Below are 114,924 nucleotides of genomic sequence, written 5' to 3' on the forward strand. Positions count from 1 at the left end.
GCCTCGACATGCGGATTGCGCAGCCATTCGCCGGGATTGAGGATCCGCTCCGCGATGATATCGGCGGCGTGCAGCCGCGTCAGCCAGGTATCCGTCGCTTGCGCCAGGAACACCTCGCGCAGCTGCGGGATCAGCGTATCGGCTGCGTCCGCACGCCGGGCGAAGTCGGCGAAGCGCGGATCAGTGGCGAGATCCTCGCGGCCGATCGCACCGCACAGCCGCTTGTATTGCGGCTCGTTCACCAGCGTGACCATCATCCAGCCGTCCTGGGTCTGGTAGGTGCCGGCGGGCACATTGAGCGCGCGCGGGGCACCGCCCTCGAGGATGAACTCCGCGACCTTGTGGCCGAGCAGCGCCGACGTCGACTGGCAGAGATTGACGTCGATCCAGCGACCGGTACCGACGGTCACACGCGCGAACAGGGTGGTCGCGATCGCCTGGAACGCATAGACGCCGGTGACGACGTCGGAGATCGTGGTGCCGACCCGATGCGGCACACCATCGGTGCCGACATTGACCGAGACCAGCCCGGAGAACGCCTGCGCCACAGAGTCCGAGCCGGGGCGCTTCGAGTATGGCCCGCTCTGCCCAAAGCCGCTGACCGACAGATAGATCAGGCCGGGATTGTCGCGCGACAGGCTCTCATAACCGAGCCCGAGCCGCTCCGCGACACCAGGGCGAAATCCTTCAATCAGCACGTCGGCCTCGCGCGCCAGCCGCTGCGCGATGGCAATGCCATCCTTGTGCTTCATGTCGAGGCACAGGCTGCGCTTGCCGCGGTTATAGACCGCCGACAGGGTCGTGTGATTGCCGTAGGTCGTGCCGAGATAGCGCGACCAGTCGCCCTCGGGCGGCTCGACCTTGATGATGTCGGCGCCATAAACCCCCAGCAGCATCGCACAATAAGGCGAGGCGATCCCCTGCCCGAAATCCAGCACTTTCAACCCGCGATACGGCGCTTCGTGCGTCGGCGTCAACTTGCCCGCCATTTGTCCTCCCATGACAGTCGAAGAGCCCTACAGCGCCAGGTAACGCTGCCGGATGTTGTCGTTGGCCTTCAGCTCTTCGATGGAGGATGTGTAGACGATCTGTCCCTTGTCGATAACCGTCGCGTGGCTCGCAAGGCCAAGGCAAAAATGCATGTTCTGCTCTGCGATCAATACTGTGGCACCGGTGCCGCGGAGCTGCCGCAGCAGCTCGCCGATTCGCTGCACGATGATCGGCGCCAGTCCCTCGCTCGGCTCGTCCAGCAGCAGCAGCACCGGGTTGCCCATCAGCGTGCGGGCGATCGCCAGCATCTGCTGCTCGCCGCCGGAGAGCCTGCCCGCGATCCGGTGCCGCAGCGGCTCCAGCAGCGGGAACACGTCATAGACGCGCCGGATCGACCACTCGTCCTCACCGTCGGGCCCCTTCTTCTGGCCGATGACGAGATTGTCCTCGACTGTATGCTCGGGAAAGATCTGGCGGTCCTCCGGCACGAAGCCGAGCCCGGCCCGCGCGATGTGATGCGGCCTCATCCCGGAGACCACATTGCCGCGCAAGGTCACCTTGCCGCGGCGTGCCGGCGCAAGCCCCATGATCGCCTTCATGGTGGTCGACTTTCCGGCCCCATTGCGGCCGAGCAGCGCCATGGTCTCGCCCTTCCGCACCGAGAGGCCGACGCCGAACAGGATCTGGCTGGTGCCGTAGTAGACGTCGAGATCCTCGACCTGCACCACCGGCTGCGCGCTCATGCCACCGCTCCCGCGTGGTCGTCGCTACCGAGATAGGCCTCGATGACGGCTTCATTGCTACGGATCGCGTCCGGCGTCCCGGTCGCCAGGATCCGGCCGTAACACAGCACGACGATCTGAGGCGCGATCTTGAACACGATATCCATGTCGTGCTCGATGAACACGACCGTGATCTTCTGCTTCTCCCAGAGCTCGCGCACCTTGTCGATCATGCGCCAGCGTTCCTCGGTGCCCATGCCGGCGGTCGGCTCGTCCAGCAGCAGCACCTTGGGATCGAGCACCAGCGCGAGCGCGATATCGAGCAGCTTCTGGTCGCCATGCGACAGCGTCGCCGCGGTCCTGTTGCGCTTGCCGGCAAGGCCGAGCAGCTCCATCGCGTGCTCAGCGCGGTCGCGCGTCTCGGCCAATGGAAAGCGGCGATGCATCACGCCGGCGCGGCGCTGATCGGCACAGACCGCTGCCAGCATCGTCTCCTCGACCGTCAGCGACGGGAAGATGCTTGCGACCTGGAAGGCGCGGCCGATGCCATGGCGCACGATCTCTGGCGGCGTCTTGCCCGCCATGTCGACGCCATTGAGCAGGATCTGCCCGGCGTCCGGCCGCAGCGCGCCTGTGATCAGGTTGAAGAAGGTGCTCTTGCCGGCGCCGTTGGGACCGATCACGGCGGTGAGCGAACCGTCGGCAAAGTCGAGCGAGACGTTGTCGGTCGCCTTGACGCCGCCAAAGGATTTCGAGAGGGCGAGAATTTCCAGCATGGCTAACCGCGCCCTTCACCACGTCGATGGCCGTACCATTCGACGACGAAGTCCATGAGGCCTTTTCGCAGGCCGATGGCAAAGAACAGGATCACGATGCCGAGCACGATGCCGTGATACTCCGTCAGGCGAGTCACGGTGTCGTTGAGGATCAGCAACAGCACCGTTCCGACCATCGGCCCAAGGAAGGTGGTCACGCCACCCAGCATGTTGATGAAGATGCCCTCGCCCGAGATCGTCCAGTAGGCGAATTCGGGATAGGCGCCGGAGACGAACAGCGCCATGATGATGCCGCCGGTCGCCGCGAACAGCGCCGCCAGCACAAAGATTGTCAGCTTCGCGCGCCAGACGTCGATGCCGATGAAGCTCGCCCGCGTGGCGTTGTCGCGGATCATGCGCAGCGTGTAGCCGAACGGCGACTGCGCGATCTGGCGCATCAGCAGCAGCCCGATCACCAGCAGCGCGCAGCTCGTGATGTAGAGGTGGAGATGGTTCGAAAGGTCGATGCCGAGGAACGGCGGCCGCGGAATGCCGCCGCGAAGGCCCTGGTCGCCGCCGGTCAGCGATTGCCACGACAGGATAGTGGAGTGGATCAGCATCTGGAACGCCAGCGTGACGAAGGCAAAATAGATCTCCTTCAGCCGCACGCAGATCGCGCCGATCACCACGGCGACGACGAAGGTCATCGCCAGCGTGGCGGCAAAAGCCACCGGGATCGGCACGCCGGTCTTCTGCATCATGAGGCCGAAACCATAGGCGCCGAGGCCGAAGAACATGCCGTGCCCGAACGAGATCAGTCCGGTGTAGCCGACCAGAAGGTTGAGCGAGGTCGCGAACAATCCGTAGGCTGCGCAGCGGATCACGAAGTCGAGCAGCTGCTTGCTGCCGAACACCATCGGCAGCAGCGCGAGCAGCACAAAGGCCGCGAGTGCGATCAGCAGGTCGCGATAGCGCTGCGGCCTGGCGTCGATCCGGGGCACTTCGAGCGGCCGCGCACCTTGGCCTGCCTGCAACTCGGTCATGCGACCTCCTTGCCGAACAGGCCGGTCGGACGCGACACCAGTACGATCACCATGAAGAGATACATCAGCCCCTCGGTGAACAGCGGGAAGCCGAGCGATCCGAACGAGCGGATCAGCCCGATCAGGAGCGCACCGATCAGCGCCCCCAGGATCGAACCCATGCCGCCGATCACGGTGACGATGAAGGACTCGATCAGCACCGAGAAACCCATGCCCGGCGTCAGCGAGCGCACCGGCGCGGCAAGCGCGCCCGCCAGTCCCGCCAGCATGCCGCCGAGCGCAAACACGCCGCCATAGATCAGCCCGGTGTTGATGCCGAGCGCCGACACCATCCCGGGATTGTGCGCAGCCGCACGGATGACCTTGCCGATCCTGGAGCGCGCCAGCCCCAGCCCAAGAACCACCGCGGCCACCAGCGCTACCCCGATCAGCAAAAGATAGTATGGCGGCACCACGCCGCCGGCGATGAACAGCGGCGGCACCTGGAACGCTGCCGGCATACCCATCGACCTGAATTCAGGCCCCCAGATCATGCGGACGACATCGTCGAAGATCAGCACGAAGGCGTAGCACACCAGAAGCTGCATCAGCACGTCGCGGCCGTAGACGCGGCTCATGAAGGCGCGCTCGAAGATCAGGCCGAGGAGCGCGGTGCCGACAGCACCGCTCAGGATCGCCAGCGCAAAGCTGCCGGTGAGCTGGTAGGCCGTCATCGCGAAATAGGCGCCGAACATATAGAAGGCGCCGTGGCTGAAATTGACCACCTTGAGCACGCCGAAGATCAGGGTCAGCCCCACGGCGACAAGAAACAGCAGCATGCCGATGATCAGGCCGCTGGTGGTCTGAGTCACCAGGCATGCAGGACTGGTGAGGCAACTGGCGAGCGCGTCGAGGTCCACGAGAATCATCCATTACGGCGGGCCGCAACGCCGGCGCGCGACAAACATCAGATGCTAGGCGGAGACAGCAGGCTGCCTCCGCTTCGCATGCGGATCAGGTGTAACCCTTGCTCTTCTTCCACTCGGCCTCGAGCTCGAAGATGGTCTTCCAGTCCCCGGCCTTCACGTCGGGCACGTAGGGCTCCTGCGGGATCGTGGTGCCCCAGCCGATCGCGTAGCCGACCAGCGTGTGGTCGTCGGCGCGCATGGTGACGGTGCCGTCGGCACCGAACGGGCATTTGATGGTGAGCCCGGTGAGGGCCTCCGCGACCTTCTTGCCGTCGGTCGAGTTCGCCTTCTTGACGGCCTCGTTGAGGAACATGACGGCCGTCGCGTTCTGCCAGGACCAGTTGGTCGGGTACTCGTTGTACTTCGCCTTGTAGGCATCGCCCCAGGCCGCATTCTCCGGCGTCGGCGGGAACGTCTTGATGTAGCGGTCGCCAGAGTGAATGCCCTTGGGCAGGTTCTTCACCACCGTGAGCGCGGTGTAGTCGGCCATGTTGACCGCGAACACCTCCATCTGGTTGAACATCGCGTAGATGTTGGCCTGGTCGATGTAGGAGGTGAGATCGCCACCCCACAGGCAGGAATAGAGCGCCTGCGGCTTGGCCTGCAGGATCTTGGTCACCACCTCGGTGTAATCGGGCTGGAACAGCTTTGGCCAGGACTCGCTGATGATCTCGACATCGGGCGCGAATTTCTTCAGGTACAGCACGAATTCGCCGGTGGTATCGCGGCCATAGGCATAGTCCGGCGAGCAGGTCGCCCACTTCTTCAGCCCCTTGGACTTGGCGATCCCGGCTGCGTAGCCGGCGCCGACGATCGAGTCATGAATGCCCTGCCGGACGCAACGGAAGGCGTTCGAGATGTGCTGCTTGGGATCGGCCGTCAGCGACGACGCTTCCGAGCAGGTGTGGATGCAGAGCACGCCGAGATCGCGCGCCACCTCGTGAACCGCGAACGATCCCGACGATGCCTCGCCATCGAGCAGCATCTCGCAGCCGTCGGTGTTGACGAGCTCGCGCGCGATCCGCGCGGCTTCCTGCGGCTGTCCCTTGGAATCGCGGATCACCATCTCGATCTGCCGCCCGGCAAGACCGCCCGCGGCATTGACCTTCTCGACTTCCAGCATCACCGCATTGCGCGAGGACGTGCCGAGTTGCGCGACGCGACCCGACAGAATGGTCGGCATGCCGATCTTGATGGTCTTGGCCTGTGCGCGCGCCACCCATGGCGCAGCAAAGCTCACCGCACCGGCGCCCATCAGCGCAAGCGTCGAACGCCGGCTGATGCCCGGTTTCCGGGTCCTCGTCATATTCCCTCCCTGTCGGGTTCGCGTTCCCAAATCCCTGTCGGAGATCGTTTCGTCTCCATGGCCACGATGTTTTCAGAGCAAGGGGGGTGACGTCAAGCCAAAGATGAATTACGACTCATAATTCATCCAGGGAGAAAACGGCGCCGGAATCGGCCCGACGGACGGCAAATGATCAATCTTTCCAGCTTCATCGCATTTCATGCCAGGCGGACTCCGGAGCGCTGTGCGCTGAAATATCGCGGCGAAGACGTCTCCTATGCAGATTTCGACCTGCGGATCCGGCAGGTCGGCAGCTGGCTCACGACACGCGGGGTCGCGCCGGGCGACGTCGTCGCCCTCCTGATGAAGAACAGCACGGCCTTTCTCGAACTGGTGTTTGCGACCAGCCATATCGGTGCGGTGTTCCTGCCGATCAATTATCGCCTGTCAGCCGATGAGGTCGGCTACATCGTCGGCAATTCCGGCGCGCGCCTGCTGGTCGCCGACGAGGAATTTGCCGCGATCGCAACCGGCGGCGTGCAGGTCGTGCTGCTGGGTGAAGTCGCCCAGTCCAGCGTCACCAGCCTTGCGCCCGACATCGCGCCGGCGCCGATCCATGTGCGCCAGCCGCGCGACCTGATGCGGTTGATGTACACCTCGGGGACGACGGATCGCCCCAAGGGGGTGATGCTCACCTACGAGAACATCTACTGGAAATCCGCCGACCAGACGCTGGTGCTTGGACTCAACGCCGACACGCGGCTGCTCGTCGTCGGTCCGCTCTATCATGTCGGCGCGCTCGACCTGCCCGGCATCGCGGTGCTCTGGCACGGCGGCATGCTGTGCATTCACCGCACCTTCGAGGTGGAGCCGGCGCTGGCCGCCATCGAGCGCGAGAAGCTCAACGCGGCATGGTTTGCGCCGGTCATGACCACGGCCCTCCTCACCTGCCCGAACCGCGAGCGTTACGATGTCTCCAGCCTGCAATGGGCGATCGGCGGCGGCGAGAAGACGCCGGAAGTCCGCATCCGCGCCTTCTCTGACTATTTCAAGAATGCGCGCTACATCGATGCCTACGGCCTCACTGAGAGCTGCGGCGGCGATACCTTCATGGACGCCGGCCGCGAGATCGAGAAGATCGGCTCGACCGGCCGCGCCATCGCCCATGTCGAGATCGAGATCCGCGACGATGCCGGCAAGCGACTGCCCGCCGGCCAGAATGGCGAGATCTGCCTGCGCGGTCCGAAAGTCACGCAGGGCTACTGGAAGGATCCCGAGAAGACGGCATCCGCCTTCTTCGGCGACTGGTTCCGCACCGGCGACGTCGGCTATCTCGACGAGGACGGCTTCCTCTATCTGACCGATCGCAAGAAGGACATGATCATCTCCGGCGGCGAGAACATCGCCTCCTCCGAGGTCGAGCGCGTCATCTACGAAATCCCCGGGGTACGCGAGGTCGCCGTGATCGGCCTGCCGGACGACCGCTGGGGCGAGAAGCCGGTCGCCATCGTGGTGCTGGCCGACGACGCAAGGCTCGACCTGCCCCACCTCACCGAATTCTGCCGTGCGCGGCTCGCCGGCTTCAAGGTGCCGCGGCAGTTGATCATCCGCGACAGCCTGCCGCGCAATCCGTCCGGCAAGGTGCTCAAACGCGTGCTCCGCGCTGAACTCGAGGCCACCGCATGACGCAAGCGACATCCGCCAAAGTGACAAAACTCAACCGGGTCGAGCGCAACGCCTGGACCAAGCAGAAGATTTTCGATGCCGCGACCAAGGTCGTCGGCAAATACGGCTACGCCGAAGCCTCGGTTGCGCGGATCACGGAAGCTGCCGGCGTCGCGCAAGGCACCTTCTACAATCACTTCGAGAACCGCCAGGAGCTGCTCGACCAGCTGCTGCCGAAGATCGGCCTCGACATGGTCCGCTTCATTCATGCGCGTACCGGCACTGCCAACGAAGCCCGGCAGGAGGTCGAGCGCTTCAGCGCCTTCTTCGACTTCATCCGCGAGGTCCCAGAGTTTCTCCGCATCCTCAACGAGGCCGAGTTCTTCGCGCCGATCGGCTACCAGAAGCATTTCGACAATATTTCGAACGCCTATGTCCGGATCCTGCAGCGCGCGCGGGCCGCGGGCGCCACCAACACCTTCAGCGACGAGGAGTTCGAGGCCATCGTTCAGGTCTTGATGGGTGCGCGCGGCTATCTCAGCCGCCGCTATTCCTACTCCGAGCAAGGCGTCACCGCGGTGCCCGACTACGTCATCACGGCCTACCAGAAGCTGGTCACGCGCGGCCTGTTCACCACGAGCGATAAGGGAAGAAAGTCATGAGTGCCGACGGCATCATCCTCGTCACCGGCGGCAGCCGCGGCATTGGCGCGGCGACCGCAACGCTGCTTGCGGATCAAGGACACGGCGTCGTCATCGTCGATATCGCGCCCGAGCCGCTGGTCGGAACAGCCGCCATTCTCTGGCCGGCGCCGTTCGACGTCGCGAGCGAAAGCGCCGTCGTTGCCGGCGTCGCCGACATTGAGCGGGCGCACGGCCCGATCGCCGGCCTCGTCAACGCGGCCGGCGTGTTCGGCAAGATGCACACGATCGACCGGGTGCGGATGGAGCAATGGGACCGCGAGGTCAATATCGACCTGCGCGGCACTTTCCTGGTCGCGCGCAGCGTCGGCATCGGAATGGCCAAGCGACGTCACGGCGCGATCGTCAACGTCGCCTCGGTGGCAGGCATGACGTCGGGTCCGATCCACGCCTACACCGCGGCGAAGGCGGGCGTCATCCAGATCACGCAGACGCTGGCCGCCGAATGGGGCCGTTCCGGCGTCCGCGTCAACGCGGTGTCGCCCGGCTTCACCCGCACGGTGGCGCTCGAGGCCGGCATCGCGTCGGGTGCCCTGAACAAGGATCTGCTGGCCCGCCCGACTGCGATGAACCGGCTGGTCGAGCCGATGGAAGTGGCGCAGGCGATCGCCTGGCTGCTCTCGCCGCAGAGCAGCGGCGTGACCGGCATCAACCTGCCGGTCGATGCCGGCTACATCGTGGGCACCACCTGGGCCGCCTATGGCGGTCTGCCCGACGCAGCGGCGAGCTGAGGACAACGCATGAATATCGAGCTTTCGTGCAAACACCTCGATCTTTCCTCCGCCATCGCCGAGGGAGACATCCGCGTGCTGCTGATGGTGCTGGTGCACATGACCGGCAACGAGAAGTGGCTCGAACCGCCGTACCAGCCGAAGCGCGACGTCCGCCTGATCCCCGATCCGGACGCCGGCGTGCCGAAGGAGATCCAGGACGAGATCCGCGCGGCCGTGCTGAACCTGTTCGCCAACGGTACGCCGAAGCCCGTCATCACTGATCCCGGCGATGAGCTGATGCTGCGGATGATGCGCGCGACGCTCGGCGAGAACGTTACGCCGGAATATGCGCCGTTGATGCGCGAGGAAATGGGATTCGTTCCCCGCGATGCCAGATGGCGCGAACGACCTTCCGACGAACGACTGGCGCAGCAGCATGTGCTGATCGTCGGCGCCGGGGTCTGCGCGATCGCGCTCGGGGTTGCGCTCGGGCGGCTCGGCATTCCCTACACCATCGTCGAGAAGCAGGACGAGATCGGCGGCACCTGGTACGTCAATCGTTATCCCGGCTGCGGCGTCGATACGCCGAACCACTCCTATTCGTTCTCGTTCGGCGCCCGCAATCCGTGGACCCGCTATTTCGCGCAGCGCCAGGAACTGCTGGACTACCTGCTCAAGGTCGTGCGCGAATACGGCATCCGCGAGCATGTCCGCCTCTCGACCGAACTCGTCGCCTCGCGCTGGGACGAAGGCAAGCGCCGCTGGATCTCGACGCTGAAGACCGCGAACGGTGAAGAGACCTTCGAGTCCACCGCGCTGGTCAGCGCTATCGGGCAACTCAACGATCCCTCGCCTGCCCGCTTCAACGGCGACGAGGATTTCACGGGCCAAAAGGTTCACTCGGCGCTGTGGTCCGACGACATCAAGCTCGACGGCAAGCACGTCGCCGTGATCGGCACCGGGGCGACCGCGATGCAGCTTGTGCCGTCGATCGCCGACCGCGTCGCCTCGGTCACCGTCTACCAGCGCACCGCGCAGTGGGCGCGACCGGTGAAGGGCTATTCCGACCCGATCACCGAAGGTGCGCAGCGGCTGCTGGCGCATCTGCCGTTTTATGTGCAGTGGTACCGCTTCAACATGTTCTGGCGTTACGGCGACGGATTGTTGCCGTTCCTCCGCAAGGATCCGGCCTGGCCGCATCCGGAGCGCGCCGTCAACAAGGGCAACGACCGGCATCGCCAGGAACTGGCCGACTTCATCCTCTCCGAGCTGAAGGACCGCCCTGACCTGATCGAGAAGTGCATGCCGACCTATCCGCCTTACGGCAAGCGCATCCTGCTCGACAACAACTGGTTCAAGACGCTGACCAGGCCGAATGCCGAGCTGGTCACCGACAGGATCGACCATTTCGCTGCGGACGGAATCGTCACGGCCGACGGCACATCGCGGCCGCACGACGTCGTCGTGATCTCGACCGGCTTCAAGGTCTCCGAGATGGCGGCACGTCTCAACATCACCGGCCGCGACGGCAAGAACCTCAAGCAGGCGTGGCACCACGACAATCCGACCGCGTATCTCGGTCTCACCGTGCCTGACTTCCCCAACCTGTTTCTGATGCTCGGCCCCAACTCGGGACCCGCGCATGGCGGCAGCGTGATCTTCCAGTCGGAATGCCAGAGCCGCTACATCTCTGCCTGCCTCGTCGAGATGATCGAGAACGATATCGCTGCAATCGACGTGCATCGCAACGCGCATGACGAATACATCCGCAACGTCGATGCCGAGCATGAGCAATTGATCTGGACGCATCCGGGCATGACGACCTACTACCGCAACAGAAGCGGGCGTGTGTTCTCGGCAATGCCGTGGCGGTTCGTCGACTATTGGAAAATGACGCACGATCCGGACTTCACCCAGTATCGTAAGACCAAGGCGCGACAGGAAAGCTGACCTGAAATACCCCGCTCGTTAACTTGACAGCAGGCGATATCTGCCGCAGCATTTCGCCGACTGCCACCTGTTGGGGTGCGGGAGCGCCTGCTCCCCGCGTCGCAGGAATTGACGGACGATTTTGGAATCGGCCGCCAGGCAGAGAAGCGGACAGAGGTCCGTCGGCCCACCCTTGGAGAGGAGCATGACGCCACCGGCGAAAGCCAGCGACCTTGCTCGGCAAGGTCTCGGTGCACGTTGAGGCGAACAGCAGCTGCTAGCCGCGTGCACTGCCGACAATCTGAACATATCCGCAGGACGAGAGCGCAAAGGCCAAGCGCTTTTAGGTCCCGAAACACCACTGGTCTACACCAGAGATCCTTCGCTAAAACGAAGTAGCAGGGCCCCGCGATGCTTGAATGCACCGGGGCCCATTCGTTTGCGCGCGTTTGCGCGCCATCTCTCCGTCGTCGCACCGCATTGCGTCACCGCGCGGGATCGGGAACAATTGTCGCGACAGGTTCAGGAGCGATGATGGAAAAGCCGAAGGTCAGGATCTACACCGACTACAAGTCGCCCTACGCCTATATCGCCAATAAGCGGTTGTTCGAGCTCGAGGAGACCCTTGGCGTCGAGCTGGAATGGCTGCCCTACACGCTTCGCATTCCCGAGTTCATGGGCACGGTCGAGGCGCGCACGCCGCATTTCTGGCGCAAGGTCCGCTACTCCTACATGGACGCGCGGCGGTTCGCCAACGCGCAGGGACTGACCATGAAGGGCCCGCGCCGGATCTACGACGCGTTCTATTCGAGCGCCGGGATGTTGTTCGCGCAGCGCCATGGGCTGTTCCGGCCTTACCATGACACGGTGTTCCAGAGATTTTGGAACCACGAGCTGGAGATCGACGAGCTGTCTGAGATCACCGGCGTAATCGCCGCGATCGGCGGTTCCACTGAGGCGTTCGAGGCCTACGTTCGTGGGCCTGCCCGCGCGGAACACGATCGCATCATCGACGAGGCCGAAGCGCTCGGCGTGTTCGGCGTGCCCAGCATGGTGTTCAACGGCGAATTGTTCTGGGGCGGCGATCGCATCGACATGCTGGTCGAGCGGATCAGGCATCCGGAATCGGTCGCCGCCGCACTCGGGAGCAGGCACCGGACCTAAGCTCGCGCCGTTTTGAACCTGGTTACCGTCCATGATCGATCAGCCCCCATTCAGGATCGCCCAACATCCGGTGCGTTCCAGCACCGGCTTCAACGCCGCGCGATCGCCTGCATCCAGCGCGGCGAACTTCTCGCGCAACTGCTGCAGGCACTTGACCTGATATCTGAACGGCGCCAGCGCATAAGGCAGTCCCCAGACATTGATCTCGAGCCGTTCGAGGCCTTTCGCCAATGCATCGGCATTGGCGGCAAGGAACGGCAGATAGAGCTCGCCCGCGATCCGCAGTAGCGCCTCGGCGAACCCGCCAAGCGCCTGCTCGCGTGGATGCCAGGTGCCCTCGACACCGGACGCATCATCGAGCCGCCGCACCCAGTGATCGGTGAACGGCGCGCGCTCGCGCATGATCCGCATCGGGGTCGGGTCGGTCGCCATCTCGCTGAGCTGGCCGAACCAGGCGAAATCCGCCAGCGATGGCCGGCTGCCAAACAGATAATTCGTCATGCCGACATGCGGCTCGAATGCGGCGAGCGTCCGCCGATAGCTCTCCTCCAGCAGCGGACGGTTCTCTTCGGTGGCGCCGAGAATGACCATGCGCGAAATCTGCCGCTGCCGGAATTCCACGATCTCCTCGCGGCTGCCCGCCGTGGCTTCCGATGTGGACCACTCCTCGCCCGCCCAGCGCGAGACATAAGCCTGATCTTCCTCGTCCCACCAGCGATACAGAAACAGCGGCTTCACCGCCCATTCGTCGGCGAGGTCCTCGAGCAGATCGCAGACGAAGGCTGTGGCCTTATCCTCCGGGATCACCGACCGCCCCCGGTGACGCACCTCCAGATCGTAGGCGAGCGCCGTGGTCTCGCCGCGATAGCTGCCGTCGGGATATTGCAGTACCGGGATCAGCATCGGCTTCAGATGCGCGGTCGCCGCGCGCAACGCCTTGGTCATGATGACCCAGTCGTGCGGGATCCGTCGGTAGCGCATCAGCGCGCGCAGCTTGATCGCATAGGGCGATGCGGTCGAACCGATCAGGCGGTAGCGGCCTTCCGTCATGACGCCCCCTCCGAAAACGCCGGATTGCCGTACGGATAGAACTGCGCAAGATCGATGTTCTTGTAGGGCAGCTTGTCCAGCTGCGTCGTGCCAAGGAAAGGCTCGTCCGGCTCGACCAGCAGGATCGTCTTGGCAAAGCCGTTGTCGTCGAAGCCGCGCCGAAAGTGCACCCGCGACTTGATCGCCATGACCTCGAATCCACCGACGTCAGGCACCAGCGCCTTCAGCGAGAACGGCTCCATGATCTGCACCAGATAGGTGGAGAGGATCAGCACATTGTTGCGGCCGAAGCGCACGCAGACCCAGAACTGCCCGTACCCTTCCGCTGCCGCCGAGATCGTGCCCTGAATGCGAACCGGGTCGCCCGCCGACTCGTCGGCGCGGCCGCCGATCTCCATGTCGAAGGCATCGCCAGCCTTGGCACCCGCCGCCTTCAGGCTTGCGGTCGCCCTGGCATCGGCAATGGTCGCGATGACAGTGTTGGCGAGGTCCTGCGCGATGATCTCGCGCAGCAACCAGGTCGCTGATCCCGAGCGGTCGCTGTGATCGGCCAGCACCACGGGCGTGTTGCCATCGGCGACGGCCTGCTTTGCCAACGCGACGCCCTCGGCAATGCTGTGCAGCCGGGTCGATTGCAGCAGCGCTTCGCGCAGCCGCCAGATCGTGCCGGCGAGATCGCGCGCGACCTGCTCGGCGAGCTTTGGGTTGTCGTTGGTCAGGACCTGCACGGTCATGCCGACGTCGGGAACATCGGCGAACGGGAAACCGAAGAAGATGTTGACGTAGACGTCGACCTCGCGAGCCTCCCACACCAGCGCGCGCTGCACGAGATCCATCCACGGACGCGCGCCGGTCCATTGCAGCACAGTGGGCGAGATCACCGGAACCTTGATGGTCTTGTGGGTTGGCTTGTAGTCGCCGCGGATCGCTCGCACCAGCATGCGCGCCGCCCGTTCGCCCTGCAGATGCGCGTCATAGTGCGGGAAATATTTGACCGCGAACGCCATGTCGGCCTGCTCGAGGAACGCCTCGTCCTCATTGCCGTGAGGATCGAAGGTCGCGGCGATGAAGGCGGAGCGGCCGACCACCTCGCGGACCTGCCGCGCCAGATCGGCCTCCGGCCGCGGCACGTCGCGCACGGCCATCGCACCGTGCAGGCACAGATAGACCCCGTCGAACGGCCCCTCCTCCTTGAGCCCGGCAATCATCTTGCCGGTAAAGGTGCGATAGGCCTCCTGGGTGATCCAGCCCGATCCGGTGTAGGTCTTCGGCCAGAGCGGGGATTCGATGCCGACCAGTTCGACCTCGGAGAACTCGCGCGCGACCCGCACGAAGCCGCCCATATAGTTCTTGGGATCGAACTGCAGCAGCGCTTCACCTTTGGCCGGCGAGCCCGGATAGATGAAGTCGTCGAGTGTCGTCTCGTTCGGCAGGAACGAGACGGTTTCGTGGGAGAAATGCAGGACGGCAATACGAATCTTGCGTTCGCTCATTGTGTGCGCCTCGGCTGTTTTTTCGTATCCTGACATCGAAGGCGCGGGGCGCCAATGCCGCATTCGGTTTTTGCCCGCTAGACCTGCAAATAAGCAGACGCGGCGCGGCTTGCCGCGGTTCCGATTCTGCTATGGTCCACGCCAACGATCGGGCCCCGGCCCCGCAGATGTCTCAAGGAGAGAACGCCATGAATCCCCCCGTCAGCTCGCCCGCGATCAAGGTCGTGAAATCCGTTCGCGAGCAGGTGAGCGCCGAGGAGTGGCAGGCCCGTGTCGATCTCGCCGCCTGCTATCGGCTGACGGCGATGTACGGCATGACCGAGATGATCGCGAACCACATCTCCTGCCGCGTGCCCGGCACCACCGACCAGTTCCTGATCAATGCCTACGGCATGCTGTATGAGGAGATCGACGCCTCCAGCCTGATCAAGGTCGACGTCGAGGGCAACACGCTGCTCAACGCCACCGATTACGACGTCAACGTCGCGGGCTTCGTCATTCACAGCGCCATCCACATGGCCAAGCACGACATGGACTGCGTCGCGCACACCCACACTCCGGCCGGCATGGCCGTCTCGGCGATGGAATGCGGCCTGCTGCCGCTGGCGCAGACCTCGATGCGTTTCCTGCACATCGCCTATCACGACTTCGAAGGCATCGCCGACAATGTCGACGAGCGCGAGCGGCTGGTCCGCGACCTCGGCGACCACGAGGCGATGATCCTGCACAACCATGACCTCTTGGTCGTTGGCCGCACCGTGCCCGCCGCGTTCAACGTGCTGTTCCGGCTCGAGCGCGCCTGCCAGACCCAGGTGATGGCGCTGTCCTGCAACACCAAGCTGACCTATCCGCCGCAAAACATCCTCGAAGACACTTATGAGCGGATGCTGCCCAAGCCCGGCCGCGTTGCGCGCAACGGTGAACTCGCCTGGCCGGCGCTGCTGCGCAAGCTCGATCGCGCCGATCCGTCGTACCGGGACTGAGACGAAATCGCGCCTTCGCATCAACTTTGGGCGTCGCTTGCCCGCAATTTGAGCGCACATTTTGCCGTGACATCGCCGATGCTAGCCGTCGGCGAGACGGCAGGTGCGTGCGATGAAAACCTTCATTCGCGTTGTTGAACTGTGGGTGCCAGATCCGACACGGACGCGGCTGGAATTCGGCGGCAGCCTGCACAGCTCCGAGTTCGCCGAGTTCAACGCGGTCAGCGAGAACGCGCTGTTCGCCTATGACGAGGGCCTTCCCGGCAAGGCCTGGGCGAGCGGCCATCCGGTCATCCTGACCGAATTCGCCAACTCCTATTTCAAGCGAACCGATGAGGCGCGCGAAGCCGGCCTGACCTGCGGCGTTGCGCTTCCGGTGTTCGCCGGCGAATTCCTGATGGCGGTGATGGTGCTGCTCTGCGGCGACGACCGGAAGCATGTCGGCGCGATCGAACTTTGGCACAACGATCCCGAGAAGTCGCACGAGATGGCGCTCGTCGACGGCTACTACGGCACCGCCGACATGTTCGAGTTCAACTCGCGTCACACCAAATTCCCGCGCGGCTTCGGCCTGCCCGGCCGGACCTGGAAGGCCGGCACGCCGCTGATCATCAAGGATCTGCACAATTCCAAGGGATTCCTGCGCTGGGAGGACGCATCCGAGATCGGCATCAATTGCGGTGTCGGCATCCCCTACACGACCGGCGACCAGACCTGGGTGGTGACATTCCTGTCGGCCCAGGCGACACCGATCGCACGCCGGTTCGAGATCTGGGTGCCGAACGAAGAGCGGTCGGCGCTGGTGTTTCACTCCGGCGACTGCAGCGAGCAGTCCGATCTCGCCACGCTCTATGCGGCCAAGACGATCGGTCGCGGCGAAGGCTCTATCGGCGGCGCATGGGCGACCGGCATGCCCGCGCTCACCGAGCATCTCAAGCAGGATGAATCGATCGCGGCTACCCAGGCGCGTGGCTCCGGCATGAACCAGGTGGTCGCGCTGCCGGTGATCGAGAACGCCCGGCTCAAGGCGGTGCTGGCCTGGTATTTGTGATTGTTGGCTCACCTGCATTCGTCGTCCCTGCGAAAGCACGGACCCACAACCACCGAAGGTGATTGTTGCGCGACGTTGGGGCCGCAGCCCCCTGCAACAACTCAACCCTGTGGTTATGGGTCCCGGGTCGCGCTTCGCTTGCCCGGGATGACGCCGGGGTTGGTCAGCTTCAATTTTCAAATAGCCCGTCGGATTACTATGTCACAGGTGGCTTGCTGCCACAGAATGCGCGAGAGGCGGCCCCGCGGCTGGCATTCGGTCAGGAACCCCGGCTCCCCGGTTTCAGGACAGAAGCCGAAATCCATTCAATCGCAGCTGCTTACTTGCTCGCGCAAGTTGCAGCCAAGGTTCGGCGCGGTCAAATCATGTCGGTAGGCACCCGCAGCACCGGCAGCGTTTCGATAATCCTGCCCCGCGCATCGCGGCGACACAAATTATTTGGTGCCGGTCGCCATCGACACGACGTGAGGACCTTGCGCTGGACGTGCTGCCGATGATCAACTCGCAGTTCGGAATGTTCCTGCACCGTTGGGGGAAGCATGAAGTTCAAGATGATTGCGATCGCGGTTGGCCTCGGGCTCGCACTCGCCGCTACGGCGGAGGCCCAGACACCGCGCAAGGGCGGGACCATTCGCATGACGGCGCCCTACGGCTCCAGCTTCACCAGCATGGACATCCACACGACACCGCGCGCCCAGGACGAGATCTACGCCAAGGCGCTGCACCGATCGCTCTACATCTGGGACTCGGCCGAGGGCAAGCCGGTTCCGGAACTTGCCAAGGAGGTCACCGTCTCGGGCGGTGGCCTCGTTCATACCTTCAAGCTACGCGACGACGCCTATTTCCACAACGGCCGCAAGATGACGGCCGACGACATCATCTGGTCCTACAATCGCATCATGGACGGCACCAAGGCCTATCCCGGCGCGCGCTTTGTCCGCTTGATCGAGGGCGCGGCCGAGGTCGAGAAGGGCCAGGCCAAGGAAATCTCGGGCCTGAAGAAGATCGACGACTTCACCCTTGAAATGAAGCTGACCGAGAAAGTCGATCCCGCCTTCTATTTCTTCACCGCGTTGACTTCGATCTATCCGGCCGACGAGGGCGCCAAGGAGAGCTTCCTCCAGAAGCCGATCGGTCTTGGTCCATTCAAATTCGTCGAGCACGTGCCGGGATCGCGCATCGTGCTGGAACGCTGGGACCGGTTCTACAAGCCCGGCAAGCCATATGCCGACAAGCTCGTCGTATCGCTGATGGGCGAAGCCGCGGCCCGGGATGTCGCCTTCCGCAACAAGGAGATCGACACCTCGGTGCTTGGGCCCGCGCAGTATGTCGCCTATCAGGCCGACCCCAACCTCAAGGGCACCATCGTCGAGGTCGCCGAGGTCTTCACCCGTTACATGGGGATGAATCCCACGTTCAAGCCATTCTCCGACAAGCGGGTTCGGCAGGCCGTCAACTACGCCATCGATGCCGATCTGATCATCAGCAAGCTGGTCAAGGGCAAAGCCTATCGCGCCACGAGCTGGCTGCCTTTGACCTCGCCGGCATACGACAAGGCCATGAAGCCCTACCCTTACGATCCGGCGAAGGCGAAGCAATTGTTGGCAGACGCGGGCTATCCTAACGGCTTTGAATTCGAATGGACCACCAGTCAGAACGAAAGCTGGGGCCTGCCGATCGTCGAAGCCGCGATCCCGATGCTGGACAAGGTGGGCATCAAGGTGAAGGTCAAGCAGGTCGAGACCGCGGTGCTGGCGGAGGTCATTCGCAAGGGCGACTTCCAGGCCTTCATCTATTCCCAGGCGACCGGCCCGGATCCGCAGGCGGCGCTCAAATGCTTCCACTCGGCGACACCGCAATCGGCCTGCAACTACACGACCTTCAAGAACGCGGACTTCGACAAGATGATCGATGCAGCCGGCCAGACCGACGATGCCGCAAAGCGCGTCCAGCTGCTGCAAAAGGCCAATGCGCTGCTCCAGGAGGAAGCGCCGATCTGGTTCTTCAACTACAACAAGGCTGTTATGGCGGTGCAGCCCTGGCTCAAGGGAATCCAGCTGGACGCGACGGAACTGACCCATCAAAACGTCGAAGACCTCTGGGTCGACGACACCTCGCCGGCGAAGTGACAACTGCCATCGCTCCACTCCATCGTGTGAAACGATGGAGGGAATGAGGAAAACGTCGAATGCTCTCCTTCGCGATCCGTCGAGTCCTGCAAACCATTCCGACCGTGCTGGCCGTCGTGCTGCTGATCTTCGTGCTGTTCAGCGTCGTTCCGGGCAGCATCGTGTCGAGCATGGGCGATGACGGCCGGGGTCCGACGGACCCGCAGGTCGTGGAACGCATGAAAAAGCAGCTCGGCCTCGACGATCCCGTTTACGTGCGGTTCGGCTCCTATGTCGCCAAGCTCACGACAGGTGATTTCGGGACCTCGTTCCGGACCCGCGAGCCGGTCACGACCATGGTTGCCAAACGGATGTGGCCAACGCTGCAGCTGATCTTCGCAGCGCTGGCGTTTGCGATTGCGGTCGGCGTTCCGCTCGGTTTCATCGCCGCGCTGAGGCCGGGCAGCATCGTCGACACGCTCTCGATGGTCCTGGCGGTGTCCGGCCTCTCGATGGCCAAATTCTGGCTCGGGCTTTTGCTGATGTATCTGTTTGCCTTGAAGCTCGGCTGGCTGCCGAGTTTCGGCTATGGCGATGGCAGCCTGAAATATCTGCTCCTGCCTGCCGTGACCCTCGGCGTCTCGCCGATGGCGCTGCTGGCGCGGACGACGCGGGCAGCGGTGCTCGAGATCATGACCGCGGATTTTGTCCGGACAGCGCGCTCGAAGGGCATGAGCGAGACCCGGGTCGTGACGTGGCACGTGATGCGCAATGCGCTCGTCATCATTCTCACGGCGATCGGTCTGCAATTCGGCGTCGTGATGGGCCAAGCTGTCGTCGTCGAGAAATTGTTTTCCTGGCCGGGCATCGGCTCGTTGCTGGTCGACAGCGTCCTGCAGCGCGACATTCCCGCCGTCCAGGGCACCATTCTCGTGGTGGTGCTGTTCTTCCTCACCGTCAATACGGTGGTTGACCTGCTCTACGGCGTGATCGATCCCAGGATCCGATACGCATGAGCGGCGGTCGATCTCATCACGCCAGCGCACGTTCGACCGTGCCCCCTGTTAGGGCGGAGCGGCCGCGATGAAGCTTGGAACCAGCGCGATCATCGGCGGGCTGCTGTTCGCGCTTGCGATCTTCGTCGGCCTGTTCGCGCCCTGGCTGGCGCACACCGATCCGGTGATGGGCGCCAACCTGATGAATGCGGAAGAACCGCCGAGCTGGATCTGGTGGTTTGGCACCGATGCGCAGGGCCGCGACATCTATTCCCGCGTCGTGCACGGCGCGCGTATCTCGCTGACGGTCGGCATCGTCTCGCAGCTCGTCAACAGCGTCATCGGCGTGACGCTGGGCCTGACCGCGGGCTATTGGGGCGGCTGGTGGGATGATGTCGTCAATGGGCTAACCAATCTGATGCTGGCGATCCCCTCGCTGATCTTCGCGCTCGCCATCATGGCGGTGCTCGGACCCGGCCTGACCAGCCTCCTGATCGCGCTCGGATTGACCAATTGGTCCTTCACCTGCCGGATCGCACGCGCCTCGACGCTGTCGCTCAAGAGCCAGGGCTACGTGCAGGCCGCACGCGTGCTCGGCTATGGAGATTTGCGCATCATGATCACGCAGCTGCTGCCGAACATGGTCGGCCCCATCATTGTCATCGGCACGCTCGGCATGGGCGGCGCGGTACTGGCAGAAGCCTCGCTTTCATTCCTCGGCCTCGGCATCCGTCCGCCCTATCCAAGCTGGGGCAGCATGCTGTCGGAGGCGCGCGACCAGATTACCACGGCGCCGTGGCTGTCGGTGTTCCCGGGCCTCGCCATCTTCCTGACGGTGCTCGGCCTCAATCTGCTGGGCGATGGCTTGCGCGACGTGCTGGATCCCCAGTCGCGGAGCCGGCGCGCATGACGGCCGCTCCGCTGATCGAAGTCGAGGACCTGCGCATCGATCTCGATGACGGCGCCAACCATGTTGCGGCGGTCGAGGGCGTTTCATTCCGCATCGATCGGGGCGAGACATTCGGCCTTGTCGGCGAATCCGGCTGCGGCAAGAGCATCACGGCTCTCGCTTTGATCGGCCTGCTGCGCCGGCCGCTCTCGGTCGCCGCTGGCGCGATACGTTTCGAGGGTCGCGAGATTCAGGGACTTTCCGCGGCCGAGCAACGGGCGCTGCGCGGCAATCGCATCGCCATGATCTTCCAAGAGCCGATGACGGCGCTCAATCCGGTCTCGCCGGTCGGCCGGCAGATCGCGGAGATGTTCGTGCTGCACAAGGGCAAGAGCTGGCGCGAGGCAAACCAGCTGGCTGTCGAGGCGCTGGCGAACGTGCGCGTCCCCGCACCGGAGCGGCGGGTGAAGGATTATCCGCACCAGCTTTCGGGCGGCATGCGCCAACGCGTGATGATCGCCATCGCGCTGGCATGCGATCCGGATCTTCTGATCGCCGACGAGCCGACCACCGCGCTCGACGTGACGGTGCAGGCGGAAATCATCGAGCTGATGCGCAATCTGTGCGCCGAGCGAGGCACGGCGATCCTGATGATCAGCCACGATCTGGGCCTGGTCGCCAACGTCTGCCGCCGCGTCGGCGTCATGTATGCCGGCCGCATTGTCGAGGAACGCGGCTCGGACGACATCTTCCGCGCCTGCGCGCATCCCTACACGCAAGGCCTGGTCGATTCGCTGCCGCGGCTGGGCAGCCGCGCAGCACTCGGCCGGTCGCGGCTCAGGGAAATCGCCGGCGTCGTCCCGGCGATCGCGGACTTTCCGAGCGGCTGCCGCTTCAATCCGCGTTGCGCACAGGCGACCGAGATCTGCCGGACCACCGCACCTGAAACGACATGGCTCGGTGCAGGCGGGCTTGTCAGGTGCCACCACCATGCATGAAGCCGCGGCGAAGCCTGACGACGATGTCATCCTCAGCGTGGAGGATCTCGCGGTGCATTTTCCGCTCGGCGGCAGCTTGCTGGGCGGCGGCCAGCGGCTGCTGCGCGCAGTCGACGGCATCGATCTCGAACTGAAGCGCGGTGAGTGCCTCGGTCTCGTCGGCGAGTCCGGCTGCGGCAAATCGACCGTCGCCCTTTCGCTGCTAGGGTTGCTGACGCCGACGCGAGGCAGGATCGTGCTCGATGGGCATGTCGTGACGGGCCAGCGATCGGTCGATCGGAAGCTCCTGGCCCGGACCGCCCAGATGGTGTTTCAGGATCCCTACGCCTCGCTCAATCCACGCCAGACCGTACGCCGCACGCTCGAAGACCCGCTGCGTCTGCATGGCGTGACGGCCCAGAGCGAGATCGACGGACGCATTGCGGCGATGCTCAAACATGTCGGCCTGCGGCCCGAGCAGGCCGGCCGCTACCCGCATGAATTCTCGGGCGGCCAGCGCCAGCGCATCGGCATCGCCCGCGCGCTGATCCTCAATCCCAAGATCGTCATCTGCGACGAACCGGTATCGGCGCTCGATGTCTCGATCCGTGCCCAGATCATCAATCTGCTGCTGGAGTTGAAGGAGAGTCTCGGCCTCTCCTACATCATGATCAGCCACGACCTCGGCGTGGTCGAGCACATGAGCGACAGGGTCGCTGTGATGTATCTCGGCCGCATTGTGGAGACCGGCGGCTGGCGCGAGATCTTCGAACGGCCGGCGCACCCGTATACGCAGACCCTGATCGCCGCGATTCCCGATCCGCTGCGCCGCGCGCCGCTCGCGACGACAAGGGGCGAGCTTCCCAATCCGCTCAATCCGCCGGACGGATGTGCATTCAGTCCACGCTGTCGCTACGCCGAAGCGGTGTGCCAGCGCGAGCCCGGGCCTTCGCTTCAAACACGCCCAGACGGGCACGCAGTCCGGTGCTGGCGAGCTGACGAGATTGCCGGTCAGGCAGCCTTGGCCGCGGCCGAGAGCGAGCATTCCTAACATTTCGGCGATCCGCAGATTGCCTAACAGCCCGTTGGCTCCACCCATTCCAAGCAGCTCCCAGTCAGCCTCCAAGCTCAATGGTGCGTTCCAACGCAGCGGCGAAACCGTTGAGGCGACATTGAAGGCGACATCCTGCCCTGCTGATGTTCTGCGCGGCAACGGTAAGCAACCCGGTATCCATTCATCCAGAAGGCCTGCGGCCCGATGGATTCCGGGCTCGTGCTTCGCACACCCCGGAATGACGAGGCTGGGTGGATTAGCCACAGCCAGCGCGCCCCACCTTCCTCCCACGATTTGCCCGCGGGGTGCATTTTCAACTAAGGTCGCCGAATGGACATGCTCGTCAAGCTCTATGCCCTGCCCGATTCCCGGCCTGCCTACGATCGATTGCTCAAGGCCGGAATTGTCATGCGCCGGGCGCTCGCTCCCGAAAAGCACAAGGTCATCGCCTGGGTACGGGAAACGTTCAGCGAGGCATGGGCCAGCGAAACCGAGGTTGCGTTCAGCCGCGAGCCGGTCTCCTGCTTCATCGCGATCCAGCAAAAGAAGATCGTGGGATTCGCCTGCCACGACGCGGCCTGCCGCAATTTCTTCGGTCCGACCGGCGTCGCCCCGAAGGCGCAGCAGGGCGGCATCGGCAAGGCACTGCTGTTCGCCTGTCTCGAGGACATGAAACACCAGGGCTTCGGCTACGCCATCATCGGCGGCGTCGGGCCGGCCGAATTCTATTCGAAGGCCGTCGGCGCGGTGACCATCGAAGGCTCCGCGCCGGGGATTTATCGGGGATTGCTGTAGTTCGCAGCAGCAGTTCGTGACTCGTAGGATGGGTAGAGTGCAGCGAAACCCATCATTCCAATCGCGGATATTAATTGATGGGTTTCGCTGCACTCTACCCATCCTACGCATCGAACTGCACCGCTATCGCAGCTTCCCGAAAAACTCCCGCACCTCGCCGACGAACAGTTCGGGTTGCTCGAACGCCGAGAAATGCCCGCCCTTCGGCATCTCCCTCCAGTGCTGGATGTTGGTGAAATTCGTCTCCATCCATTTGCGGACCGGCGTGACGATCTCCTTGGGGAACACGGCAACGCCGGTCGGCACGGTCACCTTGTGCGGGGTTCGCTTGCCGGGCCCAAAGCTTTCCCAATAGAGCCGCGCCGACGATGCGGCCGTCTCGGTTACCCAATACAGCATGACATTGTCGAGCAGTTCGTCGCGGCTGAGGATGTTTTCCGGATGCCCGTTGCAGTCAGTCCAGGCCCAGAACTTTTCCAGGATCCAGGCCGCTTGCCCGCTCGGCGAATCCGTCAGCGCATAGCCAAGCGTCTGCGGCCGGGTGGATTGCTGCTTGGAATAGCCGGAATCCCAGTCGGCATAGTATTTGATGCCGTTGAGCGCGCGAGTTTCCTCCGGCGTCGGCTGGCCCTCGACATTGGGCCGGGTCGACATCGCCAGCGTGATGTGGATGCCGGCGCAGTGTGCCGCATCCTGCCCGCCGATCGCGGTCGTGACCGCGGAGCCCCAATCGCCGCCTTGCGCGAAATACCTGGCGTAGCCCAGCCGCTCCATCAGGTCGGCCCAGGCCTTGGCGATCCGATCGACGCCCCAGCCTGTCGCGGCCGGCTTGGCCGAGAAGCCGAAGCCCGGCAAGGACGGACACACCACATGGAAGGCATCGGCCGCGCTGCCGCCATGCGCCGTCGGATCAGTCAGCGGTTCGATCACCTTGTGGAATTCGACCACCGAACCCGGCCAGCCATGGGTGATGATCAGCGGCCGCGCCTCCGGGTGCTTCGAGCGCGCGTGGATGAAGTGGATGGCGAGCCCGTCGATCTCGGTGGTGAACTGGCTGAATCGATTGAGCTGCGCCTCGCGCTGCCGCCAATCATAGGTCTCGGCCCAATAGTGGCAGACGTCCTTGATCCATTGCAACGGCGCGCCCTGGCTCCAGTCGCCAACCAGCTCGGCCTCGGGCCAGCGAGTCCGGCGCAACCGGGTGCGAAGGTCCTCGAGGACATCGTCGTTGACGGCGATGCGAAACGGACTGATGGCGGTATTCATGGCGTCTCCCCGGGGCTCGAAATCTGCCTGGGGAACATAGGGTCGGACCGCCAACCGATCAAACCGTCAGGTAACGCTATTTGCCGAGCGCCGTCTCCAGCAACGCCTGGGCTTGCTTGGTGGCTTCGGCGAATGCCGGCTGTTCCGGGGCGTGCTGAACGAAACAGCGCTTGAATGCATCTTCGCCCTGCTGGCGCAGGTCGCCGAGCTTGTCATAGGCCTTCCGGGTGATCTGCTTGCGCTCGAGCTTCTCGGCCGCTTCGCTGGCCTTCTTGTTGTAGTCGGCGCGGATCGCGGCGCAGGCCGGCACCTGCACGGTGGGCTCGATCTCGCCATAGGCGATGTAGAACTTGCCGTTGGCAAGCGCCGCGACGAACACCTCGTCGGCGGCCTCGGGGGTTGTGTCCTGGGTGCGGCCGGCCAGGAAACCGTAAGTCAGGGTGGCCGACGCCGGTTTGACGACCGGCAGCTCGTTGAAGTTGATCACCGCGGCGTCGGTCGAAATCGCCTGGGTGTAGAAGCCCTCGAACTTCAGGGCCGGTTCGATTTGCTGCGGCACATTCTTGCTGCCCTTATCCCACCATGTCTTGTGCTCATGCAGCCAGCGCGTGAGCAGGGCTTCGGAGGTGACGATGATATGGGCTTTCGGTTCGACGAAGCTGCCGTCGGCGCGCTTCTCGCCGATCTTGCCGCCGTCCCTGCCGGTGTCGGCGTCGAAGCGCAGGCCGTCCAGCATGCCGAACCCCATATCGCCTTTATATAGAGTGTCGAGGTTGAGCTGGGCCGGGGCAAAGCCAGGCCGGGCGGGCTGGGGCAGGATCGCGATCAGCTGCCCCTTCAGCTCGTCACGCGCGGCTGCCTCCGCCTTGTCGACGGCCTCATTGATCTTGTTGTCGTTCGACAGCTTGGCGAACTTGGCGATCGCAGCGTCACGCGCGGCAATGTAGCGGTCCTCCGGCGACGCGGCGCGGGCCGGCGAAAGGACCAGGATCGGGGATAGGACGAGGGCAAGGCGGAAAATAAAATGCATGCCCTGTGGTCGCCCGCAGGGCATGCAAGGTTCAAGGTCACGGGTACTACCAGCATATCCGTCGCCGGCAGGCCCTCTGCCGACGCCGGATCTCGTCAGGGCCGGCCGGTCGTGCCGCCCTTGTCAGGCTGCCGCGGTCAGGCTGCCTTGATCAGGCTGCCTTGGATTTCGCCACGTGGGTGGCAATCGCGTCCATCAACGCCGGCGACAGGCAGTCATAGGGCTCGAGCCCAAGCTCCTTCAGCCGCGACCTGATCCCGGCCATATCGGCCGGCTTGACGCCGGACTCGATCACCGACGACACGAAGGCGGCAAATCCCGGAGCCGCCGAGCCGGACTCCTGGAACAGCTCGGGATGGATGAAGTCGAGGCCATAGAACGGATGACCCTTGTTCTCGATCCGGCCGTACATGTGGGTGCCGCATCCGGTGCAGGCATGGCGCTGGATCACCGCCGCGGCGTCGATGATCTTCAGCTTGTCGCCGTTCTCCAGCACGGTGACGTTCTCGCGCGGGACCACCGCGACCACCGAGAAGGTGGCGCCGGAAGGCTTCCAGCATTTGGTGCAGCCACAGGCGTGGTTGTGGGCGACATCGCCCTTGACCCCGACCTTGACCTTCTTGTCCGCGCATTTGCAGACCAGTGTGCCGCCGGCAAAACTGCCGGAGCCTTGCTTGACGCCATTGTCGACTGACGGGTGGATATGAACAGTCATTGACCTATCCTCCTAGTGCTTGGTGTTTTGATTTTAGAACACGACGACCGAACGGATCGATTTGCCCTCGTGCATCAGGTCGAAGCCCTTGTTGATCTCGTCGAGCTTCAGCACGTGGGTGATCATCGGATCGATCTGGATCTTTCCGTTCATGTACCAGTCGACGATCTTCGGCACGTCGGTGCGGCCGCGCGCGCCGCCGAACGCGGTACCCTTCCAGACGCGTCCGGTGACGAGCTGGAACGGCCGGGTTGCGATCTCCTTGCCGGATTCCGCGACGCCGATCACGACCGACACGCCCCAGCCGCGGTGGCAGGCTTCCAGCGCCTGGCGCATCACGTTGGTGTTGCCGGTGCAGTCGAAGGTGTAGTCGGCGCCGCCGTCGGTCAGGCCAACCAGGTGCTGCACGATATCGCCGCTCACCTTGGTCGGGTTGACGAAATGCGTCATGCCGAACTGGCGGCCCCAATTGTCCTTCGAGTCGTTGATGTCGACGCCGATGATCTTGTCGGCGCCGACCATCTTGGCGCCCTGGATCACGTTGAGGCCGATGCCGCCGAGGCCGAACACGACGACGTTGGAGCCCGGCGTCACCTTGGCGGTGTTGACGACGGCACCGACGCCGGTGGTGACGCCGCAGCCGATGTAGCAGCTCTTGTCGAACGGCGCGTCCTCGCGGATCTTCGCCACCGCGATCTCGGGCAGCACGGTGAAGTTCGAGAAGGTCGAGCAGCCCATATAGTGGAAGACCGTCTTGCCCTTGTAGCTGAAGCGCGAGGTGCCGTCCGGCATCACGCCCTTGCCCTGGGTGGCGCGGATCGCGGTGCAGAGATTGGTCTTCTGGCTCAGGCAGCTTTTACACTGGCGGCATTCCGGCGTGTAGAGCGGGATCACGTGATCGCCAGGCTTCACCGACGTCACGCCGGCGCCGACCTCGCGAACGATGCCGGCACCTTCGTGCCCGAGGACCGAGGGAAAGATGCCTTCGCTGTCGAAGCCGTCCAGCGTGTAGGCATCGGTATGACAGATGCCCGTCGCCTTGATCTCGACAAGGACCTCGCCGGCCTTCGGGCCTTCCAGGTCGAGCTCAACGATCTCAAGCGGCTTCTTGGCTTCGAATGCGACTGCGGCGCGGGTCTTCATCTTGGTCTCCACAAAACATCAAACAGGTTGTCATTCGCGCCGGTCACGCTCAGTTCTTGTTGCCCATGCAGGCGTCTTCCGCCTTTCCATAGGCATCCGACTTGTCTTCGTGCTTGGCCGGCCGAACACGCCCAACCGCATCATTGGCGCGGGCGCGCAGGTACACATAGAGGTCGTCCATGTAGCAGGCAACGTTCGGGTTATCGCCGAATGCCGGCATGACGTTTTCCTGCGACGTCGACACGTTCTTGCGCCCGCTCGCGACCACGCCCATGAAGTCGGGATAGCTCATGGTCTTCAGCGAATCCTTCAAAGCCGGCGCGTAAGTCGAGCCCATGCCGTCGGGTCCGTGGCAGACGTGGCACTCCGAATGATAGCGGCGGTAGCCCGAGTAGGTGTACCAGTCCACCGTACCGTCGGACGCGACCTTGAACGTCGGGTTTCCATCCTTGTCGAGATACTTGCCGTCCTCGGACTTGACGGCGGCCGGATCACCCACGTCCTCGGCAGAGGCAACTCCTCCCATTGCCACGACGAAGATCGCGGCAGTCACAAACCAGATCTTACGCAAAAGCATATCCTCGCGTGCAGATTGAAGACGGACCGGCGCATGGAGATCGCTCCATGCGCCGGAACGAGCTTGCTCAGCTCACTGCTGCGGCAGCGAGAACACGGTGAGCGTTCCGCCGAGCGCGGTATAGTTGCTCAGCGCGGCGTAGCCGCCGACTGCACCGAGACCGGCCGTCGGATCAGTCAGACCGGCCGCGAGGCCGATGCCTGCCCAACCGCCAACACCCGACAACACGGCGACGTACTGCTTGCCGCCGTTCTCATAGGTGGTGACGTTGCCGATGATGCCGGACGGGGTCTTGAACTTGTAGAGCTCCTTGCCCGTCTTGGCGTCGACTGCCTTCAGGTAGCCTTCCAGCGTGCCGTAGAACACCACGCCGCCGGCGGTCGCGAGTGCACCCGACCAGACCGAGAACTGCTCCTTGTTCGACCACACGATCTTGCCGGTCTTGCCGTCCCAGGCGATGAAGTTGCCCATGTTGGTCTCACCGGGAGGCGGATACATCGACAGCGTCGCGCCGACATAGGGCTGACCTGCGGTGTAGCTCACCTTGAACGGCTCGTAGTCCATGCAGACGTGGTTGGTCGGCACGTAGAACAGCTGCGTATCCGGCGAGTAGGCCGCCGGTTGCTCGTCCTTCGAACCCAGCGCCGCCGGGCAGATGCCCTTGACGTTGTGGTCTTCGCCGGCCTTGTCGGTCGACGCTGAGTCAAGAACCTTCGGACGACCATAGGTCGGCGAGCTCTTGTTCATGTCGACGCCGGAGGTCCAGTTCACCTTCGGATCATACTTCTCGGCGACCAGCAGTTCACCGGTGACGCGATCGAGCGTGTAGCCGAGGCCGTTACGATCGAAGTGCGTCAGCAGCTTGCGCGCCTTGCCGTCGATGCTCTGATCCGAGAGGATCATCTCGTTGACGCCGTCATAGTCCCATTCGTCATGGGGCGTCATCTGATAGACCCACTTGGCAACGCCGGTATCCGGGTTACGCGCCCAGATCGTCATCGACCACTTGTTGTCGCCGGGACGCTGCTTCGGATTCCAGGTCGAGGGGTTGCCCGATCCGTAATAGACGAGGTTGAGTTCGGGATCGTAGGAGATCCAGCCCCAGGTCGCGCCGCCGCCGATCTTCCACTGATCGCCTTGCCACGTCTTCAGGCTCGAGTCCTTGCCGATCGGCTTGCCAAGCTCGGTGGTCTTGTCGTCGACCAGGATCTGGTCATCCGGACCTTCCGAGAATCCGCGCCAGACCAGCTTGCCGGTCTTGAGATCGTAGGCCGTCATATGGGCCTGGACGCCGAACTCGCCGCCGGAGATGCCGACCAGGACCTTGTCCTTGACGACCATCGGCGCCGACGTACCGGTCGATCCCTTGCTCGGATCGCCGTTCTTGACGCTCCACTCCACCTTGCCGGTCTTCGCATCGAGTGCGACCAGCGTGGTATCGGCCTGATGCAAGATGATCTTGCCGTCACCATAGGCGACGCCGCGATTGACCGTGTCGCAGCACATCACCGGAATGACGTTCGGATCCTGCTTCGGCTCATACTTCCAGACGATCTGATTGTCCTTGGAAAGGTCAATAGCGTAGACCTTGTTCGGGAACGGCGTATGCACGTACATCATGTTGCCGATGATCAGCGGGCCACCTTCGTGACCGCGCAGCACGCCGGTCGAAAACGTCCACGCTACCTGCAACTTTCCGACGTTCTGGGCGTTGATCTGATTCAGCTTCGAATAGCGCTGATTGGTGTAATCGCCCGTCGGCATCACCCAGTCTTTCGGGTTCTGCGTCATCTTGTGGAGTTCGTCATTGGCGTTGGCAGCTCCGGCGGCGAACACCGCCATTGCCCCAAGGCTGGTCGCGTAAAGCAGCTTGCGCATCGTGGATTTCCTCCCAGGTTCATGAGCTCAAGGGTTTCCGCCGAAACGGCCCCACTTCTTCCATTTTGGTACCTCACTGGTAGTCCTATCGAACCGCGTTGACTTGCCCAGCAGCGAAGCGCCGTTTGCTCAGAAGCGAAGCATTGTCAGATTTTTGCGGTCGGGCTGCGAATTGGCAGGTAAGACTGCTTCATGTTGCAGGGCATCAAACGTCTTCGGTGCTGTTCCAGCGTCGGAGTAGAACCGGCCCAAGGTTACGCTTGACGCGCCCAGAACTAAGTCGGAGGATCACCCGACATTATCCGGGAAGAAGTCCCGCCGCCTCCCTAAGCTGTTCAGAATCAGGGAGAAGGCGCATCATCCCGGGCCAGATTTCAGCTCGGTGAGCAGTCACGTTGGGGATCGAATCGGTGGCTGGAAAGATGACCGATACAGTCCATTCACTCAGCACGAACGGATTGACGCCCAAGCGGCAGATCCAGCGCTGGTCGGATGCGCTCACTGACCTGTGCGGTCAGTTCGACGTCGATGCGCTGGAAGGATCCTCGCTCGAGGGCCGGATCAATTTCACGACGGTATCGCGATTGAAGCTGTGCCAGATCGAGGCAAGCCAGCATCGCATCGCCCATACCGTCTCGCGCATCAGGCTGAGCGAGCATCCCTACATCAAGATCGTGTTCCAGACCCACGGCGTCTCGCATTTCGAGCAGGACGGTCTGCACTTCGACATCATGCCGGGCGACTGCTTCGCCTACGATGTGTCGTGTCCGCATACGATCATCAGCCCGTCCCTGACGCGTCACGAGGTCGTCATCGTTCCGAAGGACCTGCTCAAGGAGCGCGGCTTCCAGCTCTCCAAGATGGCGCCGTGCAAGCTCTCGGCGCGCAACGGCACCGGCCGCATTGCCTATGATTTCGTACATGCAGCGTTCGGCGAGGCGCCGACGCTGACCCCGGTCAACGCCGTCGGCGTGGCCGATGCGCTGATCGACCTGCTGCTGCTGCCGCTGCGCGAGACCGGCGCGATGTTCGACCGCGGCAGCGCCGAGGCGACCTATGTGCGGGCCCAGGGCTTCATCCGCGAGCATCTGCGCGATCCCGATCTCTGCATCGACCGCATTTCCGCGGCGCTCGGCTGCTCGAAGCGCTATCTGCACATGCTGTTCAGCGATCGCGGCATGACGGTCAGCGACTACATCTGGAAGGCCCGGCTGCAAAATTGCCGGCAGGAGCTGGAATCCCAGAACGGCAAGACCATCACGGACGTCGCGTTCTCCTGGGGCTTCTCGAGCTCATCGCATTTCAGCCGCGTATTCCGGAAGTATTTTGGCATCGCCCCCTCCTCCGTGCACAAGGGTCTGCACGGCGGCATGCCGGTCGATGTGGTACTGGAATAGCGTTTCGGCTGGCGTGCAGGCGCCACGCGATGCTGTCCATCAAGCTATCCTCAATCAAACTTTCCTCAATCAAAGCTTGGGGGCGCAACCTGAAACGAGACAGCGTTGCGCTGTATCTCGCGTCGCGTGATCCGCGCGTACCGTGGTACGCAAAGGCCCTCGCCGTCGCCATCGCCGCCTACGCGCTCTCGCCCATCGACCTGATTCCGGATTTCATCCCGGTCATCGGCTATCTCGACGATCTGATCCTGCTGCCGCTCGGCATCTGGCTTGCGATCTCGCTCGTTCCGGACGAGGTGATGGCAGAGTGCCGCGCCAATGCCAGTGCCGTCTTGCAGCGCCCGACCAGTCGAGCGGGAATGATCGCGATCATCGTGCTCTGGATCGCCGGCGCACTCGCGCTGGCATGGGCCGTGTTCGCATACTGGCCGCGAACCGCGCCCTAAGCCTGCGCGGCCTTTGGCACCAGCGCCTCGACCGTCACGCCATCATCGCTGGAATTGATCTTGAGCGTGCCTCCGAGCGCGAGGATTCGCTCCTGCATGCCGGTCAAACCGCGGCCAAGCCGGTGATCTCTGAGCAGGCCGCGGCCGTTGTCTCGGACTCGTACCAGCGCGCAGCCGCGGCTGCCGCGCGGGCCGGTCTGCCGCTCCGCAGGCTCGATCGTGATATCGACTGCCGTTGCGCCGGCGTGGCGGAACACATTGGTGAGCGCCTCCTGGACGATGCGATAGATCGTCAGATCGGCCGTCTCGCCGGTCTCGCCGAGATCAGGCGATATGCTGCTCTCGATCTCCACCTCCGGGTGGGTCTCGCCCCACAGCCGCAGCAGCGCGCCAAGCGCTTCCGCAAGCCCAAGCTCCGCCAATCCCACCGGCCGCAATCGCTCCAGGATGCGGCGAGTGAACTGCTGAAGCGCGTTGACCTGCTCGAGGATGGCACTGCCGTGCTTGCGTAGCGCAGCAGGATCAGGCTTTTCCACCTCCGACAGCCGCGTCAGCGCGCCGGCATGCGCGCGCAGCGCGAACAGATAGGGCCCGAACTCATCGTGCAATTCGCGCGCGATCTCCTTGCGTTCGGAATCCTGCAGCGAGACCGCGCGTTCGGCCAGCTGCCGCTTGCTGTCCACGGCTTCGCCAAGGGTCGCCGCCAAATGGTTCAGTTTGGCACAGATCGCAGCCAGTTCAGGCGATCCGCCGGGCTCGACGCGCGCGTCGTAATCCCCGGCCTCGATACCGGTCATGGCCCGCGACAGCGCTTCCAGCGGCGCAAGTGCGCGGCCGACCACCAGCATCGTCACCAGCAGCAGCGCCACCGCGATCGCGGAGCCGACCTCGATCTGGGTGACGATGCCGTCCCAGATCTCGGCCATTTCGTCATCGGGATGCGAGGTGATGACGAGCGATTGCGGCTTGCCGTGAGCGGAGATCGGCACCCGCACCGAGGTCTGCTCGGGATGAACCAGCGCGACGAACCACTCCGGCGGGGCGCGCGGATCGCCTGCCTCCGCGGGATGCTCGGGAGACTTTGCGGTCGCGTCATCCTGCCGCGTGATGCTGACGTGACGCAGCCGGCTCAGGTCCTGGACGATCTGGTCGAGCCGCGCATCCGGATCAGGCGCCTCGTCGAGACCGGTCACCATCGTCGTAACAAACTCGCGCGCCAGCCGGATCACGCTCTGGTCTTCGGCCTGGACGCGCGGCCCCGCTTCGAGCACGAGCCGCGCAATATTGATGCCTAACCCAAGCGCCAGTATCAGCGCCAGCAGCAGGTTGATCCGTACGCGCAAGGATAGCTTTTGCCACATGACGTTGCCCCCAACCGCGATCCCTCCTCCGAGAGGATCGTTGACAGCCAAATTTGCCCGGCTATCTAATCGCACCCTATCGCAATCTCGTGCGAGGTGCACAACCGGTCGGAACCGAGGTGTTCTTCGCGCAAATCGATGTAACGATGAGTCGAAGCAGGTCGCCGGAACAACGCCATGCGCATTCTGATCGTTGATGATCATCCCATCGTTGCCTCCGGTTGTCGCACCGTGTTCGCCGAGGATCCCGATATCATCCTGCTGGAAGCGGCCGATGCCGAAAGCGGCGAACGGGCGTTCGTCGCGGAAAAGCCCGATCTCTGCGTGATCGACATCAACCTGCCGACCGTCTCCGGTTTCGAGCTGGCCCGCCGTATCCTGAGCCGCGATGCATCCGCGCGCCTCATCATGTTCAGCATGAACGACGACCCGGTGTTCGCCGCCCGCGCCATCGACATCGGCGCCAAGGGCTACGTCTCGAAGACCGGTGATCCCAACGATCTGGTGGAGGCGGTGCGCGAGGTCGGCAATGGCGGCGTCTATCTGCCGCCCGCGATCGCACGCAACGTCGCCTTTGCGCGGCCGGGCTTCGCACAGAATCCGCTCTCCAGGCTGACCTCGCGCGAGATGGAGATCCTGCGCTTGCTCAGTTCCGGCAAGAGCCTGTCGGAGATCGCCTGGCTGGTGCATTCGTCCTACAAGACGGTCGCGAACACGTCATCGATCATGCGCCAGAAGCTTGGCGTGCGCACCTCGGCAGAGCTGGTGCGCCTCGCGATCGAGAGTGGTGTCGGCTGACGTCGCACTCCAACACAGAGGAATATGGCAATGCAGACGGTTTCCCAGAACAAGTCGCATGGCGGCACGCAAGGCGTTTACCGGCATCCAAGCCGCGAAACCAAGACCGACATGACCTTCTCGGTGTTCGTCCCCGATCATGCGGCCGGCGCCAAATTGCCCCTCGTCACCTATCTGTCGGGCCTGACCTGCACGCACGCCAACGTCACGGAGAAGGGTGAATTCCGGCAGGCGTGCGCCGAGCTCGGCCTGATCTTCGTCGCGCCCGACACCAGCCCGCGCGGCGAAGGCGTCCCGGGCGATCCCGCCAATGCCTACGATTTTGGCCTCGGCGCGGGCTTCTATGTCGATGCGACGGAGCAACCGTTCGCGAACAATTACCGGATGTGGAGCTATATCACCGAGGAATTGCCAAAACTGATCGCCGAGCAATTCCCGGTCGACACGGCGCGGCAATCGATCCTCGGTCACTCCATGGGCGGCCATGGCGCGCTGACGGTGGCGCTGCGCTATCCCGATCGCTATCGCGCGGCGAGTGCGTTTGCGCCGATCGTGGCGCCATCGCAGGTGCCGTGGGGCAACAAGGCGCTGGGCGGCTATCTCGGCAGCAACAAGCAGGCGTGGCGCAAGCACGATGCCGTCGCATTGATCGAGGACGGTGCCCGGTTCTCCGGTCTGCTGGTCGATTACGGCGATGCCGACGGTTTTCTCACCGAACAGCTACGCCCCGAGCTCCTGAAGGCGGCCTGCGAAAAAGCCAGCATTCCCCTCACCCTGCGGCGTCAACCGGGCTACGACCACAGCTATTATTTCATCTCGACCTTCATGGCCGATCACCTGCGCTGGCACGCCGCGCGGCTGAAGGCGTGATGCTTTCCCCAGCCGGGCGGCGTGATAGCAAAATATCGAAAACAACCCCATGCAAAGTAGCCGGCGGCGGCGTTCAACCAGACGAGTTGACACGTCAGGCAACTCAGGGTTATTCTTCTAATATTCCGAAATCATCCAAGCGCCCGTCGCTCATCGTGCCTGCGGGGCGCCGTAGTTCGGCGCGAGCAGGCGGTTGCGCACGAGGTAATCGGTGGCGCGCGACCAGGATTCGTCGGTATTGCCCCGCATGTCGGCGCTCACTGCCGCCACCAACTGCCCTGTATGCACGTCGCGCAGATAGAGATTGATGTTGAGGATCAGGTTGGAGACCTTCTGCACCACTCCTGTCATCGCAAGATCGGCGCCCAGCTCGCCGGCCAGCTTCACGTCGCATCCGCCGCAGGCCTGAAGATTGCTGCCGTGCGCCGCAGCATTGACGGGCGCGATGTCGATCACGTGGAATTTGCCGGAATCTGCAAGCTCCTTGCGCACCTGATCGCCGGTGCGCAGCAACCGCGCCTGTTCGTCGGTCCGCGGTCCGTCCACCTCGCCTTGAAGGCTGGTGTCGATCATCTCGAGGTCGAACACCGCGAGCTTGGGCGGTTCGGCGCGCGCCGCAGACATCAGCAGCAATGATATGACGAAGACGAACGCTGATCTCATGATTGTGAACCAATCTAAATTGGCACCGCGCAACGACAAAAAGCGGGGTTGCAAGCGAGGCTAATTCCGGCATCTTGCATGTCAACGCAAGGCTCGACAACGCCAGCCGAGTGAAGAATGACTACGGGAGGAATTATGTTCCGATGGCTGATCGGTACAATCGCGCTCAGCATGATGGCGACTAGAGCGCTGGCGGCTGATCCCGTCGAGGTCCATGTCGGCTATCTCGGTCATGCCGGCATCAAGTCGACGCTCTCGCTGGTCGAGCAGCCGGCCGACAATGACGGCATCGCCGGCGCGCGCCTTGCGATCAAGGACAACAATACCACCGGGAAATTCCTCAACCAGCGCTTCGTGCTCGATGAGGTCAAGGTCAAGGACAGTGACGATGTCGCCAAGGTCGCGACCGATCTCGCCGGCCGCAACGATTATATCATCACCGACCTGCCCGCCGACGCCCTGCTCAAGGTCGCCGACGCGCTGCGCGACCGCGGCACCGTGCTGCTGAATGCGGGCGCGATCGACGATCGGCTGCGCGAGCAGGACTGCCGCGCCAACGTGATCCATGTCGCACCGACCCGCTCGATGCTGGCGGACGCGCTTGGCCAATACCTGGTGTGGAAGCAGTGGAAGCGCTGGCTGCTGGTGACTGGTTCGCACGATCAGGACAAGCTCTACGCCGACGCGCTGCGCCGCGCCGCCACGCGCTTCGGCGCCAAGATCGTCCAGGAACGGACATTCGAGGACACCGGCGGCGCGCGCCGCACCGACTCCGGCGTGACGCTGATCCAGCGTCAGATGCCGGTGTTCACGCAGCAGGCGCCGGCTTACGACGTGCTGGTCGCCGCCGACGAGAGCGAGGTGTTCGCGAACTATCTGCCCTACCGGACCTGGGACCCCCGTCCCGTGGCCGGCTCGGCGGGCCTGGTGCCGACCAGCTGGGACGCGGCGCATGACCAATGGGGCGCGGTCCAGATCCAGAACCGCTTCGTCAAGCTGAACATGCGCCGCATGACGGCGCTCGACATGCAGGCCTGGACCGCTGCGCGCATGATCGGGGAAGCCACCTCCCGCACCAATTCGGGTGATCCCAAGAAGGTCATCGCCTTCCTCAAAGGCAAGGATTTCTCGATCGCCGCCTTCAAGGGCACGCGATTGACCCTGCGAGACTGGAATCTGCAGCTTCGCCAGCCGATCCTGCTGGCCGATGGTCGTATGGTCGTTTCGGTCTCGCCGCAGGAAGGTTTCCTGCATCAGGTCTCCGAACTCGACACGCTCGGTGTTGACCGGCCTGAAACCAAGTGCAAGCTGCAGTGAGGGAGATGAAACGCATGTGGCGCCGCTGTCTGTTGACCGGGATGCTGATTTGGCTTGCCGCGACACCGGCGTCCGCCTTCGTTGCCTACGTCTCCAACGAGAAGGGCAACACCGTCACTGTCATCGACACCACAAGCTGGACGGTGACCAAAACCATCAAGGTCGGTCAGCGGCCGCGCGGCATCGAGTTCTCGCGCGACGGCAAGTTCGTAATGGTTGCAGTCGGCGATGACGACACGATCCAGGTGATCGATACCAAGACCCAGGAGATCGTCGACACCCTGCCCTCCGGCCCCGACCCCGAATTGTTCACCCAGGATGCCGCCGGCAAGACCATGTATGTCGCCAACGAGAACGACAACACGGTCACCGTGATCGATCTCGAAAAGCGCGCCCGGCTCGGCGACATCCAGGTCGGCGTCGAGCCCGAGGGCATGACGATCAGCCCGGACGGCAAGATCCTGATCAACACCTCTGAGACCACCAACATGGCGCATTTCATCGACACGTCGACGCGCCAGATCGTCGCCAACGTGCTGGTCGATTCGCGGCCGCGCTTCGCCCAGTTCAAGCGCGACGGCTCCGAATTGTGGGTTTCCTCCGAGATCGGCGGCACGGTGTCGATCATCGATCCGGTCAAGCGCGAGGTGACCGGCAAGATCACTTTCGAAATCCCGGGGCTGCGCAACGAAGCAATCCAGCCCGTCGGCATCGGCATGACCAAGGACGGCAAGACCGCGTTCGTTGCGCTCGGCCCCGCCAACCGCGTCGCGGTGATCGATGGCACGACCCACAAGGTCCTCAAATATCTGCTGGTTGGCCAGCGGGTCTGGCACATGGATTTCACGCCGGACGAAAAATATCTGATGGTCACCAACGGCGTCTCGAACGATGTCTCGGTGATCGACATCGCAGCCCAGAAGGTGATCAAGACCATTCAGGTCGGCGAACTGCCCTGGGGGATCACGATCGCGCAGCCATGACCGCAACCGACGCCCATATCGCGCCCTCGCCGGATGCAGGCCCCGTAGCGGCCGTGCCGCCGGCGCTGTCGATCGGCAATGTCAGCCACAGCTACGGTGCGCGGCGCGCCTTGATCGATGTCAACTTCACGGTTCAGCCTGCGAGCTTCACTGCATTGCTGGGCCTCAATGGCGCCGGCAAGAGCACGTTGTTCTCGCTGGTGACGCGGCTGTTCGGGATCCAGAACGGCCAGATCAAGATCTTCGGCCACGACATCAGCCGGACGCCGGGTGAGGCGCTGCGGCTGATGGGCGTCGTGTTCCAGCCGCGCACGCTCGATCTCGATCTCTCGCTGACGCAGAACCTGCTGTATCACGCCGCGCTGCACGGCATCTCGCGACGCGAGGCGCGGCTGCGCAGCGCCGAGGTGCTCGGCCGCATCGGGCTTGCCGACCGCGCCACGAGCAAGGTGCGCGATCTCTCGGGCGGCCAGATGCGGCGGCTCGAGATCGCCCGCGCGCTGCTGCACCGGCCGAGGCTGCTGCTGCTCGACGAGGCCACCGTCGGGCTCGACGTCAAGGCGCGCGCCGACATTCTCGACCATGTCCGGCAACTCGTTACTGAACAAGGTATCGGCGTGCTCTGGGCAACGCATCTGTTCGACGAGATCATGCCGGGCGACGACCTTGTGGTGCTGCATCAGGGCCGGATGCTGGCGCACGGCCCGATGTCGCGGGTGATCGCGGACGCCGGCGCCCAGGACGTCAACACTGCGTTCATGCGCCTGACCGGAACGGCAACCCTCACCGGAAAGCCGCCAACATGAGCAGCACGACGGTCACGCCTGAGCGAAGCGGCTTCTCGGTGTCGGAATACATCGTCTGCCTGAACGGCATCGTCTGGCGCGAGGCGCTGCGCTTCCTGCATCAGCGCGAGCGCTTCGTCTCGGCGCTGGTCCGGCCGCTGGTCTGGCTGTTCATCTTCGCGGCCGGCTTCCGTCAGGTGCTCGGCATCTCGATCATCCCGCCTTATGAGACCTACATCCTCTACGAGGTCTATATCGCGCCCGGCCTGATGGCGATGATCCAGCTCTTCAACGGCATGCAATCGTCGCTGTCGATGGTCTATGACCGCGAGATGGGCAACATGCGCACGCTGCTGGTCAGCCCGCTGCCGCGCGGCTATCTCCTGTTCTGCAAGCTGCTCGCCGGCACGGCGGTGTCGCTGCTCCAGGTCTATGCCTTCCTGCTGATCGCGTGGTTCTGGGACATCACGCCGCCGACCCTCGGCTACCTCACCGTGCTTCCCGCGCTGGTGCTGTCGGGCCTGATGCTCGGCGCATTGGGCATGCTGATCTCGGCCAGCATCAAGCAGCTGGAGAATTTCGCCGGCGTGATGAACTTTGTCATCTTCCCGATGTTCTTTGCATCGTCGGCCCTCTACCCGCTCTGGCGCGTGCAGGAAGGCAGCCCGATGCTGTATTATGTCTGCCAGTGCAATCCGTTCACGCATGCGGTGGAGCTGATCCGGTTTGCGCTGTACGGCAAGATGAACTGGGTTTCGCTCGCGGTGGTCGGCGGCTGCACGGTGGTGTTCATGATCGGCGCGATCCTGGCCTATGATCCATCGCGCGGCCTGGTGCGCCGCGGACCCGGCGGAGGCGAGGCATGACAGGCTGGCGGCCAGCACTCGGCGCGCTGCTCGCGATGGTTCTGTCGAACCAGATCGCGTTCGCTGCCGACCCGCGTTACCCGGACTGGCCATGCGCGCAGGCCAAGGTGCCCGAAATCTCGCTCGCCGCGGTCTGGGCCGGGCCGCCGCTCGGCGATGCCGAGACCAAGTGGAGGGACGATCCGAAGATCAGCCAACTTGCGACCAAGCTCGCGGCGCGCCGCGTTCCGCTAGAGGATGCGCAGAAGGAGATCACCGAATTCCTGTCGACCGCCGCGGCCGACAAAACCAATGCAGGAAAGCTGCTGTTCGCGGGGCTGTTCGATACGCTCAACGGTCAGCGGGCCTCGGTCATGAACGGGCTGGAGCGCGTGATGCGCAAGCAGCGCGAAGCGGCAGAAAAGATTCGCGACGATACGGTCAAGCTGCAGGCGTTGCAGGACGCCACCCCTCCGGACCAGGCCAAGGTCGACGAGCTCGGTAACCAGCTCGTCTGGGAGACCCGGATATTCGAGGACCGCGGACGCGTGGTGAAATTCGTCTGCGAGGTGCCGACCATCATCGATCAGCGCCTGTTCGCGCTGGGCCGCACCATCCAGCAGGAACTGGATTGAGGCCAGCGACCGAGCCCACCCTCGGGGATCATTAACTCGCCGCCGGAACAAACTGCGCTGCCCGTTCGTTGTCTCCAACTATATCTGAAGTTGGGAGACCTCGATGAGAGCAGCCAAGATCGTCATGACCAGCCTCGCCGCCGCGGGCCTGATCACCACAGCGGCTTTGGCCCAGCAATCCATGTCGGGAATGGTCACGAAGATTGACCGACTGAGTGGAACCATCTCGATCCAGCAGACGCAAACCGGCACGGTGGGCGCGGCCGGGGGCGCGATCCAGGAATACAAGGTGGCCAAGGGACAGTCGCTGGAGGAGCTTCACGCCGGCGACAAGGTGACGTTCACCACCACGGACGGCGACGGCGGCAAGACCATCAACAAGCTCGACAAGCAGAAGTAGCTCGCTAGAGCATTTCCCTGACCGCGTGAGGACGGGCTTACTGCTCGCCCTCGCGCGGCTCGGGCTCCGCATCCGCCAGCGGAAAATTGGCGCGTTCCCACCCATCGGTTCCCTCCGGATACCACGCCACATTGCGGTAGCCGTAGGAGAGCACGCGCTTGGCGGCGTTCCACGACATCCAGCAGTTTTCCTGGCAGTAGATCACCAGCAATCTGGCCCTGTCGTTGCCGGAGGCGCGGGCGAGGCCGCGTCGCATGTAGTCCTCAGTCGATGCGGCGAGCTTGCCGTAGCCGGTGTCGGGCAGCCAGATGCTGCCGGGAATGTCACGATGCGGCCGCTCGCGCCACACCGTGCCGGCGGGCAGATTTGGCTTCGGCGCGCGCGGCAGCACGTCGACGAAGGCCGCGGACTTGTCGCGCCAGATCGCTGCCGCTTCCGCGGTCGTGAGGACGCGTGCGCCCGCAAGCGTTGCCGGCACCGGCGCGCGATAATCCTCGGTGCGGTAGCCGTCGGGCTCTGCAGGCTGGTCCTGCGCGCGGACATGCGAAGCGGCGAGCAATATCACCGCAAGCATGGCCGCGAGCCTGATCATGGCGATTTGGTCGCGGTCTCCGGCCCGATCGGGCGGTCGTTCTCGTCGAGCAGCGGAACGCCGAAGTCGAGCAGGATCTTGTTGATCGCCGGCTGGTTCTCCTGGATCAGGCGATTGAGCTGCCGCTTCCAGTTCTGGTCGGACGCCCGCACGCCCATGCCGATGCGATAGACCAGCTTGGGTCCCGTGGTCTCCTTGAGCAGCGGCGTGACATGCAGCGGCGGGTTCGCCTTCTTGGCGTAGAAGCCGGCCATCGGCCCCCACAGGATGCCGGCGTCGATCTCGCCCTTCTCAAGGTCGTTCATCATCGCCTCGGCCGAGGAATCGTAGCGCGTATCGATCATCAGCGGATAAGGCTTCGCATTGCTCATCAGGCCGTTGATGGCCATGTTGGTCGCGGGCGGCGTTCCGGCGACGATGCCGATATGCTTGCCCTTCAGCCGCTCATCCTCGAGCGTCGTGACCTCGTCCAGTCCACTGCCCGGCTTGGCGACGATCGCATAGGCCGTGCGGTAATACGGATTGGTGCCTTGCGCGAGGTCGTCGCCTTGCGGAAAGCCCATGATCACGTCGCAGCGATGCGAGCCGAGCGTGATCCGCACGAAGCCGGTCGCCTGCGGGAAATACATATAATCGAGCTTCTTCTGCAGCTTCTCGGCGAACAGCTCGCCGATCTTGTTCTCGAACCCCTCGCCCTTGTCATTCGAGAACGGCAGGTTGCGCGGATCTGCGCAGATGCGAAGCACCTTGGGATCGACCAGCTCGATGGACAGTTCGCCCTGCTCATTGACCTGCGCACGCGCGACGTCGCGGTCGGCGAGACAGGCGATGAAGCCGGCAAGCGCGAGCAGAACAGGGCGGCATCCGATAACTCTCATTGCGCGGTCTCCTCTTGATCGGACGGATTGCCGCCATCCACCGATTGCCCGGCGCACCATGACGTGCAACAGGGATAATGATCGCGACGGTGCCGCGTTGCTTGTTGCAGCGCAAACTGGAGCGCGGCGACATCGATCGCGCGTCCCGGAAAAACTGAGGCGGAAACATGGCTCATGGCGGTTCGGTGCTTGCGCTGCTCCTGATGCTTTGGGCTCCGACCATAGCGCGGGCTCAGGAGGCGGAATTGCCTGTGAGCGAAGTCGCCTCCGGAATATTCGTTCACACCGGGGTCACTGCATTGATGACGCGCGACAACGAAGGCGCCATCGCCAATGTCGGCTTCGTGGTCGGCGACAGCGCCATTGCCGTCATCGACACCGGCGGCAGCGTCCGCGAAGGGCGGCAATTGCTCGCCGCGGTGCGCAGCCATAGCGACAAGCCGATCCGCTATGTGATCAACACCCACGCGCATCCGGATCATAGCTTCGGCAACGCGGCGTTCGTGGCTGACGGGACCAGCTTCGTTGGCCACAAGGCCCTGCCCCAAGCGCTGGCGGCACGCGGGCAATTTTATCTCGACGGCTTTCGGCGGACCATGGGCGATACGTTGATCGACGAGGTCCGCATCATTCCGCCGACCGTGCTGGTCGCCGACACGCTGAAGCTCGATCTCGGCGGACGGACCCTCACCTTGAGGGCATGGCCACCCGCCCACAGCGACAACGACCTCACCGTGTTCGATGAACGCACCGGCACCCTGTTCGCCGGCGATCTGGTGTTCCTCGCGCATATTCCCGTGGTCGACGGCAGCCTCAAGGGCTGGCTGCGTGCGCTCGACGAGCTCCAGGCTATTCCCGCCGAGCGCGTGGTTCCCGGTCACGGGCCCGTGAGTGCGTGGCCTGCAGCGCTTGCGGACGAGCGGCGTTATCTTGAGACGCTGGCCGCGGACGTCCGCGCGCTGGTCGCAGGCGGCAAGCCGATCACGGCTGCGGCGGAGCATGCCGCGGCAGCCGAGCGGCCGCGCTGGCAATTGTTTGACGACTACAACGCCCGCAACGCAACTGCAGCATTCTCGGAAATTGAATGGGAGTAGTTGTTCGTCCTATAATGACGCGGCTGCATAGGATCTCGCGAACATGACTGGACATCGCGCCCGCCTGCTTTGCATCGCCAGCCTTGTTGCGATCGCGCTGGGGACACCGGCTGCGCCTGCGGCCGAGACCCATGATCCCTGGCCGGGTCTCGTCCAGGACATCTTCAGCAATCGTCCGATGAATGACGGCAACGATATCATCGGCATCGATATGCCGACGCGCGCAGAGGACGCGGCGATCGTTCCGGTGACGCTGCGCACCAAGCTGCAGCCTGGCGATAGCCGCCGCGTCGTCGCGATCACGCTTGTGATCGACGAGAACCCGGCGCCGATGGCCGCGAAGTTCACGTTGGGGCCGGACGCCAACGTCACCGAGATCTCGACCCGCGTCCGCGTCAACAACTACACCAATGTGCACGCGGTCGCGGAGCTCAGCGACGGCAAGCTCTATGTCAGCAAGGTGTATGTGAAAGCGTCCGGCGGCTGCTCGGCACCGGCCGGCAAGAACGTCGAGGAAGCGAAGAACCGGCTCGGTCAGATGCGCTACCGGCAATTCACCAAGTCCGAACAAGGGCCGGCGACGAGCACCCGGGAAGCCCAGATCATGATCGGGCATCCGAATAATTCAGGCCTGCAGATGGACCAGGTCACGCAGCTCTACATCCCGGCCTTTTTCGTCAATGAGCTGCACATCTGGCAGGACGACAGTCCGGTGCTCGCGATGGAGGGCGGGATCTCGATTTCCGAGGACCCCAACATCCGCTTCACTTACGTCTCGAATGGCGCCAAGCATTTCCGTGCCGAGGCCAAGGACACCGACGGGCACGTCTTCGACCACGAATGGAAGGTCGAGAATCCCGGGACCTGACGCGTTCGCGATCTCACGATCAACGCTAGAAACACCTCACTTCGGCCTCGGCCTGCGCTCGCCTGAGGTCGTTGAGCGCGTTGGCGGCCTGCTCGGACGAGCGGAACTGGCCACCCAGATTGCCGCGCACCTGCGCCATGCTCAGCACGGTCTCGGCAGTGACGTAGCGATCATAGGGGATGATCGAGGCGACCACGTCGATCGAGCAGGAGCATTGTTCGATCGACTGCCGGGATTCGCCATTGGACTTCATGCAGCCGAACACATATTCGGCCCGCGCCGAGGTCGGATAGTCGTTGATCTCCTGGGCCCGCACGCCGACGGCCGTCCCGCCGAGCACCAGGACGGCGACAATCGGTCGTAGCATGCCAGCTCCTGCCATGGTCCTGCTTCCTCTTCTCTTTCCGCAAGCTATGCTATGGATGTTGACCAGAAAAGAAAACATTCGGGGAAGTGGCTCAACAAACGATGATCATCTCTGTACGCACGGTGTTGGCTGCGGCAGTTCTGGCGGTCATGCAGTTCGGCACCTCGTGCACCGCGGAGACCATCCGCGTTGCAGCGCAGAAGACCGGAACGCTGGCCTGGGAACTAGCGGTCATTCGCTCCCATGCTCTCGACAAGAAGGCCAATCTGTCGATCGATGTGGTCGAGCTCGCCAGCCCCGAGGCCGGCAAGATCGCGCTGCGCTCCGGCTCGGCCGACGTCATGGTGTCCGACTGGCCCTGGGTGTCGCGCGAACGCTCGCTAGGCGCCAGGCTGCAATTCTATCCCTATTCAAGCGCGCTGGGGGCCGTGATGGTCCCGGCCGCCTCGCCGCTCAAGACGCTGGCGGACCTCAAGGGGCGCAAGCTCGCCGTTGCCGGCGGTGCGATCGACAAGAACTGGCTGCTGCTGCAGGCCGCATTGAAGCAGGATGGCGTCGACCTGAAGTCGCAGTCGACCATCGTCTACGGCGCGCCGCCGCTGCTCGCCGCCAAGGCCCTCGGCGGCGAGATGGACGCGACGCTCAACTACTGGAATTTCTGCGCGGCGCTTGAAGCCAAGGGTTTTCGCCGGCTCGCCGGCATGGAGGAGGTCCTGCAAAAGCTCGGCAGCAAGGGCCGCATCGCGATGATCGGCTACGTGTTCGACGAAGCCTGGGCCAATGCCAACAAGGATCTGGTGGCCCGCTTCATCGCCGTGACGCGCGCCGCGAAAGAGATTCTGGCGACCTCCGATGCCGAATGGGACACGATTGCGCCGCTGACCGGTGCGCAGGATGCGGCGACGCTGCGCGCTTATCGCGACCGCTACCGCGAGGGCATCCCACGCCGTCCGATCGCTGACGAGGAGGCTGATGCTCGCGTGCTCTACCGGGTGCTGGCGCAGCTCGGCGGCCGCGATCTCGTCGGCACCGCGACCGAGCTCGATCCCGGCACGTTCTACCAAGCGATCCCGGGAGACTAGCGGTGCTGCGCCTCCTGTCATTCGCGCTGTTCATCGCAACCTGGTGGATTGCCTCGCTGTTGATCGGCGATGCCAAGCTGCCGGCGCCGCCGGCGGTGCTGTCGGTCCTCATAGCCGAAGCGCGATCGGGCGCGCTGTTCGTCAATCTCGGCGCAACGCTGGCACGCGTCGCGCTGGCCTTCACCCTCGCCATGGCGCTCGGCTCGGCGATCGGTTATCTGATGGGCCGCGTGTCGCTTGCCAATCGCCTCGGCGATCCCTGGCTGATCCTGCTGCTCAACTTGCCTGCACTTGTCGTCATCGTGCTGGCCTATATCTGGGCCGGGCTGACCGAGGTCGCCGCGATCACGGCCATCGCCATCAACAAGCTGCCGACCGCCGTCGTCACCCTGCGCGAGGGCGCCCGCGCGCTCGACCCCGCGCTCGATGAGATGGCAACGGCGTTCGCCTTGCCGCGCGGCCGCGCGTTCCGGCATGTGGTCCTGCCGCAGCTTGCGCCCTACATCGCGGCCGCTGCGCGCTCCGGGCTGTCGCTGGTCTGGAAGATCGTGCTGGTCGCCGAGTATCTGGGCCGCCCCAACGGGGTCGGCTTCGAGATCGGCGTCGCCTTCCAGCTGTTCGACATCCCGTTGCTGCTCGCCTACTCGCTGAGCTTTGCAGGGGTCGTGCTCGTCATCGAGACCTTGCTGGTGCAGCCGTTTGAAACCAGGCTAACGCGGTGGCGGCTCCGTGCAGCTTGAGGTCAATATCACAGGCAAGAGCTTTGCGAGCGCGGCCGGGAAACGGCACGACGTGCTCGACAACGTCACCTTCACGTTGAACGCCGGCGAGGTTGGCGTGTTGTTCGGCCCGTCGGGCTGCGGCAAGAGCACCCTGCTGCGGATTCTCGCCGGGCTCGACGCCAACTACCAGGGCCATGTCGCGCGCTCCCCCGGCATGCGCCTCGGCATGGTGTTTCAGGAGCCTCGGCTGTTGCCCTGGCGCACCGTGGAGGAGAATGTGCGGATCGCCGCACCGCATGTCGACGACGGCACGCTGTTGGCGCTGTTCGAGGTGCTCGAATTGAGCGTGCACCGCAACCACTTTCCCGGTGAGCTGTCGCTCGGCCTCGCCCGCCGCGTCGCGCTCGCCCGCGCCTTCGCCATCGAGCCGGATTTCCTCATCCTCGACGAGCCGCTGGCTTCGCTCGACAATGCACTTGCGGGGCGGCTGCGCGACCAGATCGCCACGCTGGTCGCCAGCCGGACGATGATGACGCTGCTGGTCACCCACGATCTCGACGACGCAGTCCGACTCGGCGACCGCCTGTTCTTCCTGTCGCCGCGACCTGCTCGAATCCTTCACGTCGAAACCATCGCCGCGCCGCGCGCGGTGCGCGGCGAGCCGGAGATCGACGAAATCAAGCGGCAGCTCTCACAGTTGGACCTTGCAAATATGTGAGACGCCGTCATCCTTGCACGAAAGCGTAAGGGAGAGGTTGGATGCCGCGTGCGTTGATTGCTGTTGGTGTTGCGTTGCTTGTCCTGCCGGCGACGGCGCTCGCCCAAGGCAAGGGTAAAGGCATCCGGCTGTGGAATCTGACCAGCGCTACGATTTCGAGCTTCGAGCTGTCGCCGGCGGGCAAGAACGAGTGGGGCCCGAACCAGACGCTCAACGACAAGGACAAGGAAGTCGACCACGACGAACGCTTGCGGATCACCGGCGTCGAGCCCGGTCGCTACGACGCCAAGGTCGGCTACAGCGGCGCCAGGCAGTGCTTCGTTCGTGACATCGAGATCAAGGCCGACGCGGTGTTTTCGGTGTCCGACAAGGACCTGAAGGACTGCAACAAATAGGAGCTAGCCCGCCGGCGGCTTGCCGTCCGTGCCGGCGCGATCGTTGGTGTGTGGATATTCGCATCGCCATCGCACCGCGGTCCATTTCGGATGCTCGCCGACCCATTGCGCGATGTAAGGCGGCGCGGCCATGGCACATTGCTGCAGCGAACCGCTCCAGTTGAACACCAGATGCTGCTCCTCGCAGGTGGCGGGCGACAGCACGGCACATACAGTGACGATCAGATCAATCGGGTTCATGCGCGATCCCTAGGCGTGCTCACGAAATAGATAGCACGACGGAATACGTAATCAGCCAGGTCAGGGTTTCACAGGCCCGTGACAGGGCCTTGGGAACCCGGCTCTAGAAATTCAGACCGTACACCAGCCGCGCCTGGTGACGCTCGAAATTGACCAGGTCGACGGCGGCATTGCTGCCGGCCCGCTGCCCCCAGGCCTGGACGCTCCAGGTCGCGGTCAGGCGCGAGCGCTCCGAGAGCTGGAAATAGGCGGTGGGACCGATGAACAGCGCCTGCCCGGACAGTTCATCCAGACCGATCCCCTCATACTTCCTGAAATAGCGCGCTTCGCCGCCGATCAGGATATCCGGCCTCACCTTGGCCATCAGGCCAAATGCGACACCGATCGTGGCATCCTGCTCTGCTGTGCCGTTGTGTGGGATGCGAGTCCATTCCGGCTCATAGCTGACGTTGAGGGCCGCCACTGCAAAATTCGGGATCACCTCGCGGTCGAACGCCACCGTGAGTTCGGTGCCGTAGCTGCGGACTGCCGCAGCCGTCGTCTCGTCGACGCGGCCGGCGCGCGTCTCCAACGCGACCGTCATGCCGAAGGGCGCCGCCTCTCGATCGAGAAAGCGATAGCGGAAATCGACCGAGACGTTCTGCCACGACAGCTGACGCCGATCGTCAAAGCCCGGGACGCGGTTGATATCGTACGCGCTGAACGACGTGCCGAGCTCGACACGAAAATTCGGCGCCGGAACGAGCTCGAGCTCCATTTCCTGATTGAGCGCGCGATAGCGGCCGCCGTCCTTGGCGAAGCGCCCGGTGCTCTGGCTCTGGAATTCCCGCTCGCCGACGTCGCCCACATCGGACCCGATCATGAAGCCGAAGATGTGCTCGGTATCAAAACCCTCGGCGTAGGCGCCGAGCGGCAGTACCGCAGCGACGCCAGCAATCGCCGCGCACAGCGCGCCCACCCAACGCCCTCGCTTGATTTCGAAACTCATCGTCCCCGGACCACCGCCTCAAGCCGCACTGTAGGACAAAGCAGGACGGCCCGCCAATCGCGCAGGTGGTCTCGATTTCAGCGTGTTGTGGGAAGGATCTGCGGGAAATTGTAGCGGCGGCATCGCGGCCGCGAAAGACGCCTGCCGCGGCTCGATGCAGCAAACTGCACGAGCCGGGCAGGCTGTCTCGCGTTACTTGTCTCGGCTTACTTGCGCGCTGCGCAGGCGTACATGTTGATTTCCATGCCGACCGGCACTTCGACGATCTTCGGTGTTTTCCAGGCCATTTCCTTCTCCCAAGTATAAGTTGGCGCAAGCGTCGCGCCGCGCGGCAAGCTAGGGCTGGCTGTTCCAGGGCGCAAGCCGGCCGGGTAAGGACCCGACTTCGCTGCTGGGCATGCCGAAACGGACGACGGCTCGCTGACGCCCGCCCGGCTTTGAAGCGACTGGGAAACCCCGACGCTGATCTGTCAGGCATTTTCCGGCTGCCGGACGGCGACGCACCGATAAGCAGACCCGATCGCGCCGGCGGCGTCTTGCCCGAGAGCGAAATCGCAACTTTTTTTGTTATGCGCGAAATCCAGCATCAATAGGCGGAATCCGCCCGGCACAATTCGCAGGCACGGACCTATTTGAGCAGGCGCAGCAGCGCCCGGCCAGCGCGCGACTTCAACTCCTTCGCATCCAGCGTTCCGTCATTGTCGGGATCGGCGGCCTTGAAGCGCTGCTCGACGACCGCGAGATACTCGTCGAGCGTCAGGGTGCCGTCATGATCCGGATCCGCCTTCGCCAGTTCTTTCGCGGTCAGCCGTCCGCGCAATTCGCGGATATCGAGCGTGCCATCATGATCGGGATCGAGCTTCGCGAACAGATCGGCGGCGGCCTTCTTGGCCTCGGCAAGATCGACCGTGCCGTCATTGTCGGGATCGAGCATCTTGAGCGCGCTGCGACCGCCCGATGCGGCCAGAGCAGGACCTGACAGCACGGCCATGGCCAAAGTCAAAACAAGCGATCGGCGCGAAATCATCGTTCGTCTCCCTTGAGTGTCGCTCCGGCAAAGATACCGGCCCACCATAACAGCTTCGACGAAGCTTCCCACAGCCGGAGCAACCAGCGACACCTGTCAGGTTTCGGGTGGAAAGAAACCGCCTCGCGGATCATCTGTGACGTTCGGCAACCGCCATTGCACCGGAGCGAGCGAGGTGACTCATGAGCGATATTTGCAGGACCACGTTGGGCTGCCTCGTTGCGCTCGGTCTAACCGCGCCCGCGTCCGCGCAGAACAGGGCCCCTGCCCCATCGGCAGAGGTTGTCCAGCAGCGCACGCTCACCGGCAAAGAGCGGCTGGGACGCAAATGGACCGACGAGCAGCGCATCGACAATTGCAATGTGCCACCGGAGAAGCGGGGCACCAAGCCACGTCCGAGCGCCTGTCCGCATGCGCCGTCGAGCTGACCGAACCGTTCGCGGTGCGGCAAAGCGACGAGTCACACATGGTGTTGTGTATTCCATGCCACGGTAAGCTACGGGCGCATCAGCAAAAACCTGAAGCTTTCGACCGGCCTCCGGAGGCTGGCTGGGGTTCGTTCACGTTTTCGTATTGACCCGTTTTGGTTTCAGGGGGATGGTTCCATCCGCAACGTCAGGAATAGGCGTGCGGAAAAGGTTCATTGGGAGGATATGATGAGACGCATTGCGCTGGCCGCAAGCCTCGTGATTCTTGCATCTTATGGTGCAAGCGCTCAGACCAACGATCAATTGGTCAAGGGTGCGACTGATACATCGAACGTTCTCAATTATGGAATGGGCTACAATCTTCAGCGCTTCTCGACGCTGAACCAGATCAACAAGGACACCGTCAAGAATCTGGTCCCGGTCTGGAATTACAGCTTGAACGACGACCGCAGCGAGGAATCGCAGCCGCTCGTCTACCAGGGTGTCCTTTACGTCACCACGCACAACGCCACGATCGCGATCGACGCCAAGACCGGTAAGCAGATTTGGAAGACCAAGGTCGAGTATCCCGCCGAGACGCCGCGCATCGTCTGCTGTGGCATCATCAATCGCGGCGCGGCTCTGTATGACGGCAAGCTGTTCCGCACCACCCTCGACGCCAATGTGATCGCGCTCGATGCCAAGACCGGCAAGGAGCTTTGGCGCGAAAAGGCTGCGGACATCAAGGAAGGCTACTCGATGACGGTGGCGCCGCTGGTCGCCGACGGCGTCGTGATCACCGGCATCTCCGGCGCCGAATTCGGCACCCGCGGCTTCATCGACGGCTGGGATCCGGCGACCGGCAAGAAGCTCTGGCGTACCTACTCGATCCCGACACCCGACGAGCCCGGCGGCGATACCTGGAAGGGCGACACCTGGAAGCTGGGCGGCGGATCGACCTGGATCACCGGCTCCTACGATGCCGAATTGAACACCGTGTATTGGGGCATCGGCAATCCCGGACCGTTCAACTCGGCGGTGCGTCCCGGCGACAACCTCTACACCTGCTCGGTGCTCGCGCTCGATCCGAAGACCGGCAAGATCAAGTGGCACTACCAGTTCTCGCCGAACAATCCGTTCGACTATGACTCGGTGGCCGAGATGGTGCTTGCCGACGTGAACGTCGAGGGCAAGCCGACCAAGGTGCTGATGGATGCCAACCGCAACGGCTTCTTCTACGTGCTCGACCGCACCAACGGAAAGCTGCTCGCGGCCAATCCTTATGTGAACGTCAACTGGGCCACCGGGGTAGATCTGAAGACCGGACGGCCGATCGAAACCGACGTCGCCAAGGATGCACGTGACGGCAAGAAGGTCACGGTCTACCCATCGATCCTCGGCGGCAAGAACTGGGAGCCGATGTCGTTCAATCCGCAGACCGGCCTCGCCTACGCCAACACGCTCGCCTTCGGCGGCAAGTACAAGTCCGAACCGGTGACGTTCAAGCAGGGCGAGTGGTATCTCGGCATGGACCTCACCGATCCCTGGGAATGGGGCACCGGACCGCGCGGTCATCTCAAGGCGATCGATCCGATGACCGGCAAGGCGAAGTGGGAAGCACCGAGCGATATTCCGCGCTTCTCCGGCGTGCTCTCCACGGCGGGCGGCGTGGTGTTCTCCGGTCAGCTGACCGGCGAGTTCGAGGCGTTCGACGCCGACACCGGCAAGAAGCTCTGGCAGTTCCAGACCGGCTCGGGCATCGAAGGACAACCCGTCACCTGGCAACAGGACGGCGTGCAGTATGTCGCCGTCACCTCGGGCTATGGCGGCGTCTATTCGCTGTTCTCGGGCGACGAGCGGCTTGCCAAGGTCCCGCCCGGCGGCTCGCTGTGGGTCTTCGCGGTCAAGAACTGAGCGCGGAGCACACGTGACTGAAAGAGTAACCCTGTTGACGGCGGCGATCTTCGCCGCCGTCGCGGCGGCCTTGATCACGTTGATCCCGGCAGCCGCACAGCAAGCCAGTGCAATCGACCTTCAGGGTCAGACCGACCAGGGCAAGGTCACCTACGCCAAGAACTGCTCGCATTGCCATGGGCCCAACATGGTGAACTCCGGCACCATCACGCCGGACCTGCGCGCGTTTCCCGACGACAAGGCGCGCTTTGTGACCACCGTGAAGCAAGGCAAGAATGGCAAGATGCCGCCTTGGGTCGACATCCTGACCGAGCAGGAGATCGCCGACGTCTGGGCCTTCCTGTCGAGCCGGAGGCCCCAATGAGAGCGCTCCTGACGGGCGCCGCGACAGCCTTGCTGCTCGCCATGACGGCGGCAGCGTATGCCGCCGGGGAGCCGCTCAAGGTATGCCTCGACGAGGATCTGCCGCCGTTGTCGGCGCATCACCGCGGCAAGCCGGATGCCGGCTTCGACGTCGCGCTCGCGCAAGTGATCGCCGAGCGGCTCGGACGGCCGCTCAAGATCCAGTGGTTCGAGAGCAAGCTCGACGAGGATTCGAGCCCCGCGCTGGAGGCCAATGCGTTGCTGTCGGACGGGCGATGCTCGCTGGTCGGCGGCTACGCCCTCACCACGGATTCGCTGAAGGCACCGGGCGTCACGACGGCCAAGCTGCCGGACTTCGATGGCGCCACCCGCGACGATCGCCGCCGGCGGATTCCGATCGGGGTGCTGGCGCCAAGCCAGCCCTACATTTATTCGCCGATGACGGTCGTGCTCGGCCCCAAGGCCAAGGACAAGGTCAAGGACCGCAAGATCGCCGACATCGGCGATCTCGCCGGCCTTCGCCTGACGATCGAAAGCGGCACGCTGGGCGATGCCATCCTGATGACCTTCGACAAGGGAAAGCTGATCGAAGACATCACCCACCTCGTTCCCGGGCGTAGCGACCTGTTGGGAGAGCTCGATCGCGGTGAATTCGACGCCACCCTGCTCGACCTGCGCCGGTTCGACGCTTACCGCGCCGATCATCCCGACACCAGGATCACAGCCTCCGGCTATTACTATCCGATCGGCGCCAACCGCGGTTACGTCGCCCTCGAGACCGACAAGGCACTGCTGGAGGCCGTCAACAAGGTGCTGTCCGACCTGCAAGCCAAAGGCGCCATCGCCGAGCTCGGCAAGGCAGCGGGCCTGACCTGGCTTCCCCCGCGCGAGCCGATCATCCTCGGCGATGTCTGGCTGAAGATCCTGAACCGCTGAGCCGCTCGCCGCGGCCCTGCTATTTCAGATAATTGGCCAGGTTCATGCTCTGGATCTTGGCGATCGCCGAATAGGATGCCGTCAGCTGCGCCTGGTAAGTCGACAGCTGCGCCGTCACCGCGGCGACGTCGACGCTGGTGAGGTTGGTGGACAGGGTCTTGGCGAAATTCTGGTAGTCGCTCTGGTTGGTGCTGGCGGTCTCGATCTGCGACGCCGCGGTCGAAAGCTTTGCCTGCACCGTGGACGCTGCATCCAATGCATTGCTGGCGAGGTCGAGCGCCTGCGAGATATCGCTCGACGACAGCGTCGTGCTGTTGCCGACGTATTTCAACAGCCGCATGACCTGCTCGAAGGCAGGATTGTCGGCGGTGACGCCGTAGGAAACCGACTGGCTGTCCGAAACGCGCACCGACGCGATCTCGCTGTCGCCCTTGTAGTAGCTGGTGTCCGATGTCGTCAGCGATCCAGTGCCGGTGTCATAGCTCGACAGATCCACAGGCGCCGCATCGGTGCGGGCGCCGCTGAAGACATATTCGCCGTCATACTGGGTGTTGAGCAGCCCCTGCATCTGCGAGATCGCCTGCTGGGCATAGTTGATCACCGATGCCGTCGCCGTGCTGCTGCCGGTCGTGGCGGCGCTGAGCTGGGTCCGAAGCTGCGTGATGATATCGGTCACCGAACCGACCGCCGAATACATCGCCTGCACCTTGTTGTCGGCAAGATTGCTGGCATCGATATAGGACTGGGCGCGCGTCACCGAGACCTGCAAATTGATCACGCGCCCGGCGCCCGAGCCGTAGCCGCCGAAATCCTCGGATTGCAGCCCGGAGGACTCCTGCACCTGCTCATTGGCCATCACCGACTGCACGCGCAGCGCGCTTGATATCATCTGCTCCGATTGCGCGAAGGTGGCAACACGCATCATCATGACAACGCCCTCACACTCAGGCCGTGCCCATCGCGGTCATCAGCGCCGAGAACATGGAATTGATGGTCGTAATGATCTGGGATGCGGCAGCGTATTTGTTCTGCAACGCACTCAGATTCGCGCTTTCCTGGTCAATGTTGACGCCGGACTGAGACGACAGCGAGCTCGCATAGGTCGACTGCGCGGTCTGCTTTGATGTGTAGATTGCCGACGCCTGGCTCGCCTTGCCGGCGACGTTGGCAACGATCGCCGCCGCATAGTCGGTGAAAGAGCCGGTGGTGGCGCCCAGCCCACCCGCCATCGCGAAATTGGTCGACCCCGTCAGCGCGCTCGAGAGCGCATTCACCACCGTCGCCGAGCCCGACGACAGCACCGAGTTTCCGACCGTCAGCGTGGACGACGCATCGAGCGTCGAAGTCGGCAGCGTTGCCGTGCCGCTCAGGATGTCGCTGCGTACAGCGATGTTGGAGGCGCTGGTCCCCGTGATCAGGTCGTTGAGCCCGAAATACTGGGAAAATCCTTCACCGCCGACCGAACTCGTCATCTGATTGATGGCGATGCCATTGCCCGACCCGGTCGCCGAGATCGACAAATGTCCGTTGCCATCGACCGATGCCGATACGCCGGGGACGGTGTTGATCTTGGCCGCAAGCGCCCCCACCGTGGAATACGCCGATAGATCGATATCCTGATACGATACGAGATTGCCGCTCTTGTCGGCGACTGCGATACGCACCGTGCCGGTGCCCGCGAACGATGTCGAACTGCTGACAGTCGCCGTACCGGTCAGGCTCGTCGGCGGCGGCACCGATGTGCCCTGGTTCGAGACCGCATTCACGCTCGAGGTCAGCTGCTGGGCAAGCTCGTCGAGCTGCAACTGCGCGGCCGGCAGGGTCTGGTCGCGCAGGGCAATCAGGGCGCTGACCTTGCCGGAGGAGATCTGCGAGGTGATGTCGACCCCGTTGACGGTGATGCCGCTGAAGCCGCTCGACGATCCGGCGCTGCACGTCGTTGATGCCGTGACACTGGGCAGTGCCGTGTAGCTCAGCGGGTGCGCTGTGCTGTCGACCAGCGCCTGCCCCGAGCCGGTATAGACCTGCAGGTCGCCGCTCGACGTCGTGAAATAGCTCACATTCATCTGCGATGCGAGGTCCTGCAGAGCGCTGTTGCGCTGGTCCTCGAGATCGGCGGTTGGCTGGCCTGCGGCCGCCTCCTGCTTGATCTGCTTGTTGAGGTCGGAGATCTGCTGCAGATCGGAATTGATGTCGGTGACCGACGACGCGATGTCCTGGTCGGCGTTGGAGCGCAGTTTCTGGATGCCGCTTGAGGTCTGCTGCAGCTGATTGGTGACCGCCGCGAGCGCACTGACGGCGTTCGACTGCAGCGAAGCGCTGCTCGGCGTGCTGGCAAGCGAGGACAACGCCGACTCGAATGCCGCGATCGTGTTGGCCAGCGAAGTGCCCGTCGTGGAACTGCCGCTGCTCGACGTGCTGCCATAGAGCTGCTGGAGCTCGGTCAGATAGCTGTTGTTGGTGTCGGCAGCGCCGAGATCGGAATTGGCTCCGACCAGCGACTTCAGGAGCAGCTTATCGACCGCGCTGGTGATCCCCGAGATCGTGACGCCGGTGCCGACACCGCTGGTGACGCTGCTGCTCTGGTTGGCGGTCTTCTCGGTATAGCCCTTGGTGTCGGCATTGGAGATATTGGCCGAGGCGACGCTGATCTGCACCTGCGTGGCAGACAGCCCGCTGAATGCGATGCTTCGAGCAACATCGAGCGACGACACGACCTACTCCCTCCGGCGCCGGCCCGATCAGGCCCGCACGTTGGTGCCATAGGACATCGCCGACGTGACGCGTCGGCCGCCGGCCCCATAAGGCGATACATTGGCGATCTGCTCGCGGATCGCCTGCATGATCGCCTCGATCCGGCGGTTGCTGGTATCGATCGCCGCGCGCAGCCGCATCACGTTCTCGTCCATCGCGACCCGGAGCTTCAGGATCCGGTCCATCAGCTGCTCGCGCAGCACGCGATCCTGGACGTCGAGGTTGGCGGCCTTGCCGACGGCCTCCGCCACACACTGCTCGAACAGCGTCGCAAGGCGGTTCTTCTCGTCGACTTGCTTCAGCCGAGAGGCCGGCAAGCCCTTGGCGAGCTCGACGTTCTCCTCGTTCACGATCTCGATCAGATTGTCGATCAGCGCGATCAACGACCTGGCGCGCTCGTCATTGCCCGCGGGATTGATCTTGATGTTGCGTTCCGGTGTCATGTCATCGCTCCCGTTCAAGCTAGTGTCCGCGACGCAGGGCGCGAACCGATTGCGCGCTGCGCCCATACGCGGTGATTGCCGTTACCCGGACCGAGGCCCGGTTGAGTTCCTGGTCGAGCCGCGCGCATTCGCGCATCAGCAGATCCCGCAGCGCTCCGACGTCGTCGAGCAAAGCAGTGAGCTGCGCCCGATCGTCCGGCCGAACCGAGGCCGCCCTCGCCTTCAGCCGCTGAAGCCTGACCAGCAGGCGGTCATTCTTCTTCTCAGTCATCATCGCGACACCGCCGAAATCAGCGTATCGAACATCTTGTTGACGGTGGTGATCACCTGCGACGCCGCCGAATAGGCCTGCTGCGCCGAGATCATGTTGGAGAACTGGCCGCTGGTGTCGGTGGTGCTCGATTCCAGCTCGCTGCCGTAGATCGTGCCGGCGCCGTTGGCCCCCGAGGTCTGCAGCGTGGCGTTGCCGGAGGCTGCCGTCGCGGAGTACAGGCCGTCGCTGGCCGCGCTCAATCCGTTGGGGTCGCTGAAGGTTGCGACCGCGATCTTGTAGATCGCGATGGTCTGCCCGTTGGAGTAGGTCGCATCGACCACGCCACCCTTGCCGATCGCGATGCTGCTCAGCTTGCCGTAGGGAAGACCGTCGGGTGTAATGCCGGTCAGGTCGACTGACGGGGTCGTCTCACCCGAGGCGTACTGGGTCAGGCCGTCAGTCTTGCCGACGGTACCGAGATTGAGCGCGATGCTGCTGTTGGCAGCCCCGTCGGTCCAGCCCGTCACCGAGATCGTCGGCGGGCTTGGATTCGTCGAGGCGAGAGAACCATCGCTATTGAAAGTGATGGCCACTGTGCCGCTGCTCGTTGTTCCCGTCGTCGTACTCGAATTCGAGGCAAGCGTTGGATTTCCAAAGCTTGCGGTCCAAGCATTGGCGCCGGTCTTGGTCCAGGTGATCTGGATCGAATTCGCTGTTCCGAGCGAGTCGTATGCCGTCATGGAGCTGCTGAAGGTGGCACCAGTCGCCGCATCCGACGGCAAGTTCGCTGCGATCGTCGCTTTGGTCGTAGCACTGCCACTGGTTGCAGCGACCTGTGTGTTGATCGGCCCAAGGCTCGCGGCCGACGCATTGCCGAGGATGTTGCCTTGCGCGTCGGTGCGCCAGCCCTCGAGGTAGTTACCGTTGTTGACGAGGTAGCCTGAATTGTCGGTGGTGAATGCACCGTTGCGCGTATAGGAGGTGGTGCCGCCGGTCGTCGCATTCGTGGTGACGAAGAAGCCGCTGCCCTGGATCGCAACGTCGGTGGCGTTGGTGGTCGCGGCCAGCAATCCCTGCTGGCTGATGTTGGCGCGGCCGGACACGTTGACGCCGCCGGACGTGTACGAGGTGGCGCTGTTCGACGCCGTCACCAGATCTTCGAACATCGCCGACGTGGTCTTGTAGCCCGTGGTATCGGCGTTCGAGATGTTGTCGGAAATCATTGCCAGCGACTGGCTCTGCGAATTGAGCGCCGAGATCGCCGAGGAAAGTGCACCAGTAAGACTCATGATAATACTCCGGAAGCAATCAGGACGTGACGCCGATGATGTTGGCGGCGCTGACGGGGACACCGTTCACGAGCAGCGAAGGTGTCGAGCCGGACGCATCGATCCCGGTCACCGTTCCCGTCATCGTGGTGTAGCTGAGCAGCGAGTTTCCGGCGGAGTCGGTCGCGGTCACCTTGATCGTGTACTGGCCGCCATTGCTGAGCTGGGTGCCGCTCGTGGTCTGGCCGTTCCAGGTGAAGGTGTTCGAGCCCGCCGTCCCGGTCCCCTTGCCGCTCCACACCGTGTTGCCCGAGGAGTCCTGGATCGCGATTGCGACGTTGGAAGCGGACGACGTGAGCGAGTAGCCGAAGGTCGCCGACCCGTTGGTCAGCTCTGCCGTGTCGGTCTTCGCCTCGACGGTGTGGCCGATATAGTTGACCGAGTTGAGCGTCACGAGGCTCGAGAACGAGCTCGCGAGCGACGTCATGCTGGCGTTGGTCGACTGCTGCTCGGTGAAGTTGGCGTAGGAGGTGAGCTGATTGATGAAGTCGGTGGTGCTGGTGGCGTTCAGCGGATCCTGGTTTTGCAGTTCGCTGACGAGCAGATTGAGGAAATCGGTCGAGCTCATCCCCATCGACGCGCTGGTTGACGAACTCGACGACGAGCTCGAGGCGGCGGAGGCTGCAGCAGAGGTTGCCGAGGAAACGGTCATGACAAAGCTCTCTTCGTCGCGGGCTAGGCGACGGAACGCGGTGAAACATTGGGATCGTGAAGTCGTTCGCAGATAGAACGGACGACGCGGCGATTTCAGGCGCGGATTCATCCGCCCGGAATCACTTGATTAATCGGCAGAATTTGCCGATCGGCCGCGGCCCCGCGGCGCGCAAATGCGCCCTCCGCGGGAGGGCGCGGTGCGCTGCAAAAGCAATACGGAGAGCTTAGAGCGAGAGGCTGATTGGCAGATCCGGCTCGTCAAGCATCAATGCCGGCGGCGCCAGCGCGGGCAGCAGGCAGAGGGCCAGCAACAGCGCAGGCAGCACCTTGCCTTGCTGTGCGGAATCGCCTTGAGCCTGCGCATCGTTCGACTGCTCCTCAGGTGCGGCCGGCTCCGAGGCCGGCTCTTGGGGCAGCTCCTGCTGGGGCAGTTTCGCCGCTGCGGTCACGATGCGGTCGAGAAGACCCTTGGGCGCGCGAACTGGCGGTGCCGTGAGCGCCCGGCGGACCGCGCTCGCCGCTTCATAGAGCGTCCGCGCCTCAGCCGAGGATGCGAGGAGCTGGACGGCGGCAAGACGTTGATCATCGGGCCAGCGGGACAGATCCTCCCCCAGCCGGTCGATCAGGTCTTCGAATGTCGCAACGTCCATCCCGCGCGCAGATCCCGCCTCGTCGCCAAGGCTGTCATAAAGCATTCGCGGGACGGCGGAAATCAATTTCCGCCGCCATAGCGGCAGGTCCAGCATGGTGCTCACCGAACGGCCTTTTTCCCCGACAGGACGCCCGCCCGAGCGCCCGCCCCTCCCGGCGAAACGGAGCTCGCCGGCCGATTCGCCCGCTCAGCGGCCGGCGGCTGATTCGAGCGTCTTGTCGAGCGTCCTGGCCTTGGCGGCCTTGCCGGCGGTCGCCTCGACGAACTTCCAGGCGTCGCGGAGTTCGGTCAGGCTGGCAATGATGCGCCGGAAATTCTCCCTGGCGTGCGGCCGGCCGTAGGAGCGCAGGCACGCCATGATCAGGGCGTTGTAGGTCCGGAACAGGCGATCGGCCACCGCGCCGCCGCGGGTGACGTCGAGGTGATGGCTCAATCCGCGCAGGATCGCGGTCGCCCGCGTCAGATAAGTGTGCCCTTCCTCGAAGCGCTTCGCCTCGTGCGCATCCAGCGCCTTCTGCAGCAACGTGATGGCGCCGTCGCACAGCATCACCACCGCCTTCAACGGCGGGACCGCTACCGCGGCGGATCGATAGGCATTGTTGGCGAGGTAGGCCGTAGCATTCTGGGTCATTATTTACTCGATGATGCGTTCAGGAGGGCGCTCAGGTAGCCCAGCGTGTTGTTCGCGCTTTCGATGGCGGCCTGATAATTGGCATACTGAAGCTGCAGCTGCGCCTTGAACGTCGCCGCGTTGCTCTGGATGTCGCTGACCTGGGACTGCAGATCGGTATCGCGCGACTGCAGGTTGGTGATCATGGTCTGTAGCTGACCGCTGGTCCCGGAGTTGGTCTGCGCGAGCTGATAAAGTTGCGCCGCAAGCCCGGACGATGACGTCACGGTGATCGATTGCGAGGTCGAGCCGGTGTAGGTGAATGCCATGCCGGCGTAGATCGTGCCCGAATTGCCGATGATGGAGTCGCCGACCACCGAAAAGCCGGAACTGTCGCCGCCGACCGAGGCGCCGCTCAGCGTGCCGGTCGAATCCACCGTCACATCGAGCGTGAACGATTGTGGCGACGTGCCGGTGTTGACGACGTTGAGCTGGCTGGACGAGGCCGTCGTCTGCGCCGACAGCAGCTTGGTGACGCCGGCCAGATTTTGCGTGAGCACGGTCGACAGCGTACCGGTATCGAGCTGCAGTTCGTTGTTCTCGTTGAACGACAGGCCGAGGTCGGCCATCGTCATGCCGCCGACCGAGCCGCTGAGCACCTGCTGAAGCTGGGTCATGATATCGCGCATCGTGCTGTCGCCGAACAGCACCGCGCTCGAAGCGGCCGTGCCGTCGGAATTCTGCGCCGACTGCGCGATCACCTGGTCGCGAAACGCGTTGTAATTGGTGACGAAGGTCTGCAGCGCCGAGGTGACCTGGCTGGTGTCGGTCGAGATGCTGATGTTCAGGCTGGTGCCGCTCGGCGTCGGCTGCAACAAATCGAACGTGACGCCCGCGAGCACGTCGGAAATATCGTTGGTGTTGCGGGTGAGCGCGATGCCGTCGAGGGTGAACTCCGCAGGTTGCGCCTTCTGCAACACATCGGTGAAAGCCCCCGAGGTGCCGGTGACGCCGAGCTTGTTCAGGATGTCGTCGCCGGATGTCGACGAATAGGTGATGTTTGCGGCGTCCTGGGTCCCCGTCAGCACCATCTCGTAGGACCCGCTCGACACCTGGACGATGGAGGCCTGGACATTGGTGGCCGAGGTCTGGGCGTTGATGGTGTCGACGATGTCCTGCATCGACATGCCGCTGGTGATCGAGATCGCCGTGCTGCTGGCGGCGGCGAGACCCAGCGAAAAAGTCCCGGAATAGCCAAGCGCGGTCGAACTGCTCGACTGCGAAGTGCCGATCACCTTCTGCGCGGTTGCGAGCTGGGTGATCTGGAGCGCGTGATCGCCGGTCGCCGAGCCGCTGTTGACGCTCATCGACAGCGCCGAGGAGGCACTGACGTCGCCGGTGGACGAAATCGTCGCCGAACGCGTGGCGAACGCGTTGGTGGCGATCGAGTTGATGATCGACGTGCTGAGCGACGACAACCCGGTTGCCAGGGTCGACAGCTCGGTCTGCAGGGATTGGTAGGCGGTGACCTTGGCCTGGTTCGCGGTAATCTTGGTGGTGATCGTGGTCGCGGCCGTAAGCTTGGCGTTGACTTCGGCATTGATCAGGGCAGTCCAGTCGATACTGGCCGAATTGGTCGTGCCGGTCGTGGTCACCGTGCTGGCAGAGCTGGCGGAACTCGACGATGTCGTGCCTGATGTACTCGAGGTGGCGCTGCTAACCGTCATGTCGACACCTCCGCGGTCGTGAGAATCGGGCCGGCAAGATGCCGGCCCGATCTATCGTTCGAATTAGCCGAGCAGCTTGAGCAGGTACTGCGGCATCTGGTTGGCAGCCGTTTCCGCCGACACCGCGGCCTGGGTCTTCACTTCGGCCGACGACAGCGTCGCCTGCTCGGAAGCGATATCGACGTCCTTGATCGCCGAATTGGCGGACTGCAGGTTCTGGGTCTGGGTCGAGATCGAGTCGGCGCTGAAGTTGAAGCGCGATTCCTGGGCACCGATCTCGGCGCGGGCGGACGACACGGTGTCGATGGCGCTGTCGAGGGCCGACATCGCGCTGGTGGCGCTCGACAGGCTGGAGACGTCGAGTGAGGTGACGCCGAGCGAGGATGCCGTCAGGCTGGTCAGCGTGATCGTGATGGTGTCGGCCGAGGTCGAGCCGACCAGCACCGAGACGCCCGAGGAGAACACGCTCGAACCATCGAGCAGGCTCTGGCTGCTGTAGCGGGTGCCGGAGGCGATCGAGTCGATTTCGCCCTTGAGCTGCGTGAATTCCGAGTTGATGTAGGCGCGGCTGGAATCGGCCACGGTACCGGAGGCGGACTCGGAGGCCAGCGACTTCATGCGGGCCAGGATGTCCGAGATGTTGGACGCGCCGCCGTCGGCGGTCTGCAGGATCGAGGTCGCCTGCGCCGCATTGGTAGCAGCCTGCTGCAGCGTCGTGATGTCGGAGGAGATGCGGGTCGAGATCGCGAGGCCAGCCGCGTCGTCGGAAGCAGAGGTGATGCGCGAGCCGCTCGACAGCTTCGACAGCGCGCTGGTTTCCTGCATCGAGTTGATGTTGAGGTAACGGACCGCGGAGTTGGCGGCTGTGTTGGTGGAAATTGCGGGCATGAGTAGCTCCTGTGCTGATGGGGCATGGCATGCCGCATCGTGAAAAAGAGAGGTGACGCGGATCCAGCCCCCGTCCGACCGTTCAAACGGGTCGGCCGCCGGTGGTCAGGCGCGAAATCTTCAGAAGCCGGAATTTATGGTTAGCAGTCGGTAAACGCGCCGCGCAGGTCGCGCTCGTGCCGCTTGAGCAGCTCTCGCAGCTGTTGCCGCCCGCGCTTCAACAGCGACTCGACTGCGGCCACGGTCGTATCCATCACCTCGGCGATCTCGCCGTTGCTCATGTTCTCGTGGTAGGAAAGGATCACCGCGACGCGCTGCTGCTCGGGCAGCCGCTGCATCGCGAGCTCCAGAAGGTTGCCGATCTCGTTGCGCTCGATGACGGTCGAAGCGTCGAGCTGGGTGTCGGCAACCTCGGGCACGACATCGACATTCTCGGTGCGCGGCTTGCGGCGCAGATCGATGCAACGGTTGCTGACGACACGATAGAGCCAGGTCGAGAACTTGGCGCGACCATGCTGCCAGCGGCCGCGATGCGTCCAGACCTTCAGCATGGTGTCCTGCACCACGTCTTCAGCATCTGCGGCGTTGCCGACGATGCGCAGCGCGATCGCGTAGGCGCGATCGACATGGCGCTCGACGAGAGCACGAAACGCCGCCTCGTCGCCGGCGGCGAGGCGGTCGAGCAGCTCCTTGTCCTCGTCCTGGATCTCGACGGTGTCGAGTGGGCCTGCATCGGCAACGGTGGGGACGTTGCTCCAGGGAGCAGCCGCTTCGACCGGTGCAGCCGCGGCCGCCGTGGCCTCCACCTCGACCGCTGCCATCACATCAAGCGCGTAACTCATCCGCCGCTCTCCAACCAACGCCGCAAGCACACATCGCACGCGGCTTCTGAGCGTTGAACGGAGGGGCTGAGCAAACCAGGCGAACTTTTTTCGTTATTTTTCAAACGCTTAGCTGGATTTTTTTGCCGACCGCCCGGCAAAAGCTGCCGCTGCGCGGAGGCGCAGCGAAAAGTTCGACGGAGTCTGGAGCAGTCGTTCAGCATCGCCTCGCATTCCCGCGGGAGAGTTCGTCGCGCCGGAAAACGCTGTTGTCACATCAACTAACGCCACGCGAACACATGCATGCGCGGAGCATGCGAGTGATCCATCGCCGTTGGTCGCCATCTTGCATTCGACGATTGCGACTAGGCAATTTTTTCCGAATCACCATTTCGACGTTATCGGATTTTTTGAATCTGTCAGTCGCGAAGCGCGCGTTTTTGAATCGCGCATCAACTTTTTTGAATCATCGCGCCTGATTTGTCTCACGCAGGCGTTCAACGCATGAGGACTGGCGGGAATTTTGCGCATGACGATCATGACGGTCGACGCAACGCGTCGAGCGCAGAATGTTTCTGCATGTTCATTCGATGTTTTCGATACATTTCTGTTGCGCGCCTGCACGACGCCGGATGGTGTATTTGAAAGGGTTTTTCAGCATTCTCGCGTTGCTGAAAAATTTCCGAATATGTCCGTCAGTTTCGTTCAGCATCGAATCCAGGCGGAGGCGCGCGCGCGCAAGCTGGCGCAGGAGCGCAGCGGCTCCACTGAAGTGCGCATCGCCGACATCTATAAGTACTTTCCGTTCAGGCTGTTCGGCTTGAGCCGCGATGCATTGGGTGATTTCGCGCAGATCGAATTTGAATCCGAGCTCGAGCTGTGCCGCGCCAACCCGGAAATGCTCGAGCAATATATGGACATGAAGCGCGGCGGTTTTCGCGTCGGCTTCATTTCCGACACCTACTGGAGCACCGACCAGCTCGCGCAATTGCTGCGCTCCTGCAGTCCGGGACTGACCTGGGATTTCCTCTACGCATCCTGCGATCACCGCAGCAGCAAGAGCGAAAGGTTGTTCGAGGCCTATCTCGCCGAGCAAGGCATCGATGCGGCGAGCTCGTTCCATGTCGGCGACAATCACACCGCCGATATCAAGGGCGCCCGCCGTCACGGCATCCGCCCGCGCTATTACCCGCAGGCCAGCGCGCCGTTGGCGTCGAAGTTTCAGCGCGAAACATCGATCTTCGAACTGCTGTGTCCCGACCAACCATCGCGGCTCGATTGCGGCGCGCGCACGCTGCGGCGCGCGGTGACGGCGCGCAGTGCGGAACACTCTCCCGCTTTCAACCTCGGCGTGACCGTGCTCGGCCCGGTGATGGCCGCGTTCGACGCCTTCATCGAAGCGCGGCGCGCGGCGCTTACGCGCGAGGGCGCGCGCGTCGCGATCGGTTTCCTCGGCCGCGACGGTCTGCTGCCGTATCGCGTCTGGCAGGCAAGCCATGGCGAGACCGGCGCCTATGTCGAGATCAATCGTCGCGTCAGCCTGGTCGGGTCCGCCGATACGCTCGAACCTCTCAGCGAGCTGCTGAGTCGGGTCGTCAAGATCGACGCGGCGACCTTTGTCGATATCGTCAAGGCGCAGCCGCCGACGGTGATGCAGTTCTTCGCGCAGTATCCCGACGGCATTGCAAGCGGCCGCGACCTCGCCGACGCCCTGCCCGATCTGATGGATCCGCGTGAGATCACCGGCATCTCTGCCGGCGTCCGCGCGCGCCTGCTTGCCTATCTTCGGGCGAACATCGCGGATTTTGACGGCTGCACCGACCTCATCCTCGTCGACCTCGGCTATTCCGCCAGCGTGCAGAAGTCGCTGCGGCGGATCTTCGATCGCGAGGGCATTCGCATCCGCTTGCATGGCGCCTACCTGCTGACGCTTGACGATGCCTTCGACGACATCGCCGATGACGACACCGCGGAAGGCCTGATCTCGGATCGCATCGTCACGCCGCACGTCAAGCGCATGCTGATCCGCAACGTCGCATTGCTGGAGCAGCTGTGCTGTTCTGATGAAGGATCGGCGCGCGACTATCGCGGCGGTGAGGTGTTGCGCGAGGGCGATCAGCGCCCGGCCGCTCAGCTCGTGCTCGCGAACGAGGTGCAATCCGGAACGCTGGCCTATGCATCGCGCGCCCGCGAGCTGGCCCCGCAATATGCATTGCAGCCCGACGCCGATCCCGTTGTGGCGGCACGCTGGGCCGCCGCCGTGCTCGGACGCCTCCTGCTGCTGCCCGACGATGATGAACTCGTGCTGCTCGGCGGCATCAAGCATGACGTCAACCTCGGCACACAGGCGCTGGCGCCGCTGCTCGACGCCGGCTTCATCAATGATTGCATCGTCGCCCGCGGCCTCTCGGCCGCCTGCACGGCGCCGGCGCCCCCGATGTGGCTGGCCGGCAGCTTTGCCGCGTTGTCACCGTCGCACGCCTATCTCTACACATTGTTCGGCGCCAATCGCCTGCCCGCGAACCTGTTCGGCGAGGCACAATGCGGGACGCTGCAGGTCGGCCTGTTCGGGCCGGACGGCCAGGCGTCGCTGGAAGCCGTCAGCGTCTATCACACCGGGCTCGGCGACCTCCGGCTGCGGATTCCGTTGTCGCGCCGCATGGCGGTTGCGACCATCGCGCTGCCGCTGGCAAAGCTCAGCCGCATCGGGATGCTTCGCGGCATCACGGTCCAGTACGGCGAGAGCGCCGCGAAGGCTGCGGAGAGTTCGAACGTGAAAGCGATCGCCGAGGGACGGCTGATCGATGCCGGCCTGGAGCGGAGCGGCCGCCAGTTCCGTGCCACCAATGAGGACGGCATGCTGCTGATCCCGGTCGATGGCTTCGAGGACGATGTTGCGATCTACACCGTCGCGCTGACCGCCCTCGACCATGACCGCATCCTGGCAGTCGAGGACCGCGACGGTAACGGAGCCCCCTCGGCCACGCTGACCTGGCGCAGCGCCAACAGTGCGCAAGCATCCAACGGCAACTGATTTGTCCGCCTGATCTGGCCGCCCCGCTCGTAGAAGGTTAACGAGGGGTAGTGCGGGCATGACTTCGGCTGACACGGTGCAAGCGGACGGCTTGCAGACGAATTTCGACCAATTACTGGCGACCAACAACATCCGGATGAGCGCTGCGCAGCGCCGGCGGCTCGCATGGCTGTCTGAGCGGCTCGGACCTGCGACCGTCCACCAGGCCGGTTCGGTGCCGGCGCGGGAGCATGGCGTCGTCATCCTTGTTGAGCCGCCGAGCGGCCCCGCCGCCGAAATACTCTACCGGTCGCTTCGCGCCGATTGTGCGGTCGTGATCCCGTTCGGCGAGAATCCGGCGTTCGATTTCCTGAAGTCCAAGCTGACCGACTTCGGGACGATCGGGCCGAGCTTCGATGGCCCGCACGAGATGTGGTGGGGCGGCCTCAACTGGCGCCCGATCGCGCCCGCGGAAGGCTCCCGATCCGACACAGCGCTGCGCTTGGTCTCCTGCTATCCCCGCGCCCGTGGCGACGATCATGCCCGCGCGCTGCGAGAGAAGCTGGCCGAATTCGAGATCGCCTCCGACATCGTACCGATCGACACGGCGGACGGCGAGCTTATGTACGCGTCCGAGAAATCCGCCTTCTTGCTGCGGATGTGGCAGGAGCATCGCGAGCCGCTGCTGTTCATCGAGGCCGATGCAACGCTCAGCGAGCCGCCACTGCTGCCGTCCTCCCTCGGATGCGACATCGCGCTCCACAAATGGAACCGGTGGGAGATGTCGGCGCGCACTTTGTATCTCGGCCGCACCCCGGCCGCCGAAGCGCTGCTGCGCAACTGGCATCACATCGCGACCGCCTATCCCGCGGTCTGGGAGGGCTACCTGCTCGACCAGGCCTGGAGCCTGACGTCGTCGCAGATGGCGCTCGACACCGCCTGGCTGCCGCGCTCGTACCATGCGCCGGCTGAAGATGCCGGCACGCCCCGCCACACCACAGTCGTCCACAATCTGCCGACCGACAACAGCGACCTTGGGCCCGATGCCGAATTCGGCGTCACGATGCGGGCCGCGCGGCGCGCCAGCCGCAGCGGCGGCCGCGACGCCATGATCGTGATCAAGTCGCAGGCCTCCTCGAACAACGCGATCACCGTGATCATGCGCGATATCGCGACCAGCGACGCCCGCGAAATGGCGGCCAGCATCGAGGCCGTCACCGGCGCGTTCGCCGCCGATTGCGGCGGGTTCGGCCGGCTCGAGCTCGCGCTTTGCCCCTGGCAGGATGATATCCGCGCGGCGAAATCGGCAGCCGCCGGCGCGAACAACCGGATCATCGAGATTGCACCCTGGCAGGCATTGCCGGCCGATCTGTTCCGCACCGTGAGTCAATCCCGCGATGCCGGCAGCGTCCTCGTCATGGCCGGGCAGCCCGGCTGATCAACGGTACAATAATCAGGCAAGAGAAGGACATCGACATCATGAAGACTATCATCCTTCTCACCGGCGTCGCCGACCAGCAATTCGCGCTCACCGAGCTGCTGAAGGCGCACAATCCGGCGCTGTCGTTTCGCTGCGCTGTGACGGCCGAGGAGCTCGCGGCGATCGAGCCCGAGGTGCTGCGCGAGGCCCGGCTGCTGGCGTTCACCACCAGCGTCATCGTGCCTGAAAGCATCCTCGCGGCGCTGGGCCATGGCGCCTATAATTTCCACCCCGGCCCGCCGCAATATCCCGGCTGGGCGCCGGCGCATTTCGCGCTCTATGACGGTGCGCGCACGTTCGGCGCGACGGCCCATGCAATGGCCGCGCGCGTCGATTCCGGCCCGATCATCGGGGTCGAGTCCTTCATCATTCCCGACAAGATCAGCGTGCGCGGGCTCGAGCAGATCGCCTATGTGCGGCTTGCCCATCTGTTCTGGCGGATATCGCGCGATCTCGCATGCGATCCCTCGCCGCTAAGGGAATTGGAGATCGCCTGGTGCGGCATCAAGAGCACCCGGCAGATGTACCGCAACATGTGCGAGCTTCCCGCCGGCATCACCCCAAACGAGCTGGCCCGCCGGATCCGCGCCTTCCACGACGACTTCCGCGCGATCCCGCTGACCGTCTCCGTGCACGGCATCCGCTTCGAGCTGGCGACGATCGCGACGCAGGCTCCCGAGGCACCGCAGGTGATCTCGCCACCGCTCGCTGCTGCGTCCTGAAGCGCGACGAGATCAGGTTGAAGCGTCACCGCGCTTGCACTGTCCAAGCATGATCTTTTCGGAGAGGTCATGCTCTAGTGCCGCCAAGGTTCACCCTGGGGATCGGCGAGCATTCCATTCAGGAGCGCTTCGGCCCGATGCAGCAGCGGCTTCGTTCCACTGCTCGATGCAATCGCAATCGCTGCGCGCAACTTATGCAGAATGGAAGTCCTGTCGTTCTCATTTGACGCCGGCGATACCGTCGCCTCTCCGAACAGCGCCTCGGCTTCGAGGCCGAAGAATCCTTGCTGCCGCGCGGTATTCCGAGCCTCTCGCAGCATGTTCAGCGCAGCCTGCACATCGCCGAGCCGGCTCAGAGCGAGTGCCAAATAGATCGAGGTACGTAGCACGATCGAGGTATAGCTCACCGACCTGGCGACCTCTCGGGCTTCGACGAGCGTAACCCGCGCGTCAGCGAGGCGTCCTTGTTCCAGATAGGCAATACCGAGATGGCAGGTGATGACCGGCACAAAGAGACGAATTCCATACTTTTGTGTAATGGCAAAAGCGTCCTCCAGGATCGCCGCTGCTTCGCCAGGATTGCCACGCCCGAGCGCCAGACAACCAGCGCTATACCCCGCGCCAACGCGATCAAATGGCCTGTTGCTCTCATTGGCGATTGCTGACGCGCGTTGATGAAACTCGGCCCCCGTATCAATCTCTCCCAAGGTCGTGTGGGTCACGCTCTTCATCATGCAGGACAGCAGTTCCAGGGTCTTCGGCGTCGTCCCGGGCGGCGCGCTGGCATCCGGCCCGGACAGGCGGAGGCAAGCCTGTCCCAGCATCTGCTCTGCGTCGCGATAACGCCCGGCAATGAAATAGGCTTGGCCAAGGCTGTATTGAGCAAGGTTGAGCCAACCGGGATTGCCCCACTCTCCCGCCAAGCGAGCAACCTCCTCACCGGTTTCGATGGCCTCGATCGGCGTGCCGTAGAAGTTCTGCGCCCCCGACCTGACCGCCATCGCCGCGACCTTCCGCCCGATATCATCAATCGCGTTGGCGCGCCCCTCCGCATCCCTTCCAAGGTCGAACCATTCGGCGACCTTGCCTGCGCTCATGAAGGCTGTGCGCGCCTCGATGCGAAGGTCGACCGCATCCGCTTCGCGCGAGCGAGCGAACGGCGTCTTGTCGAGTGCGGTCATCGCGATCTCGAAGTAATTGGCTGCGTCGGCAAATGCCGATCTTGCCAGGCTCTTCCGCGCGGCAGTTCTGCCGTAGCTGAAAGCTTTCTGCCAATCCTTTGCTCGCATTGCGTGATAGCAGAGCCTGTTCGGCTCATCATGCCAGCTTCCACTGCCCTCCAACGTCGCAAGAATGCGTGCGTGGACACCTTCACGCACTTTTTCGACCATCGAGTCGTAGATGACCTGGCGGACCATTTCGTGCGGAAACTCGAGCAATCGATCCGGCTCGATATCGATCTTCACCAGAAACTCCGAGCGGTCGAGAAACGCCAGGCAGCGCTGCAGCACGGGCTCGGGGAGGCCCGACGCCTCGCGCAGAATGGCTTCCGTCGCGCGGGGGCCTAGCGCCGCCGCGATCTGTAGCAGGGAGCGCTCCTCCCTCGATACCCGATCCAGACGCGCTGCGATGACTCCCTGGATACTGCTCGGGATACCAAGGTCGCCGACCGGACGCGCCAGCGCCAGATCGCCCCAATGCCCCCGCAGAATCCCGCTGTCCTTGAGGCCCCGGCAGACCTCTTCAATGAAGAGCGGCACGCTGGCCGTATGAAGCACGACGCGGCTCTTCAGATCGGCCATGTTCGCGGACCGCCCCAAGATGTCGTCCAGCATCTCCCGTCCAGCATCTTCGCCGAGCGTCCGCAACGCGGCTATCTCGGCGTTGCAGCGCGCGATCCAGTCCGGAATGCCGTTGGGTCTGCTGGTCAACAACACCAGAAGGCCAGGTATCTGCAGCGCCGCGAGCGCAGCGACAACGGCTTCGCTGGCGCGATCGATCCAGTGCAGATCCTCGACGAGGATCACCGTGCGCTGGCCGACGACCAGGCTCTCGAGAATAGCGCAGCTCGCGTCGCTGATCGCGCGGCCGCGCGCATGTGGCTCCAGCTCGCCCCACTCTGGATCCGATATCGGACGATCCAGCACCGCATTGATGGCGGAACGCGCAGTCCCGGTCAGAGCCGTGGGAATCTGGAGATCGGCGTCCGCCGCGGTCTCTTCGAGCATCGACAGCACCAGCGCCTTCAGCGCGCTGAACGGTGCGCCTTGAAGGTTTGGACTGCATTCTGCGTGGACCGGGCGCCAGCCCTCGCGCTTGAGCTCGTCGACAAACTCGTGCACGAGCCGCGACTTTCCGATGCCGGGATCACCGATCAAGAGAGCCGTTTGCCGGCTCGCCCCGGCATTTTGAGCCAGCTGCCTGAGCAACCCGGTCTCGTCCACGCGGTTGACAAACCGTGCAACGCTTCGTGCCCTGCGTACTCGCCAACTAGAGACATTGGTTGCGCCGGTCACACGGTAGATCGGCACAGGCTCGCTGAACCCTTTGAGCCCTTTGCGACCCAAATAGTCGAACTGGACATTGCCGTCGGCGAGTTTCTGACAAGCCTCGGACGCGTAGATCTGATTCGGTCCGGCGACCGCTTCGAGGCGCGCTGCGAGATGCTGTGCGGCCCCTCCGATCTCATAAACCTTGGAATATTCGCTGGCGACCATGTAGGTCACCACGCGCCCCGAATGGAGCCCCACCCGAACCTGGAGCGCCGGATCACCCAAGCTTCCGATACGTCGAACGAGCTCGATCGCAGCATGGCAGGCAAGCGGCGCATGGTTGTCATCAGCAATCGGGGCGCCAAATACCGCGGCGAGCCCATCACCCAATTCCTTGCTGACGATTCCGCCAAACTGGCGCACAGCGCCGCGCATGGCGGCCAAGGCCGGCTCCAGGCGGGAGACCGCCTCTTCCGGATCCAGGTCAGCTACGAGCCCCGTGGAGTCGACCACGTCGGCGCGAAGGATCGTCACAAATCGCTGTTCGCTGTCGGGATCGACGCGCTTGGCTACGGCGGCACCGCATTGGGCGCACCAATTGTCGTTCGCTCCGATCGTCGATTGGCATGCAAAGCAAAGCATTCCTGCTCTCAAAGGCTGCTGCGGTCTCGCCAGCTCAGCATCCCGGTGAGCAGCTTAGAGTAGAGATTACCCATCGGGACATGCTTATCAATCCGGACGTGCAGTCCGTCTGCACCCGCGCCAACCCGAGAGGTTGCTAATCTGGACGAAATACAGTCTTGAGTGGTAGGTCGAGGCGCGAGAAATCAAACGGCGCAACTCGAGCCGTGCGACCGACTTCGTTCGACGTCCCCGCGTTGCATAACTTATGTATAGCTAGAGCAAGCCAAAGTTGTAATGAAAGGGAAATCCTATGGGCGGAAGAGTATTCAATAACCAGCAGTTCAAAGATCATATCAACGCGCACTACTATCCTTTGGACAACATGATCAAGAGCGTCGCTATACTTAAGGCGTCTGATCTCATCCACATCGAGACGCTGGAATATGGCCAATACCAGCCGATCCTGTCGCCCCGGCACCAGTGGCCGGGCGGAAGCGGCAAGTTGTGGCAGAAGGAGATGGGCAAGGCGCGTCTGGACCTCGCCACTCAAGCAAGCACCGCGGCCCTCTCCAAGGACGAGGCCGGCGTCGTACCGCTGACGAAATGCACGCTGCTGGATGCCGCCGTCCGCAAGTGCTTCAACTCCGAACCGCCGATCCCGATGAAGATCGACGTGAAAGAGCAAGACAAGAATGCGCCGAACGCCGATCGACACGACATTCTGCTGACCTGGGAACACGCCAATGGCGACGATCAGCCGCCAACACTGCTGCTGCTGACGATGGTCTGCCCGGCCTGATCCCCGATCGCAGGCGGCACTTTCCGCACGACGGTATTGCACCTCACGCGGCTGCCTGGTGGCAGCCGCGACAAGGTTGGCCCGCCGACGATGCCGTGGGGGTGATCTATGACGCGGGGCGGCGCTGCTGCAACAGCGCCCTCACCGCACGCTCCGCGGCGCGAGCGGAGCCGAAATAGCCGCCGTCGAGGCCATCAAAGGCGCGATCCGAGGAGAAGAAGCAGAAGCCTCTGGCGTCGCTGACAACGATACCCGCGGTTCGATCCGATACTTCGATGACGTAAGCTTGGGAGTTTTGGGCTTGGGACATGCGTGCTCGATCGCCGGATGACGGCGCTCCTGTCTGATTGTCGGGTGCTTGGGATCGTCTAAGCGATCAACAACAGACGCCGGTCGCCGCCGAGACGCAGCGATGCTGCATGCGGCTTGGCATGTCGCACATCAAGCTGCGGTGGTAATGTCTCATGGCAGTGACCTTGAACAACGCGGGTTAGCGCGGATCAATATCCGGCCGAATCGCGCCGCGGTCAATGAAATGACCGACCAAAGATCACGGCCCGGCGCGATGCCTCATTCGCAACGACCAGGAAAACAGTACGGTTTTGGTGATGACGGTTGCGGTCCGCCGAATTGGCCGACCTTGGCCGCGCGTGCGTGCGGGTGCCCGGCCTTGATCGCTCAAGGCAGGATCGGAGGGTGATAGGTGAAGGTCGCCATCAGGATCGCGGCCAGCAGCATCACGATCGGGAAGTGGATGAAGAACTGCACCGACGTGTAACCGATCAGGTCCTTCGACTTCAGGCCGAGGATGCCGAGCAGCGGCAGCATCCAGAACGGGTTGATGAAGTTCGGCAGCGTCTCGGCGATGTTGTAGACCATCACCGTCCAGCCGAGATGCGCGCCGATATCGTTGGCCGCCTTCATGATATAGGGCGCCTCGATGATCCACTTTCCGCCGGCCGACGGCACGAAGAAGCCGAGCAGCGCTGAATAGATTCCGACCAGGAACGAGAACACGGTGGAATTGCTGGAGGCGCCGACGAACCAGTGCGCGATCGTGTCCGACAGCGTGGTGCCGCTGCTGTTCGGCACCTTGGTCAGGATCTGCGCGATGCCGGCGTAGAACGGAAACTGCAGCAGCACGCCGGAAACGCTCGGCATCGCCTTCGAGAAGGATTCGATCAGGCTGCGCGGCCGCCAGTGCAGCACGATGCCGAGAATGAGGAAGACGAAATTGTAGGTGTTGAGCCCCGACAGCGTGATCAGCGGATTGCCTGACTGAAAGGTCTGCCACAGCCAGCCGGCGGCAAGCAGGGCGATCAGGATCGTCAGCAGCGGACTGAACTCCAGCCAGTCGCCCGGACGGGCCGGCTTCCTGGCCTCGATGCGATCATCGCCGAGCGCTACGCCGAGGTCTTCCGCCGTCTTCGCCTGCTCGGGCGCGGGCGTGGTGAAATAGCAGATCGCGGCCGACACCACGCTCACCATCACGACGGTGACCATGTTCTGCCAGGTCAGGATGGTTTCCGAGAAGCCGATCACGCCGGTGATCGGCAAAAGCGATGCCGGAATGCTGCCGGCATTGGCCTGGAGTTGTGCGGCCGACGACGTGATGCCGAGGGTGAAGCCGCAGCCGAGCCCGAGATAGCCGGCGGCACCGGCTGCGCGATAATCGAGCCGGATATCCGTGCGCCGCGCGATCTCCCGCACCAGGAGGCCGGAGAAGATCAGGCTCAGGCCCCAGTTCAACAGCGAGAGGAAGATGCTGAGCATCCCGACGAACACCACCGCGCCGCGCCCGGTCTTCGGCACGCTCGCGAGCCGCGCCAGCACTGCCGCGACCGGTGGCGACATCGCCACGACATAGCCGCCGATCGCGACCAGCGCCATCTGCATCGTGAACGGAATCAGATTCCAGAACCCGTCGCCGAACGCGCGACTGACGGCGAGCGGCGAACCGCCATGCAGGATCGCGCCTGCGGCAACCGCGATCACGGCGATCAGGACGAAGACATACGCATCCGGAAACCAGCGCTCGGCGAACGCCACCAGGGCCTGCGAAAAGCGCGCCATGATGTTGTCAGCGACAGGTTTTCGCAGGCTCACGGTTTGGTCGTGCGTTGCATTCGTCATCAATCTGATCCCCCTCCGGTGATGCGGTTGGCCTTCAATCGTGTTTGGTCATCAAAGCGCGAGCGTGAGATCGGTGAGCGGCACGGCCTGGCAGGTAAGGCACTGCCCCCCGCTCGCATCGACTGGGCCGAGATGGGTGAACTCCCCATCGACCACCTCGACCACGCAGCTTTCGCATTGCCCGACCCGGCAGCCGCTCGGCAGCGCAACGCCCGCCGCACTTGCGGCGTCGAGCAGTGTCCCCTGCTCCGGTCCCCACGAGAAACTTTGCTTGCTGCCCGCAAGCCGGATGGTTCGCGGCGCAAGGTCGCTCGGCACCGACGGCGGCGACACGAAGCTTTCGGCAAAGACGTCGAACCGCGGGATACCGAGCGCCACAGCGGCCTCGATTTGGGCCGTGACGAAATCCGGCGAGCCGCAGATGTAGACCAGCGGCCGGCGTGCCAACAGCGGCTTGACCTGTTCGAGATCGAGCCGCCCCTTGCGCAACGAATGCGCGTCGACCGGGTCCTGTGCCAGCGGGGCCGAATAGAACGTTTCCCGCGTCAATCCCGGCGTGCAGGCTTCCAGCTCGGCGAGCCGCTGCGCGAACGGATGCTCGCGGCTGCTGCGGCAGCCGTGCAGCAGCAGGATTTCGGCAACGCGATCTTGTGGCGCTATGCGTTGCAGCGCCTCGATATGGCTGATGAACGGCGTGATGCCGATGCCGGCCGCGAGGAAGACCAGCGGCCGCGGCCCCTTCAATGGCGGCGTGAAGATGCCGCCCGGCGGCTCCAGCAGAACCTCGTCTCCAACAGCGAGACCATGCAGCCGATCCGGCATGAAGAACGGTGCGTCGTCGCTCCGAACCTCATTGAGGAAACGTCCCTTCACCGCGATCGACAGTGCTTGCGGCAGGTTGCCCGATCCGGTCAACGAATAGGCGCGCGCCTCGGTCGCGCCGGGCAACGCGGTCATCACGTGTTGCCCCGGCAGGAAACCGGGCAGCGGACCTCCGTCAAGCGGCCGCAGGCTGAGGGCAATGACGTTATCGGCCTCGGGCCTGCGCTCGCCAACCACGAACCGCCGCCGGCCGCTCCAGATGCCGCGGCTGGCCACGTCGTCCCGCCTGATATTGCAGACGATCGCGCGTAGCGGAACGGAGCCGCTGACCGGATCGCGCGCATCGTCGCGCAGCACCGCGTTGATATTGCGCGTAAGGCTGCCTGACGTCACGGAACCATCGCGGCCGAGCGGCGGACAATCTTCCCACCAGCCGAATTCGGCGACGACGACGCGATCGTCAAGCGCCGCATTGAGACGTACCTTCAGGCGCACGGCACCGCCTTGTGTTTCCACCACGGCCCAGTCGCCCTCCACCAGTCCGCGCCGTTCGGCGAGCAGCGGGCTGATCTCGACGGCCGGATCGGGCGACTTTCGCCGCAGCGAAGCGACATGCCGCCAGGAGGAGTGAATGAACCAGCCGCTCTTGGCGGTGGAGAGCACGAGCGGAAAGCGTTCGTCCGCCGCCGCCGTGAGCGGGCTGCCGACCGGTTCGACATGATCGGGCAACGGGTCATGCCCGTGCCCCAGCATCAGCTCCGAATAGATCTCGACACGGCGCGTCGGCGTGGCAAAGCCCGCCGCCGTTCCGTCCTCGCGCGTGACGGCGTATTTTTCATCGCGGAAGACCTGCGGGAAGCGACGTCCTTCGGGATGTTCGCGCAGATCCTCGACACCGATGCCGAGCGGCGCCAGTTGATAATTCCAGCCGGCCTTGATGTCTCCGCCGAAGAACAAGTTCCCCATGCCGAGCTTGAGCGCGAGCGCGGCGGCGATCTCGTAATCGGCCTTCACTTCACCGATCGGCTCGACCATGCGCGGGCGGAACTGCACGGTCTCGACGGCTTGCTGCGTGATCTCGAACCCGATCTTGAGCGCATCGCGCTCCCACGGCGTGCTGGCCGGCAGAACGAAATCGGCGCTCTCCGCGGTCGGGTTCATGAACATGTCGATATGAACCTGGAATTCCAGCGCGTTCAGCGCCGCGCGGTTGCGCTCCGAATGGCCTTGCGAAACGACGAAGTTGGTGCCGAAGGCGACCAGCGCGCGCACTCGGTACGGCTCGCCCTCCAGCACCGCCTTGCTGAAATCGCGCGCCGTGATCCAGCCCTTCGCCGGCGGGCCGAGCGGCAATTCGGCAATGCCCAGCGCCTTGGCCTGCTGCTCCGGTGGCAGGATGTTGTAGTCGTTGAGGGGGCGTGTCGGCGGCGGCACCGGCCAGCGGTTGCCGCCGGGCCGATCGCAGGCGCCGGTCAGCGCATAGAGCGACGCGATCGCGCGCTCGATCGCGGTGGCGTTGGAGTGCTGACCGACGCCGGTCCAGGAATGATAGGCAAGCCGCGGCCGGGCCGCGAGCAGCGCATTGAACGCGTCGATGTCCTCGATGCGCAGCCAGGTCAGTTCCGCCACGCGCGCCGGTGGATAGGGCGCGGCGCGCTCGGCCAGCAATTCGAATGCGGTTGCCGCCGAGATCATCCGGCCGTCGCGCGCACGGATCGACAGCGCGCCGCGCAGCCGACCGCCGCGCTCTGGTGCGCAGCGGGTGTCGCAAGCCACCGGCAAGCCCGACGCATCGAGACGAACGAAAGCCTCTGGTGCACCATCCGGCCATAGCGCGTCGGCGCGCAGGAAACGCCCGGTCGCGCGATCGACCAGCAGCGATCCATTGGTCCATTGGTCGACGAAGTCCGCATCGAAGCGGCCGGTCGCGATGAGATGACGGATCGCGCCCATCGCGAGCGCGCCATCGGCGCCCGGGCGAATGCGCAGCCAGAGATCGGCCTGCTGACCCGAGCCGTTCGGCTTGGGATCGACGACGACGACCTTGGCGCCACGTCGACGCGCGTCGGCGATCCGTGTCGCCTGAGCGAGCCAGGTGCGGGCGGGATTGTGGCCCCACAGGATGATCGCATCGGCATTGTCGTAATCGGGAAAGCCGATGCCGCGACCGAAGGTCAGTGCGTGCGCATAGTCCTTGTGCCAGCCACAGATCTCGACCGCGTAGATCAGGTTCGGACTACCGAAGCCGCGGATGAAGCGCTCGACCCACTCAAAACTGTCGACCATCGGCGTGCCGCTCGGCGTGGTGACGCCGAACGCCACCGCCTCGGCGCCGCTCTCGGCGCGGATCCTGCCGAGCCGGTCGGCGATCTCGGTTAATGCCTCGTCCCACGACACGTCGACCCAGCCGGGATCGGCGGCATCGCGCGGCCGGGTCCGCTTCAGCGGCACCGTCAGACGGCGCGGGCTGGCGACGATTTCAGGGGCGGCCCGGCCCTTGGCGCAAAGCGCGCCACCGGTCGGGTGGTTATTTAATACCTCGACCCCGACCACGCGCCCGTCCTCGACCACGGTGATGGCACCGCAGCGCGAGCGACAAAGCGTGCAATAGCCGGGTAACCGCTGTTTCACCGCTGTCTCACCGCTGTCTCATGTTCAAGTCAGCCCTTGTGACGCATTCTTGTAATGCGTTACACATTTACGTCATACGCTACCGGCCGCGTCAAGGCTAAGTAATAATCAGGGACGAATCGGAGCTCCCGGCGAGAGGCACCCATGGACCAGAATTTGCGCGAACAGGTGCTGCAGCGGGTGCGCGCCGAGATCATTTCCGGGCAGAGCCTTCCCGGCACGATGTATTCGGTGCCGTCACTCGCGGCGAGCCTCGGCGTTTCGTCGACGCCGGTGCGCGAAGCGCTGCTCGAGCTCAGCCGCGGCGGCCTGGTCGAGCCGATGCGCAACCGTGGCTTCAAGGTGGTGGAGCCGTCGCTGACCGAGCTGCGCAATTTGTTCGACATGCGCGAGGTGCTGGAGCTGCACGCCGCCGTGCTGGTCGCCGCCAATCCTCCAAAGGATCTACCGGCCGTGCGCGGCTGGGCCGATGAGATCGCGAAGGCCGTCGAGACCGACGACGTCCAGCTCTATCTCGAAGCCGACCGCAACTATCATCGCGAGTTCATCGCGGCCGCCGGCAACGAGCTCTTGACCGACATGGTAATGACCCTGCGCGACAAGATGCGGCTCTACGGCATCAGCTCACGCGCCGGCCTCGAGCGGCAGCAGGCTTCGGTGCCCGAGCACTACCGGCTGATCGAGCTCGCGCTCGCCGGCGAGACCGAGGCGCTGCCGACCCTGCTTCGCAGCCACATCCGCTCCTGGGAGCCGATCTTCGTCGACGCCTTGATGCGCTCGAAGGAACACGCACGCGAGCCGCTGCGGCAGGCGCGCGGGTAACGCGCGGCCGGAGCTAGATTGCCTGCTGGACTGAAGAGCTAGTCCAGAATGCTCTTGTAGTGCTCCGAGAAGACATCGCGGCCGATGATCAGCCGCATCACTTCGGAGCTTCCCGCCAGGATCCGATTGACGCGCGCGTCGGTGAACATCCGGCTGATCGGATATTCATCCATATAGCCGGCGCCGCCGTGCAGTTGCACGCCGAGGTCGAGCATCTTCCACTCGACTTCCGACGACATCATCTTGGCCTTGGCGCCCATATTGCTGGTCAGGCGTCCCGCATTGTGCTCGGCCACGCAGTGATCGACATAGACCTGCACGAGGTCGATTTCGGCATCCATCTCAGCCATCCGGAACTGGGTGTTCTGCTGTTCGGCGAGCGGCTTGCCGAACAATTTGCGATCCATCACGTAAGCGCGCGTGATGTCGAACGCCTTGCGGCCATTGGCGATCGATCCGACCGCGGAGATCAGCCGCTCTTCGGCAAGCCCTTCCATCAGATAGTAGAAGCCCCGGCCCGGTTCTCCGAGCACGTTGGCCTTGGGCACCCGCACGTTCTGGAAGAACAGTTCGGCGGTGTCCTGCGCCGGCATGCCCATCTTCTTGAGATTGCGGCCGCGCTCGAAGCCTTCCATGCCGCGCTCGACAATCAAGAGCACCATGGCGTGCTTCTTCTCGGCGCCCGCGAGCCGGGCGGCCACGATCACCACGTCGGAATTGATGCCGTTGGAGATGTAGGTCTTCGAGCCGTTGAGCAGGAAATGATCGCCCTTGTCTTCCGCCGTCGTCCGCATGCCCGCGAGGTCCGAGCCCGCGCCGGGCTCGGTCATCGCGATCGCCAGGATGGTCTCGCCGCTGACGCATTTCGGGAGGAAGCGGTCGCGCTGCTCCTCGGTGCCGAAGCGCTTGAAATAGGAGCCGACCAGGCGGCTGTGCAGCGTGTTGAACCAGCCCTTGCAGCCGGAGCGCGCGGTCTCCTCGATGATGATCTGCTCATAGCGGAAGTCCTCATCCCCCATCCCGCCGTATTTTTCCTCGGGCCAGATCATCAGGAAGCCGAGATCGCCGGCCTTCCTGAACGCGCTGCGATCGACGATGCCGGCCTCCCGCCACGCCTCCATATGGGGCGCGATCTCGCTGGCGAGGAACTTGCGATAGGAGTCGCGGAAAATGACCTGATCTTCGGTAAAGCTACGCATCATTCACCCAATGGCGCTCTCAAGCGGCGCGGAAACCGGCCGGTGTGCCGCGCGGCACTGACAAAAAAATCGGAGCGCCGGTTCTGCTGCAATCAAAACCGGCGCTCCGTTATCGAAACAGGCGCTGCCTTACTTGCCCTTCCAGTTCGGGGCGCGTTTTTCTGCGAAGGCAGCCGCGCCCTCGCGGGCATCCTCGGACACGAAGACAGGACCGACGATTTCCTGCTGCTTCTTCCACATCTGGTCTTCCGGCCAGAGCCGGGATTCGACGATCACCTGCTTGGATGCCTTGACGGCGAGCGGGCCATTGGCGCCGATCGCGGCGGCAAGCTCGAGCGCGGCGTCGAGGGCCGGGCCATCGGTCACGCGATTGATGATGCCGAGCTCGTAGGCGCGCTGTGCGCCGAAGAACTCGCCAGTCAATGCGAACTCCATCGCCACGCGGAACGGCATCTGGCGCGGCATGCGGATCAGCCCGCCGGCCGCGGCAGCCAGTCCGCGCTTCACCTCGGGGATCCCGAACTTGGCGTTGCGGTTGGCGACGATCATGTCGCACGACAGCGCGATCTCCATTCCGCCGGCGAGCGCGTAGCCGTCGACGGCCGCGATCAGCGGCTTCTTCGGCGGCGCCTCGGTGAGGCCGGCGAAGCCGCGGCCCGGGATCGAGGGCCGCTCGCCCTTGAGGAACCCCTTGAGGTCCATGCCCGAGCAGAATGTGCCGCCGGCGCCGGTGATGATGCCGACGCTGAGGGCATCGTCGGCGTCGAGCCGGTCGATCGCCGCGGCCACGCCCTTGGAGAGGGCGAGGTTGGCCGCGTTCTTGGCTTCAGGCCGGTTCAGCGTGATGATCAGTATGGGTCCGCGGACTTCAGTGAGGACCGGAGTTTCTTCTGACATCGCTTTGGTCTCCTGCTGCCGTGCTTATTGTTTGAGCATGATCTCCGCGCAAACGCGTTCCGCGTTTGTCGCGAGGGAAAACCGCTTCGCACTTTTCCGGATCATGCTCAGCGCGGGGCCATGCGGATGGCGCCATCGAGGCGAACGTCTTCGCCGTTGAAGTAGCCGTTGGTGATCATGGTCAGCGCGAGCTGGGCATATTCCTCCGGCATGCCGAGACGCTTCGGGAACGGCACCGATGCGCTGAGCGCGGCCTTCACGTTCTCCGGGGCGCCCTGCAGCAGCGGGGTGTTGAAGATGCCCGGCAGGATGGTGTTGACGCGGATGCCATCGGCCATCAGGTCGCGCGCGATCGGCAAGGTCATGCCGACGACACCGGCCTTCGACGCTGAATAAGCCGCCTGCCCCATCTGGCCGTCCTCGGCCGCGACCGACGCCGTGTTGACGACGGCGCCGCGCTCGCCGTGCTCCAGCGGGGCCAGCGACAGCATGCCCTTCGCCGACTTGGCGATGCAGCGGAACGTGCCGACCAGGTTGATCTGGATGATGCGGTTGAAGGCGTCGATCGGGAAGTGGGTGGGCTCGCCGGTCTTCTTGTCCCGGCCCGCGGTCTTCACCGCGTTGCCGGTGCCTGCGCAGTTCACCAGGATGCGCTCCTGGCCGTGTGCCGCACGGGCCTTGGCAAAGCCCGCATCGACCTGCTCGTCGGAGGTGACGTCGACCTTGCAGAACACGCCGCCGATTTCCTTGGCGATGGCTTCGCCCTTCTCTTCGTTGAAGTCGAAGATCGCGACCTTCACGCCTTGCGCCGCGAGCGCCCGCGAGGTGGCTGCGCCGAGGCCGGAAGCGCCGCCGGTGACGACGGCGGCGACCGATGAATCGAGTTTCATGGCAAGTTCCTTTCGCGATCAGATGCGTTCGATGATGATGGCCGGTGCCATGCCGCCGGCGGCACACATGGTGACGAGACCATAACGTCCGCCGCTGCGCTCGAGCTCGTCGAGCGCCGTGCCGATCAGGATCGATCCGGTGGCGCCGATCGGGTGGCCGAGCGCGATCGAGCCGCCATTGATGTTGACCTTCTCGCGATTGAGGTCGAGGTCGCGGATGAACTTCTCGGCGACGACCGCGAAGGCTTCGTTGATCTCCCAGACGTCGATGTCGTCCTTGGTCAGGCCAGCCTTGGCGAGGACCTTCTTGGCCGCCGGAACCGGCGCGTTGAGCATCAGCGTCGGATCATCACCCTGATTGGCGTAGGCCACGATGCGGCCGCGCGGCTTGAGGCCGTGCTTCTCGGCATATTCCTTCGACGTGATCAGCACCGCGGCGGCGCCATCCACCACGCCCGAGCTGTTGCCGGCATGATGCACGCCCTTCCACTCGAGGTTCGGGTAGCGGCGCTGGATCTGCTTCTTGAACGTCGTGCCGTTGCCGAGGTCGAAATCGGCAAGCTGCTCGAAGCTCGGCTTCAGCGACGCAAGGCCTTCGGCCGTGGTCTCGGGGCGCGGGAATTCCTCACGACCGAGGGCGACGCTGCCGTCGTCGTTGAGGACGGGGATCACCGACTTGGCGAAGCGGCCTTCATCGATCGCCCGCTTGGCGCGCTGCTGGCTCGTCAGCGCCAGGGCATCGCAAGCCTCCCGGCTGATCCCCTCGCGCGTAGCGATGGCATCGCCGCACACGCCCTGGTGCGACTGCGGGTGAATCTCGTCAAGCGCCGGATTGCCCGAGCCCATCATTCGCGCCGGCTGCCCTGCCTTGGAACGCTCGGCTGCGAGGGTCTGCTGATAGCTCATCATCTCGGTGCCGCCGGCGATGACGCAATCCTCCATCCCCGACATCACCGAAGCTGCCGCGAGGTTCACCGAGGTGATGCCGCCGCCGCAGAAGCGATCCAGCGTCGTGCCGCTGGCATTGATGTCGTAGCCGGCGGCGAGCGCCGACATGCGTCCGAGATCGCCGCCCTGCTTGCCCTCCTGGGTCGAGGTCGACCAGATGATGTCGTCGACGGTCGACGTATCGAGCTTGTTGCGCTCCTTGAGCGCGCCGAGCACCGTTGCCGCCAGTTGCTGCGGATGCAGGTGCGACAGCGCACCCTTGCCCGGCTTGCCGATGCCGCGCGGCGTGCGGACCGCGTCAATGATGTATGCTTCAGACATGCGTTTCCCTTTGCTTTGGATGTTTCTTGACCGTGAGCTCGCGCCGAATGGTCCCGACCGAGGCGTCAGCGGTGTGGTGTGACCGAAAGCGGCGCGGCAACCGGCTTGCGCTGATCTTCGAAATACTCGAAGCGCGAGTTGATCAGCATCGACGGTTGCGCCGTGTCGCGCTCCCGCTCGTCGGCGCAGACGGGCTTGTCGCACCCCTCCGCAAACAACGGGACGCCGGGCGCGGCGGCGTGCGGACCGAGAGCATATTTCTGCTCTTGCGGCAGGTAGATCAACTGACCGATCTGGGTGAGGGTCAAGGTGAGACGGGAGACCGTCGATCGGGGAAGACCGCAGCGATCGGCGATGTCGCGATTGCCCAGGCGTATGCTTCGACCTTCGAAGCAACGCACGATGTCGAATGCGCGCGATACCACCTGTATCACGCGCCGGTTGTCCGTGCCGGCGGTGTCTTGCGCCATCAGTACCTCAGATCGACGTCCCATCGTTTACGCCTCACTCCTCATTTGTCGTACGGGTGAATGAAGCCCACCCTGGTTCGGGCAGGCCGCGCCGATCCGCGACATTGCTGTCGAGCGCGCAACGCCGAGCGGCGCACGCGTGAACGGACCTGCATGCGGGATCTGACGGCAGCGATCGGGGCGCACGCCGGGTCGCCGCCCGTGAGGATCGAGCCGGCGCTGTGCCATGCCCGAGCGGCAACGAATGCGGCATGCTGGACAAAGCCATTTCCGGCCTGTTCGAGGCCGGTCTGCATGGCGCCGACGGCCGCCTGGTCGTCCAGCCCGGCGAAGCCGCGACCGCGCGGGGTAGGCAGCTTCGGATAGCGACGGCCAGCCGGCATCAGGCGGATTCTTTCCCTAGGGTTTCGGACCTTAATTAATTGATTAATTAGTCAGGTGATTAAAGTGGGCGCTCCCCCCTGTCAACCGTCCTCGCCGCAGGGCGCCCCGCGCCCGGGTCGCACCTCACGCATCGCTCAAGCGGCCCGGGGCCGGCTTGTGGGGCAATAGCCGCCGATCCGTCGTGACGAATGTCAGACCCGCGCTGGATGGCGATCGAACGAAGTGCGCGACACGAGAGCCCGCCCGCGAGCGCCGAGACGCGGCGACGGGGCAAGCGGCTTCTTAGTTGCACATCAGCTTTCGTCGTTCGGTATGGCGCGCGCTCACGCGGCTCTCGTTCCGCAAGCACCACTCAGATCTCGAAATGCCGTCGCCGATCGGCGATCGCTCCGAGAATGAATTTCCCTTGTCAGTTCGACGGACGAGATGACCGTTCCGTACAGCCGGCACGGTTCGACTCATTGATTGCAAACTGGACGCGTTGCTCATGGTTCGCGTTCGAGCTGGGCAAAGACGTGCTATTTTACGGCGACGACTATTCGACGGAGGTTTTATGCGCCTCGCATCCTCTTGGCTTCACACCCTCGGTCGCATGACCCGACAACTCCAGCGGTGGCGCAGGAAGCTGGCCCGCGCCGCACATCCCGATGGACGGCGCGATCTACACGAGCTCTTCCTGTTCGGGCCGCATGGCTAGTTGAGCCGACCGCGCACTGTCGCGCTGCGGTTTCGGCTGAGCCGAGACATTTGCCCAAGACACATGCTGAAGAGACACGCGGCCAACGGTTCTCGCCGTGGCCGCCTGTCCACGTTTCCCCGACATCCGCAATCAGTGCGCCGAACTCGCTGCCCTGCTCTCCCGCACTGAAGAAACAGGGCAGCACCCGCTCCGCCGTGAACTGACGCGCGTCTAGCTGCTGAAGCCGGCCGGAATGAACGCCGGCAGCTTGTCCTCGATGAATTTCTTCACCTCGGGCGAGTTGAAGACCTGAATGAAGGCCTTGAGGCGCGGATCGTCCTTCTTGTCGGGCCGCGCCGTGAACCGCAGCACCAGTCCGTCATCCACCGTGCGATCGATCAGCAGCGCCGATTTCGGATCGCCGCCCGCGGGGATCAAATAGGTGATGTTGACGAGTGCGAGCGTGACGTCGTCGAGCGAGCGATAGGTCTGCGCCGGATCGAGCTCGACGATCTTCAGATTTTTGGGGTTCTCGATGACGTCGAACCGGCTCACCGCGAAGCCCTTGCCCGGCGTCAGCTTGATCAGGCCGGCCCGCTCGAGCAGGATCAATCCACGTGCGCCGTTGAGCGGCTCGTTCGGGATCGCGACGCTGTCGCCGGGTTTGATCTCGTCGAGTGACTTGATCTTCTTCGAGAACAGCCCGACCGGCGCGATCACGCCGACCTTGTCGACCTGGACCAGATTGAAGCCGCGCTGCTTGTTCTGGATCGCAAGGTAAGTGCCGTGCTGGAACAGATTCGCGTCGACGTCACCGCTGTTGACCACCTCGTTCAAGGCGACCCAATCGGACAGCTCGACGACCTTGACGTCCTGCCCTTTGTCCTTGGCCAGTTTGGCGGCGAACGCCGCAAGCTGACCGACCGGACCGGCGCTGGTTGCGATCTTGAGGGGTTCGTCGGCGACGGCACTCGCCATCAGGGCAAGGAGAACGCCTGCCGCGTGCGCCAGGCGCAACAATGTCTTCATCATTTCAATCCTGTTTCCGATTTTACCAAATGCGATCACGCCGCTTTGCGGGCGCTGCTGCCTGCCTCGGCCTGGGCCAATGCCTGAACGAGGTCGGCGATGATGTCGTCAGGGTGCTCGATCCCGACCGAAAGCCGCACATAGCCGGGCGTGACGCCGGCCGCGATTTGCTCTGCACCGGTAAGCTGCTGGTGGGTGGTCGAGGCTGGATGGATCGCGAGCGACCGCGCATCGCCGATATTGGCGACGTGATAGAACAGCTTCAGCGCATCGATGAACCGGCGACCAGCCTCGACACCACCTTTCAACTCGAAGCCGACCAGCGCGCCATAGCCGCCTTTCAGATAGGTATCGGCGCGGCGGCGATTCTCCCCGTCCTGCAATCCCGGGAAGATCACGTGGGAAACGCTGGGGTGCCTGGCCAGGAAGTCCGCCACCTTGACGGCATTCTCATTGTGCTGGCGCAGCCGCAGCGGCAGCGTCTCGAGCCCCTGGATGAACTGGAAAGCATTCTGCGGCGCGATCGCGGCGCCGAGATCGCGCAACAGCTTGACGCGCGCCCGCAGGATGTAGGCGATCGGACCGAGCGGCTTGGCCGCCTCCGTCCAGATCGCACCGTGATAGGCGGCGTCCGGCTGCGTCAGCAGCGGAAAGCGCTCGGCATGGGCCGCCCAGTCGAAGTTGCCGCCATCGATGATCGCGCCACCGATCGACGTGCCGTGGCCGCCGATATACTTCGTCGTCGAATAGACCACGATCGCGGCACCATGTTCGAACGGACGTGCGATCAACGGCACCGCCGTGTTGTCGAGGATCAGCGGCACGCCGAGCGAACGGCCGATGTCGGCCACTTCCCTGATCGGGAACACATTGAGCTTGGGATTGGGCAGAGTTTCCGCAAAATAGGCGCGGGTCTTCGCATCGGTGGCGCGACGGAAATTCTCCGGATCGGCTGGATCGACGAACCGCACCTCGATGCCGAACTGCTTCAGGGTTTGCGACAGCAGCGTCCAGGTGCCGCCATAGAGATCGGTCGAAGAGACGATGTTGTCGCCGGCCTGGGCGATGTTGAAGATGGCAAAGGCCGAGGCGGTCTGGCCCGACGCCACCGCGAGCGCGCCGACGCCGCCTTCCAGCGCCGCCAGCCGTTCCTCGAAGGCGTCCGCCGTCGGGTTCTTGATCCTTGTGTAGATCTGCCCGATCGCTTCCAGCGCGAACAGCCGCGAGGCGTGATCGGTGTTCTCGAACTGGAACGAGGTGGTCTGATAGATCGGAACCGCCACCGCACCGGTCGTGGGATCGGACCGGTAGGACCCGCCATGCAGGGCGAGCGTCTCAAGATTCTTCGTTTCGACCGGCATTTTAGACTCTCCTGGGATCGGTGAACCACGCGTTGCAAGTCGCGAAATGATGCGCAGCGACTTTGCTGCTGTCGAGATGTCCAGGAAAATAGCGATGGACGTGCTGACGTCTCGCGGAACGACATCCTGAATTTTTCAGGCGGAACATCCGGCGCGACGCATTTGTTTCTCGTGGCGGCGGCGAGTACCGGCGCGTGAGATCGCGGATCACACAGTGCGATGACGGCTCGCGGCCCGAGCTGCGTGGACGCGTCCGCCCCGCCCGCGAGCATCAATGAGCGTAACGTGCTGTCCGGGAATTCCACTGCAGCAGGATTTTTACGCGGACCGTTCGAATAGAAAACAAAGTCGCACAGGCAAACTGCTACGTTGTCTCGACACGATCACGGTTGGAACAGGTCGATGGCAAAATCGAGAGAGCTTCGCTTCAACGCGTTCAACATGATGGCGCCTAGCCACAACTGGGCCGGCCTGTGGTCGCATCCGCGCGACACCTCGCTCGACTACAACTCGCTCGATTACTGGGTCAATTATGCGAAGACCGCCGAGCGAGGACTGCTCGACGGCATCTTCCTGGCTGATGTGTTCGGTATCTATGACGTCTACGACAACAATCCGGACACCGCGCTCCGTCACGCCGTTCAATTGCCGAACGCAGAGCCGACCTTGCTGGTCTCCGCCATGGCGCTCGTCACGAGGCATCTCGGCTTCGGCATCACGTCCAACCTCACCTATGAACACCCCTACCAGCTCGCGCGACGCTTCTCGACGCTCGATCATCTCACCAACGGGCGAATCGGCTGGAACATCGTGACCGGCTATCTCGACAGCGGCGCCCGCGGCATGGGCCTCGAGGCGAACCGCGCCCACGACGAACGCTACGAGGCAGCGGAAGAATTCCTCGCTGCGAGCTATAAATTATGGGAGGGCAGTTGGGAGGATGACGCGGTGCGCCGGGACCGCGCGGCGCGCATCTTCACCGATCCCGCCAAAATCCATCCGGTCCGCCATCAAGGGCCTCACTACAAGGTCGACGGCATCCATCTCGCGGAGCCCTCCCCGCAACGGACGCCGCTGCTGTATCAGGCAGGCACCTCGAAGCGCGGCCGCGCCTTCGCGGCACGGCATGCGGAGGCCATCTTCCTCAACGGGCAGACCAGGCCAGTTCTCGCCCGCGCCGTCCACGACATCAGGAGCGCCGCGAAGGAGTTCGGGCGCGATCCCTATGATATCCGCCTGTTCGCCGGCGCGACCGTGATCGTCGCGCCGACCCGGGCAGAAGCCGAAGACCTGCTCGCGGACTATGCCGCACATGTCGACCAGACCGGGCAGCTCGCTCTGCTCTCGGGCTGGACCGGCATCGATTTCTCGACCTATCGCCCCGATCAGGCGGTGCAATATGTCGAGAGCAACGCGATCCAGTCGATGGTGGAGAACTTCACCCTGCGGAGCGACCGCCCAGTCAAGGTCGGCGATCTCGCGACGCTGAGCCGCGTCGGCGCACGATCCCCCTTCGTGGTCGGCTCGCCGCAGGATGTCGCGGACGAGCTGATCGCCTGGGCCGAAGACACCGACATCGACGGTTTCAACCTGTTCCGTCTCGTCGCACCCGAATCGCTCGACGCCTTTGTCGACCTCGTGGTGCCGGAACTGCAATCACGCGGCGTGTACAAAACGGCCTATCGCGAAGGCACGCTACGGGAAAAGCTGTTCCCGGAGCGCGGACCGCGCCTTCATGCCACGCATCCCGGCGCGGGCTACCGGCACTTGCGCTCGAACGCAGTCCGCTCCGACGCCGCCGAATAAGGTCATGGCCTGACTCCGACCGGCGTTTTGTCGCCAGCCGCGGCTACCAGCTCGGCAGCACGGCGCCCTTGAATTTGGTCAGGACAAATTCCTTGACCTCAGCCGTGTGATAGCTGTCCACGAGGATCTTGACCCACGGCTTGTCCTTGTCCGCGGCGCGAACCGCGATCAGGTTGACGTAAGGCCCCTTCGGGTCCTCGCGCAGGATCGGGTCCTTGACCGGATCGAGGCCGGCCTGGGTCGCATAGTTCGTGTTGATCACGGCGGCATCGACATCGTCGAGCGCACGAGGTGCCTGGGCCGCATCGACCTCGACGAATTTGAGCTTCTTCGGATTGTCCGCGACATCCAGAACGGTCGGCTTGAACCCGACGCCGTCCTTCAACTTGATCGCACCCTTGTCGCGCAGCAGCAGCAGGGCGCGGCCGCCATTGGTCGGATCATTCGGGATCGAGATCTTGCCACCGTCCGGAATCTCCGCCCAGCTCTTGTGCTTCTTGGAATAGACGCCGATCGGGAAGTTGACCGTCAGCCCCACCGCCTCGATCTTGTAACCGCGATCGGCCTTCTGGTTGTCGAGATAAGGCTGGTTCTGGAACGAATTGGCCTGGATATCGCCGGCGTCGAGCGCTGCGTTCGGCACCACATAGTCGGAGAACTCGACCAACTGGACGTCGAGCCCGTTCTTTGCCGCGATCGGCTTCACGGCCTCGAGGATTTGCGCGTGCGGCCCCGGCGTCACGCCGATCTTGATGGTCTCCGCCGCGACCGACGCCGACCAGAGCGTGAGCACGCTGGCAAACGCAACAATGGAACGAAAGGACATTTGGGTCTCCACAGGAATTGTCAGTATTGCAAGAAAGGGCGCCGAAGAGATCGTGGCCGGTCTCAGCGATGGCGCAGGCGGCGGTTGACGCGGCGGGCGAGATAGTCGCCGGCCGTCTGCACCGTCTGCACCAGCGCGATCAGGACGACGACGACCGCGAGCATCATTTCCGGCATGAAACGCTGGTAGCCGTACCGGATGCCGAGGTCGCCCAGCCCGCCGCCGCCGACCGCGCCGACCATCGCCGAATAGCCGAGCAGACTGACGACCGCGAGTGTCAGCGCAAGCACCAGGCCGGGCAGCGCTTCCGGAATAAGCACCTTGAGCACGATCTGCAGAGGGCTTGCGCCAAACGACGACGCGGTCTCGATCAAGCCGGCATCGACCTCACGGATCGCCGCCTCGACCAATCGCGCGATGAATGGCATCGCGGCGATGGTCAGCGGCACGATCGCCGCGCCTGAGCCGATGGAGGTACCCGCGATCAGGCGCGTGAACGGGATGATGGCGACCACGAGGATGATGAACGGCGTCGAGCGTGTCGCATTGACAATGATGCCCAGCACGCTGTTGACCGCCGGCGCCGCGAACAATTCCCCTTTGCGGCTGGTGGCGAGGAAGACGCCGATCGGAAGTCCGAACGCGGTGGCGATCAAGGCGGCGATCGACACCATGAACAGGCTTTCGCCGGTGGCCTGAACGATCAGGTTGAGGAGTTCACGTGACATAGCCGAGCCGTTCCGCCGGGAGGTTGTTCTGGGAGAGATATGATGCCGCCTTGTCGGCCGCGGCCTCGCCGCCGGGAATGCCGAGCGACAGCGAGCCGACATGTTGCCCGCCGATCTCATCGATCCGGGCCGATAGCAGCGCGACGTCGATCGAAAGCTCGCGCGCAAGGCGGGCGACAATGGTGTCGCCGGCATCGGCACCGCGAACCTGGACGCGAATGACGGCGCGACCTCCGGCAACCGGTCGCGGTTGCAAGCGGCTTGCAAGCGACACCGGAACGCTGTCGCCGATCACCTCGGAGAGAAATGCCTGCGTGACCGGATGCGCGGGATGGGTGAAGATGTCGGCGACGTGACCACGCTCGACGATATGACCGCCGTCGATCACCACGACTTCCTTGGCGAGCTGACGCACCACCGACATTTCGTGGGTGATCAGGACGATGGTGACGCCAAGCTCGCGATTGATGTTGGCCAGCAGATCGAGGATCGAACGGGTTGTTTGCGGATCGAGCGCTGACGTCGCCTCGTCCGACAGCAGAACGTTCGGCCGCGTCGCCAGCGCGCGGGCGATGCCGATGCGCTGCTTCTGGCCACCCGACAGCTCGGACGGGTAGCGATCATATTTGTCCGCGATGCCGACGAGCTCGAGCAGCTCCGCGACGCGGACCGCGATATCGCGCCTCGACCAGCCCGCAATCTCGAGCGGCAGCGCGATATTGTCGGCCGCCGTGCGCGACGAGAGCAGATTGAAATGCTGGAAGATCATCCCGATCGAGCGTTGCGCCAGGCGCAGATCGCGGCCCGAAAGTCCGGAAATATCGCGGCCGTCGACGACGACACGACCGCTCGATGGCTTCTCCAGCCCGTTGATCAGCCGCACCAGGCTGGACTTGCCGGCACCGGAACGCCCGATCACACCGGTGATCGAGCCACGCGGAATCGCGAAGTCGATGTCTTTGAGCGCCTGCACGCTCGGCTTGTCGCGGTAAGCCGGGTAGGCTTTCGCGACCTGCTCGAACCGAACCATGGCGTCGGCCGCGGTCCGCGGATGCGCCAATGGCGACAGCGTCTCGACAGGTTCCGCTGCCGTCAGGGATTGATGCACGTTCATTCAGTCAGTCCATAAGGTCGTCTTGGTCGCCACGCGCGCGGCCGCGCCTCAATGACCAAAGAGCAAATAGCTGCGGTCGACGCCGCGGCGATCGCTGGTCTCATCGGTCCAGCCCACGGCTCGGCGATAGCTGCCCATACTGTCCGTTTGCTTGAGCGCAACGAGGTCGATCGGCTGCGCCTGATCCGCAAAGGGCGAAACATACAGCGCATCCTCGGGACAATAGAGCTCGCAGAGGAAGCAGGTCTGGCAATCGCCTTGCCGGGCGATTACCGGAATTCCGTCCGTCTTGTCAAACACGTTGGTGGGGCAGACGTTGACACAGATATCGCAGGACGTACAGCGCTCGCCGTCGACAACCTCGATCACTCCGCAGCCTCCGCATAGCCGGCCTCGGCATGAGGCCGGGCCGAGGTCCAGATCTCGTCAAGGCCGCCGGTCGTCACATAGTGCCGCTGCCGGCGGTCCTGGTCGGGGAAGTCGTCGCGGCGATGCATGCCGCGGCTTTCCTGACGGGCGAGCGCGCTGCGGTACATCCACCGCGCGGTCGCCAGCATCGCGGCGGCCTCGCGCGCCCGCACGATCTCAGATGTGTCGGCAGCATCCGCTTCCGACACATCGCGCCACGCCGCGTCGAGACGCCCCAGCGCGCCCTGCAAGCGCGACGCCTCGCGGAAGTAGTTCAGTTCGTACGGGAAGACCTCGGCCTGAACGGCCCTCGCCAGCGCGGCCGGCGCGAATGCACGGCGCTGCCGGCTTCGAAACGCCGCGGCGCCCGCGGACGACAATGTGCGCCTGGCAGCTGGTCCGACCTGAGTGGCATAGTCAGCGGCGCCCTGCCCGGCCCAGGCTCCCGACGACATCGCCCAGGCGGCATTGTGGCTGCCACCACCGGTGAAGCCACCGCAGATCAATTCGCGCGTCGCCGCGTCGCCGGCCGCATAGAGTCCCGGCACGCTGGTAGCGCAATTGTCGTCAACGATACGAAGGCCGCCGGTCCCCCTGACGGTCCCCTCCAGCCGCAGTGTGACCGGAAAGCGGTCCTTGAAGGGATCGATCCCGGTGCGATCGAACGGCAGGAAGAAATTCGGCTGCGATACGCGCATATGATGCCGCACATCGTCATCCGCCTTGTCCAGCCGGGCATAGACCGGGCCCTCGAGCAGGGCGCGCGCAATCGCCGATCGTCCGCCCTTCGACGCCGCACCGGGCACCACGCTGCCGTCATCATAGGTGAAGCTGGCCCAGCCGTAGAATAATGTCTTGGTCACCGAGCCGAACGCCGGTGAGATCGCATAGGGGTTGGAGAACTCCATGCTGGTGAATTCGGCACCGACCTCCGCAGCCATCAGATAGCCGTCGCCGGTCAGCACATTCGATCCGAGCGTCTTACTGAGGAATGCACAGCCGCCGGTGGCGATCACCACCGCCTTGGCCCGCACCGTCCAGCGATCCTGCTTCTGCCGGCGCACGCCGCTGGCGCCGGCGACGGCCCCGTCGTGGTCGACGAGCAGTTCAAGCGCCGGGCTGTGGTCGAGAATGGTGACGCCGGCCTGCTTGGTGCGCTTGCGCATCAGGCGCATGTATTCGGGGCCCTGCAGCGAGTTGCGCTGCGACTTGCCGCGGCCGTCCACCGGATAGGGATATCCCCAATCGGCCAGGCGATTGCTGTGCTGATAGGTGCTGTCGAGCACGCGCGACATCCAGCGGCGATCCTGGAGATAGCCGCCCATCTTCTCGCGATTGGCCATCGCGGCCGCGCGCAGGGCCGGATCCGGATCCATGTACCAGACGCCTGTTCCCGCCGCGGCGGTGGCGCCCGAGGTGCCGCAAAATCCCTTGTCGGCGAGCACCACCCGCGCGCCACGCTCGGCGGCGCTGACCGCAGCCCAGGTCCCCGCCGGGCCGCCGCCGATCACCAGAACGTCGGCCTCGAACGCGACCGAGCCTTCAGGCGCGGACACGCGTTCGGCGCGATGAGGATTCGGCATGATGGAAAGCTCCCGGCGGATCGGTCATGGCGCAAGGCGCGCCACGACACATGGTTGCGCGCGCGAGCCCGACTGGCAATTTCAGATATTTGCGAAGAGTTGGACGAAGCTTTCACCTGCCTTGCCGAGCAAAGAAGATTCGTGTCGCCGCACGCCGGATGTTACGTCACCGGCGGACAACGCGACACGAGCTTGCGCACAAGGCTCGTCGGCGGGGACGGATATTTCTTTTTGCGCGCTCCGGGTCGCGATGCATTTTCCCGCGCGCATCATGCCGATATCTAGCGACAGGCATCATCGCAGATACGGCCGCCATGTCTCATCGTCAGCTTCACCTCAACGTCAACCTTTTGCACTCCGGCGTCTACGCGTCGGCCTGGCGACTGCCCGACAGCGACCCGTGCGCCTGTTTCGACGTCGGCCACTACGTGCGCGTCGCCCAAATCGCGGAGCGCGGCAAGCTCGACGCGATCTTCCTCGCCGACACGCCCGCCATCACCGACCGCATCGACTACCGCTCGTTCATGTCGCTGGAGCCGACCATCGTGCTGGCAACCGTCGCCGCCGCGACCAGCCATATCGGGCTGATCGCGACGGCGTCGACGACCTACAACGAGCCCTACAATATCGCGCGCCGCTTCGCGACGCTGGATCTGGCGAGCGGCGGCCGCACCGGCTGGAATGCGGTGACCACGGCGGATGCTTCAGCCAGCCGCAACTTCGGCCTTCCCACCGTGCTTGAGCACAAGGCACGCTACGACCGTGCCAAGGAGTTCGCCGAAGTCGTCCATGCGTTGTGGGACAGCTGGGAAGACGATGCCTTTGTCGGCGACAAGGCGGCGGCGCGATTCGTCGACACCACGAAGGTCCACCCGATCGGACATCGCGGCACCCACTACAGCGTGGCCGGTCCAATGAACGTGCCGCGTTCGCCGCAGGGACGTCCCGTCACCGTTCAGGCCGGCGGATCGAGCGACGGCCGCGACCTCGCCGCCGCGCAGGCCGAAGCCGTGTTCACGCTGGCGCAAACGATCGACGAAGGCGTCGCCTATGCGCGCGATCTGCGTGCCAGGGCTGCCGCGCACGGCCGCGCCGGAAGCTCCATCGTGATTCTGCCGGGACTCGCGACCGTCATCGGCAGCACTGAAGCGGAAGCCAAGCGGCGGCAAGACGAGCTCTGGGAGCTGGTTCCGATCGAATACAGCCTTGCACGACTGGCCGGCACATTGCAGGTCGACCCAGCTATTCTTGATCTCGACAAGCCCCTGCCCGATCCTCTGCCGCTGCCGGCCAACGCCAACCACACCATGTTTCAGGGAACGGTGAACATCGCGCGCCGCGGCAATCTCACCGTCCGTCAATTGCTGCGCGCCCTCGGTGGTGGCGTCGGCCACCGGATCATCGTCGGCACGCCCGAGCAGATCGCCGACGACATCGAGGCCTGGTTCAAGGCGGGCGCGGCGGACGGCTTCAACCTGATGCCGGACGTATTGCCGACCGGGCTCGACGTGTTCGTCGACACCGTGGTGCCGATCCTGCAGCAACGGGGGCTGTTCCGGCGCGATTATGCCGGCACCACCCTGCGCGAGCATTTTGGATTGCCGCGGCCGGTCAGCCGTTTTGCGCGACAACCGGCGACAGCCACGCGCGCCTGACGCATCAGCGCGCGCCGGCCAGATGTGCCGGCTTGTCACCGGCGAGTGACCGCGCACGAACGCGCGGGATGATCTCCTGCGCAAAGCGCTTCATCTCCGCCTCGAACGGCTGGAACTGCAACATGAAGAGCTCGATGCCGGCGGCATGGAAGCCCTGGATGCGGGCCGCCACCTCGTCATAGCTCCCGACCAATCCCGCAGCCGTGCCGCCATTGCTGCCAACCCGCGCCGACTTCTGCATGGTCTGCATCATCACCACCTTGGGATCGGTGTTTTGCTTCTGGATCGCCTTGATCGGCGCATCCTTTCTGGAGAGATCGAGCAGCCGCTCGTAGGCCGCCTCCGCCTCAGCACGCGTCGGGCGCGCAACCACGAAGGCAGACAGCCCGAAGCGAAGCGGAGCCGTGGCCCTGGGCCGCGCGGCCACGTCGGCGATCAGGCCGGCGACGTCGTCGAGCGGCTGTCCGTTGATGAACCAGACATCGCCGTGATCGGCGACCAGGGCGCGCGCCGGTTCGGATTCGCCGCCGACATAGATCAATGGCCGCGGCCGGTAGAGGCTGCCGGGCCGCAACACATAGTCCCTGACATCGAAATGCTCTCCCTTGTAGGTCAGCCGCTCGCCCTGCATCAGGCGCGACACCACGGTGATCCACTCGCGGCCGTACGCATAGCGGGCGTCATGCTCCGCAAAGCCGATGCCGGCCTTGTCGAGCTCGGGCCGGTTCCAGGCATTGACCAGATTGATCGCAAAGCGGCCGCGGCTGATGTTCTCGATCCCGAGCGCTAGCTTCGCCAGCACGACCGGATGATAGAGATAGGGCTTGATGGCGGCAATGATCTCGATCCGGCTGGTCAGCGCGGCAAGTGCGGCAGCGGCGCTCCAGGCTTCGAGCTGATCAAGATCCTCCTGATGCGGATTGATGGTGTGCTGCGCGATGAGCGTGGAGTCGTAGCCGAGCGCCTCGGCCGCGATCACGAGGTCGCGATTGCGTTCCCATGATGCATCGTAGGGTTCCTCGGGATCCTGATAGGCAGCGCGCGAACCGTGCACCAGTGCCCAGATCCCGAAGCGAAGCGGTCGTATCGTCATTGGCGGCCTCCGAATTGCGCCTTGTCGCTCCGCTTTTTCACGAAGACGCGGCAGGAGATCAAGCAACGTCGCATCAAAAGATTTTCCTTGTCGCGCCGCGCGCGCGGACAAATCAGAAAACTCCAAATCTCACGACAATTGAAATACCGCTCTATTTCTGTTGGCGAAAAATCGTGGGACAGTTTGCGTCATCTGAACGATCCCAGTTCGACCGCAGTCGAATGCGCAACTGAGCAAGATCATCATCCCAGGCCGACATCCATGAACAAGCCCATATCCGCCACCTCGTTGCAGCCGTCCGATCGCCTGGATAGCCAATCCCCTGACATCGATGCGCTGCTGAGCCGCATCGCCGAGGGAGCAAGTCAACGCGAGCGCGAACGTATTCTGCCCTTCGCCGAGGTCGATCTCATTCGCAAGGCGCGTCTCGGCGCATTGCGGCTTCCTGTGGATGTCGGCGGCGCGGGCGCGTCGATCCGCACGCTGTTCGAACTCGTGATCCGGCTCGGCGCCGCCGATGCCAACGTCGCGCATATCCTGCGCAACCATTTCAGCGTGGTCGAACGGCTGGTGCGCCGTCCCAGGGACGAGCAGCACCGGCAATGGCAGAAGGCCGTCGCCGACGGCGCGATCATTGGGCTCGCGGCCACCGAACTCGATACCCCGAAGGTCGGCAATGTCACGCCGAACACCACGCTGACCGCCGACGGTGACGACTATCTGCTCAACGGCACCAAATACTACAGCACCGGCACGCTCTATTCCGACTATGTGCTGGTGCGCACCGCCGATACGACAGGCGCCAATGCGGCGGTGCTGATCCCGGTCAACCGCGAGGGTATCGAGCTGATCGACGATTGGGACGGGCTCGGCCAGCGGCTGACCGCAACCGGCACCACGCACTTCCGCAACGTGCGCGTCAAGCGCCAGGAGGCGGTGTTCGACGCCCCTGACGCCGGCTACGGCATTCCCTACGCCAACACGTTCGCGCAGCTGTTCCTGACCGCCATCAACGCCGGCATCGCGCGCGCGGTGCTGCAGGACGCCGCCGAACTGGTGCGATCGCGCAAGCGGACGTTCTACTATGCAGCGAGCGAGATTCCGGTGGACGACCCGCTGTTGCAGCGGACCGTCGGCCAGATCGCCAGCGGCGCGTTTGCCGCCGAGACCGTGGTGCTCGCGGCAGCCGAGGCCCTCGGCGCCGCCACCGATGCATTCGACGCCGGCGATCCCACTGCTATCGACGCCGCGCACAAGGCCGCGCTGCTCTCGGCAAAAGCCAAGATTGTCGCCGATGAGCTGGCGATCCGCAGCGGCAGCCTGCTGTTCGATGTCGGCGGCGCGTCCGCCACCAAGAAGGCGACCAACTTCGACCGCCACTGGCGCAACGCGCGGACCTTGGCCTCGCACAACCCGAACACCTTCAAGGCCCGTTCGATCGGGCAATATGAGATCAGCGGCACGCTGCTACCCGCCAAGGGCTTCTTCTGATCGGAAGCAGATCCGGCGGCGACGAGAGGGAGAGACCCGATGAGCAAGCCGGACATCCATTTGGTCGACGCGGATCACGAGATCGAGCTGCAGTTTCGGCTGGTGATGCGGCGCCTCGCCGGCGGCGTCTGCGTCATCACAGCGGGACGCGGCGATGACATCTCCGGGATGACCGTCACCTCGCTGACGTCGCTGAGCGCCGCGCCGCCTCGGCTCCTGGTCAGCATCAACCGGCAGGCCTCCTCTTTTGAGCCGATCGCCCGCCACCGGCTGTTCGGCGTCAACATCCTCGGCTCGGACCAGCAGGCGCTCGCGGAACGGTTCAGCGACAGCCGCCTGAAAGGAAGGCAGCGTTTCGACGGAACGGCCTGGACCTCCGGTGCTTCCGGCGTCCCGCTGCTGGACCATTCGCTGGCCACGGTCGAATGCCAGGTGGAGGAGATCATCGAACGGCACTCTCACGGCATCATCGTAGGCCGGCTGTCCAGCATGGACGTGTCGCACCGCCTGTCCGGCCTCACCTACTGGAACGGACAGTATGTGCAGATCGATCACGAGGCTGATCTCGATCTGCTCGCCGAAGTCAGTATTCCGCTGGCCCACGTCCGCTAGGACAGGAGAGGCACGCCATGAAGCAACCGGGCAATCTCAGCCTGCCCTGCTCATGATGGAAACGCCAGCGGCGGCAGCCGCTGCATCCAGGGCTGCGCGCGTTCCAGCTGACTGGCGAGCTGCAGTAGAAGCGCCTCGTTGCCGAACGCAGCGATGAACTGGACGCCGAGCGGCAGGCCCTCGGCCGTCCAATGCAGCGGCACGCTCATGGCCGGCGTCCCCGTCAAATTGGCGAGTTGTGTAAAGGGCACGAGCGTCAGGTTCTGGCGCGCCAGGTTGGCAAGCGCCCCCTCCATCAGGCCGACGCGAGCCATGACACCCAACAGTCCGCTCTTCAGCAGAAACGACAACACGGTCCGCTGCGCGGCAGGCATCACTGTCGTGGCGTGGTCGACGGGCGGAAAGGCGATCGTCGGTGTCAGGAAGAGGTCGTAACGCCGGTGAAACTGGCCGAGAGCGCGCCCAAACTCGTTCCAGCGCCGATGACTGCGCACATACGCTCCTGCATTCGCGGCTTTGCCCAATGCTTCGAGGAGAAGGGTCGCCAACTCGAAATCTTCGGTCCTGGCACCGGCTTCGCGGGCATCGGCGAGGGTTGCCGCAACCTGGCCGAAATACATCTCGAGATAACACCGCGCGAGGGCCAGTCCGTCGTAGCTCGGACGATCCTCGACCACCTCGTGTCCAAGTGACGTGAGGAGTTTCGCCGCTTGGGTCACGGCCGCTACGGCCTCTGGATGCACGTCGGTGCCCAGCGGAGACATCGCGCTAAACGCCACGCGCAGTCGCCGTGGCTCGCGCGCGGCCATCTCGGCAAAGGAGGCCGCGGGAGGTGCAATGACGAACGGATCGCCGTCCGCGGATCCGGAAAGCACGTCGAGCGCCAAAGCTGAGTCCCGCACGCTGCGCGTCAGCACGTGATCGCTCGAAGCGCCCTCCCAGATTTCGCTGACACCCGGCCCGGGCGGAACGCGGCCGCGCGAGGGCCGCAGCCCGAACAGGCCGCAACAGGCGGCCGGAATGCGGATTGAACCGCCGCCGTCGTTGGCTCCAGCCATCGGCACGATCCCCGCGGCGACGGCAGCAGCCGAGCCGCCGCTGGAGCCGCCGGACGTGCGCGAAAGATCCCAGGGATTTCGCGTCACGCCGAACGCCTTTGGATCGGTAACCCCCTTGAGCGCCAATTCCGGCGTGTTCGATTTGCCGATAATGACAGCGCCGGCGTCGATGAGGCGCTGCACGAACGTGGAATGCTGCTCGGGTATGATGTGGCGGAACGCGCGGCTGCCATTGGAAGTCGGGAGACCGGCATAATCCTGGATCGCGTCCTTGATGAGCAGAGGAACACCGGCAAGGGGCCCGACAAGAGACTGTTTGGCTCGCGCCCGCGCCTCAGCCGCCATCGTCAGATTGACGGCGTTGAGCTTTGGGTTCAAGCGCGCGAGTTGGGCCTCGGCGATCTCCAGAAGCTCCGTGGCCGAGACCTCACCGGCCCTCACCAGACGGGCGAGTGCTGTTGCGTCCGACTGGAGATATTCAGGCACGCTGAGGGTCACGGCGGCATGCTCTCTAGTAAAGATGCTTCAGATCGTGCTTGACGACCGCATCAACGACCAGCGTCGTCGCTTTGCCGAGCACTCCCCTGCCATTCATATGCTCGGCCAGCATCTTGGAGAAAGATGGAATGTCGCTTTCGCGCAGATGGGTCTCGTTAGACCATAGCCCCGCTTCGACCAGCGCGGAACTATGCTGGAAGCGGTATTCACCGACATGCAGAACCATGCCGAGTTTGGGCGCCTTGCCCTGGACAGCGACTCGCTCCAGCAGGCTCGGCTCAGTTGTCAGCCAACAGCGACCGTCAACGATCAGTACGGTGGGCGAGCCCGGGATCAGAAAAGCGACCGTCACCGCCTCATGCGCGAGGATGTTGGTGAGCGTGCACGCGACCTTGTTGCCGGGCCGCTCGGGGATCAGAAGCGTGCCGGGGTCGAGTGCCAGAACAAAGCCGTCCGGATCGCCGCGCGGCGAGAGTTCCGTCTTGCCGGCGGGATCTTGCGTCAGCAGCAGCAGATAGGGAGAACGTGAGACGAATGCCAAGGCCGCGTCGGACAGGACTGACGCTCCGGCTTCACCGGAACGCGGCGCTCCGGCCCGCGGTTCCCAGAATTTGGCACGCACCTTTGCGCGGGAGCAGTGCAGGAAGAAAGCATCCGCCTGGAACGCCAGCCGTGCCGCTCCGTCTTCACCCTGCTGCGCCGTACTGCGGCCGTTTGCTCGCAAGGCGAAACCGATGCCGGGCATGATGAAGTACAGGCTGCCAATAAGCATCTCCCCCCGGGCCAGAGCTGCCGGCAATTCGAGGCCTGCCGGCCAGACCAGGTCGACGCGATCGGCCTCAACCGTTATCACCGGGGTGGCGCGGAGATTGATGAAGGCAAAGCCAGCCTGGTCTGCGAATCCGACCACGCACACCGATGCGCTCCGGATCACGGTCATGCAGTGATCGTCAATGCGTGGCTGCAACCGGCGGCGCATCATCGCGGGCGGCTCCGAAATCAGCTTACGCAGATCGGTCACTGTCCTGATCTTGCAGGTTTGCGGGACGTCGAGCATTTGCGAGTTTCCATGCTGTTGCGGCGCGGCCAAGATTACGGCGCAACGCGCACGCGAAACATGGCTTCAGGGATCAATCGCATGGCGATTGGTTGCAACGTGGCTCTTGCCGGGCGTTTGCTCGGCGCCAATCCTGTTGTAGTCTTCGCTACCGGTCATCAAGGAATGTCATGCGATGCGTTCGCGCGTCACCGTATCCGCCCTTGCCGTGCTCGATCTCTACGATTTGCTGCTTGCCAGCGGCGCCGCGACCAAAAGCCAACTGCTGAAGGCTGGCCTCGACCGCGAGGCCATGATCGACTGCAGCGTCGGCGCCCCGCCTGCGCAGGAGCAGCGCCTTCCCGAGGCACATTTGCTGACCTTGTGGCGGGCGGCGGCGAACAGCACAGAAGTGCCTCATATCGGCCTTCTCGTTGGGCAGACCTACAACCCTTCGATGCGTGGTGTACTGGCTAGCTTGCTTTGCCATTGCCGTGACGTGGGCGAGGCCTTGCAGGTTTTCCAACACCACATTGCCCTGATGAACCCGTCGGAGCGCTGGGTGTCCAGCATACGCGGCGGCTCCCTCGTCCTGACCATCTCGTTCGCGCCAGATAGGGCATACCCCCGGCCCGCCCTCGAGCGCAGCATGAGCGCGCTGGTGACGTGGATAGCAGAGCAGACCGGCATCCACGTCACACCCGCCGCTTGCACGTTTGCGTTTCCGCGCCCGTCCTATCATGGAAGATACGCGCAGGTGTTCGGCAACGCGCTCTCGTTCGGCGGTGATATCACCTGCATGCATTTGCCGTCGGAAGTTCTGAACCGGCCGATCCGCGGCGCCAACTCCTACCTCAAGCAGGTTCTGCAGGAGCGTGCCCAACAGGCCTTGCAGAAAATTGAGATCGAGAACGTCTTTGTCGGCAAGGTGCGCCAGCGCATTCGCTTGAGCCTGCACCGGGGCTTGGGTATCGGCGATGTGTGCCGCGCACTGCATGTCAGTCGGCCGACGCTTTACCGCCGCCTGAAACGAGAAGGGACCAGCTATACGGAGTTGCTCGCCGCGGTGAGGAAGGAATTGGCCTATCAGCAAATCGAGCAAGGACAGCCGGTGGTCTGCGTAAGCGACAATCTCGGCTTCAAGGATGTGAGTTCCTTCCATCGCGCGTTCAGGCGATGGTTCAAGCAGTCACCGGGTGCTTTGCGCGCCCGATTGCGCATGCCGCACAACGGGGCAATCCCCTAAGCGGCCGGGCGAACGATCCAGGCGTCATCGATCAGCGGCCATGGAAGGCGGGAGCACGCTTCTCCCGTTGCGCGCGGAAATATTCCTCGTGGTCGTCGCTCTGTGCAAGTCGGGCAAGTTCGGGGAACAGCGCCGCGTACGCGGTTTCCTGACCTTCGCTGAGCGCACGGTGCGCTGAATTCATTGTCGCACGAATGCCGAGCGGGGCTGCGGCGGAGATCTTTCGAGCGACCTCGATCGCGCGATCGAGTTGCTTTCCGGGCGGCGTCACGAATTGAACGAGACCCATTCGGTAGGCCTCGTCGGCGCCCCATTCGTCGCCTGTCAGCATGTAACGCATTGCATTCGCCCAACCCGCTTCGCGGACAAACGTGATCGGCGCGCCACCGGCCGGGAAGTGGCCGCGGGTGACTTCCGGCTGGGCGAATACGGTATTGCTTGCGGCAACTCGGACGTCGGCGGCGAGAAAAAGCTCGTGGCCTGCGCCTTGGCACTTGCCCTGCACGGCGACCACGAGCGGCTTCTCTCGACGCGGCGGGATGGTGCCGACGGGATTGACGAACTGGGGAGTGTCCGGGAAGCGACCGGTACGCAGGACTGGTGCCCAGCTTACGGCATCAAGGACGCCGCCGACAAAGTCGGGACCTTGGGAGTAGAGGACCGCGACACGCAGGGCGTCATCGTGATCGAGCATATACATCAAACGGCCCAAGCCGATAACGCTCGACAGTTCGACGCTGTCGTTGTCCTGCCGAATGCCGATCGCGAGAATTGAGCCGTCCAGCCGTTCCACCTTGACGTTGCTCGGCATCGCTGGCTGGCTCGTCGGAGCAGGCGCAACCGGCGGCTGGCTCTGCGCGAAGCTCTGGCCGGCGGCGAGGACCGCAGCGGTTGCGCCGGCAGCCAAGAACGCTCGGCGATGCAATCCGACTGTATTCGTCTCGGAGAATTGCTCAGCGGACTGCCGCGGGTGAACTTGCCTGGATACGTCGCTGCGATCGTTTCCTTCACCAAGGACGCCGGTCATTGCGGTGCTCCTCTTCTAAATGCTTCGCATTGCGTAGAAGAGATATGACGGCTTATCGCCAGCAACTATCCGGCATAACATGGACAGGGTATGAAGGGGAGCTTCACAGTCGTAGCGGCGGAGTTGTCGGCAGCGCGCGACCGCGCACGCGGCTGCCTGAGTCGCAGGTCCGCTACATCGCGAACCTGCGCCACGGCCCTGCGCATCCGTTGTCGCTACCGCGACGAGAGGCGCTGCCTTTCGTCATCGGTCAGCTGCTGCGCCTGCTCAGCCGTCAGCGCACCGCTGCCGACCACGCGAAACATGCTGTTCGGATCATAGCTCTGCCGCTCGCTGCCGCCGCGGCGCTGGTCATTGTCGCCGGGCTCCGGCGTGCCGTCGCCTCCGCCATAGCCGAGCACTTCGACAATAATGACCGAGGGCTGTCCGGTATTGGCTGCCGGTGCCGCCGCGGTCGGTTGCTGGGCCGCGCCCGCGGTGTTGTTCGCCGCGGTCAACGCGCCCACCGGCGGCCCCTGCACCACCGGCACGCCGACCGACGTGCCCTGCACCTGGATATTGGCGATGTTGAGTACCTGCAGCGCTTGGAGGGTGAGATTACCCGACACGCGGATGCCGGCCTCGCCGGCATCGATCGTGCCGTGCGGCGCGAACAGGTCGACGTTACCAGGGGGAACGCCGGGCACGCCAATCAGGGTTGCGATGCCGGCGCCGGTTTGCGGCGTGTTCGGCGTTTTGGTCGCGCCGCCGTACTGATCGTAGACCACCAAAGGCGGCGATGTCACGATCGAGGTCTGCTTGCCCTTGCCGGCGTTGAGGTCGCCGTTGGTCGAGAACATCAGGATGTCGCCGCCGAGTTCGGTGAAGACGCGCGACTGCGCCACCACGACGCTCCGATCGGTGAAGAGTTTGATGTCGCCGCCTTCGAGCGTCAGCAGGCCGGGGCGCGCGGTGTCGGTCTGCCCGGTCAGGTCGGGCGTCTGGTTTTCGATGCCGAGCGACACGCCGCCGCCGGGCGCCAGGATGTTGATGCTGCCACCCTGCTCGGTGCGGATGCGTGCGAGCTGGAACAGCGAAAGGCTGCCGGCATAGGCCGTGGTGGTGCCACCGATCACGCTGCCCGGGAACAGGGTCTGGATCGCCCGGTAGGCCCGATCGTAACCCTTGCCGCCTGCACCATGACCAGTGGCAGCGGCTTCGCCGCCCGCCCTGAGCTCGGCGAAATACACCTGCTCGATGAACGGCAATTGTGCGGCCGGGGCGAGGTTGCGGAAATCGGCCAGCGCCTGGTCGCGGCTGAGGGTGATGCCCTCGATCCCGCTCATGTAGCTGGTGAGTTGCGCCAGATAGCCTTGCGTCGTCGCATCCGTGTTCCGCGGATCGAAATAGAGGTTGATGAAGGCCGCGTTATCGGGACCGTTGGCACCGGTGCCGACCGCGATGCCGATCGAGGCACCCGTCGCGGGCAGCAACGGATTGTCGGCGTTGCCGACCGACGTGATGCCAAGCCCCTGCGAGTGATACGCGCCCATCTGCGCAACGATGTCGCGACCTGCGAGGACCGATAGTGAGCCCGGCCCCTCCACACGAATGTTGAAGAAGTCCGGGTAGGCCAGGCTGCACGGCTGGCAGCTGACGATGTCGCGCCCGGCCTGCACCAGCGAGACGTCGCCGAGCCCGGCGTTCTCGATATTGATGATCGGCTGGACGATATCGAGGCCGGCGCGCACCTGCGCGCGCTCCGATGTCGCCAGCGCGAGCTTGGTCAGGCTTCCCTGGACCGCATAGACATGCACGGTATGCGGATTGTTGAACTGCACCAGGTTCGAAGGCAGCGACAGCGGGCCACCAAACATATCGTAGGGAGACGGATTGAAGAATGTGCTCGCATAGTCACTGCCTGCCGGCGCCGATGCGCCGTTGACCTGAGACAGCAGATCGGCCGCCGTCATGCTGACGCCAAAGCCGACGATGTCCTGCTGAGCCAGCAGATCGAGGCGGGCCGTCGGCGCAGCCAGTGCAGCCAGATAATGGAAATTCGTGCCGCTTTGCGTAATTTCGCCGGCGCGGATCGAGCCACCGGCCGCGGCCAATTCGAAGATCGGTGGCGCAAAATCACCATGCACCGTGATGTCGCAGCCGGCCGTGAATTCGGTCAGGGCGCTGCCAGCGGTCATGCTGGTGAAGAAGCCATAGGGCGCTGCCGGGGTGTAGTAAAATGTGGGCGGCCCATTTCCCTCCAGACCGGCCGGGACATGATAGCCGCCGCTGCTCGATGGATCGGGTTGCTGCGTCATCCGTGTCGGATCGCCGACGATCGCGTTGATTCCCCGGCGGGACACCACGTTGAACTGAGCGTCGCCGATCAGCAGATCCACGCGCGCGATTGTCAGAGAAGAAGTGTCCAGCGGCGCCATCCCGACCTCGCCGGCCTGAATGTCGGCCGTCCCCCGCCCGACCAGCAGATTGGCGTAGTTGATACCGCCCCCGACGATCAGCGAGAGATTGCCGCCGCCGTACACCGACAACGCACCGCTGCCGGTCAAACCGCCGGTGGTCGGCAGGCTGATGTCGACGGCCTTCAGGTCACCATCGACTGCGACCCGGACGTTACCACCTCCCAACGCACCGAGCCCCTTGAACGCGGCCACTGATGGAAACGAATCGCTCGCGTAATCGAGATAGGGTTGATAGTAGGTGCCGAAGTTAATGAACCAAGTCGGACTGGCAGCCGCCGGTTCGGTCCATAGCCAATAGGTGTCGGGCGCAGAGGCCGCGTAGCTCTTCACACCATTATTGCTCGTATCCGCGCCGATCAGGCTGCCATGCGCCTTGACCGTGAGATTGCCGCCGCCGCTCGAATAGCTGGCGTTGAATGCGAGGGGATACAGCGAGTCGTACGCCTTCAGATTAAAGTCCGCATCGTAAGTATATCCGAGATAGTTGTCGTAGGTGTACGTGTAGGCAGACATGATCAGGGCGCGCTGTGCCGGCGTGAAATTCGGCGTTACGGGCTCCCCCGCGGTATAAATGCCGAACGCGGTCTGGATGTCGATATTTCCCGCCGCAGCGAGCTCGAGGTCGCGCGCGCCGGTGCGGACCACGCTCGGAATCTGGACGACGATGCCGCTGTCATTGACATTGGCGTCAATCAGGTAGGGTGCCGCGAACACGATCGAGCCTGGCTCGGGATTGGCCGCCGTGGCCGCGGGACGCAGCACGGCCGGCACGACCGCCAGCGGATCGGCACCGGCGAGATCCGCGCCAGCTACCAGCCGCAGCGTCGCTGATCCGGAGCCCGCCGGCAGCGGCGCCGCGATGGCGAAGATGCTGCCGTCCGGCGAGCTGACCGGCGCGGCAAAGCCGTCACTGATGCTACCATTGATCAGCAGGTTTCCGGCCGCACGCAACGTCAGCACCATCGGCTCACCGTTGTAGCGGTAGGTGTGCAGATCGATTCCGGAATTGGCGCTGGACGGATTTTGCAGCAGCTGGAGGTCGCCGCTGCTGCGTAGCTCGATGCCAGGCATCAGGTGGAAGGCGGTGACGGAGGTACCAGTCAGCGTGCCGATGCCCGTCTTGATCGTGGCCGCGGCGATGAAGGCCTGTGCGTCGGCATCGGACGTCGCCAGATTGGCGTCGACATAGGGCGTGCCGGTGACGTCATAGACCTTGACCGCCTCGACAACGATCTCGCGCGCGCCGGCGACACGGACCCCGTTGTTGCCGATCCGTACGCCAGTGGAGCCGTGACTGTCCGGCGCCGTCCGCGGTGTCCGCAGCCACACCTGACCGCCATTGTTGCTGATGATGCCACCATTATCTACGATTTGAGGACCGCTTCCCGCGACATTGATCGCGGAGCCGGCGTCGAACGTCAGCATACCCGAGCTGTTGCCGGCCAGACCGAGAAACACCGTACCGCCCTTGGCCGCGGTGGTGCCGGCATTGAGCGTCGCCTGCGCGCCCAGCTCCAGATTGTTGCCGGCGATCAGGCGGATGGTCGCATCGCTGCCGCCGCTCGCATCGATCAGGCCGGCAACGGTGATGCTGCCGCTGCTCGCGACCAGCTCGACGTTGCGCGCGGTGATGTTGCCGACATTGATGTCGCCGGTCGCCAGCGTCAGCGCCTGCTCGCCCGAGAACCCCGCGATGCTGCCGAGCAGCGCACCAGCGTCACCCGACTTGAGCATGAGGACCGCCTTGCCGCCGGCGTAGCGCGGATCGGCACTCGCCAGCAGCTGCCCGTCGAGATGGGCGGTCCCGTTCGGCGCGACGATGGTGAGCGTCCCCGCGTTGCTACCCTGGTCGGAATCCACGACATTGAGCATCGGCAGCGTCACCGAGCCGAGCCGGCCGCCGCGCAGATCGACCACCGCTCCGGAAGCAACGGCGACATCGCCGTTCACGGTCTGCAGCGTGACGCCGCCGGCCGGCGCAATCCGCACCACGTCGAAGAACGGCGTCACCGCGCCGGCAACATTGGTGACCGACCCGGCCTGGAGCGTGATGCCGTTCTGCGCGGTGAAGGTGATCGCGCCGGATGGCAGGTCGATGGTGGTGCCCTGGACGATGCTCTGCGCCGAGACCGAGAGCGTCGCGCCGTTGGAGTTAAAGCCCGGCTGCACGGCGCCGCCCGGCCGCGCGGCGAAGCTGACCGTGCCGGCATTGGCGACGAGCTGTGTCAGCGCGCCGGCCTGCGCCGTCACCAGGGGTGCCGCGATCGTCAGACCACCGCTGACGCTGAAGGTGCCCGGCATCACCTGGCCGGGGGCGTAGGACACCGTGCCGATTTTTTGCATCGTCCCCGCAGCGATCGGGCCCGCATAGGCGACGCCGCCGATCACCCGCTCGGACGCCGACAGCGTGACGGTGTTGAAGCCACCGAAGGCAAGATTGCCGCCGCCGCCCAGCGTCAGCTGCGTCGCATCGATCTCGAAGGCGCCTTGCCCGATTCCCGTCGCAGCGGCGCCCGTTGCGCCGCCGTTCAGCGTGATCGTGTCGGCGCGGAGCCTGACGCTGTCTGTGGCGGCACCAAATCCATTGACCACGGGCGCGCTCAACGTCAGCCCGGCGAGCAGGGGCTGGCCGGTCGCCGGATCCAGATCACCGAGATCGACCGAGCCGTAGACGTTGATCGCCGTGGACGCCGACAGCATCAGAGTGCCGGTCGCCGGCAGATGACGCAGCGGATCACCTTCGGACAGCTGCGCGAGCAGGCCGGCGCTCAGGTTGAAGCCCGAGGCGCCTCCGGTGCCGAAATTGATCACCGGCACGCTGACCATGACGGTCGGCGCGGCAAGGCGGGCGGAGGGATCCATGCTGATCGTGTTCGAGGCGCTCAACGCCAGTACGCTGCCGCCAAAGATTTGCGCACCCGCGCCGATGCTCAGCTTGCTCGCGCCGCCGCTCCCGGTCGGCAACGTGACCGGCAGCACTGGTGCGTTGGACGCCAGCACGAATGCGCCCGCCCCCCCTCCGCCGACACGCGCGAGCGCGATCGATCCCAGGGTCTTGCCGGTGTTCGGATCGCTCGGGAACAGGGTGGAGATCGCGCCGAACGAGGTCGTGTCGATCTGCGCACCGGCGCCGATCGTGATCGCCTTGCTCGCCGTCAGCATGATTTCGGGTGCGGTCAGCACCGCCCCACTGTCGATCTGGAGCTGCTGCGCCGCCGGCGTGATGGTCAGCACGTTGCCGTTCAGGTTGCGCGTACCGCCGATCAGAATGCTCTGCGCGCCGATGCTGTCGAGCGCACTGGCCTGCAGCCCGGTCATGCCCGGCGCTGCGGTGCCCCCCGGCGCAAGGATTTCGAGATTCGAAGCCACGATATCGGCCTGCCCGCCGCGGCCGCCCGCCGGAGCCGTGAAGTCGCCGAACCCGCCGGTGACCGGCAACGACAGGCTGTTGGTCGCACTGATGACAAGTTGTCCCGCATCGAGCGGCAGATAGGGCGCCGCGATGCCGCTTGCAGCTGCCTTTGCCGCATAGAACTGATTGGCCGTGGTTTCGGCATATTGCGACTGCCGGCGGACGACCGCTCCCGGCGTGACGATGTAGGCCGAGGGCAGCGAATCGCGGAAGCCCGTATTGGCGACCTCGCCGTAGCCGATCACACGGTAGGAGCCGTCACGCAGTGCAAAGTTCCGAAGCCCGGTGGCGGAGGTCTGATTGTCCGCCACGGTGACCTTGTAAGCGCCGGGCAACAACGCGTAGTGCCCCGGCAGCAAGGTATAGCTGCCAGCCGGCAGCCCCGGAATTCCGCTCAGATAGACTTGCTGACCGACCTGCAGCGCAACTGGCGCTGACGTCGTCTGCGCCGGATCGCTGAGCTGCATCTGCGGATCGCGCGGCGCATAGTGATTGCCGAGGCTCGGCAGGACCGCGAACGTCTGGGTGCCGTCGAGCGTATCGACCGACCCGCCAGCGCCGCTGACGAACTGCGCGCCATAGAGATCGCCGCCGCCGGACTCGTCGATGCGCGCAGTGGCGGCCCCACCGGACGCACCCGAAACCGTCAACGCCCGGCCGTAGAACGAGATCGTCTTGGCCGATGGCGCGCTGATCGTGTTCGGCGTGCCGCTATTGTCGTAGCCGTAGATCCAGTCGGTGTTGCCGAGCGGCGCGCCATACGGGATCAGCGTGCCGGCCGCCGACACCGACGTGATGCTTCCCGGGAGCAGGTTGATCGCGCGCGTGCTGGCGGGATTGTTCGGGTCTCCGAAGGTGATCTGCCCGAGCGGCGCCAACAGGGCGCCACCCTGATTGATGGTCGGGGCGATGATCTGCACGGCTCCGCCCGCTGACAGCGGCATGTAGGGCACCTGGCCGTTGCTGGCAAAGCTGACCACGCCGTTGGGCCCGGTCGCCTGGATCAGGAACACACTGCTCGCATTGCTTGCGTATGCATTGCTGACCGGCGCGCTGCTGATCGGGTAGATTTCCGTCCCCGTGAACGTCACGTCACCGGCCGTTGCCAGCGTGGTCGGCTTGAGGCCGTAAGAGGGTGAAGTCCTCGATACCGGCACCAGGCGGATGTCGCCCAGGCTGTTGAACGACATGCTGGCGAAGCCAGGCAGCGACACCGCCTGCCGAACCGGCGTGCTGAAATCGATGAAGCTGGTGACATAACTGTAGCTCGCACCGCTGCGCAGCGTGCCCTCGATGTCGATCAGGTCGGCATCGACCGCGAGGCGCGCCGTACCGGCCATGGGCACCGCGCTGTAGCTGCCGAGAGGGACGTAGCTGCTGCTGGAATATTCATTGATGTTGCGCTGACCGCCGCCGATGTCGACATAGGGCGCGCTGAGCCGGACGGTCGCGCCCGGCGTCGCGCTGATGTTGCTGGCGTTGATGGTCAGGCTGCGCGCCGCGGCAAGGTTGACGTTGCCGTTGAACACCAGGGCATCGACTGCGCCGAGCGACACCGACGCGAAGCCGCCGCTGGAGATCTGATCGGCGCCGATGAAGATATCTCCGAGCAAGCTGCCTGGGACCGCCTGCCCCTGCGACAGACCAGTCGTCATCAGCGGCGCCGCCTGGCTCACGATCGTCTGGAAGACCGGCTGCACGAACTTCGAGACCCCGGTGTTATCAGCGACATTGCTCCCGATCACCTGATCGATCGTCAGGCTGCCGCCCACAGCGCCGGCCCCACCGGCCTGCGCCTTCATGGTGGCGTCGAACAGCAGACCGAGCGATGCCCGGATCGCGATGCTGCCGCCCGGGGTCGCAACTTGTGTCTGGATCAGACCGGATCGACCAGCGACCTGGAGTATCGTTCCCGACGTCCCCGACACATCAATGATCGCTCCGGCTTGCGCCGCGACGACACCGAGCGGTTGCTCACCATAAGGCTGGGTGGCCGAATAGGGGTAGTAGAGCGAGGGCTGAGCGTCCTGATTGATGTTGACCTGACCGCCGCCGAGCACAGTGTTGACCGGGTGCCCGGATGCATCCAGCGTCGATGTGACGAGGCCGGGCGCCAGCAACCGGGCGTCCGCTCCGATCCAGAGCGTCTGCGTGGCAGCATAGGACGGCCCGTTGTTGGGCGGCACGCCAACCGGCGATCCGACCGCGACCCAGGTTCCGGTCGTGCCGATCAGATCGAGATTGATGGTTCCGGCGGGCGCACTGATCGTGCCGTCGACCGTCAGTTGATGGCGTGCGTGCAGAGATATCGTCGCCTGGGGATCGGCATTGATCAGGGCGCCCCGCTGAACGTCGAGATTGCCGTTGAAGGCGTCGATCGCGCTGAGGACGAGGTTGACCGGCGCCGGCCGCAGATACGAGGGTAGCATCTGCACCGTCGCGACATCAGCGACATCGCTGCCGGTCGGTGCCGAAAAAGCCTGCGGATTCGGAACCAGATTGACCCCATGCAGCTCGAGATCGGTGCCGCCTGCGACCGTCAGGTTCTGGTAGCTGTAGAGGGCGTACTGGCTGAAGCCGCCGCTGGCAATGAAGCCCGGCGACAGCCGCATCACGCTGGCGGGATCGACCGGCGTGAGGTTGCTGGTGCCGTCGGCGTTGATGCTGCTGATCGTGCGCAGCGGAAGGATGGCGTCTCCGCCGATCTGGATCACGGGCGTGGCGATGCCGAGCATGCCGCCACGGGTGAAGCCGTAGGACCGCAGCACACCGTCGAGATAGACCCGGCCCGGATAGGTCTGCGCGACCGTGGTCGAATTGTGCAGCGTCGCTCCGAAGCCGTCGGCGATCAGCGTGATGTTGCCACCCGTTCCGACCGGCAGGCCGTTGCTGGTCTTGATCCGGCCCGTGCTCTGCATCCAGCCGCCGCTCGACGCGTCGATCACCGCCCCGTCATCGATCCGAACGCTGCCGTAGGCGATCAGCTTGACGTTGCCGCCGTTGTAGAGCGCAGGCGGGGTATCGCTGCCGCCGGTGCGATCGTTGACCCACAGGCCGCGCGTATCGATCACACTGCCCGGATGCAGTTCGATGTCGCCGGTGAAGACAGTCGTTCCCTGCAGCGCCGCGTTGACGGTTACCGAGCCGGCACGCGCCACCAGTTGGCCGTCGATCGAAATTCCCCCGCCAGCGAAGGCGACGTTCGAGTTCAAGGTGATCGAGCCGCCGGCGGCAACCTGAAGCTTGGCGCCGCCCACGATGCTGATGGCGGGAGATACCGTACCGCTGACCGGATCGATCACACCGCCGCGCGCATTGATGGTGATGCTGCCATAGTTCGCCTGGTTGAGCAGATCGGCCGACAGATAGACGGTCTGCTGCCAGGACGGCGGCAGCGGCGACGTCACACTCGCGAGATCCGGCGGCGCAACTGACGGCGCGATGATGCTCGCATCGGACGCCGCGACGGTGAGCGCGGCGCCGGCCGGAAGCGTGTTGGCGGACCGCTGATAGGGCCCGTTGGTTGTCGCCGCAACAACCGAGGCATCGACCTCTGCTGCGCTCGCAATCACGGTCAGGGCGCCGGCGGCGCGTCCTTCGAGATAGGCGGGCTGGTACACCTGACTGGGGATCAGTGGATTGGCGTAAAATTCGGTGACATTCCAGTGAGCGTGATTGACCGTGAAGCCGACCCCGATCGAGGTATAGGTCAGGTCGGCAGGGGCCTGATTTGCGCTGTAGATCCTGCCGTCCGAACCGACCAGCCAGGTGACCGGCACATAGCCGGCCTGATGCGCGAGCGAGCCGCCGGCAATATCGATCAGCGCACCAGGTCGCAGGATGGCATCGCCCGTGGAGTAGGCGATCACCGAACCGCCCGTGGTCAGGCGCTGGTCGATCGGACGCGCGACCTGCCCGAGCCATCCCGACACCTCGAGCAGCCCGCTTGCGGTGTAGACCCGATCCGACGCCACAGGGTCGAGATCGTGCACGTTCACCCACACGTTCTTGCTGGACAGGATGCCGCCGCGTTGCAATGGCGAGTCGCGCAGCTCGTTGGCGCGCACGTTCACCTGCACCACATCGCTTGACGCCGCGACCGGCACGCCCTGCAGCCCCGAAACGTCGATCAGGGAACCTGCGTCGACAAAAACCCGCGCCCCGTCGCGGTTGTAGTTCGTGTTGATCTTGGCGGAGGGATTGTCCTGCAGATAGAGCTGGTCTCCGTAGCTCGATGCTTCAAGCGCAACGCGTCCGGACGGCGCGATGATCGCAGCGCCCGGCTGCATGTTGACGAAGCCGCCCTCGACCGTAATCCGCGACTGGGCCTGCGGCTGGGTGTCCATCGCGGTCAGACCGTCTTCCTCGGGAAGTACCGCGGTGAGGCTGCCACGCGCGAGTTGCACCGCACCGGTCTGCGTCGACACCGCGTAGTGCGAGGTGCTGTCGTAGCCGAACATCCCCTCCAGTCCCTGCTGCGCGGACAACAGGATCGAACCGGCCTGGTTGACCGAGGTGGTCGCCACCAGCACGCCGGACTGCTGCAGATTCATGCCGACCAGCGTGACGTTTCCGGTCGGCGCCGCGATGAGGCCGGTGTTGCTGACCGTGCCGCCATTGAGCACATTCAACATCAGGCCCTGCTGGCTCGTGCTGCCGCTTGTCGTGACATAAACCGACGTGCCGGCGGCGAGCGCAGCCTGGCCGCCTGGCGTGACGATGCTGCCGCTGTTCTGCACATTGGCGCCGAACAGGAAGACGTTCCCGCCTCCCGTGGTGACGGATGCGGGCGCTGCCGTGACGATCACGGCACCAGCCTCGACGATGATGTTGCCGGTCGGGCCGCCGCTGCTGGCGAAGATCGGCGCCTGCAGGTTGCCTGCATTGTCGAACGGCGAGCGATTGAGCAAGGCGGTCTTGAATTGCTGATCGGTGATATTGAGTGTCGACGCCACCAGCGAGCCAACATTGATCTGGCTTGCGCCGCCGAAAATGATGCCGCTCTGGTTGATCAGAAGCACCTTGCCGTCAGCCTTGATGTTGCCGAGGATCTGGCTCGGCCCGACATTGCCGATCACGCGATTGAGCGCGACCCAGTTGCTGTTGCCCTGCTGGTTGAAGACGACGTCGGTCCGGGCGCCGACATTGAAGCTCTGCCAGTTGAGGATTGCCTGCGGCGCGGTCTGGGTGATGCCGACGCTGGTGCGTCCGTTGACGCTCACCTGGGTCGGAAGATTGGCGCCCGACCAGAGGCTCGATCCGGGCGCGGCGCCCGGCGCAACCTGGAGCCCACCCGGCGCCAGACCATCGGGCACCACCAGCTGCGGCAGCGTCCGCGACGTGCCCGAGGCCTGTGCGGCGCTGCGCGCGGCCGCCTGTGCCGCCTGCATGGCCTGGATCGCCTGCGCCGCCCGCGCCAATGAACCTGAGCTTTGGGCAGCCGCGTCTGCCGCCTGCTGGGCCGCAGCGCTCGCGGCATCGGCCGCGTAACGCGGCGCCGCGACCGTCCAGGCGCCGCTCATCGGTCTCGCACTCGCAGGATACGCAGCGAGCAACAATGTCACCAGGCTGGTGCCGGCCATCAACCCGCCGCGAGACACCCGGCGCGACGCCCGCAACGGCGCACTGGCGGCCAATTCGCCGCGTGCACGGGGATGATGGGTGGCTTGAATTCGAACCGGCATGACACGTCCTTCCAGCGAACACCGCAGAGGTCACACCAGCGTGACGGGAAGCCACGCCGAAAACCGCAAGGGACTTTTGTGAAAGTTTCGTGTCGCCGCAGAGCGGCCGGAAGATCGTCAGATCGCGCTCAGCTCAGCAGCACAATCCCGCCAGGCAGCAACCGCACACGCGCATCGAACGCCTGCTGGATCTGGGTCAGGACCTCGTCCATCCGATCGATCCGAAAGCGGCCACTGACGGGCAACCGTGCGATCGCGGCATTGACGATGAAGATGCGGCCAGGCCGGTAGCGGTTGATCTCCTCGACCGCATCGGATAGCGGCGTGAAGCGA

Annotated in this window: 98 protein-coding genes and 1 pseudogene (2 of these 99 cut by a window edge); 42 read left to right on the forward strand and 57 right to left on the reverse strand. The window is 64.2% G+C overall.

The window, feature by feature from the left end:
- The 6 genes from ACOIX3_RS27920 to ACOIX3_RS27945 form a co-directional block, all read right to left on the reverse strand.
- Positions 1–989 carry the 5' portion of a CaiB/BaiF CoA transferase family protein gene (locus tag ACOIX3_RS27920; protein ID WP_420965216.1) on the reverse strand. 232 nt of this gene lie to the left of the window's left edge, so the window shows 989 of its 1,221 coding nt (coding positions 1–989); it begins with the start codon at positions 987–989; its stop codon lies beyond the left edge, outside the window.
- A gap of 27 nt (positions 990–1,016) precedes the next feature.
- Positions 1,017–1,733 carry an ABC transporter ATP-binding protein gene (locus ACOIX3_RS27925; protein ID WP_420965217.1) on the reverse strand — a complete coding sequence of 239 codons (717 nt, stop codon included), beginning with the start codon at positions 1,731–1,733 and terminating at the stop codon, positions 1,017–1,019.
- Entirely contained in the window at positions 1,730–2,488 is a 759-nt protein-coding gene (locus ACOIX3_RS27930; protein WP_420965218.1) for an ABC transporter ATP-binding protein, read from the reverse strand. The genes ACOIX3_RS27925 and ACOIX3_RS27930 overlap by 4 nt, the downstream gene beginning before the upstream one ends.
- A gap of 2 nt (positions 2,489–2,490) precedes the next feature.
- Positions 2,491–3,510 carry a branched-chain amino acid ABC transporter permease gene (locus ACOIX3_RS27935; RefSeq protein ID WP_420965219.1) on the reverse strand — a complete coding sequence of 340 codons (1,020 nt, stop codon included), beginning with the start codon at positions 3,508–3,510 and terminating at the stop codon, positions 2,491–2,493.
- Positions 3,507–4,409, reverse strand: coding sequence for a branched-chain amino acid ABC transporter permease (locus tag ACOIX3_RS27940; protein WP_092125855.1), 903 nt, complete (start codon positions 4,407–4,409; stop codon positions 3,507–3,509). Before ACOIX3_RS27940 ends, ACOIX3_RS27935 begins: the two co-directional genes overlap by 4 nt.
- A 94-nt stretch (positions 4,410–4,503) precedes the next feature.
- Positions 4,504–5,763, reverse strand: coding sequence for an ABC transporter substrate-binding protein (locus tag ACOIX3_RS27945; RefSeq protein WP_420965220.1), 1,260 nt, complete (start codon positions 5,761–5,763; stop codon positions 4,504–4,506).
- 168 nt (positions 5,764–5,931) lie between these two features.
- On the opposite strand from ACOIX3_RS27945, the gene ACOIX3_RS27950 reads away from it, so the two are divergent.
- The 5 genes from ACOIX3_RS27950 to ACOIX3_RS27970 all read left to right on the forward strand — a co-directional run bounded on the left by ACOIX3_RS27950 (position 5,932) and on the right by ACOIX3_RS27970 (position 11,914).
- Complete coding sequence (locus ACOIX3_RS27950; protein WP_420965221.1) at positions 5,932–7,428, forward strand: AMP-binding protein; 1,497 nt, start codon at positions 5,932–5,934, stop codon at positions 7,426–7,428.
- On the forward strand, positions 7,425–8,069 hold the full coding sequence (locus ACOIX3_RS27955; RefSeq protein WP_420965222.1) for a TetR/AcrR family transcriptional regulator: 645 nt from the start codon (positions 7,425–7,427) through the stop codon (positions 8,067–8,069). The genes ACOIX3_RS27950 and ACOIX3_RS27955 overlap by 4 nt, the downstream gene beginning before the upstream one ends.
- Positions 8,066–8,839 carry an SDR family NAD(P)-dependent oxidoreductase gene (locus ACOIX3_RS27960; protein ID WP_420965223.1) on the forward strand — a complete coding sequence of 258 codons (774 nt, stop codon included), beginning with the start codon at positions 8,066–8,068 and terminating at the stop codon, positions 8,837–8,839. Before ACOIX3_RS27955 ends, ACOIX3_RS27960 begins: the two co-directional genes overlap by 4 nt.
- Positions 8,840–8,848: 9 nt before the next feature.
- Positions 8,849–10,771: a flavin-containing monooxygenase gene (locus ACOIX3_RS27965; RefSeq protein ID WP_420965224.1), complete on the forward strand. Its 1,923-nt coding sequence runs from the start codon at positions 8,849–8,851 to the stop codon at positions 10,769–10,771.
- 513 nt (positions 10,772–11,284) lie between these two features.
- On the forward strand, positions 11,285–11,914 hold the full coding sequence (locus ACOIX3_RS27970; RefSeq protein WP_420965225.1) for a 2-hydroxychromene-2-carboxylate isomerase: 630 nt from the start codon (positions 11,285–11,287) through the stop codon (positions 11,912–11,914).
- Positions 11,915–11,953: 39 nt separating this feature from the next.
- Here ACOIX3_RS27970 and ACOIX3_RS27975 read toward each other — a convergent pair whose 3' ends face one another.
- Positions 11,954–12,964 carry a glutathione S-transferase N-terminal domain-containing protein gene (locus tag ACOIX3_RS27975; protein WP_420965226.1) on the reverse strand — a complete coding sequence of 337 codons (1,011 nt, stop codon included), beginning with the start codon at positions 12,962–12,964 and terminating at the stop codon, positions 11,954–11,956.
- Positions 12,961–14,457 (reverse strand): M81 family metallopeptidase, encoded by a 1,497-nt coding sequence (locus tag ACOIX3_RS27980; RefSeq protein WP_420965227.1) that lies wholly within the window; start codon positions 14,455–14,457, stop codon positions 12,961–12,963. Before ACOIX3_RS27980 ends, ACOIX3_RS27975 begins: the two co-directional genes overlap by 4 nt.
- Positions 14,458–14,645: 188 nt before the next feature.
- Here ACOIX3_RS27980 and ACOIX3_RS27985 point away from each other — a divergent pair, with 188 nt between their 5' ends.
- From ACOIX3_RS27985 to ACOIX3_RS28020, 8 genes are all read left to right on the forward strand, one after another.
- On the forward strand, positions 14,646–15,440 hold the full coding sequence (locus tag ACOIX3_RS27985) for a class II aldolase/adducin family protein (protein WP_420965228.1): 795 nt from the start codon (positions 14,646–14,648) through the stop codon (positions 15,438–15,440).
- 112 nt (positions 15,441–15,552) lie between these two features.
- The gene (locus ACOIX3_RS27990; RefSeq protein WP_420965229.1) at positions 15,553–16,491 is read left to right on the forward strand and encodes a GAF domain-containing protein; all 939 of its coding nucleotides are present in this window, start codon (positions 15,553–15,555) and stop codon (positions 16,489–16,491) included.
- 539 nt (positions 16,492–17,030) lie between these two features.
- Positions 17,031–18,620, forward strand: a complete 1,590-nt coding sequence (locus ACOIX3_RS27995) for an ABC transporter substrate-binding protein (RefSeq protein WP_420965230.1) — start codon at positions 17,031–17,033, stop codon at positions 18,618–18,620.
- Positions 18,621–18,679: 59 nt separating this feature from the next.
- On the forward strand, positions 18,680–19,615 hold the full coding sequence (locus ACOIX3_RS28000; protein ID WP_420965231.1) for an ABC transporter permease: 936 nt from the start codon (positions 18,680–18,682) through the stop codon (positions 19,613–19,615).
- A gap of 67 nt (positions 19,616–19,682) precedes the next feature.
- Positions 19,683–20,504, forward strand: a complete 822-nt coding sequence (locus tag ACOIX3_RS28005; protein ID WP_223968980.1) for an ABC transporter permease — start codon at positions 19,683–19,685, stop codon at positions 20,502–20,504.
- A complete protein-coding gene (locus ACOIX3_RS28010; RefSeq protein WP_420965232.1) occupies positions 20,501–21,481 on the forward strand; it encodes an ABC transporter ATP-binding protein in 981 nt (326 codons plus the stop codon). The genes ACOIX3_RS28005 and ACOIX3_RS28010 overlap by 4 nt, the downstream gene beginning before the upstream one ends.
- Positions 21,474–22,511 carry an ABC transporter ATP-binding protein gene (locus tag ACOIX3_RS28015; RefSeq protein ID WP_420965233.1) on the forward strand — a complete coding sequence of 346 codons (1,038 nt, stop codon included), beginning with the start codon at positions 21,474–21,476 and terminating at the stop codon, positions 22,509–22,511. The genes ACOIX3_RS28010 and ACOIX3_RS28015 overlap by 8 nt, the downstream gene beginning before the upstream one ends.
- Positions 22,512–22,844: 333 nt before the next feature.
- On the forward strand, positions 22,845–23,309 hold the full coding sequence (locus ACOIX3_RS28020; protein ID WP_420965234.1) for a GNAT family N-acetyltransferase: 465 nt from the start codon (positions 22,845–22,847) through the stop codon (positions 23,307–23,309).
- A 123-nt stretch (positions 23,310–23,432) separates the two neighbouring features.
- Here the strand turns inward: ACOIX3_RS28020 and ACOIX3_RS28025 are convergent, their stop codons facing one another.
- From ACOIX3_RS28025 to xoxF5, 6 genes are all read right to left on the reverse strand, one after another.
- Positions 23,433–24,575 (reverse strand): epoxide hydrolase family protein, encoded by a 1,143-nt coding sequence (locus tag ACOIX3_RS28025; protein ID WP_420965235.1) that lies wholly within the window; start codon positions 24,573–24,575, stop codon positions 23,433–23,435.
- A gap of 76 nt (positions 24,576–24,651) precedes the next feature.
- On the reverse strand, positions 24,652–25,605 hold the full coding sequence (locus ACOIX3_RS28030; RefSeq protein ID WP_420965236.1) for a hypothetical protein: 954 nt from the start codon (positions 25,603–25,605) through the stop codon (positions 24,652–24,654).
- 151 nt (positions 25,606–25,756) lie between these two features.
- Positions 25,757–26,320: an S-(hydroxymethyl)glutathione synthase gene (gene gfa / locus ACOIX3_RS28035; RefSeq protein ID WP_092115643.1), complete on the reverse strand. Its 564-nt coding sequence runs from the start codon at positions 26,318–26,320 to the stop codon at positions 25,757–25,759.
- Positions 26,321–26,353: 33 nt separating this feature from the next.
- Positions 26,354–27,463 (reverse strand): S-(hydroxymethyl)glutathione dehydrogenase/class III alcohol dehydrogenase, encoded by a 1,110-nt coding sequence (locus ACOIX3_RS28040; protein ID WP_050405342.1) that lies wholly within the window; start codon positions 27,461–27,463, stop codon positions 26,354–26,356.
- 49 nt (positions 27,464–27,512) lie between these two features.
- Positions 27,513–27,989, reverse strand: coding sequence for a c-type cytochrome, methanol metabolism-related (locus tag ACOIX3_RS28045; RefSeq protein ID WP_212310769.1), 477 nt, complete (start codon positions 27,987–27,989; stop codon positions 27,513–27,515).
- A gap of 123 nt (positions 27,990–28,112) precedes the next feature.
- Complete coding sequence (gene xoxF5 / locus ACOIX3_RS28050; protein WP_420965237.1) at positions 28,113–29,918, reverse strand: lanthanide-dependent methanol dehydrogenase XoxF5; 1,806 nt, start codon at positions 29,916–29,918, stop codon at positions 28,113–28,115.
- Positions 29,919–30,340: 422 nt separating this feature from the next.
- Between xoxF5 and ACOIX3_RS28055 the strand changes: the two genes are divergently transcribed.
- Positions 30,341–31,315 carry a helix-turn-helix domain-containing protein gene (locus tag ACOIX3_RS28055; protein ID WP_223968955.1) on the forward strand — a complete coding sequence of 325 codons (975 nt, stop codon included), beginning with the start codon at positions 30,341–30,343 and terminating at the stop codon, positions 31,313–31,315.
- 29 nt (positions 31,316–31,344) lie between these two features.
- Positions 31,345–31,761, forward strand: a complete 417-nt coding sequence (locus ACOIX3_RS28060; protein WP_420965238.1) for a YkvA family protein — start codon at positions 31,345–31,347, stop codon at positions 31,759–31,761.
- Here ACOIX3_RS28060 and ACOIX3_RS28065 read toward each other — a convergent pair.
- The gene (locus ACOIX3_RS28065) at positions 31,758–33,122 is read right to left on the reverse strand and encodes a histidine kinase (protein WP_420965239.1); all 1,365 of its coding nucleotides are present in this window, start codon (positions 33,120–33,122) and stop codon (positions 31,758–31,760) included. The genes ACOIX3_RS28060 and ACOIX3_RS28065 overlap by 4 nt on opposite strands.
- A 177-nt stretch (positions 33,123–33,299) precedes the next feature.
- Between ACOIX3_RS28065 and ACOIX3_RS28070 the strand changes: the two genes are divergently transcribed.
- Together ACOIX3_RS28070 and fghA are read left to right on the forward strand one after the other, a co-directional pair.
- Entirely contained in the window at positions 33,300–33,920 is a 621-nt protein-coding gene (locus tag ACOIX3_RS28070; RefSeq protein ID WP_420965240.1) for a response regulator transcription factor, read from the forward strand.
- Between the two features lie 24 nt (positions 33,921–33,944).
- A complete protein-coding gene (gene fghA / locus ACOIX3_RS28075; protein ID WP_420965241.1) occupies positions 33,945–34,790 on the forward strand; it encodes an S-formylglutathione hydrolase in 846 nt (281 codons plus the stop codon).
- Positions 34,791–34,940: 150 nt separating this feature from the next.
- Here fghA and ACOIX3_RS28080 read toward each other — a convergent pair whose 3' ends face one another.
- The gene (locus ACOIX3_RS28080; RefSeq protein WP_420971809.1) at positions 34,941–35,453 is read right to left on the reverse strand and encodes a DUF3280 domain-containing protein; all 513 of its coding nucleotides are present in this window, start codon (positions 35,451–35,453) and stop codon (positions 34,941–34,943) included.
- Between the two features lie 135 nt (positions 35,454–35,588).
- Between ACOIX3_RS28080 and ACOIX3_RS28085 the strand changes: the two genes are divergently transcribed.
- The 6 genes from ACOIX3_RS28085 (at position 35,589) to ACOIX3_RS28110 (ending at position 40,418) form a co-directional block, all read left to right on the forward strand.
- Positions 35,589–36,770 (forward strand): ABC transporter substrate-binding protein, encoded by a 1,182-nt coding sequence (locus tag ACOIX3_RS28085; protein WP_420965243.1) that lies wholly within the window; start codon positions 35,589–35,591, stop codon positions 36,768–36,770.
- A 5-nt stretch (positions 36,771–36,775) separates the two neighbouring features.
- Positions 36,776–37,753 carry a YVTN family beta-propeller repeat protein gene (locus ACOIX3_RS28090; RefSeq protein WP_420965244.1) on the forward strand — a complete coding sequence of 326 codons (978 nt, stop codon included), beginning with the start codon at positions 36,776–36,778 and terminating at the stop codon, positions 37,751–37,753.
- The gene (locus ACOIX3_RS28095) at positions 37,750–38,559 is read left to right on the forward strand and encodes an ABC transporter ATP-binding protein (protein ID WP_420965245.1); all 810 of its coding nucleotides are present in this window, start codon (positions 37,750–37,752) and stop codon (positions 38,557–38,559) included. Before ACOIX3_RS28090 ends, ACOIX3_RS28095 begins: the two co-directional genes overlap by 4 nt.
- A complete protein-coding gene (locus ACOIX3_RS28100) occupies positions 38,556–39,404 on the forward strand; it encodes an ABC transporter permease (protein WP_176529981.1) in 849 nt (282 codons plus the stop codon). Before ACOIX3_RS28095 ends, ACOIX3_RS28100 begins: the two co-directional genes overlap by 4 nt.
- Positions 39,401–40,018 carry a hypothetical protein gene (locus ACOIX3_RS28105; protein ID WP_420965246.1) on the forward strand — a complete coding sequence of 206 codons (618 nt, stop codon included), beginning with the start codon at positions 39,401–39,403 and terminating at the stop codon, positions 40,016–40,018. Before ACOIX3_RS28100 ends, ACOIX3_RS28105 begins: the two co-directional genes overlap by 4 nt.
- A 103-nt stretch (positions 40,019–40,121) precedes the next feature.
- Entirely contained in the window at positions 40,122–40,418 is a 297-nt protein-coding gene (locus ACOIX3_RS28110; RefSeq protein WP_420965247.1) for a copper-binding protein, read from the forward strand.
- A gap of 37 nt (positions 40,419–40,455) precedes the next feature.
- Here ACOIX3_RS28110 and ACOIX3_RS28115 read toward each other — a convergent pair whose 3' ends face one another.
- Together ACOIX3_RS28115 and ACOIX3_RS28120 are read right to left on the reverse strand one after the other, a co-directional pair.
- On the reverse strand, positions 40,456–41,010 hold the full coding sequence (locus ACOIX3_RS28115) for a PQQ-dependent catabolism-associated CXXCW motif protein (protein ID WP_420965248.1): 555 nt from the start codon (positions 41,008–41,010) through the stop codon (positions 40,456–40,458).
- Positions 41,007–41,888 (reverse strand): substrate-binding domain-containing protein, encoded by an 882-nt coding sequence (locus ACOIX3_RS28120; protein WP_420965249.1) that lies wholly within the window; start codon positions 41,886–41,888, stop codon positions 41,007–41,009. The genes ACOIX3_RS28115 and ACOIX3_RS28120 overlap by 4 nt, the downstream gene beginning before the upstream one ends.
- 203 nt (positions 41,889–42,091) lie before the next feature.
- Here ACOIX3_RS28120 and ACOIX3_RS28125 point away from each other — a divergent pair, with 203 nt between their 5' ends.
- Entirely contained in the window at positions 42,092–42,982 is an 891-nt protein-coding gene (locus ACOIX3_RS28125; RefSeq protein WP_420971810.1) for a quinoprotein relay system zinc metallohydrolase 2, read from the forward strand.
- Between the two features lie 43 nt (positions 42,983–43,025).
- Positions 43,026–43,850 carry a quinoprotein dehydrogenase-associated SoxYZ-like carrier gene (locus ACOIX3_RS28130; RefSeq protein ID WP_420965250.1) on the forward strand — a complete coding sequence of 275 codons (825 nt, stop codon included), beginning with the start codon at positions 43,026–43,028 and terminating at the stop codon, positions 43,848–43,850.
- A gap of 25 nt (positions 43,851–43,875) precedes the next feature.
- Here ACOIX3_RS28130 and ACOIX3_RS28135 read toward each other — a convergent pair whose 3' ends face one another.
- On the reverse strand, positions 43,876–44,217 hold the full coding sequence (locus ACOIX3_RS28135; protein WP_420965251.1) for a hypothetical protein: 342 nt from the start codon (positions 44,215–44,217) through the stop codon (positions 43,876–43,878).
- 149 nt (positions 44,218–44,366) lie between these two features.
- Between ACOIX3_RS28135 and ACOIX3_RS28140 the strand changes: the two genes are divergently transcribed.
- Genes ACOIX3_RS28140 through ACOIX3_RS28155 form a run of 4 tightly spaced genes read left to right on the forward strand, consistent with a single transcriptional unit; the run spans position 44,367 to position 47,134 of the window.
- The gene (locus ACOIX3_RS28140) at positions 44,367–45,299 is read left to right on the forward strand and encodes an ABC transporter substrate-binding protein (protein WP_420971811.1); all 933 of its coding nucleotides are present in this window, start codon (positions 44,367–44,369) and stop codon (positions 45,297–45,299) included.
- 2 nt (positions 45,300–45,301) lie between these two features.
- Positions 45,302–46,039 (forward strand): ABC transporter permease, encoded by a 738-nt coding sequence (locus tag ACOIX3_RS28145; RefSeq protein WP_420965252.1) that lies wholly within the window; start codon positions 45,302–45,304, stop codon positions 46,037–46,039.
- Positions 46,029–46,739 carry an ABC transporter ATP-binding protein gene (locus tag ACOIX3_RS28150; protein ID WP_420965253.1) on the forward strand — a complete coding sequence of 237 codons (711 nt, stop codon included), beginning with the start codon at positions 46,029–46,031 and terminating at the stop codon, positions 46,737–46,739. The genes ACOIX3_RS28145 and ACOIX3_RS28150 overlap by 11 nt, the downstream gene beginning before the upstream one ends.
- A gap of 41 nt (positions 46,740–46,780) precedes the next feature.
- Positions 46,781–47,134, forward strand: coding sequence for a hypothetical protein (locus ACOIX3_RS28155; protein WP_420965254.1), 354 nt, complete (start codon positions 46,781–46,783; stop codon positions 47,132–47,134).
- 3 nt (positions 47,135–47,137) lie between these two features.
- On the opposite strand, the gene ACOIX3_RS28160 is transcribed toward ACOIX3_RS28155, so the two are convergent.
- The 4 genes from ACOIX3_RS28160 to ACOIX3_RS28175 form a co-directional block, all read right to left on the reverse strand.
- Positions 47,138–47,374, reverse strand: coding sequence for a hypothetical protein (locus ACOIX3_RS28160; protein WP_176529972.1), 237 nt, complete (start codon positions 47,372–47,374; stop codon positions 47,138–47,140).
- A 103-nt stretch (positions 47,375–47,477) separates the two neighbouring features.
- Positions 47,478–48,362: a hypothetical protein gene (locus ACOIX3_RS28165; RefSeq protein WP_420965255.1), complete on the reverse strand. Its 885-nt coding sequence runs from the start codon at positions 48,360–48,362 to the stop codon at positions 47,478–47,480.
- A gap of 206 nt (positions 48,363–48,568) precedes the next feature.
- Positions 48,569–48,649: a pyrroloquinoline quinone precursor peptide PqqA gene (gene pqqA / locus ACOIX3_RS28170; RefSeq protein ID WP_009031067.1), complete on the reverse strand. Its 81-nt coding sequence runs from the start codon at positions 48,647–48,649 to the stop codon at positions 48,569–48,571.
- Positions 48,650–48,990: 341 nt separating this feature from the next.
- Positions 48,991–49,389 carry an EF-hand domain-containing protein gene (locus ACOIX3_RS28175; protein WP_420965256.1) on the reverse strand — a complete coding sequence of 133 codons (399 nt, stop codon included), beginning with the start codon at positions 49,387–49,389 and terminating at the stop codon, positions 48,991–48,993.
- Positions 49,390–50,045: 656 nt separating this feature from the next.
- Between ACOIX3_RS28175 and ACOIX3_RS28180 the strand changes: the two genes are divergently transcribed.
- From ACOIX3_RS28180 to ACOIX3_RS28190, 3 genes are read left to right on the forward strand one after another with little or no spacing between them, the layout of a single operon-like run.
- Positions 50,046–51,710 carry a methanol/ethanol family PQQ-dependent dehydrogenase gene (locus tag ACOIX3_RS28180; RefSeq protein WP_420965257.1) on the forward strand — a complete coding sequence of 555 codons (1,665 nt, stop codon included), beginning with the start codon at positions 50,046–50,048 and terminating at the stop codon, positions 51,708–51,710.
- Positions 51,711–51,723: 13 nt separating this feature from the next.
- Positions 51,724–52,074 (forward strand): c-type cytochrome, encoded by a 351-nt coding sequence (locus ACOIX3_RS28185; RefSeq protein ID WP_420965258.1) that lies wholly within the window; start codon positions 51,724–51,726, stop codon positions 52,072–52,074.
- Positions 52,071–53,009 carry a substrate-binding periplasmic protein gene (locus ACOIX3_RS28190; protein ID WP_420965259.1) on the forward strand — a complete coding sequence of 313 codons (939 nt, stop codon included), beginning with the start codon at positions 52,071–52,073 and terminating at the stop codon, positions 53,007–53,009. Before ACOIX3_RS28185 ends, ACOIX3_RS28190 begins: the two co-directional genes overlap by 4 nt.
- 19 nt (positions 53,010–53,028) lie before the next feature.
- Here the strand turns inward: ACOIX3_RS28190 and ACOIX3_RS28195 are convergent, their stop codons facing one another.
- From ACOIX3_RS28195 to ACOIX3_RS28245, 11 genes are all read right to left on the reverse strand, one after another.
- Positions 53,029–53,937, reverse strand: a complete 909-nt coding sequence (locus ACOIX3_RS28195) for a flagellin (RefSeq protein ID WP_420965260.1) — start codon at positions 53,935–53,937, stop codon at positions 53,029–53,031.
- Positions 53,938–53,953: 16 nt separating this feature from the next.
- Positions 53,954–55,723, reverse strand: coding sequence for a flagellar hook-associated protein FlgK (flgK, locus tag ACOIX3_RS28200; RefSeq protein ID WP_420965261.1), 1,770 nt, complete (start codon positions 55,721–55,723; stop codon positions 53,954–53,956).
- A 27-nt stretch (positions 55,724–55,750) separates the two neighbouring features.
- On the reverse strand, positions 55,751–56,206 hold the full coding sequence (locus ACOIX3_RS28205) for a flagellar protein FlgN (RefSeq protein WP_420965262.1): 456 nt from the start codon (positions 56,204–56,206) through the stop codon (positions 55,751–55,753).
- Positions 56,207–56,225: 19 nt separating this feature from the next.
- Positions 56,226–56,477 carry a hypothetical protein gene (locus ACOIX3_RS28210; RefSeq protein WP_420965263.1) on the reverse strand — a complete coding sequence of 84 codons (252 nt, stop codon included), beginning with the start codon at positions 56,475–56,477 and terminating at the stop codon, positions 56,226–56,228.
- Complete coding sequence (gene flgE, locus ACOIX3_RS28215) at positions 56,477–57,748, reverse strand: flagellar hook protein FlgE (RefSeq protein ID WP_223968914.1); 1,272 nt, start codon at positions 57,746–57,748, stop codon at positions 56,477–56,479. The genes ACOIX3_RS28210 and flgE overlap by 1 nt, the downstream gene beginning before the upstream one ends.
- Positions 57,749–57,767: 19 nt before the next feature.
- Entirely contained in the window at positions 57,768–58,439 is a 672-nt protein-coding gene (locus ACOIX3_RS28220; protein WP_420965264.1) for a flagellar hook assembly protein FlgD, read from the reverse strand.
- A gap of 226 nt (positions 58,440–58,665) precedes the next feature.
- Positions 58,666–59,187, reverse strand: a complete 522-nt coding sequence (locus ACOIX3_RS28225; protein WP_420965265.1) for a hypothetical protein — start codon at positions 59,185–59,187, stop codon at positions 58,666–58,668.
- Between the two features lie 93 nt (positions 59,188–59,280).
- Entirely contained in the window at positions 59,281–59,724 is a 444-nt protein-coding gene (gene fliS, locus ACOIX3_RS28230) for a flagellar export chaperone FliS (protein ID WP_420965266.1), read from the reverse strand.
- Positions 59,724–61,430: a flagellar filament capping protein FliD gene (gene fliD, locus ACOIX3_RS28235; RefSeq protein ID WP_420965267.1), complete on the reverse strand. Its 1,707-nt coding sequence runs from the start codon at positions 61,428–61,430 to the stop codon at positions 59,724–59,726. The genes fliS and fliD overlap by 1 nt, the downstream gene beginning before the upstream one ends.
- Positions 61,431–61,493: 63 nt before the next feature.
- Positions 61,494–62,318, reverse strand: coding sequence for a flagellin (locus ACOIX3_RS28240; RefSeq protein ID WP_050405219.1), 825 nt, complete (start codon positions 62,316–62,318; stop codon positions 61,494–61,496).
- A 140-nt stretch (positions 62,319–62,458) separates the two neighbouring features.
- On the reverse strand, positions 62,459–63,160 hold the full coding sequence (locus ACOIX3_RS28245; protein WP_207831563.1) for an RNA polymerase sigma factor: 702 nt from the start codon (positions 63,158–63,160) through the stop codon (positions 62,459–62,461).
- A 667-nt stretch (positions 63,161–63,827) separates the two neighbouring features.
- On the opposite strand from ACOIX3_RS28245, the gene ACOIX3_RS28250 reads away from it, so the two are divergent.
- Genes ACOIX3_RS28250 through ACOIX3_RS28260 form a run of 3 tightly spaced genes read left to right on the forward strand, consistent with a single transcriptional unit; the run spans position 63,828 to position 68,354 of the window.
- Positions 63,828–66,173 carry a hypothetical protein gene (locus tag ACOIX3_RS28250; protein WP_420965268.1) on the forward strand — a complete coding sequence of 782 codons (2,346 nt, stop codon included), beginning with the start codon at positions 63,828–63,830 and terminating at the stop codon, positions 66,171–66,173.
- A gap of 58 nt (positions 66,174–66,231) precedes the next feature.
- Positions 66,232–67,590, forward strand: coding sequence for a hypothetical protein (locus tag ACOIX3_RS28255; RefSeq protein ID WP_420965269.1), 1,359 nt, complete (start codon positions 66,232–66,234; stop codon positions 67,588–67,590).
- A gap of 38 nt (positions 67,591–67,628) precedes the next feature.
- Positions 67,629–68,354: a formyltransferase family protein gene (locus ACOIX3_RS28260; RefSeq protein WP_420971812.1), complete on the forward strand. Its 726-nt coding sequence runs from the start codon at positions 67,629–67,631 to the stop codon at positions 68,352–68,354.
- Between the two features lie 74 nt (positions 68,355–68,428).
- Here the strand turns inward: ACOIX3_RS28260 and ACOIX3_RS28265 are convergent, their stop codons facing one another.
- Entirely contained in the window at positions 68,429–71,488 is a 3,060-nt protein-coding gene (locus ACOIX3_RS28265; RefSeq protein ID WP_420965270.1) for an ATP-binding protein, read from the reverse strand.
- Between the two features lie 292 nt (positions 71,489–71,780).
- Between ACOIX3_RS28265 and ACOIX3_RS28270 the strand changes: the two genes are divergently transcribed.
- A complete protein-coding gene (locus ACOIX3_RS28270) occupies positions 71,781–72,269 on the forward strand; it encodes a hypothetical protein (protein ID WP_420965271.1) in 489 nt (162 codons plus the stop codon).
- Positions 72,270–72,375: 106 nt separating this feature from the next.
- On the opposite strand, the gene ACOIX3_RS28275 is transcribed toward ACOIX3_RS28270, so the two are convergent.
- The 3 genes from ACOIX3_RS28275 to ACOIX3_RS28285 form a co-directional block, all read right to left on the reverse strand.
- Positions 72,376–72,579, reverse strand: coding sequence for a hypothetical protein (locus tag ACOIX3_RS28275; protein WP_420965272.1), 204 nt, complete (start codon positions 72,577–72,579; stop codon positions 72,376–72,378).
- Positions 72,580–72,947: 368 nt separating this feature from the next.
- Positions 72,948–74,402, reverse strand: coding sequence for a short-chain fatty acid transporter (locus ACOIX3_RS28280; RefSeq protein ID WP_375788737.1), 1,455 nt, complete (start codon positions 74,400–74,402; stop codon positions 72,948–72,950).
- 51 nt (positions 74,403–74,453) lie between these two features.
- Positions 74,454–77,855 (reverse strand): molybdopterin-dependent oxidoreductase, encoded by a 3,402-nt coding sequence (locus tag ACOIX3_RS28285; protein ID WP_420965273.1) that lies wholly within the window; start codon positions 77,853–77,855, stop codon positions 74,454–74,456.
- A 144-nt stretch (positions 77,856–77,999) separates the two neighbouring features.
- On the opposite strand from ACOIX3_RS28285, the gene ACOIX3_RS28290 reads away from it, so the two are divergent.
- Positions 78,000–78,677, forward strand: coding sequence for a GntR family transcriptional regulator (locus tag ACOIX3_RS28290; RefSeq protein WP_420965274.1), 678 nt, complete (start codon positions 78,000–78,002; stop codon positions 78,675–78,677).
- A 38-nt stretch (positions 78,678–78,715) separates the two neighbouring features.
- Here ACOIX3_RS28290 and ACOIX3_RS28295 read toward each other — a convergent pair whose 3' ends face one another.
- From ACOIX3_RS28295 to ACOIX3_RS28330, 8 genes and pseudogenes are all read right to left on the reverse strand, one after another.
- Positions 78,716–79,876: an acyl-CoA dehydrogenase family protein gene (locus ACOIX3_RS28295; protein WP_420965275.1), complete on the reverse strand. Its 1,161-nt coding sequence runs from the start codon at positions 79,874–79,876 to the stop codon at positions 78,716–78,718.
- Positions 79,877–80,005: 129 nt separating this feature from the next.
- Positions 80,006–80,773, reverse strand: coding sequence for a crotonase/enoyl-CoA hydratase family protein (locus ACOIX3_RS28300; RefSeq protein ID WP_194459953.1), 768 nt, complete (start codon positions 80,771–80,773; stop codon positions 80,006–80,008).
- A 107-nt stretch (positions 80,774–80,880) separates the two neighbouring features.
- Positions 80,881–81,663 carry an SDR family NAD(P)-dependent oxidoreductase gene (locus tag ACOIX3_RS28305; protein ID WP_223968897.1) on the reverse strand — a complete coding sequence of 261 codons (783 nt, stop codon included), beginning with the start codon at positions 81,661–81,663 and terminating at the stop codon, positions 80,881–80,883.
- Between the two features lie 18 nt (positions 81,664–81,681).
- Positions 81,682–82,932, reverse strand: a complete 1,251-nt coding sequence (locus ACOIX3_RS28310; RefSeq protein ID WP_420965276.1) for an acetyl-CoA C-acetyltransferase — start codon at positions 82,930–82,932, stop codon at positions 81,682–81,684.
- 230 nt (positions 82,933–83,162) lie between these two features.
- A pseudogene (locus tag ACOIX3_RS28315) lies at positions 83,163–83,426 on the reverse strand (helix-turn-helix domain-containing protein); the annotation flags it as partial.
- 17 nt (positions 83,427–83,443) lie between these two features.
- On the reverse strand, positions 83,444–83,785 hold the full coding sequence (locus ACOIX3_RS28320; protein WP_420965277.1) for a hypothetical protein: 342 nt from the start codon (positions 83,783–83,785) through the stop codon (positions 83,444–83,446).
- A gap of 911 nt (positions 83,786–84,696) precedes the next feature.
- Positions 84,697–85,494, reverse strand: a complete 798-nt coding sequence (locus tag ACOIX3_RS28325; protein ID WP_420965278.1) for a MetQ/NlpA family ABC transporter substrate-binding protein — start codon at positions 85,492–85,494, stop codon at positions 84,697–84,699.
- Positions 85,495–85,529: 35 nt separating this feature from the next.
- On the reverse strand, positions 85,530–86,855 hold the full coding sequence (locus tag ACOIX3_RS28330; protein ID WP_420965279.1) for an O-acetylhomoserine aminocarboxypropyltransferase/cysteine synthase family protein: 1,326 nt from the start codon (positions 86,853–86,855) through the stop codon (positions 85,530–85,532).
- 402 nt (positions 86,856–87,257) lie between these two features.
- Between ACOIX3_RS28330 and ACOIX3_RS28335 the strand changes: the two genes are divergently transcribed.
- The gene (locus ACOIX3_RS28335) at positions 87,258–88,661 is read left to right on the forward strand and encodes an LLM class flavin-dependent oxidoreductase (RefSeq protein ID WP_420965280.1); all 1,404 of its coding nucleotides are present in this window, start codon (positions 87,258–87,260) and stop codon (positions 88,659–88,661) included.
- 43 nt (positions 88,662–88,704) lie between these two features.
- Here ACOIX3_RS28335 and ACOIX3_RS28340 read toward each other — a convergent pair whose 3' ends face one another.
- From ACOIX3_RS28340 to ACOIX3_RS28360, 5 genes are read right to left on the reverse strand one after another with little or no spacing between them, the layout of a single operon-like run.
- Complete coding sequence (locus ACOIX3_RS28340) at positions 88,705–89,499, reverse strand: MetQ/NlpA family ABC transporter substrate-binding protein (protein ID WP_420965281.1); 795 nt, start codon at positions 89,497–89,499, stop codon at positions 88,705–88,707.
- 50 nt (positions 89,500–89,549) lie between these two features.
- Positions 89,550–90,215, reverse strand: a complete 666-nt coding sequence (locus tag ACOIX3_RS28345; protein ID WP_097675480.1) for a methionine ABC transporter permease — start codon at positions 90,213–90,215, stop codon at positions 89,550–89,552.
- Positions 90,205–91,329: a methionine ABC transporter ATP-binding protein gene (locus tag ACOIX3_RS28350; RefSeq protein WP_420965282.1), complete on the reverse strand. Its 1,125-nt coding sequence runs from the start codon at positions 91,327–91,329 to the stop codon at positions 90,205–90,207. Before ACOIX3_RS28350 ends, ACOIX3_RS28345 begins: the two co-directional genes overlap by 11 nt.
- A 48-nt stretch (positions 91,330–91,377) precedes the next feature.
- Positions 91,378–91,698, reverse strand: coding sequence for a 4Fe-4S binding protein (locus ACOIX3_RS28355; protein ID WP_420965283.1), 321 nt, complete (start codon positions 91,696–91,698; stop codon positions 91,378–91,380).
- On the reverse strand, positions 91,695–93,320 hold the full coding sequence (locus ACOIX3_RS28360; protein WP_420965284.1) for an FAD-dependent oxidoreductase: 1,626 nt from the start codon (positions 93,318–93,320) through the stop codon (positions 91,695–91,697). The genes ACOIX3_RS28355 and ACOIX3_RS28360 overlap by 4 nt, the downstream gene beginning before the upstream one ends.
- Positions 93,321–93,634: 314 nt before the next feature.
- Here ACOIX3_RS28360 and ACOIX3_RS28365 point away from each other — a divergent pair, with 314 nt between their 5' ends.
- Positions 93,635–94,975: an LLM class flavin-dependent oxidoreductase gene (locus tag ACOIX3_RS28365; RefSeq protein WP_420965285.1), complete on the forward strand. Its 1,341-nt coding sequence runs from the start codon at positions 93,635–93,637 to the stop codon at positions 94,973–94,975.
- Positions 94,976–94,979: 4 nt separating this feature from the next.
- Here the strand turns inward: ACOIX3_RS28365 and ACOIX3_RS28370 are convergent, their stop codons facing one another.
- Positions 94,980–96,068 carry an LLM class flavin-dependent oxidoreductase gene (locus ACOIX3_RS28370; protein ID WP_420965286.1) on the reverse strand — a complete coding sequence of 363 codons (1,089 nt, stop codon included), beginning with the start codon at positions 96,066–96,068 and terminating at the stop codon, positions 94,980–94,982.
- A gap of 261 nt (positions 96,069–96,329) precedes the next feature.
- Here ACOIX3_RS28370 and ACOIX3_RS28375 point away from each other — a divergent pair, with 261 nt between their 5' ends.
- The gene (locus tag ACOIX3_RS28375) at positions 96,330–97,559 is read left to right on the forward strand and encodes an acyl-CoA dehydrogenase family protein (RefSeq protein ID WP_420965287.1); all 1,230 of its coding nucleotides are present in this window, start codon (positions 96,330–96,332) and stop codon (positions 97,557–97,559) included.
- A 39-nt stretch (positions 97,560–97,598) separates the two neighbouring features.
- Entirely contained in the window at positions 97,599–98,171 is a 573-nt protein-coding gene (locus ACOIX3_RS28380) for a flavin reductase family protein (RefSeq protein ID WP_420965288.1), read from the forward strand.
- A gap of 50 nt (positions 98,172–98,221) precedes the next feature.
- On the opposite strand, the gene ACOIX3_RS28385 is transcribed toward ACOIX3_RS28380, so the two are convergent.
- Together ACOIX3_RS28385 and ACOIX3_RS28390 are read right to left on the reverse strand one after the other, a co-directional pair.
- Positions 98,222–99,727 carry an amidase gene (locus ACOIX3_RS28385; protein ID WP_420965289.1) on the reverse strand — a complete coding sequence of 502 codons (1,506 nt, stop codon included), beginning with the start codon at positions 99,725–99,727 and terminating at the stop codon, positions 98,222–98,224.
- Between the two features lie 13 nt (positions 99,728–99,740).
- On the reverse strand, positions 99,741–100,784 hold the full coding sequence (locus tag ACOIX3_RS28390) for a pyridoxamine 5'-phosphate oxidase family protein (protein WP_420965290.1): 1,044 nt from the start codon (positions 100,782–100,784) through the stop codon (positions 99,741–99,743).
- A gap of 175 nt (positions 100,785–100,959) precedes the next feature.
- On the opposite strand from ACOIX3_RS28390, the gene ACOIX3_RS28395 reads away from it, so the two are divergent.
- On the forward strand, positions 100,960–102,009 hold the full coding sequence (locus ACOIX3_RS28395; RefSeq protein ID WP_420965291.1) for an AraC family transcriptional regulator ligand-binding domain-containing protein: 1,050 nt from the start codon (positions 100,960–100,962) through the stop codon (positions 102,007–102,009).
- A 31-nt stretch (positions 102,010–102,040) separates the two neighbouring features.
- On the opposite strand, the gene ACOIX3_RS28400 is transcribed toward ACOIX3_RS28395, so the two are convergent.
- The 3 genes from ACOIX3_RS28400 to ACOIX3_RS28410 form a co-directional block, all read right to left on the reverse strand.
- Entirely contained in the window at positions 102,041–103,036 is a 996-nt protein-coding gene (locus ACOIX3_RS28400) for an enoyl-CoA hydratase-related protein (protein ID WP_420965292.1), read from the reverse strand.
- 215 nt (positions 103,037–103,251) lie between these two features.
- A complete protein-coding gene (locus ACOIX3_RS28405; protein WP_420965293.1) occupies positions 103,252–114,591 on the reverse strand; it encodes a filamentous haemagglutinin family protein in 11,340 nt (3,779 codons plus the stop codon).
- Positions 114,592–114,719: 128 nt separating this feature from the next.
- Positions 114,720–114,924, reverse strand: partial view of a FecR family protein gene (locus ACOIX3_RS28410; protein WP_420965294.1) — the final stretch only. Its footprint extends 782 nt past the window's final position; 205 of the gene's 987 nt are visible here — the last part of the coding sequence; its start codon lies beyond the right edge, outside the window — the gene reads right to left on this strand; its stop codon occupies positions 114,720–114,722.

It is taken from the genome of Bradyrhizobium sp. B120, from assembly GCF_049075665.1.
Classification (GTDB): Bacteria; Pseudomonadota; Alphaproteobacteria; order Rhizobiales; family Xanthobacteraceae; genus Bradyrhizobium.

Bases quoted from the DNA above. Each gene is read 5' to 3' on its own strand.
- ACOIX3_RS27925 (WP_420965217.1), bottom strand. From the start codon at position 1,733: ATGAGCGCGCAGCCGGTGGTGCAGGTCGAGGATCTCGACGTCTACTAC.
- ACOIX3_RS27930 (WP_420965218.1), bottom strand. From the start codon at position 2,488: ATGCTGGAAATTCTCGCCCTCTCGAAATCCTTTGGCGGCGTCAAGGCG.
- ACOIX3_RS27935 (WP_420965219.1), bottom strand. From the start codon at position 3,510: ATGACCGAGTTGCAGGCAGGCCAAGGTGCGCGGCCGCTCGAAGTGCCC.
- ACOIX3_RS27945 (WP_420965220.1), bottom strand. From the start codon at position 5,763: ATGACGAGGACCCGGAAACCGGGCATCAGCCGGCGTTCGACGCTTGCG.
- ACOIX3_RS27950 (WP_420965221.1), top strand. From the start codon at position 5,932: ATGATCAATCTTTCCAGCTTCATCGCATTTCATGCCAGGCGGACTCCG.
- ACOIX3_RS27955 (WP_420965222.1), top strand. From the start codon at position 7,425: ATGACGCAAGCGACATCCGCCAAAGTGACAAAACTCAACCGGGTCGAG.
- ACOIX3_RS27960 (WP_420965223.1), top strand. From the start codon at position 8,066: ATGAGTGCCGACGGCATCATCCTCGTCACCGGCGGCAGCCGCGGCATT.
- ACOIX3_RS27965 (WP_420965224.1), top strand. From the start codon at position 8,849: ATGAATATCGAGCTTTCGTGCAAACACCTCGATCTTTCCTCCGCCATC.
- ACOIX3_RS27970 (WP_420965225.1), top strand. From the start codon at position 11,285: ATGGAAAAGCCGAAGGTCAGGATCTACACCGACTACAAGTCGCCCTAC.
- ACOIX3_RS27975 (WP_420965226.1), bottom strand. From the start codon at position 12,964: ATGACGGAAGGCCGCTACCGCCTGATCGGTTCGACCGCATCGCCCTAT.
- ACOIX3_RS27980 (WP_420965227.1), bottom strand. From the start codon at position 14,457: ATGAGCGAACGCAAGATTCGTATTGCCGTCCTGCATTTCTCCCACGAA.
- ACOIX3_RS27985 (WP_420965228.1), top strand. From the start codon at position 14,646: ATGAATCCCCCCGTCAGCTCGCCCGCGATCAAGGTCGTGAAATCCGTT.
- ACOIX3_RS27990 (WP_420965229.1), top strand. From the start codon at position 15,553: ATGAAAACCTTCATTCGCGTTGTTGAACTGTGGGTGCCAGATCCGACA.
- ACOIX3_RS27995 (WP_420965230.1), top strand. From the start codon at position 17,031: ATGAAGTTCAAGATGATTGCGATCGCGGTTGGCCTCGGGCTCGCACTC.
- ACOIX3_RS28000 (WP_420965231.1), top strand. From the start codon at position 18,680: ATGCTCTCCTTCGCGATCCGTCGAGTCCTGCAAACCATTCCGACCGTG.
- ACOIX3_RS28005 (WP_223968980.1), top strand. From the start codon at position 19,683: ATGAAGCTTGGAACCAGCGCGATCATCGGCGGGCTGCTGTTCGCGCTT.
- ACOIX3_RS28010 (WP_420965232.1), top strand. From the start codon at position 20,501: ATGACGGCCGCTCCGCTGATCGAAGTCGAGGACCTGCGCATCGATCTC.
- ACOIX3_RS28015 (WP_420965233.1), top strand. From the start codon at position 21,474: ATGCATGAAGCCGCGGCGAAGCCTGACGACGATGTCATCCTCAGCGTG.
- ACOIX3_RS28020 (WP_420965234.1), top strand. From the start codon at position 22,845: ATGGACATGCTCGTCAAGCTCTATGCCCTGCCCGATTCCCGGCCTGCC.
- ACOIX3_RS28025 (WP_420965235.1), bottom strand. From the start codon at position 24,575: ATGAATACCGCCATCAGTCCGTTTCGCATCGCCGTCAACGACGATGTC.
- ACOIX3_RS28030 (WP_420965236.1), bottom strand. From the start codon at position 25,605: ATGCATTTTATTTTCCGCCTTGCCCTCGTCCTATCCCCGATCCTGGTC.
- gfa (WP_092115643.1), bottom strand. From the start codon at position 26,320: ATGACTGTTCATATCCACCCGTCAGTCGACAATGGCGTCAAGCAAGGC.
- ACOIX3_RS28040 (WP_050405342.1), bottom strand. From the start codon at position 27,463: ATGAAGACCCGCGCCGCAGTCGCATTCGAAGCCAAGAAGCCGCTTGAG.
- ACOIX3_RS28045 (WP_212310769.1), bottom strand. From the start codon at position 27,989: ATGGGAGGAGTTGCCTCTGCCGAGGACGTGGGTGATCCGGCCGCCGTC.
- xoxF5 (WP_420965237.1), bottom strand. From the start codon at position 29,918: ATGCGCAAGCTGCTTTACGCGACCAGCCTTGGGGCAATGGCGGTGTTC.
- ACOIX3_RS28055 (WP_223968955.1), top strand. From the start codon at position 30,341: ATGACCGATACAGTCCATTCACTCAGCACGAACGGATTGACGCCCAAG.
- ACOIX3_RS28060 (WP_420965238.1), top strand. From the start codon at position 31,345: ATGCTGTCCATCAAGCTATCCTCAATCAAACTTTCCTCAATCAAAGCT.
- ACOIX3_RS28065 (WP_420965239.1), bottom strand. From the start codon at position 33,122: ATGTGGCAAAAGCTATCCTTGCGCGTACGGATCAACCTGCTGCTGGCG.
- ACOIX3_RS28070 (WP_420965240.1), top strand. From the start codon at position 33,300: ATGCGCATTCTGATCGTTGATGATCATCCCATCGTTGCCTCCGGTTGT.
- fghA (WP_420965241.1), top strand. From the start codon at position 33,945: ATGGCAATGCAGACGGTTTCCCAGAACAAGTCGCATGGCGGCACGCAA.
- ACOIX3_RS28080 (WP_420971809.1), bottom strand. From the start codon at position 35,453: ATGAGATCAGCGTTCGTCTTCGTCATATCATTGCTGCTGATGTCTGCG.
- ACOIX3_RS28085 (WP_420965243.1), top strand. From the start codon at position 35,589: ATGTTCCGATGGCTGATCGGTACAATCGCGCTCAGCATGATGGCGACT.
- ACOIX3_RS28090 (WP_420965244.1), top strand. From the start codon at position 36,776: ATGAAACGCATGTGGCGCCGCTGTCTGTTGACCGGGATGCTGATTTGG.
- ACOIX3_RS28095 (WP_420965245.1), top strand. From the start codon at position 37,750: ATGACCGCAACCGACGCCCATATCGCGCCCTCGCCGGATGCAGGCCCC.
- ACOIX3_RS28100 (WP_176529981.1), top strand. From the start codon at position 38,556: ATGAGCAGCACGACGGTCACGCCTGAGCGAAGCGGCTTCTCGGTGTCG.
- ACOIX3_RS28105 (WP_420965246.1), top strand. From the start codon at position 39,401: ATGACAGGCTGGCGGCCAGCACTCGGCGCGCTGCTCGCGATGGTTCTG.
- ACOIX3_RS28110 (WP_420965247.1), top strand. From the start codon at position 40,122: ATGAGAGCAGCCAAGATCGTCATGACCAGCCTCGCCGCCGCGGGCCTG.
- ACOIX3_RS28115 (WP_420965248.1), bottom strand. From the start codon at position 41,010: ATGATCAGGCTCGCGGCCATGCTTGCGGTGATATTGCTCGCCGCTTCG.
- ACOIX3_RS28120 (WP_420965249.1), bottom strand. From the start codon at position 41,888: ATGAGAGTTATCGGATGCCGCCCTGTTCTGCTCGCGCTTGCCGGCTTC.
- ACOIX3_RS28125 (WP_420971810.1), top strand. From the start codon at position 42,092: ATGCTTTGGGCTCCGACCATAGCGCGGGCTCAGGAGGCGGAATTGCCT.
- ACOIX3_RS28130 (WP_420965250.1), top strand. From the start codon at position 43,026: ATGACTGGACATCGCGCCCGCCTGCTTTGCATCGCCAGCCTTGTTGCG.
- ACOIX3_RS28135 (WP_420965251.1), bottom strand. From the start codon at position 44,217: ATGCTACGACCGATTGTCGCCGTCCTGGTGCTCGGCGGGACGGCCGTC.
- ACOIX3_RS28140 (WP_420971811.1), top strand. From the start codon at position 44,367: ATGCAGTTCGGCACCTCGTGCACCGCGGAGACCATCCGCGTTGCAGCG.
- ACOIX3_RS28155 (WP_420965254.1), top strand. From the start codon at position 46,781: ATGCCGCGTGCGTTGATTGCTGTTGGTGTTGCGTTGCTTGTCCTGCCG.
- ACOIX3_RS28160 (WP_176529972.1), bottom strand. From the start codon at position 47,374: ATGAACCCGATTGATCTGATCGTCACTGTATGTGCCGTGCTGTCGCCC.
- ACOIX3_RS28165 (WP_420965255.1), bottom strand. From the start codon at position 48,362: ATGAGTTTCGAAATCAAGCGAGGGCGTTGGGTGGGCGCGCTGTGCGCG.
- pqqA (WP_009031067.1), bottom strand. From the start codon at position 48,649: ATGGCCTGGAAAACACCGAAGATCGTCGAAGTGCCGGTCGGCATGGAA.
- ACOIX3_RS28175 (WP_420965256.1), bottom strand. From the start codon at position 49,389: ATGATTTCGCGCCGATCGCTTGTTTTGACTTTGGCCATGGCCGTGCTG.
- ACOIX3_RS28180 (WP_420965257.1), top strand. From the start codon at position 50,046: ATGAGACGCATTGCGCTGGCCGCAAGCCTCGTGATTCTTGCATCTTAT.
- ACOIX3_RS28190 (WP_420965259.1), top strand. From the start codon at position 52,071: ATGAGAGCGCTCCTGACGGGCGCCGCGACAGCCTTGCTGCTCGCCATG.
- ACOIX3_RS28195 (WP_420965260.1), bottom strand. From the start codon at position 53,937: ATGATGATGCGTGTTGCCACCTTCGCGCAATCGGAGCAGATGATATCA.
- ACOIX3_RS28205 (WP_420965262.1), bottom strand. From the start codon at position 56,206: ATGACACCGGAACGCAACATCAAGATCAATCCCGCGGGCAATGACGAG.
- ACOIX3_RS28210 (WP_420965263.1), bottom strand. From the start codon at position 56,477: ATGACTGAGAAGAAGAATGACCGCCTGCTGGTCAGGCTTCAGCGGCTG.
- flgE (WP_223968914.1), bottom strand. From the start codon at position 57,748: ATGAGTCTTACTGGTGCACTTTCCTCGGCGATCTCGGCGCTCAATTCG.
- ACOIX3_RS28220 (WP_420965264.1), bottom strand. From the start codon at position 58,439: ATGACCGTTTCCTCGGCAACCTCTGCTGCAGCCTCCGCCGCCTCGAGC.
- ACOIX3_RS28225 (WP_420965265.1), bottom strand. From the start codon at position 59,187: ATGCTGGACCTGCCGCTATGGCGGCGGAAATTGATTTCCGCCGTCCCG.
- fliS (WP_420965266.1), bottom strand. From the start codon at position 59,724: ATGACCCAGAATGCTACGGCCTACCTCGCCAACAATGCCTATCGATCC.
- fliD (WP_420965267.1), bottom strand. From the start codon at position 61,430: ATGACGGTTAGCAGCGCCACCTCGAGTACATCAGGCACGACATCGTCG.
- ACOIX3_RS28240 (WP_050405219.1), bottom strand. From the start codon at position 62,318: ATGCCCGCAATTTCCACCAACACAGCCGCCAACTCCGCGGTCCGTTAC.
- ACOIX3_RS28245 (WP_207831563.1), bottom strand. From the start codon at position 63,160: ATGAGTTACGCGCTTGATGTGATGGCAGCGGTCGAGGTGGAGGCCACG.
- ACOIX3_RS28250 (WP_420965268.1), top strand. From the start codon at position 63,828: ATGTCCGTCAGTTTCGTTCAGCATCGAATCCAGGCGGAGGCGCGCGCG.
- ACOIX3_RS28255 (WP_420965269.1), top strand. From the start codon at position 66,232: ATGACTTCGGCTGACACGGTGCAAGCGGACGGCTTGCAGACGAATTTC.
- ACOIX3_RS28265 (WP_420965270.1), bottom strand. From the start codon at position 71,488: ATGCTTTGCTTTGCATGCCAATCGACGATCGGAGCGAACGACAATTGG.
- ACOIX3_RS28270 (WP_420965271.1), top strand. From the start codon at position 71,781: ATGGGCGGAAGAGTATTCAATAACCAGCAGTTCAAAGATCATATCAAC.
- ACOIX3_RS28275 (WP_420965272.1), bottom strand. From the start codon at position 72,579: ATGTCCCAAGCCCAAAACTCCCAAGCTTACGTCATCGAAGTATCGGAT.
- ACOIX3_RS28280 (WP_375788737.1), bottom strand. From the start codon at position 74,402: ATGACGAATGCAACGCACGACCAAACCGTGAGCCTGCGAAAACCTGTC.
- ACOIX3_RS28290 (WP_420965274.1), top strand. From the start codon at position 78,000: ATGGACCAGAATTTGCGCGAACAGGTGCTGCAGCGGGTGCGCGCCGAG.
- ACOIX3_RS28295 (WP_420965275.1), bottom strand. From the start codon at position 79,876: ATGCGTAGCTTTACCGAAGATCAGGTCATTTTCCGCGACTCCTATCGC.
- ACOIX3_RS28300 (WP_194459953.1), bottom strand. From the start codon at position 80,773: ATGTCAGAAGAAACTCCGGTCCTCACTGAAGTCCGCGGACCCATACTG.
- ACOIX3_RS28305 (WP_223968897.1), bottom strand. From the start codon at position 81,663: ATGAAACTCGATTCATCGGTCGCCGCCGTCGTCACCGGCGGCGCTTCC.
- ACOIX3_RS28310 (WP_420965276.1), bottom strand. From the start codon at position 82,932: ATGTCTGAAGCATACATCATTGACGCGGTCCGCACGCCGCGCGGCATC.
- ACOIX3_RS28320 (WP_420965277.1), bottom strand. From the start codon at position 83,785: ATGCCGGCTGGCCGTCGCTATCCGAAGCTGCCTACCCCGCGCGGTCGC.
- ACOIX3_RS28325 (WP_420965278.1), bottom strand. From the start codon at position 85,494: ATGAAGACATTGTTGCGCCTGGCGCACGCGGCAGGCGTTCTCCTTGCC.
- ACOIX3_RS28330 (WP_420965279.1), bottom strand. From the start codon at position 86,855: ATGCCGGTCGAAACGAAGAATCTTGAGACGCTCGCCCTGCATGGCGGG.
- ACOIX3_RS28335 (WP_420965280.1), top strand. From the start codon at position 87,258: ATGGCAAAATCGAGAGAGCTTCGCTTCAACGCGTTCAACATGATGGCG.
- ACOIX3_RS28345 (WP_097675480.1), bottom strand. From the start codon at position 90,215: ATGTCACGTGAACTCCTCAACCTGATCGTTCAGGCCACCGGCGAAAGC.
- ACOIX3_RS28350 (WP_420965282.1), bottom strand. From the start codon at position 91,329: ATGAACGTGCATCAATCCCTGACGGCAGCGGAACCTGTCGAGACGCTG.
- ACOIX3_RS28360 (WP_420965284.1), bottom strand. From the start codon at position 93,320: ATGCCGAATCCTCATCGCGCCGAACGCGTGTCCGCGCCTGAAGGCTCG.
- ACOIX3_RS28365 (WP_420965285.1), top strand. From the start codon at position 93,635: ATGTCTCATCGTCAGCTTCACCTCAACGTCAACCTTTTGCACTCCGGC.
- ACOIX3_RS28370 (WP_420965286.1), bottom strand. From the start codon at position 96,068: ATGACGATACGACCGCTTCGCTTCGGGATCTGGGCACTGGTGCACGGT.
- ACOIX3_RS28375 (WP_420965287.1), top strand. From the start codon at position 96,330: ATGAACAAGCCCATATCCGCCACCTCGTTGCAGCCGTCCGATCGCCTG.
- ACOIX3_RS28380 (WP_420965288.1), top strand. From the start codon at position 97,599: ATGAGCAAGCCGGACATCCATTTGGTCGACGCGGATCACGAGATCGAG.
- ACOIX3_RS28390 (WP_420965290.1), bottom strand. From the start codon at position 100,784: ATGCTCGACGTCCCGCAAACCTGCAAGATCAGGACAGTGACCGATCTG.
- ACOIX3_RS28395 (WP_420965291.1), top strand. From the start codon at position 100,960: ATGCGTTCGCGCGTCACCGTATCCGCCCTTGCCGTGCTCGATCTCTAC.
- ACOIX3_RS28400 (WP_420965292.1), bottom strand. From the start codon at position 103,036: ATGACCGGCGTCCTTGGTGAAGGAAACGATCGCAGCGACGTATCCAGG.
- ACOIX3_RS28405 (WP_420965293.1), bottom strand. From the start codon at position 114,591: ATGCCGGTTCGAATTCAAGCCACCCATCATCCCCGTGCACGCGGCGAA.